Source organism: Streptomyces beigongshangae, assembly GCF_019710745.1.
Lineage (GTDB): Bacteria > Actinomycetota > Actinomycetes > Streptomycetales > Streptomycetaceae > Streptomyces > Streptomyces beigongshangae.
Genome location: NZ_JAHKJW010000013.1, coordinates 56,413 through 171,364, shown reverse-complemented (window position 1 = coordinate 171,364; position 114,952 = coordinate 56,413). Strand labels below are relative to the sequence as shown.

100 protein-coding genes and 1 pseudogene (2 of these 101 running past the window's edge) are annotated in these 114,952 nt (G+C 72.5%); 39 read left to right on the top strand and 62 right to left on the bottom strand.

From position 1 onward, the window contains the following. The 3 genes from fabG to KM933_RS13050 all read left to right on the top strand — a co-directional run. A protein-coding gene (gene fabG / locus KM933_RS13060) for a 3-oxoacyl-ACP reductase FabG (protein ID WP_221351512.1) crosses the window boundary here: on the top strand, positions 1-336 show its 3' portion. It extends 420 nt beyond the left edge of the window; only the last 336 of its 756 coding nucleotides appear in the window; its start codon lies beyond the left edge, outside the window; it ends in the stop codon at positions 334-336. 52 nt (positions 337-388) lie between these two features. Continuing rightward, the gene (locus KM933_RS13055; protein ID WP_221351510.1) at positions 389-2,545 is read left to right on the top strand and encodes an anthranilate synthase component I; all 2,157 of its coding nucleotides are present in this window, start codon (positions 389-391) and stop codon (positions 2,543-2,545) included. 87 nt (positions 2,546-2,632) lie between these two features. Beyond that, complete coding sequence (locus KM933_RS13050; RefSeq protein ID WP_221351508.1) at positions 2,633-3,085, top strand: acyl-CoA thioesterase; 453 nt, start codon at positions 2,633-2,635, stop codon at positions 3,083-3,085. Here KM933_RS13050 and KM933_RS13045 read toward each other — a convergent pair. Then, positions 3,072-5,582 carry an alpha-L-arabinofuranosidase C-terminal domain-containing protein gene (locus KM933_RS13045; RefSeq protein WP_221351505.1) on the bottom strand — a complete coding sequence of 837 codons (2,511 nt, stop codon included), beginning with the start codon at positions 5,580-5,582 and terminating at the stop codon, positions 3,072-3,074. The genes KM933_RS13050 and KM933_RS13045 overlap by 14 nt on opposite strands. Positions 5,583-5,725: 143 nt before the next feature. Between KM933_RS13045 and KM933_RS13040 the strand changes: the two genes are divergently transcribed. Next, positions 5,726-6,241, top strand: a complete 516-nt coding sequence (locus tag KM933_RS13040; RefSeq protein WP_221351576.1) for a DUF6314 family protein — start codon at positions 5,726-5,728, stop codon at positions 6,239-6,241. Here KM933_RS13040 and KM933_RS13035 read toward each other — a convergent pair. Both KM933_RS13035 and KM933_RS13030 read right to left on the bottom strand, forming a co-directional pair. Next, complete coding sequence (locus KM933_RS13035; RefSeq protein WP_221351503.1) at positions 6,238-6,822, bottom strand: histidine phosphatase family protein; 585 nt, start codon at positions 6,820-6,822, stop codon at positions 6,238-6,240. The genes KM933_RS13040 and KM933_RS13035 overlap by 4 nt on opposite strands. 118 nt (positions 6,823-6,940) lie before the next feature. Further along, positions 6,941-8,512: an aminotransferase-like domain-containing protein gene (locus KM933_RS13030; RefSeq protein ID WP_430727305.1), complete on the bottom strand. Its 1,572-nt coding sequence runs from the start codon at positions 8,510-8,512 to the stop codon at positions 6,941-6,943. Here KM933_RS13030 and KM933_RS13025 point away from each other — a divergent pair. Next, positions 8,412-9,398 carry a DMT family transporter gene (locus tag KM933_RS13025; RefSeq protein WP_430727307.1) on the top strand — a complete coding sequence of 329 codons (987 nt, stop codon included), beginning with the start codon at positions 8,412-8,414 and terminating at the stop codon, positions 9,396-9,398. The two genes, KM933_RS13030 and KM933_RS13025, sit on opposite strands and share 101 nt — an antisense overlap. Positions 9,399-9,510: 112 nt before the next feature. Then, a complete protein-coding gene (locus KM933_RS13020) occupies positions 9,511-9,708 on the top strand; it encodes a DUF1918 domain-containing protein (RefSeq protein WP_221351574.1) in 198 nt (65 codons plus the stop codon). Between the two features lie 56 nt (positions 9,709-9,764). On the opposite strand, the gene KM933_RS13015 is transcribed toward KM933_RS13020, so the two are convergent. After that, positions 9,765-11,060: a glycoside hydrolase family 10-like protein gene (locus KM933_RS13015; RefSeq protein ID WP_221351497.1), complete on the bottom strand. Its 1,296-nt coding sequence runs from the start codon at positions 11,058-11,060 to the stop codon at positions 9,765-9,767. Positions 11,061-11,232: 172 nt separating this feature from the next. Between KM933_RS13015 and KM933_RS13010 the strand changes: the two genes are divergently transcribed. Beyond that, on the top strand, positions 11,233-12,093 hold the full coding sequence (locus tag KM933_RS13010) for a 3-hydroxybutyryl-CoA dehydrogenase (RefSeq protein WP_221351496.1): 861 nt from the start codon (positions 11,233-11,235) through the stop codon (positions 12,091-12,093). Positions 12,094-12,287: 194 nt separating this feature from the next. Then, positions 12,288-12,545, top strand: a complete 258-nt coding sequence (locus KM933_RS13005; RefSeq protein ID WP_221351494.1) for a hypothetical protein — start codon at positions 12,288-12,290, stop codon at positions 12,543-12,545. A gap of 22 nt (positions 12,546-12,567) precedes the next feature. Here the strand turns inward: KM933_RS13005 and KM933_RS13000 are convergent, their stop codons facing one another. The 10 genes and pseudogenes from KM933_RS13000 to infC all read right to left on the bottom strand — a co-directional run bounded on the left by KM933_RS13000 (position 12,568) and on the right by infC (position 24,149). Next, on the bottom strand, positions 12,568-13,113 hold the full coding sequence (locus tag KM933_RS13000) for an NUDIX hydrolase (protein WP_221351492.1): 546 nt from the start codon (positions 13,111-13,113) through the stop codon (positions 12,568-12,570). A gap of 254 nt (positions 13,114-13,367) precedes the next feature. Beyond that, entirely contained in the window at positions 13,368-14,708 is a 1,341-nt protein-coding gene (locus KM933_RS12995; RefSeq protein ID WP_221351490.1) for an NsdA family TPR-like regulatory protein, read from the bottom strand. A 338-nt stretch (positions 14,709-15,046) separates the two neighbouring features. Continuing rightward, positions 15,047-16,099 (bottom strand): PP2C family protein-serine/threonine phosphatase, encoded by a 1,053-nt coding sequence (locus tag KM933_RS12990; protein WP_260333478.1) that lies wholly within the window; start codon positions 16,097-16,099, stop codon positions 15,047-15,049. A gap of 369 nt (positions 16,100-16,468) precedes the next feature. Continuing rightward, positions 16,469-18,970, bottom strand: a complete 2,502-nt coding sequence (pheT, locus tag KM933_RS12985; protein ID WP_221351486.1) for a phenylalanine--tRNA ligase subunit beta — start codon at positions 18,968-18,970, stop codon at positions 16,469-16,471. After that, positions 18,970-20,121, bottom strand: coding sequence for a phenylalanine--tRNA ligase subunit alpha (gene pheS, locus KM933_RS12980; protein ID WP_221351484.1), 1,152 nt, complete (start codon positions 20,119-20,121; stop codon positions 18,970-18,972). Before pheS ends, pheT begins: the two co-directional genes overlap by 1 nt. A gap of 168 nt (positions 20,122-20,289) precedes the next feature. After that, positions 20,290-21,444, bottom strand: a complete 1,155-nt coding sequence (locus KM933_RS12975) for a sensor histidine kinase (protein WP_221351482.1) — start codon at positions 21,442-21,444, stop codon at positions 20,290-20,292. A gap of 121 nt (positions 21,445-21,565) precedes the next feature. Further along, complete coding sequence (locus tag KM933_RS12970; protein WP_221351479.1) at positions 21,566-22,408, bottom strand: TrmH family RNA methyltransferase; 843 nt, start codon at positions 22,406-22,408, stop codon at positions 21,566-21,568. Between the two features lie 229 nt (positions 22,409-22,637). After that, positions 22,638-23,021 carry a 50S ribosomal protein L20 gene (rplT, locus tag KM933_RS12965; protein WP_003970214.1) on the bottom strand — a complete coding sequence of 128 codons (384 nt, stop codon included), beginning with the start codon at positions 23,019-23,021 and terminating at the stop codon, positions 22,638-22,640. 95 nt (positions 23,022-23,116) lie between these two features. Further along, positions 23,117-23,311 (bottom strand): 50S ribosomal protein L35, encoded by a 195-nt coding sequence (rpmI, locus tag KM933_RS12960; RefSeq protein WP_003947156.1) that lies wholly within the window; start codon positions 23,309-23,311, stop codon positions 23,117-23,119. 129 nt (positions 23,312-23,440) lie between these two features. Next, positions 23,441-24,149: pseudogene (infC, locus tag KM933_RS12955) on the bottom strand (translation initiation factor IF-3). 390 nt (positions 24,150-24,539) lie between these two features. On the opposite strand from infC, the gene KM933_RS12950 reads away from it, so the two are divergent. Beyond that, entirely contained in the window at positions 24,540-24,950 is a 411-nt protein-coding gene (locus tag KM933_RS12950; RefSeq protein ID WP_430727303.1) for a DUF1844 domain-containing protein, read from the top strand. Positions 24,951-24,987: 37 nt separating this feature from the next. Here the strand turns inward: KM933_RS12950 and KM933_RS12945 are convergent, their stop codons facing one another. Next, on the bottom strand, positions 24,988-25,719 hold the full coding sequence (locus tag KM933_RS12945) for an SseB family protein (RefSeq protein WP_221351475.1): 732 nt from the start codon (positions 25,717-25,719) through the stop codon (positions 24,988-24,990). Positions 25,720-25,815: 96 nt separating this feature from the next. Between KM933_RS12945 and KM933_RS12940 the strand changes: the two genes are divergently transcribed. Beyond that, the gene (locus tag KM933_RS12940; protein WP_308013364.1) at positions 25,816-26,595 is read left to right on the top strand and encodes a serine hydrolase; all 780 of its coding nucleotides are present in this window, start codon (positions 25,816-25,818) and stop codon (positions 26,593-26,595) included. 85 nt (positions 26,596-26,680) lie between these two features. On the opposite strand, the gene mycP is transcribed toward KM933_RS12940, so the two are convergent. Together mycP and KM933_RS39260 are read right to left on the bottom strand one after the other, a co-directional pair. Further along, positions 26,681-27,874, bottom strand: coding sequence for a type VII secretion-associated serine protease mycosin (gene mycP, locus KM933_RS12935; RefSeq protein ID WP_221351472.1), 1,194 nt, complete (start codon positions 27,872-27,874; stop codon positions 26,681-26,683). After that, positions 27,871-29,544, bottom strand: a complete 1,674-nt coding sequence (locus KM933_RS39260) for a hypothetical protein (protein WP_260333447.1) — start codon at positions 29,542-29,544, stop codon at positions 27,871-27,873. Before KM933_RS39260 ends, mycP begins: the two co-directional genes overlap by 4 nt. Positions 29,545-29,853: 309 nt before the next feature. Here KM933_RS39260 and KM933_RS12925 point away from each other — a divergent pair, with 309 nt between their 5' ends. Next, positions 29,854-31,056 (top strand): amino acid deaminase/aldolase, encoded by a 1,203-nt coding sequence (locus KM933_RS12925; RefSeq protein WP_221351470.1) that lies wholly within the window; start codon positions 29,854-29,856, stop codon positions 31,054-31,056. Between the two features lie 19 nt (positions 31,057-31,075). On the opposite strand, the gene KM933_RS12920 is transcribed toward KM933_RS12925, so the two are convergent. The 4 genes from KM933_RS12920 to KM933_RS12905 all read right to left on the bottom strand — a co-directional run bounded on the left by KM933_RS12920 (position 31,076) and on the right by KM933_RS12905 (position 35,684). Then, the gene (locus KM933_RS12920) at positions 31,076-32,023 is read right to left on the bottom strand and encodes a DUF2510 domain-containing protein (protein WP_221351566.1); all 948 of its coding nucleotides are present in this window, start codon (positions 32,021-32,023) and stop codon (positions 31,076-31,078) included. 72 nt (positions 32,024-32,095) lie between these two features. Further along, positions 32,096-32,905 (bottom strand): 3-oxoacyl-ACP reductase, encoded by an 810-nt coding sequence (locus KM933_RS12915; protein ID WP_221351468.1) that lies wholly within the window; start codon positions 32,903-32,905, stop codon positions 32,096-32,098. Beyond that, positions 32,902-34,308 carry an aldehyde dehydrogenase family protein gene (locus tag KM933_RS12910; RefSeq protein WP_260333446.1) on the bottom strand — a complete coding sequence of 469 codons (1,407 nt, stop codon included), beginning with the start codon at positions 34,306-34,308 and terminating at the stop codon, positions 32,902-32,904. The genes KM933_RS12915 and KM933_RS12910 overlap by 4 nt, the downstream gene beginning before the upstream one ends. 11 nt (positions 34,309-34,319) lie before the next feature. After that, positions 34,320-35,684: a glutamine synthetase family protein gene (locus KM933_RS12905; protein WP_221351466.1), complete on the bottom strand. Its 1,365-nt coding sequence runs from the start codon at positions 35,682-35,684 to the stop codon at positions 34,320-34,322. A gap of 77 nt (positions 35,685-35,761) precedes the next feature. Between KM933_RS12905 and KM933_RS12900 the strand changes: the two genes are divergently transcribed. Together KM933_RS12900 and KM933_RS12895 are read left to right on the top strand one after the other, a co-directional pair. Continuing rightward, positions 35,762-36,502: a FadR/GntR family transcriptional regulator gene (locus tag KM933_RS12900; protein WP_221351464.1), complete on the top strand. Its 741-nt coding sequence runs from the start codon at positions 35,762-35,764 to the stop codon at positions 36,500-36,502. Between the two features lie 41 nt (positions 36,503-36,543). Beyond that, positions 36,544-37,224: a gamma-glutamyl-gamma-aminobutyrate hydrolase family protein gene (locus tag KM933_RS12895; protein ID WP_221351462.1), complete on the top strand. Its 681-nt coding sequence runs from the start codon at positions 36,544-36,546 to the stop codon at positions 37,222-37,224. 130 nt (positions 37,225-37,354) lie between these two features. Here the strand turns inward: KM933_RS12895 and KM933_RS12890 are convergent, their stop codons facing one another. The 4 genes from KM933_RS12890 to KM933_RS12875 all read right to left on the bottom strand — a co-directional run bounded on the left by KM933_RS12890 (position 37,355) and on the right by KM933_RS12875 (position 42,979). Then, positions 37,355-38,320: a LysR family transcriptional regulator gene (locus KM933_RS12890; protein WP_430727302.1), complete on the bottom strand. Its 966-nt coding sequence runs from the start codon at positions 38,318-38,320 to the stop codon at positions 37,355-37,357. Positions 38,321-38,409: 89 nt separating this feature from the next. Then, entirely contained in the window at positions 38,410-38,973 is a 564-nt protein-coding gene (locus KM933_RS12885) for a helix-turn-helix domain-containing protein (RefSeq protein WP_221351458.1), read from the bottom strand. 315 nt (positions 38,974-39,288) lie between these two features. Further along, positions 39,289-41,898: an ABC transporter permease/substrate binding protein gene (locus KM933_RS12880; protein WP_221351456.1), complete on the bottom strand. Its 2,610-nt coding sequence runs from the start codon at positions 41,896-41,898 to the stop codon at positions 39,289-39,291. Further along, on the bottom strand, positions 41,891-42,979 hold the full coding sequence (locus KM933_RS12875) for a quaternary amine ABC transporter ATP-binding protein (RefSeq protein ID WP_221351454.1): 1,089 nt from the start codon (positions 42,977-42,979) through the stop codon (positions 41,891-41,893). Before KM933_RS12875 ends, KM933_RS12880 begins: the two co-directional genes overlap by 8 nt. Before the next feature lie 277 nt (positions 42,980-43,256). Between KM933_RS12875 and KM933_RS12870 the strand changes: the two genes are divergently transcribed. The 3 genes from KM933_RS12870 (at position 43,257) to KM933_RS12860 (ending at position 46,255) form a co-directional block, all read left to right on the top strand. After that, on the top strand, positions 43,257-44,204 hold the full coding sequence (locus tag KM933_RS12870) for a 5'-3' exonuclease (protein ID WP_260333472.1): 948 nt from the start codon (positions 43,257-43,259) through the stop codon (positions 44,202-44,204). 120 nt (positions 44,205-44,324) lie between these two features. Then, positions 44,325-45,170: a siderophore-interacting protein gene (locus tag KM933_RS12865; RefSeq protein ID WP_221351452.1), complete on the top strand. Its 846-nt coding sequence runs from the start codon at positions 44,325-44,327 to the stop codon at positions 45,168-45,170. Positions 45,171-45,298: 128 nt separating this feature from the next. Then, the gene (locus tag KM933_RS12860) at positions 45,299-46,255 is read left to right on the top strand and encodes an RluA family pseudouridine synthase (RefSeq protein WP_221351450.1); all 957 of its coding nucleotides are present in this window, start codon (positions 45,299-45,301) and stop codon (positions 46,253-46,255) included. On the opposite strand, the gene KM933_RS12855 is transcribed toward KM933_RS12860, so the two are convergent. From KM933_RS12855 to KM933_RS12775, 17 genes are all read right to left on the bottom strand, one after another. Further along, complete coding sequence (locus tag KM933_RS12855) at positions 46,249-47,730, bottom strand: cytochrome P450 (RefSeq protein ID WP_221351448.1); 1,482 nt, start codon at positions 47,728-47,730, stop codon at positions 46,249-46,251. The genes KM933_RS12860 and KM933_RS12855 overlap by 7 nt on opposite strands. Positions 47,731-47,890: 160 nt before the next feature. Further along, positions 47,891-48,505, bottom strand: coding sequence for a GTP-binding protein (locus KM933_RS12850; RefSeq protein ID WP_221351446.1), 615 nt, complete (start codon positions 48,503-48,505; stop codon positions 47,891-47,893). Then, the gene (locus KM933_RS12845; protein ID WP_221351444.1) at positions 48,486-48,911 is read right to left on the bottom strand and encodes a DUF742 domain-containing protein; all 426 of its coding nucleotides are present in this window, start codon (positions 48,909-48,911) and stop codon (positions 48,486-48,488) included. Before KM933_RS12845 ends, KM933_RS12850 begins: the two co-directional genes overlap by 20 nt. Next, the gene (locus KM933_RS12840) at positions 48,908-49,315 is read right to left on the bottom strand and encodes a roadblock/LC7 domain-containing protein (protein WP_107019841.1); all 408 of its coding nucleotides are present in this window, start codon (positions 49,313-49,315) and stop codon (positions 48,908-48,910) included. Before KM933_RS12840 ends, KM933_RS12845 begins: the two co-directional genes overlap by 4 nt. Beyond that, positions 49,312-50,928: a sensor histidine kinase gene (locus KM933_RS12835; RefSeq protein WP_221351442.1), complete on the bottom strand. Its 1,617-nt coding sequence runs from the start codon at positions 50,926-50,928 to the stop codon at positions 49,312-49,314. Before KM933_RS12835 ends, KM933_RS12840 begins: the two co-directional genes overlap by 4 nt. 423 nt (positions 50,929-51,351) lie before the next feature. Continuing rightward, positions 51,352-54,210 carry a DEAD/DEAH box helicase gene (locus tag KM933_RS12830; RefSeq protein ID WP_221351440.1) on the bottom strand — a complete coding sequence of 953 codons (2,859 nt, stop codon included), beginning with the start codon at positions 54,208-54,210 and terminating at the stop codon, positions 51,352-51,354. A 60-nt stretch (positions 54,211-54,270) separates the two neighbouring features. After that, positions 54,271-55,161, bottom strand: coding sequence for a diacylglycerol kinase (locus KM933_RS12825; RefSeq protein WP_221351438.1), 891 nt, complete (start codon positions 55,159-55,161; stop codon positions 54,271-54,273). 30 nt (positions 55,162-55,191) lie between these two features. Continuing rightward, positions 55,192-56,148 (bottom strand): twin-arginine translocase subunit TatC, encoded by a 957-nt coding sequence (gene tatC, locus KM933_RS12820; protein WP_221351436.1) that lies wholly within the window; start codon positions 56,146-56,148, stop codon positions 55,192-55,194. A gap of 47 nt (positions 56,149-56,195) precedes the next feature. Then, complete coding sequence (gene tatA / locus KM933_RS12815; protein ID WP_221351434.1) at positions 56,196-56,483, bottom strand: Sec-independent protein translocase subunit TatA; 288 nt, start codon at positions 56,481-56,483, stop codon at positions 56,196-56,198. Positions 56,484-56,743: 260 nt separating this feature from the next. Next, positions 56,744-56,938: a hypothetical protein gene (locus KM933_RS12810; RefSeq protein ID WP_221351433.1), complete on the bottom strand. Its 195-nt coding sequence runs from the start codon at positions 56,936-56,938 to the stop codon at positions 56,744-56,746. Between the two features lie 9 nt (positions 56,939-56,947). Beyond that, the gene (locus KM933_RS12805) at positions 56,948-57,250 is read right to left on the bottom strand and encodes a hypothetical protein (protein ID WP_308013363.1); all 303 of its coding nucleotides are present in this window, start codon (positions 57,248-57,250) and stop codon (positions 56,948-56,950) included. Continuing rightward, positions 57,247-58,398 carry a helix-turn-helix transcriptional regulator gene (locus tag KM933_RS12800; RefSeq protein WP_221351431.1) on the bottom strand — a complete coding sequence of 384 codons (1,152 nt, stop codon included), beginning with the start codon at positions 58,396-58,398 and terminating at the stop codon, positions 57,247-57,249. Before KM933_RS12800 ends, KM933_RS12805 begins: the two co-directional genes overlap by 4 nt. A 15-nt stretch (positions 58,399-58,413) precedes the next feature. Further along, entirely contained in the window at positions 58,414-59,367 is a 954-nt protein-coding gene (locus KM933_RS12795; RefSeq protein WP_221351429.1) for a helix-turn-helix transcriptional regulator, read from the bottom strand. Between the two features lie 365 nt (positions 59,368-59,732). Further along, on the bottom strand, positions 59,733-60,104 hold the full coding sequence (locus tag KM933_RS12790; RefSeq protein ID WP_221351427.1) for an FKBP-type peptidyl-prolyl cis-trans isomerase: 372 nt from the start codon (positions 60,102-60,104) through the stop codon (positions 59,733-59,735). A 111-nt stretch (positions 60,105-60,215) separates the two neighbouring features. Then, complete coding sequence (locus tag KM933_RS12785; protein ID WP_221351425.1) at positions 60,216-61,223, bottom strand: FKBP-type peptidyl-prolyl cis-trans isomerase; 1,008 nt, start codon at positions 61,221-61,223, stop codon at positions 60,216-60,218. A 202-nt stretch (positions 61,224-61,425) separates the two neighbouring features. After that, the gene (pafA, locus tag KM933_RS12780) at positions 61,426-62,787 is read right to left on the bottom strand and encodes a Pup--protein ligase (RefSeq protein ID WP_221351423.1); all 1,362 of its coding nucleotides are present in this window, start codon (positions 62,785-62,787) and stop codon (positions 61,426-61,428) included. 9 nt (positions 62,788-62,796) lie between these two features. Then, positions 62,797-64,056 (bottom strand): MFS transporter, encoded by a 1,260-nt coding sequence (locus KM933_RS12775; RefSeq protein ID WP_221351421.1) that lies wholly within the window; start codon positions 64,054-64,056, stop codon positions 62,797-62,799. A gap of 142 nt (positions 64,057-64,198) precedes the next feature. Between KM933_RS12775 and KM933_RS12770 the strand changes: the two genes are divergently transcribed. Next, positions 64,199-65,215, top strand: coding sequence for a LacI family DNA-binding transcriptional regulator (locus tag KM933_RS12770; protein ID WP_221351419.1), 1,017 nt, complete (start codon positions 64,199-64,201; stop codon positions 65,213-65,215). 155 nt (positions 65,216-65,370) lie between these two features. Here the strand turns inward: KM933_RS12770 and prcA are convergent, their stop codons facing one another. From prcA to arc, 6 genes are all read right to left on the bottom strand, one after another. Continuing rightward, the gene (gene prcA / locus KM933_RS12765; protein WP_221351417.1) at positions 65,371-66,135 is read right to left on the bottom strand and encodes a proteasome subunit alpha; all 765 of its coding nucleotides are present in this window, start codon (positions 66,133-66,135) and stop codon (positions 65,371-65,373) included. Positions 66,136-66,194: 59 nt separating this feature from the next. Continuing rightward, the gene (gene prcB, locus KM933_RS12760) at positions 66,195-67,040 is read right to left on the bottom strand and encodes a proteasome subunit beta (protein WP_221351415.1); all 846 of its coding nucleotides are present in this window, start codon (positions 67,038-67,040) and stop codon (positions 66,195-66,197) included. Beyond that, complete coding sequence (locus tag KM933_RS12755) at positions 66,992-67,318, bottom strand: endonuclease domain-containing protein (protein ID WP_308013365.1); 327 nt, start codon at positions 67,316-67,318, stop codon at positions 66,992-66,994. The genes prcB and KM933_RS12755 overlap by 49 nt, the downstream gene beginning before the upstream one ends. Positions 67,319-67,442: 124 nt before the next feature. Further along, positions 67,443-67,658 carry a ubiquitin-like protein Pup gene (locus KM933_RS12750; protein ID WP_123544333.1) on the bottom strand — a complete coding sequence of 72 codons (216 nt, stop codon included), beginning with the start codon at positions 67,656-67,658 and terminating at the stop codon, positions 67,443-67,445. 166 nt (positions 67,659-67,824) lie between these two features. Beyond that, positions 67,825-69,336 (bottom strand): depupylase/deamidase Dop, encoded by a 1,512-nt coding sequence (dop, locus tag KM933_RS12745; RefSeq protein ID WP_221351413.1) that lies wholly within the window; start codon positions 69,334-69,336, stop codon positions 67,825-67,827. Between the two features lie 234 nt (positions 69,337-69,570). Further along, complete coding sequence (gene arc / locus KM933_RS12740; RefSeq protein ID WP_221351411.1) at positions 69,571-71,337, bottom strand: proteasome ATPase; 1,767 nt, start codon at positions 71,335-71,337, stop codon at positions 69,571-69,573. Between the two features lie 252 nt (positions 71,338-71,589). On the opposite strand from arc, the gene KM933_RS12735 reads away from it, so the two are divergent. After that, positions 71,590-71,895, top strand: coding sequence for a ferredoxin (locus KM933_RS12735; RefSeq protein WP_221351410.1), 306 nt, complete (start codon positions 71,590-71,592; stop codon positions 71,893-71,895). A 43-nt stretch (positions 71,896-71,938) separates the two neighbouring features. Here the strand turns inward: KM933_RS12735 and KM933_RS12730 are convergent, their stop codons facing one another. The 3 genes from KM933_RS12730 to KM933_RS12720 all read right to left on the bottom strand — a co-directional run bounded on the left by KM933_RS12730 (position 71,939) and on the right by KM933_RS12720 (position 75,299). Continuing rightward, positions 71,939-72,526: a hypothetical protein gene (locus KM933_RS12730; RefSeq protein WP_221351408.1), complete on the bottom strand. Its 588-nt coding sequence runs from the start codon at positions 72,524-72,526 to the stop codon at positions 71,939-71,941. 222 nt (positions 72,527-72,748) lie between these two features. Continuing rightward, complete coding sequence (locus KM933_RS12725) at positions 72,749-73,654, bottom strand: tRNA (adenine-N1)-methyltransferase (RefSeq protein ID WP_221351406.1); 906 nt, start codon at positions 73,652-73,654, stop codon at positions 72,749-72,751. 61 nt (positions 73,655-73,715) lie between these two features. Next, positions 73,716-75,299 carry a site-2 protease family protein gene (locus KM933_RS12720; protein WP_221351404.1) on the bottom strand — a complete coding sequence of 528 codons (1,584 nt, stop codon included), beginning with the start codon at positions 75,297-75,299 and terminating at the stop codon, positions 73,716-73,718. Positions 75,300-75,482: 183 nt separating this feature from the next. On the opposite strand from KM933_RS12720, the gene KM933_RS12715 reads away from it, so the two are divergent. Continuing rightward, complete coding sequence (locus tag KM933_RS12715; protein WP_221351402.1) at positions 75,483-76,463, top strand: RecB family exonuclease; 981 nt, start codon at positions 75,483-75,485, stop codon at positions 76,461-76,463. An 84-nt stretch (positions 76,464-76,547) separates the two neighbouring features. Continuing rightward, complete coding sequence (locus KM933_RS12710; protein WP_016639462.1) at positions 76,548-77,219, top strand: response regulator; 672 nt, start codon at positions 76,548-76,550, stop codon at positions 77,217-77,219. A gap of 292 nt (positions 77,220-77,511) precedes the next feature. Here the strand turns inward: KM933_RS12710 and KM933_RS12705 are convergent, their stop codons facing one another. The 3 genes from KM933_RS12705 to metH all read right to left on the bottom strand — a co-directional run bounded on the left by KM933_RS12705 (position 77,512) and on the right by metH (position 84,074). Beyond that, positions 77,512-79,119: an ABC transporter substrate-binding protein gene (locus KM933_RS12705; RefSeq protein WP_221351400.1), complete on the bottom strand. Its 1,608-nt coding sequence runs from the start codon at positions 79,117-79,119 to the stop codon at positions 77,512-77,514. A gap of 433 nt (positions 79,120-79,552) precedes the next feature. Further along, entirely contained in the window at positions 79,553-80,254 is a 702-nt protein-coding gene (locus KM933_RS12700; protein ID WP_221351398.1) for an HAD family hydrolase, read from the bottom strand. Between the two features lie 292 nt (positions 80,255-80,546). Beyond that, positions 80,547-84,074 (bottom strand): methionine synthase, encoded by a 3,528-nt coding sequence (gene metH / locus KM933_RS12695; protein ID WP_221351396.1) that lies wholly within the window; start codon positions 84,072-84,074, stop codon positions 80,547-80,549. Positions 84,075-84,344: 270 nt separating this feature from the next. Between metH and KM933_RS12690 the strand changes: the two genes are divergently transcribed. The 7 genes from KM933_RS12690 (at position 84,345) to mtnB (ending at position 91,889) form a co-directional block, all read left to right on the top strand. Beyond that, a complete protein-coding gene (locus KM933_RS12690) occupies positions 84,345-85,109 on the top strand; it encodes an IclR family transcriptional regulator (protein ID WP_221351394.1) in 765 nt (254 codons plus the stop codon). A 452-nt stretch (positions 85,110-85,561) separates the two neighbouring features. Next, positions 85,562-86,350 carry an MIP/aquaporin family protein gene (locus tag KM933_RS12685; RefSeq protein ID WP_221351392.1) on the top strand — a complete coding sequence of 263 codons (789 nt, stop codon included), beginning with the start codon at positions 85,562-85,564 and terminating at the stop codon, positions 86,348-86,350. A gap of 142 nt (positions 86,351-86,492) precedes the next feature. Next, positions 86,493-88,040, top strand: coding sequence for a glycerol kinase GlpK (glpK, locus tag KM933_RS12680; RefSeq protein WP_221351389.1), 1,548 nt, complete (start codon positions 86,493-86,495; stop codon positions 88,038-88,040). A gap of 6 nt (positions 88,041-88,046) precedes the next feature. Continuing rightward, entirely contained in the window at positions 88,047-89,672 is a 1,626-nt protein-coding gene (locus tag KM933_RS12675; RefSeq protein ID WP_221351388.1) for a glycerol-3-phosphate dehydrogenase/oxidase, read from the top strand. 248 nt (positions 89,673-89,920) lie between these two features. After that, on the top strand, positions 89,921-90,520 hold the full coding sequence (locus KM933_RS12670; protein ID WP_221351386.1) for a 1,2-dihydroxy-3-keto-5-methylthiopentene dioxygenase: 600 nt from the start codon (positions 89,921-89,923) through the stop codon (positions 90,518-90,520). Further along, entirely contained in the window at positions 90,517-91,284 is a 768-nt protein-coding gene (mtnC, locus tag KM933_RS12665) for an acireductone synthase (protein WP_221351384.1), read from the top strand. The genes KM933_RS12670 and mtnC overlap by 4 nt, the downstream gene beginning before the upstream one ends. Further along, on the top strand, positions 91,281-91,889 hold the full coding sequence (mtnB, locus tag KM933_RS12660) for a methylthioribulose 1-phosphate dehydratase (RefSeq protein ID WP_221351382.1): 609 nt from the start codon (positions 91,281-91,283) through the stop codon (positions 91,887-91,889). The genes mtnC and mtnB overlap by 4 nt, the downstream gene beginning before the upstream one ends. A gap of 151 nt (positions 91,890-92,040) precedes the next feature. On the opposite strand, the gene mtnA is transcribed toward mtnB, so the two are convergent. Continuing rightward, positions 92,041-93,072, bottom strand: coding sequence for an S-methyl-5-thioribose-1-phosphate isomerase (gene mtnA / locus KM933_RS12655; RefSeq protein ID WP_221351380.1), 1,032 nt, complete (start codon positions 93,070-93,072; stop codon positions 92,041-92,043). Between the two features lie 348 nt (positions 93,073-93,420). Here mtnA and KM933_RS12650 point away from each other — a divergent pair, with 348 nt between their 5' ends. The 9 genes from KM933_RS12650 to KM933_RS12610 all read left to right on the top strand — a co-directional run bounded on the left by KM933_RS12650 (position 93,421) and on the right by KM933_RS12610 (position 104,400). Then, positions 93,421-94,488 carry a BMP family ABC transporter substrate-binding protein gene (locus KM933_RS12650; RefSeq protein ID WP_221351378.1) on the top strand — a complete coding sequence of 356 codons (1,068 nt, stop codon included), beginning with the start codon at positions 93,421-93,423 and terminating at the stop codon, positions 94,486-94,488. Next, positions 94,469-96,094: an ABC transporter ATP-binding protein gene (locus KM933_RS12645; protein WP_221351376.1), complete on the top strand. Its 1,626-nt coding sequence runs from the start codon at positions 94,469-94,471 to the stop codon at positions 96,092-96,094. The genes KM933_RS12650 and KM933_RS12645 overlap by 20 nt, the downstream gene beginning before the upstream one ends. A gap of 1 nt (position 96,095) precedes the next feature. Further along, entirely contained in the window at positions 96,096-97,229 is a 1,134-nt protein-coding gene (locus KM933_RS12640) for an ABC transporter permease (RefSeq protein ID WP_221351374.1), read from the top strand. Further along, positions 97,229-98,116: an ABC transporter permease gene (locus KM933_RS12635; protein ID WP_221351372.1), complete on the top strand. Its 888-nt coding sequence runs from the start codon at positions 97,229-97,231 to the stop codon at positions 98,114-98,116. Before KM933_RS12640 ends, KM933_RS12635 begins: the two co-directional genes overlap by 1 nt. Then, positions 98,113-98,871, top strand: a complete 759-nt coding sequence (locus tag KM933_RS12630) for a nucleoside phosphorylase (RefSeq protein ID WP_221351370.1) — start codon at positions 98,113-98,115, stop codon at positions 98,869-98,871. The genes KM933_RS12635 and KM933_RS12630 overlap by 4 nt, the downstream gene beginning before the upstream one ends. Beyond that, positions 98,868-100,199: an amidohydrolase gene (locus tag KM933_RS12625; protein WP_221351368.1), complete on the top strand. Its 1,332-nt coding sequence runs from the start codon at positions 98,868-98,870 to the stop codon at positions 100,197-100,199. The genes KM933_RS12630 and KM933_RS12625 overlap by 4 nt, the downstream gene beginning before the upstream one ends. 175 nt (positions 100,200-100,374) lie before the next feature. Beyond that, positions 100,375-101,442, top strand: a complete 1,068-nt coding sequence (locus tag KM933_RS12620) for a PAC2 family protein (protein ID WP_221351366.1) — start codon at positions 100,375-100,377, stop codon at positions 101,440-101,442. Positions 101,443-101,963: 521 nt separating this feature from the next. Further along, positions 101,964-103,712, top strand: a complete 1,749-nt coding sequence (locus KM933_RS12615; protein WP_221351364.1) for a S8 family peptidase — start codon at positions 101,964-101,966, stop codon at positions 103,710-103,712. A gap of 55 nt (positions 103,713-103,767) precedes the next feature. Further along, entirely contained in the window at positions 103,768-104,400 is a 633-nt protein-coding gene (locus KM933_RS12610; RefSeq protein WP_221351362.1) for a hypothetical protein, read from the top strand. A gap of 124 nt (positions 104,401-104,524) precedes the next feature. On the opposite strand, the gene mshC is transcribed toward KM933_RS12610, so the two are convergent. The 4 genes from mshC to KM933_RS12590 form a co-directional block, all read right to left on the bottom strand. After that, positions 104,525-105,754: a cysteine--1-D-myo-inosityl 2-amino-2-deoxy-alpha-D-glucopyranoside ligase gene (mshC, locus tag KM933_RS12605; protein WP_221351360.1), complete on the bottom strand. Its 1,230-nt coding sequence runs from the start codon at positions 105,752-105,754 to the stop codon at positions 104,525-104,527. Positions 105,755-105,898: 144 nt separating this feature from the next. Next, entirely contained in the window at positions 105,899-106,798 is a 900-nt protein-coding gene (locus KM933_RS12600; protein ID WP_221351358.1) for an SCO1664 family protein, read from the bottom strand. Then, positions 106,762-107,352, bottom strand: coding sequence for a DUF3090 domain-containing protein (locus KM933_RS12595; protein ID WP_221351356.1), 591 nt, complete (start codon positions 107,350-107,352; stop codon positions 106,762-106,764). Before KM933_RS12595 ends, KM933_RS12600 begins: the two co-directional genes overlap by 37 nt. Before the next feature lie 103 nt (positions 107,353-107,455). Then, positions 107,456-108,142: a histidine phosphatase family protein gene (locus KM933_RS12590; RefSeq protein ID WP_221351354.1), complete on the bottom strand. Its 687-nt coding sequence runs from the start codon at positions 108,140-108,142 to the stop codon at positions 107,456-107,458. 62 nt (positions 108,143-108,204) lie between these two features. Here KM933_RS12590 and corA point away from each other — a divergent pair, with 62 nt between their 5' ends. Then, complete coding sequence (gene corA, locus KM933_RS12585) at positions 108,205-109,194, top strand: magnesium/cobalt transporter CorA (RefSeq protein WP_221351352.1); 990 nt, start codon at positions 108,205-108,207, stop codon at positions 109,192-109,194. Between the two features lie 90 nt (positions 109,195-109,284). Here the strand turns inward: corA and KM933_RS12580 are convergent, their stop codons facing one another. Next, positions 109,285-110,073 carry a ferritin-like domain-containing protein gene (locus KM933_RS12580; RefSeq protein ID WP_221351350.1) on the bottom strand — a complete coding sequence of 263 codons (789 nt, stop codon included), beginning with the start codon at positions 110,071-110,073 and terminating at the stop codon, positions 109,285-109,287. 266 nt (positions 110,074-110,339) lie between these two features. After that, positions 110,340-111,395, bottom strand: a complete 1,056-nt coding sequence (locus KM933_RS12575) for an LLM class F420-dependent oxidoreductase (protein ID WP_221351348.1) — start codon at positions 111,393-111,395, stop codon at positions 110,340-110,342. 150 nt (positions 111,396-111,545) lie between these two features. Between KM933_RS12575 and KM933_RS12570 the strand changes: the two genes are divergently transcribed. Then, the gene (locus tag KM933_RS12570; protein ID WP_221351347.1) at positions 111,546-112,529 is read left to right on the top strand and encodes an aldo/keto reductase; all 984 of its coding nucleotides are present in this window, start codon (positions 111,546-111,548) and stop codon (positions 112,527-112,529) included. Next, positions 112,526-114,790 carry a helix-hairpin-helix domain-containing protein gene (locus tag KM933_RS12565; RefSeq protein ID WP_221351345.1) on the top strand — a complete coding sequence of 755 codons (2,265 nt, stop codon included), beginning with the start codon at positions 112,526-112,528 and terminating at the stop codon, positions 114,788-114,790. Before KM933_RS12570 ends, KM933_RS12565 begins: the two co-directional genes overlap by 4 nt. 133 nt (positions 114,791-114,923) lie before the next feature. Here KM933_RS12565 and KM933_RS12560 read toward each other — a convergent pair whose 3' ends face one another. Beyond that, positions 114,924-114,952, bottom strand: the 3' portion of a protein-coding gene (locus KM933_RS12560) for a hypothetical protein (protein WP_221351343.1). It continues 742 nt past the right edge of the window; only the last 29 of its 771 coding nucleotides appear in the window; its start codon lies off the right edge, out of view; it ends in the stop codon at positions 114,924-114,926.

Below are 114,952 nucleotides of genomic sequence, written 5' to 3'. Positions count from 1 at the left end.
ATCGTCACCGTCTCCTCGGTGACGGGCGTCCACGGCGGCGTCGGCCAGTCGAACTACGCGGCGTCGAAGGCCGGAATCATCGGATTCACCAGATCGATCGCGAAGGAACTCGGCCGGTTCGGCGTACGGGCCAATTGTGTCGCACCCGGCATGATCACGACGGACATGACCGACGCGCTCAGCGAGGAGAAGCGGAAAGAGCAGGTCAGAAGGATTCCGCTGCGCCGCCCCGGAACACCGGACGAGGTGGCCGATCTCATCTCCTTCCTCCTTTCCGGGCGTTCCGCCTACATAACAGGTCAGGTTCTGGGAATCGACGGCGGCTTTTCGCTCTGACTCGCCGAAGCAGGGGATCGGCGGCAGCGCCGTGTTCGGAGTTGGAAGGACGATGATGGACATCACCCGCACGGTGACGCCGTTCGACCCACTCGATCTGGAGCGCGTCGCCGGGCTGATCGACTCACGGCGTGGCGGCGTGCTCGGTTCCGGGACGGAGTACCCGGGGCGCTACAGCCGCTGGGCCGTCGCGTACGTCGACCCGCCCGTGGAGATCGTCGCGACCGGGCGGCGGCTCACCGCACGGGCGCTGAACGAGCGCGGCCGGCTGCTCCTGCCCGTGGTCCTGACGGCGATGCGGCGGGCGGGCCGGGCTGCGGACGAGCACACCGTCGTGATACCGGAACCGGACCGCATGGTCCCGGAGGAGGAACGCACCCGGCGGCCGACCGTGTTCAGTGCGCTGCGCGAGATCGTCGCGGCGTTCCGGTTCGACGATCCGCACCTCGGCCTCTACGGAGCGTTCGGCTACGACCTCGCGTTCCAGTTCGAGCCGCTGAGACGGCGCATGGACCGGCCGGAGACCCAGCGGGACCTGGTGCTCCACCTGCCGGACGAGCTCTGGGTGGTGGACCGCAGGAAGGAGACGGCGAACCGGCACTCCTACACGTTCGAGGTCGACGGGGTATCCACGGCCGGTCTGCGGCGGGAGACCGGACCGGAGTCGCGGGGCGACGCGCCACCGCGCGGACCACGGGAGAGGGCGCCCCGGCCCGGGGTGTACGCCGGGCTCGTCGAACGGGCACGGGAGCGGTTCGTCCGGGGGGAACTGTTCGAGGTGGTGCCCAGCCATGTGTTCCACGGCAGGTGCGACTCACCTGCCGCCTTCCACCGCCTGCTGCGCCGGCGCAACCCCGCCCCCTACGAGTTCCTGTTCAACCTGGGGGCCGGAGAGCACCTGGTCGGCGCGTCACCGGAGATGTACGTGCGGGTGACCGGCGACCGGGTGGAGACCTGTCCGATCGCGGGCACGGTCAAGCGCGGCGAGGGACCGCTGCAGGACGCCGCGAACATCGTCGAGCTGCTCGGATCGGCCAAGGACGAGGCGGAGCTGACCATGTGCACCGACGTGGACCGCAACGACAAGGCCCGGGTGTGCGTACCGGGATCGGTGCGGGTGATCGGGCGACGGCAGATCGAGATGTACAGCCGCCTCATCCACACCGTGGACCACGTCGAGGGCCGGCTGCGGCCGGAGTTCGACGCACTGGACGCGTTCCTCACCCATATGTGGGCGGTCACCGTGACCGGGGCGCCCAAGGCCTGGGCGATGCAGTTCATCGAGGACCACGAGGACACACCACGGCGGTGGTACGGCGGCGCGGTCGGAAAGATCGGGTTCGACGGGTCGTTGAACACCGGCCTGGTGCTGCGCACCGCGCACATCACCGGCGGCGTGGCCGCGGTGCGGGCCGGCGCGACCCTGTTGTACGACTCGGTGCCGGAGGCCGAGGAGGCGGAGACCCACGTCAAGGCCCGCGCCCTGCTGGAGACGCTGGCGGAAGCGGACGCGCGCAGCGGACCCGGCACCGGGCGCCCCGCGGGCCCCGCCGTCCGCGTGAACGGATCCGGCGCCCCGGGATCCGCGGCGGTGCGTGTGCTGCTGGTCGACCACCAGGACTCGTTCGTGCACACGCTGGGCGACTACTTCCGGCAGGCGGGCGCCGAGGTCACCACGCTCCGGTACGGGTTCCCGACCGCCCTGCTGGACGAGTACGGGCCGGATCTGGTGGTGCTGTCGCCCGGTCCGGGACTTCCGTCGGATTTCCGGTGTGCCGCGCTCCTCGACGACGTGTACCGGCGAGGACTGCCGGTGTTCGGGGTGTGTCTGGGGCTGCAGGCCATGGTGGAGCACGCCGGCGGGAAGCTGTCGGTCCTGCCCGAGCCCGAGCACGGCAAACCGGGCCTGGTGCGGGTGTCCGGGGGCGTGCTGCTGACGGGACTCGGTCCGGAGTTCGTCGCCGGGCGGTACCACTCGCTGTCCGTGCCGCCGGCCGAGGTGCGCGGCGGCTTCACGGTGACGGCGACGACCTCCGACGGGGTGGTGATGGCGATCGAGGACGCGGCGGCGGGCCGGTGGGCGCTGCAGTTCCATCCGGAGTCGATCCTCACCGCACCGGATCGGGCCGGGCACCGGATCATCGCCAGGGTGCTCGAACTCTGCCGGGAGCGGACGCGGACCGCCTCGCCGGATTCCGTGCTGCGGTGAGGCGGTCCGTCGGGGCCCGGACGGCGCGTCGGCCCCGCGCGTCCGCACGATGCGAGAGGACGGGACGATGCGGGAGGACGGAAACCGTTGAACGAGCCGGTGCATGTCGAGCACCTGCGGGTGCTGTGGGCCGATACGGACGCCGGAGGACGTATCCACTGGTCGGCGGTGTTCCGCTGGGCGGAAGCCGCCGAGCACGCGTTCCTCCGTACGCTCGGCTGGCGGCCCGCCGAGGCGGGTTCCTACCCCCGGCGCTCGACGGAGGCCGCATATCACCGGCCCCTGCGCTTCGGCCAGGACTTCGAGCTGCGCATCAGCGTCGAACGGGTGAGGACCGGCTCCGTCACCTTCGGCTGGACGGCCACCAGCGACGGACAGGTGTGCGTCAGCGGTAGTCACACGGTGGTGCACATCGACGCCGACGGCCGTCCGGCGCCGTGGCCGGACCGTCTTCGGGCCGGCCTGGCGGACGGCGGACGCGCGGCCGGGGACCGGCCCGGCCGCACCCGCCCGGCCGGCCGGCCCGTCAGTCCTTCCTGATGCGCAGGAACGTCACCGAGTTCGCCGGGAAGGTGTACGTGAACCTCTCCGCCGCCCCGGAGAAGGTGGACGTCACCGGCGCGACCGCCGTGGCCGTCTCCGTGTTCACGGCGTCCGGCGCGGCGGCGAGCGTCGTCACCGCCGCCTCCGGGCGGACCTCCGTGCCGCCCAGGTCGATCGCCGTGCGGGCCTCCACCGTCTGCGCGTTGACCACCTTGACGATCAGGTCGCCGGTCCGCGCGTCCTCGGTGACGACCTGCCGGAACGGCTCGGCCGGCTTGTCGTCGGTGAAGCCGCCCCACTCCTGGCCGTCGAGGTACAGGGTGACCTGCCGCCCGCGCACCTTTATGCCGATGTCGTAGGCACGGTCCGTCTCGATCGACCCGGCCTTGGAGAGCAGGGTCGACTTGCCGCCGTCCACGGCCTGCTCGACGGCCGACTGGGTGTTGTTCCAGCCACCCAGGTTCCACCAGTAGTAGTTGCCGGTGTCCTTGACGCCGAAGGCCACCAGGAAGCCCTCCTTGCCGGCCTTCTTGGTCGCCTTCACGTGCAGGTCGTAGTCGTGCCAGGCCGGGTCGCCCGCGGAGACCATGGTGTTCTCGGCGGCCTCGTCGCCCTGGACGTACTGCCCGTCCCGGACGCTCCAGCTGCCGCCGCCCGTGTGGGTCCACCGCGAGGCGTCACCGGAGAAGTCGTCGGCCAGCAGGGGCGTGCCGTCCGCGCCGGTCACCCGCACGTCGTCGTAGGCGGCGCTCGTCGCCCACGTCGACAGGCCGACCGCGCCCGCGATGGGGCCGCTCACGGACGGGGTGGCGGTCGCGTCCGACGGGACCACCCGGTCGCCGACGTTGCGCATGAACAGCTTCTGGACCTCGTAGTTGGCGGAGTTCCAGGAGGCGTGGTTGTTGAACCAGATCAGGTCCGGGCGCCACTGCACGTAGTCCTCGTTGGCGAGCAGCGGGGCGTACGAGGCGAGCTTGACGACGTCCGCGTTGCGCTCCAGGCCGGTCATGAACGCGGCTTCGGCGAGGGCGTTCCCGAAGGTGTTGCCCTGGGAGGCGTACTCGCCGAGGAAGACCTTCGGCCCGCTCCTGTCGTACGTGTCGTAGCGGTCGTTGTTCTGGAGGAACCACCGCGGGCTGTTGTAGTAGTGCTCGTCGACCATGTCGACGTCCGCTTCCCGGTTGAGCCGCCAGGCCGTGTCGAACGTCGCGCCGGTGTCGTCGGGGCCGGAGTTGGAGATGACGGTGATCTCCGGGTGCTTCGCCTCGATGGCCGTGCGGAACCGCTTGAAGCGCTCGAAGAACTCGTTCGGCAGGTTCTCCTCGTTGCCGACCGCGAGGTGGGTGAGGCGGAAGGGCTTCGGGTGGCCCATCCTCGCCCGCTTCGCTCCCCACTCGCCGGTCACCGGCCCGTTGGCGAACTCGATGAGGTCCAGGGTGTCCTGGACGTGGCGCCGGAGCAGGGTCTCGTCGTCGACGGCCCGGTTCTGGCCGCAGCCGGTGACGAGGGCGGGCACCACGGGCAGCGGCATGGCGCCGACGTCCTCGGAGAACTGGAAGTACTCGTAGTAGCCGAGCCCGTAACTCTGGTTGTAGCCCCAGAAGTTGGCGTTCGTCGCGCGCTGCTCGACCGGACCGACGGTGTCCTTCCACTGGTACGCGCGCCTGCGCTCCCAGCCGGACGCCTCGTCGTACCCCTCCATGCTGCCGGTGTTGACCAGGCAGCCGCCCGGGAAGCGGACGAAGGCGGGGTCCAGGGCGGCGATTTTCTGCGCCAGGTCCTTGCGCAGGCCGTGGCCCTTGTACGTGTCGCGCGGGAGGAGCGAGACCATGTCGAGGGCGGCCGGACCGTCCGCGGCCACCGTGAGGCGGCCGTCGGCGCTGGTGCGGGTGGCGGTGAAGCGTGCCGTGTACTTGGTCCAGCCCGCGGCACGGGCGGTGACGCGGCGGGCCCGTGCCAGTTCGCCGCCGGCGTCGTGCAGGGTCACCGAGAGGGCGGGCGCTCCCTCGGCGCGGGCCCAGACCGAGAAGTCGTAGACCTTGCCCCGCTCCACCGAAATGCCGGTGTTGTAGCCGGAGTTGGTGACGGAGGAACCGGCGTCCAGGGCGAGGTAGGTGCGGTTGCGGGCGTTCAGCCGGCCCTCGTCGTCCGCGGTTCGCGCGGTGCCGGTGACGGCCCACGAGGTGAGGGGCGTGTACGCGGCGTTGTCGGCCTCCGTGTACTCGAAGGACCGGTTCTGCACGAGTTCCGCGTACAGGCCGCCGTCCGCCGCCCGGTTGATGTCCTCGAAGAAGACGCCGTACATCGTGTCGTCGATCGTCGCGCCCGCGGTCCCCGGGTCGACGGTGATCGCGTAGTCGGTGGCCGCGCGGTCGGCGGTTTCCCCGGCGGCGGCGTCCACCGGGGCCGGGGCGAGGAAGGAGGCGGCCAGCAGGGCGGCGGCCGTGAGGGACAGTCTCCAGCGCGTGCGTGTGCCGGTGCGGGCATGTGACATGGATCCTCCGCGGCTCCGAGAGACGTGCAACACGATTACTTGTTCGCCATTTCGAACATTGGTCAGCACTTCGAACGGCAAGATAGGGAGGAGGCAGAAGCGCGTCAACAGTTCGGACGGGAGAGGCCGCGGTGGCGGACGGGATGGCCGGATTCCGGCCGGTGAGCGATGTGCTGGCGTACCTCGCCGGGAGCTGGCGGGTGGAGCGCTCGGTGCGGGACCTCGCGAGCGGGGCGACCGGCGCCTTCCGGGGGGCGACGGTGTTCGAGTGGTCCGAATGGCCCGAGGGGGCCGAGAGGGCCGAGAGGGCCGAGGGGGCCGAGAGGTCTGAAGGGTCTGGAGGGACAAAAGGGTCCGCAGGGCTGCTCCACCGCGAGTCCGGCACCTTCGAGTGGCAGGGCGTGGCCCGGCCCGCCGAGCGCACCCTGCGGTTCCTGCCGGGCGACGGGCCCGGCCGCGCCGACGTGCGGTTCGCCGACGGCCGCCCCTTCCACGACCTGGACCTGACCTCGGGGCGGTACACCGCCGACCATCCGTGCGCGGCGGACCTCTACCGGGGCGAGTTCAGCGTGTACGGCGCGGACCGCTGGCGGACGGTGTGGCGGGTGGGCGGCCCGGCCAAGCACCTGCTCCTGACGACGGACTACACACGGGACTAGACAGGTTCGTGCCGGGCCTCGAACCGGAGGTTCCAGCGGCCCGCCCAGCCGATGAGGGTGACCGTGGACAGCGGACGGACGTCGAGGTTCCAGTACGTCGACGAGTGCGCCCTGAGCGCGTAGACGAGCGCGGCGCGGACCACCGCGGGTTCGGCCACGGCGACGATCCGGCCGCCGTCCTCGGCGGGGCGGGTGTCGAGCCAGCCTCCCACCCGCCGGATGAACTCCACCATCGGTTCACCGCCGTGGGCCACCGAGAACGGGTCGGCGAGCCAGGCGTCCACGGCCTGGGGTTCACGGGCCATCGCCTCGCCGAGGGTCAGACCGCGCCAGCGGCCCATGTCGCAGTCCCGCAGGGCCGGCTGGACCAGCGGCGCGAGGCCCAGCGCGTCACCGGTGGCCCGGCTGCGCGGCGTCGGCGAGCAGTACCGCAGCTCGGCCGCCGCCAGCGGCACCAGCGCGTGGGCGGCACGCTGCACCTCGCCCCAGCCCGTCTGGTCCAGCGGCCGGTCGTCGTCGAAGCGCTCGGCGGGCGGCGAGGAACCACGGGCGGCGGCGATCAGCGTGACCCGAACATGCATGCGGCGATCGTGGGGGCCGGGACCGAGCAGGTCAAGAGCTGATCCACGGCGCTCACGGAATGCTCACGGAGACCGGGCCCGTCGTCGCACCAGCCCCTTCATCACCCCGGCCCCGCCGTCACACCGGCCCCGCCGTCACACCGGTCTCCGCGCAGGCCGTACGCAGTCTCCGGACGCCCTCGGTGATCTCCGCGGTGCCCGCGACCGCCGCGAAGCTGAGCCGCAGATGGGCCGCCGGCGGCTCCGCGCTGAAGTAGGGGCGGCCCGGAGTGAGCGCCACGCCCGCGCGCAGGGCGGCGGCGAGGAGGGCGGACTCGTCCGTGCCGTCGGGCAGGCGCACCCAGAGCTGGTAACCACCGGACGGGACGTGGGGCAGGGCGAGTTCGGGCAGGTGCAGGCGGAGCGCGGCGGCCATCGCGTCGCGCCGGCCGCGCAGGTCGGCCGAGAGGACACGCAGATGGCGGGGCCAGGCGGGCGAGCCGACGAGTTCCAGGGCCGCCTCCTGGAGGGGACGCGGCACGAAGAAGGTGTCGACGACCTGGATCGCCCGCAGCCGCTCCAGCACGGGCCCGCGGGCGGCCAGCGCACCCACCCGGAAGCTCGGCGAGGTCGCCTTGGTCAGCGAGCACACGTGCACGACGACTCCGTCGGGGTCGTCGGCGGCCAGCGGTCGCGGCAGCGGTCCCGCGTCCTCGTGCACGAGCCGGCGGACGAAGTCGTCCTCCACGACGAACGCGCCCGCGTCCCGCGCGATCCGCAGCACCTCGCCCCGCCGTGCCGGGGCGAGCACCGCGCCGGTCGGGTTCTGGAACAGCGGCTGGCAGACGAACACCCGCGCGCCGGTGGCCCGGAAGGCGTCGGCGAGCAGTGCCGGGCGCACACCGTCCCGGTCCACGGGCACGGGTACGGGCCGCAGTCCGGCCGCGCGGGCGATGGCGAGCATGCCGGGGTAGGTGGGCGACTCGACGAGGACCGGTGCGCCGGGCGGGGCGAGCGCGCGCAGCGCGGTGGTCAGCGCGGACTGGCCGCCGGACGTGACGAGCACCTCGGCGGCGGTGACGGCGCCCCCGACGCTCCGCGCGAACCACTCGCGGAGCTCCGGCAGGCCGTCGATCGGCGGGCGCGCCCAGGCGCCGGGACGCCGGCCCGCCCGGGACAGCGCCGCCGCCATCGCCCGCTCCGGTTGCAGGGAGGGGTGCAGATAGCCGCCGTTGAACTCGACGACCCCCGGCGGCGGGACGGCCAGCGAGACGAGGACGCCCGAGGCGTCCACCGTGCGGGGGACGAGTTCGGACGCGGCGTCGGCGCTGAGCGCGACCTCCTGCCAGGAGGTGTCGCCCACGGCGGGCCCGGCGTCGCGCGGCTCGGCCCGGAACGCCCCGGCCCCCGGCCTGGTGACCACCAGCCCCTCCGCGGAGAGCCGGGCCAGCGCCCGGGACACGGTCACGGGGCTCACCCCGAACCGCTCCACGAGCGCCCGGCTCGACGGCAGCTTTCCACCGGGAGAGTAGCGGTCCAGCTCACTTCTCAGCCTGTCGGCCAGATCACCGACACTGCTACGCTCATGCATGAGAGCAGAGAGTAGCGCTATTGCGCACACATCGATAGCGGTTCCCACCCGGACGGACACTGTCGGGGCGGAGGCCGCCGGGACGGACACCGCCGGGACAAACACTGTCGGGACGGACACCGTCGGCGGGCGGGGCTCCGCCCAGCCGGGGCCCCGGGCCGGGACCCTCCTCGCCGCGCTCGGTGTCGTCGCGTTCTCCCTCACCTTCCCCGCCACCGCGTGGGGCCTGGAGGGCTTCGGCCCCTGGTCGCTCGTGGCGGTGCGCAGCGTCCTCGCCGCGGTCATCGCCGGTGCCTGCCTCCTCGCCCTGCGCGTGCCGCTCCCCCGCCGACGCCACTGGGCGGGCCTGGCCGTCGTCGCGGCCGGGGTCGTGCTCGGCTTCCCGCTGCTCACCACCCTCGCCCTGGAGACGTCGACCACCGCGCACGCCGCGGTCGTGGTCGGACTGCTCCCCCTGACGACGGCCCTGCTCTCGGCGCTGCGGACGGGCACCCGCCCCTCCCGTATGTTCTGGGCCGCGGCCCTCGCCGGCGCCGCCGTGGTCATCGCCTTCACCGTGCGGCAGAGCGGCGGCGCCCTGAGCAGCGCGGACGCCTACCTCTTCGCGGCGCTGCTGGTCTGCGCTGCGGGCTACACGGAGGGCGGCCGGCTGGCCCGGGTGATGCCGGGCTGGCAGGTCATCGGCTGGGCCCTGGTCCTGTGCCTGCCGCTCACGCTGCCCGTGGCCGCGGTCGCGCTGTCGCAGGAGCCCGTGGAGCTGACCGCGCACAGTGTGACCGGGCTGCTGTGGGTCGCCGCCGGTTCGCAGTTCCTCGGCCTGGTCGTCTGGTACCGCGGCATGGCCGCCATCGGCGTCCCGAAGGCCAGCCAGCTGCAGCTCGCCCAGCCGCTGCTGACCCTGGTGTGGTCGGTGCTGCTCCTGGGCGAGCACCTGACCCCGGCCGCCCCGCTGACGGCCGGCGCCGTGCTCGTCTGCATCGCCGTCACCCAACGGGCCCGGGGCTGACCGTTACCCGCGGATCGGCCCCAAGTCGCGCCGCCCGCCGTAGACTTACGGGCACGAATCGCCACTCCCGTACATGAACAGACGGAACGAGGCGGACGAGGAGGTCCTGCAGATGCGGGCAACCGTAGGCGACCAGCTGCTGGTGCACGGCAGGGTGGTCGGGCAGCACGACCGGGTCGCGGAAGTCATCGAGGTGCTCGGCCAGCGGGGCGGCCCTCCTTACCGGGTCCGTTTCGAGGACGGTCACGAGACCCTGATGTCGCCCGGCCCCGACTGCGTGGTCCAGCACCGCGAGGACGGCCCCCGGTAGGCAGTCGGGGGACCACGCAGACCGGCGGACGGCCCCCGTGGGTCAGCGGGCGTGGGTCAGCGGGTGGATCCCGCCGGCTGCTGGTAGTGGTCGGCGACCACCCTGGCCATGGCCCCGTTCCGGTCGGCGACCACTTCCTTGGCCGAGAAGAACACGTGCCCGCCCACCTCCGGATGGTCCTTGGCGAGGGTGAGGTGCTTCGACAGCTCCGCCGGGTCCTGCCATGCCTCGGGCTGCGCCGGGTCACCGGCCTTGTAGAGCGCCTCCCCCACGTACAGACCGGTGCCGCTGCCGCTCGCGACCGCGGCCCACCAGGGGACCAGCTTGGCGTAGTCGGCCGCGGCGAAGCCGATGTTCCAGTACAGCTGCGGGCAGATGTAGTCGATCCAGTGCTCCCGGACCCAGGTGCGCGTGTCCGCGTACAGGTCGTCGTACGTCTGCACCCCCGCCCGGGTGTCCGAGCCCAGCGGGTCGGTCGCGGCGTTGCGCCACACCCCGAAGGGGCTGATCCCGAACATCGCGGCCGGTCTGACCTGCTTGATGCGGGCGGCCGTCTCCCGCACCAGCAGATTGATGTTGTCGCGCCGCCACGCCGCCCGGTCGGGGAACTGCCCGCCGTGCTCGGCGTACGCGGCGTCGTCGTCGAACTCCTCCCCCGCGACCGGGTACGGGTAGAAGTAGTCGTCCCAGTGGACGGCGTCGACGGCGTACTTCTGGACCGCGTCGAGCATCGCGTCCTGGACGAAGGAGCGGACCTCCGGCAGGCCGGGGTTGTAGTAGAGCTTGCTGCCGTAGGGCACGATCCAGTCGGGGTGGACGCGGGCCGGGTGCGTGGCGACGAGCCGCGACGGGTCCGTGTGGTTGGCGACGCGGTACGGATTGAACCAGGCGTGCAGTTCCAGTCCGCGCGCGTGCGCCTCCTCGACGGCGGTGCCCAGCGGGTCCCAGCCGGGGTCCTTGCCCTGCGTCCCCGTCAGGTACTGCGACCACGGCTCGTGGGGCGAGGGCCACAGCGCGTCGGCCGTGGGGCGCACCTGGAAGATCACGGCGTTCAGCCGGCGCTCCACCGCCGTGTCGAGGTACGCGAGCAGTTCGGTGCGCTGCTGGTCCGCGGTCAGGCCGGGCTTCGAGGGCCAGTCGCGGTTCGCCACGGTCGCCAGCCACATCCCGCGCAGCGCGCCGGTGGCGGCCCGGCGCGGGGGAACCCCGTCCCCCCGGGGAGCACCGCCTCCCCGGGGAGGGCCGCCCCCGGCGCCGGACGTCGGAGCCGCCATCGCCGGACCCGCCGTGATGAGTCCCGACAGTCCGGCCGCCGCGGCCGCCGCGAATCCCCGTCGTGACATACGCCCCATGTCACACACCCTTCACACAGTGGGTCCGCCTCGTCACGGACCGTTTACCCCGCACAGCATGCCCGACCCGCCCCGCAGATCGGGGACGGATCCGGAGTAACGTGCGTGGCGCGGCGGGGGCGGGACCCCGGACACCCGCCGGCCCCGGGACAGCGAGAGCGAAAGGGACGATGTGACCGACATCGAGCGCGTCGGAGTGGTGGGCTGCGGCCAGATGGGAGCGGGCATCGCCGAGGTGTGCGCCCGCGCCGGCCTGGACGTGAAGGTCGCCGAGACCACCGGTGAGGCGTTGGAGATCGGCCGGGCCCGGCTCCACAACTCGCTCTCCAGGGCGGCCGAACGCGGCAAGATCTCCGAGGAGGAGCGGGACGCCACGCAGGGGCGGCTGTCCTTCACCACCGATCTCGGCGAGTTCTCCGACCGCGACCTGGTGATCGAGGCGGTCGTGGAGAACGAGCAGGTGAAGACGGAGATCTTCCAGGTGCTCGACCAGGTGGTGCTCCGGCAGGACGCGATCCTCGCCTCGAACACCTCCTCCATCCCGCTGGTGAAACTCGCCGTCGCGACCTCGCGTCCCGACCAGGTCGTCGGCATCCACTTCTTCAACCCGGCCCCGGTGCAGAAGCTCGTCGAGCTGATCCCTGCGCTCACCACGTCCGAGGGCACCCTCAGCCGGGCACAGTCCCTGGTGGAGAAGATCCTCGGCAAACACGCGATCCGCGCCCAGGACCGGTCCGGCTTCGTGGTGAACGCGCTGCTGATCCCGTACCTCCTCTCCGCGATCCGGATGTTCGAGTCCGGCATGGCGAGCCGCGAGGACATCGACAACGGCATGGAGCTCGGCTGCGCCCACCCGATGGGCCCGCTCAAGCTGTCCGACCTGATCGGACTCGACACGGTCGCGTCGGTCGCGTACTCGATGTACGAGGAGTACAAGGAACCCCTGTACGCCGCTCCGCCGCTGCTCCAGCGGATGGTCGACGCGGGACGGCTGGGCCGGAAGTCGGGGTCCGGCTTCTACACCTACGCCTGAGCCCTCCACCGTCCGTACAACGGTAGGTCTACGCGGGCCCGGCTCTCGTCGGAGAGCCGGGCCCGCTGTATTCACACACCGTGTGCGCCACGGGCTCGCATATGCCCCTCGCACACGCTCCCCACGCGTCCACCTGGGGGGTTGACTTTCCGTGCACGTGAAAGGGATGTGACGACTACAGAAGGAGCGGAGACGTGAGCGCCGACCCGGCCCATCCCGTGGTCCACGGAGAAGTCGCAGAGTTACGCCGCCGTCTCGACGTGGCGCACGCCACCGTCGAGGGCGGTATGACTCTGCTCAGTCATCGCGCCGAACAGACCGCCAAGGAACTCGACGACCTGAGTACACGGGTCATCGCGCTCGAACACACCCGCTGGCCGCTCAGAGCGGTCGCGGTCGTCACGGCAGTGGGCGCGCTCGCCGTGGCGGTCTGGCAGGCTCTGGGCCGTTAGACCCATGGACGCGGTGGGGGGATCAGGGCAAGGCGTCCTGCCCGAGCCTCAGATGGTGCAGAAGGAGTAGCGCGGCTGCCATGTTGGCGGCCGGAACCTCACCACGGGCGACCATGTCGGGAACGAGTTTGAGAGGCACCCATTCCCGGCGGTCCGACTCGAAGTCGTCCACGGGATGTCCGATGTACGCGCCCTCGTCGGCCCAGTAGATGTGGTGCCGTGCGTCGGTGAGCCCGTTCGAGGGCTCGACGCACATCAGAGGACGCAGAGGTCCCGGCCGCCAGCCGGTCTCCTCCTCCAGTTCGCGGGCCGCCGCGACGGCGATGTCCTCACCGTCCTCGACGACACCCGCGGCGAGCTCCCATCCCCAGCTGTCGGTGATGAAGCGGTGCCTCCACAGGAGGAGCACCTCGTTCGCCTCGTTCACGACAGTGGCCACGGCGACAGGCCGCAGCCGGATCAGGAAGTGATCGAGATGCCGGCCGTTCGGGAGCTCGACATCTGCGAGATTGACGCTGAACCAGCGATTTGCGTACACAATTTGTTCGTTCTTTGTCGTCCACTGCACTTTTCTGCCACCTTCCGCCGGGTAGATGGCAATATCGCAGCAGGGACGGGTGTACAGCAGGCGCGGCAGGCTGCTCGCAGCGCACTTCCGGCGCGGCGGTGGGCGCGGAGTCGTCCGCTCCGCGGGACCTGGTCGGAGACCCCCGCGAGCGGTCGGGACGGCATCGTGCAGGGTTCCCTCCGGACCCCTGTCCGGAAGGCTGCACCGGTGGAGTTCCCCCGGTGCGGTCGTCGGTTCCCGGAGCCGGTGACGGTCTAGAGCGGTACGCGCAGCGCTCCGTCGATGAGTTCGGCGGCCTCGGACGTGCCCTCGCACCCGCTCGCCACCAGGTGTTCGCGTACCGTCCGCAGTCTGTCGCGCAGCCGCTGCGACTCCATCCCCCGCGCTCGCTCCGCCATCTCGACCGCGGAGACCACCGCCCGGTCGGCGTTCCCCTGGCGCAGCTCGATGTGGCTGAGCATGGCCAGCCGGTGCACTCTGCCCCGGTCGTGCGCCGGTTCGTCCACGGCGGCCGCGGCGTGCTCCCGGGCGGCGCTCAGGTCGCCGAGGCTCAGCAGCGCCTCCGCCACCTGCACATTGACCAGGCCGGGCTGGACATAGCCGGTCTCGTCCGGCTCGTGCCCGCGCCGGATGCGGTCGGCGGCCTGCTCGGCACGCCGGATGCAGGACAGCGCGCTGCTGCCGTCACCGAGGTGGGCGTACGCCTTGGCCTGCATCGCGGAGAGGTCTGCCGCGAGCGCCGGGGTGATGTGCCGTCCCGCGGCGCGCAGTGCGGCCTCGGCGAAGGCCACGGCCTGCCGGTGCTCCCGCATGAACAGCGCCTGGTTGACGAGGAGCGCGATCACGTAGGCGCCGAGTCCCCTGTCCCCGCTGGCCTTCGCGAGCCTGAGCGCCTGGTGGAAGTAGCGCTGGGCGAGCCCGTGCGCGTCGGAGTCGTACGCGCAGATGCCGGCGATCGCCACCAGACCGCCGGTGGCGCGGTGGAGCTGACGGCCGGTGGCGTCGGTGTAGCTGCCCCGCAGGAGCGGCGCCGTCTCGGAGTTGAGGAACCCGACGATGCGGGTACGGGTCGCGACGCCGCCGGCCTTGCGGTACAGCTGCTCGTAGTGGGCGCGGGCGGCGCGCAGCATCTCGATGTCGGACATGCGTACGCGCTGCCGGCCGCCGCGTGAGACGTCCACGTCCTCCGGCGGGTTCTCCCACTCCCACACCGGCATCACGGCGGGCGTGCCCGTGACCGCGGGGGCGCCGAGGATGTGCGGGCGCTGCTGTTCGTCGGAGCGCCACAGGGCGGTGGCCCGCTCGACGAAGCCGGAGAGCGTCGTGCCGTGCGGGGCGGCCGGCTCGCCGGGTACACCGAGGCCGATGTCGTCGAGCGTGACGGGCCGCTGGAGCCGGGCGGCGAGGACCTCGCAGATCAGGTCGGGCACCTGGCCACGGGGCCGCTGCCCCTTCAGCCACCGTGCGACCGCGGTGTGTTCGTAACGGAGCGCCAGACCGCGCGCCCGCCCTGCCTGGTTCACATGGGCGGCGAGTCCCGCGTGGGAGATCCCGGCCTCGTCGAGGACCGCGTCGAGCAGAGTGTTGGGCTGCATGGATGTCATCCCGTGCCTCGGTGCAGACGGTGCCTTTCAACTTAGTCCCTCCCCCTTCACACGGGGTGTGAACGGAGTGCCCGGATCCAGCAGGTGCGCGCGCTGTCGCTGTGAGTGGTGGGTCGATTGACTGAAATGCCTCGCAAGAGGCCGGCCGGGCCGCCGACTCCCCCTCGTACAGCGGCGGCCCGGAACAACGCCGTCCGCCCGGCCGCCTGCCCGACACTCCGTGGCCGGACGGACGGCGCCGGCCGGCTCCGCCGGGGCCGGCCGGGTAACTGCCGTTCCGTTGCCGGGTGCGGGTCCGTTTCGGCCGGTCGCGCAGTTCCCCGCGCCCCTCAGAGGGTGCTGTGGTGGGTCATGTGTTCGAGCTGCGGTGGTGCCGGGGGTTCGTCCCGGTCGTTCCGCAGGACCAGGAGGGCCACGTCGTCGGTGGGCGGGCCGCCCGTGTGGTCCAGGAGCCGGGTGAAGACCGTGCCGAGCACGGTCTGCGGGCAGGCCGGCCGGGTGCCGGTGGCCTCGGCCAGCGTGGCGGCCAGCGGAAAGAACCGGCCGGCACCGTCGCGGGCGTCCTCGACACCGTCCGTGTACAGGAACAGCGCGTCGCCGGGCAGCAGCAGCCCGCAGGGAACCGCGGCCAGTTCGCCCGGAAGGGGGAAGGGCCCCAGCGGCGGCATCGGGTCACCGGACCCCAGGGGCTCCACCCGCCCCCGTGCGCCGGGGCGTGCACCGGGTCGCGCACCGGCCCGGTGCTCGTCGGCGCGTAGCAGATACGGCCAGGGGTGACCGCAGTTCAGGGCGCGCATCCCGCCGTCGCGGCCGATCTCCAGGAGCAGCACGGTGACGAACTCCTCGGCGACCGTGCCGTCCGGGTCCGGCCCCGACGAGGGGTGCCCGGCCTTCGCGCGCTCCCCGAGGTGGCGGTCCAGGGCGCGCTCCATCTTCCGCAGCACGCCGGTGAGTTCGGCCTCGTCGTGGACGGCCTCGCGGAAGCTGCCCAGGACGGCGGCGACGGTCCCGATGGCGGCCAGCCCGTGCCCGCGGACGTCGCCCATCACGATCCGCACGCCGTGCTCGGTGCCGATCACCTCGTACAGGTCGCCCCCGACACTGGCCCCGCGGTCCGCGGACAACTGGGCGGCCGCCAGGCCCAGTCCGTCGATGCGCGGCGGCAGCGGACGCAGCAGGACGCCCTGCGCGGCTCCCGCGACCCGGCGGATCTGCTGCAGTTCCCGCAGCAGCCCCCGTCTGACGTGCAGCACCAGTCCCGTGCCGACGGCGAAGAAGACGGCGCAGGTGGTGATCCGCGCGCCCAGCCCGTTCTGCCGGGCGAGCGGGCAGGCCAGTTTGTACGTGACCGCCGCGGCGCCCCAGGCGGTGGGCAGCCCCATGACGCACAAGTGCCGCAGCCGCTGCCCGCACCGGTCGGGGCGACGGACCTCGGCGTGGCCGGACCTGCGGGCCGGAGCGTGGTGCAGCAACCAGGTGGCGGCTCTTCGCCAGGGTGCCCGGCGGTTCGCCCGGGGCCCGGTCCGGCGGGGTACCCCAGCTTTGGTACGGATCATGCCGACGGCCCCCCTAGGCCCTTCTCAGCGCAGGCACCGGCCTGTTCGGCCGGATCGATTCTGTCGACCGCCTGCCCCGATCGGGCCACATCCTCCCCACTTGTCACCCAAATGAGTGAGGTACCTCGGCGCGGCCCCGTCACCACCGACGGAGCCGCGCCTGAGAGGCCGTTCCCGCTGTCCCCGCTGCTCCCGCTACCCCCGCAGAGCGGCCCCGGTCCGCTCTCCCGCGAGGGCGACCGCGGCGTCCCGCGCGGCGGACGCCTCGTCCACGGTCAGCGTCCGGTCCCCGGCCCGGAACCGCAACGCGTAGGCGAGCGACTTGTGTCCCTCGCCGAGCTGCTCGCCCTCGTACGCGTCGAACAGCCGGATCGACTCCAGCAGTTCACCCGCCCCCTCGCGCAGCGCGGCCTCCACGTCGGCGGCCGGGACGTCCCGGGCGACGACGAGCGCCACGTCCTGCGTGGCGACCGGGAACGTGGAGATGCGCGGCGCGGTGAGCGCCCCGGTGCCCGCCCGCTCCAGCAGGTCGAGCTCGATCTCCATGGCGCAGCTGCGCTCCGGCAGGTGCAGTGCCTTGACGACCCGCGGGTGCAGCTCACCGGCGTGGCCGACGAGCGTCTCCGCGCCGTCCACCGTGACGTACAGCGCGGCGCAGCGGCCCGGGTGCCAGGGGGCGTGCCGGTCACCGCGCACGGTCAGTTCCACCCCGGCCTCGCGGGCGACGGTACGGGCGGCCTCGACGGCGTCCGCCCAGTCCGCCGGACGTCCCTTCCCCCACCAGCCGGTCTGCTCGCGGGCGCCCGCGAGGACGACGGCGGCGCGGCGCGGCTGGTGCGGCAGCGCGGCGTCGATCCCGGCGAGCTCCTCGTCGGTGGGCCGGCGGTCGACGGGCAGGCGGCCGGCCCTCCCCTCCTCGCCGGTCGGCCGGAAGACCAGGCCGGTCTCGAAGAGCGCCAGGTCGTGCGAGCCCCGGCCGTCGTTGCGCCGCAGTGCGCCGAGCAGCCCCGGCAGCAGCGTCGTACGCATCGCGGGCTCTTCGTCGGAGAGCGGGTTGACCAGCTTCACCAGGGTACGGCGCGGGTCGTCCGCCTCCAGGCCGAGCTGGTCGAGCACCTCGGTGCCGATGAACGGGTAGTTCAGCGCCTCCACGTACCCGGCGCCGGCCAGCGCGCGGCCGACCCGGCGGTGCAGCCGCTGCCGGTCGGTCAGACCCGGGCCCGCGGGGGGCCGGGGCAGCGTCGAGGGCAGGTTCTCGTAGCCCTCCAGCCGGATGACCTCTTCGGCCAGGTCGTTCGGGTCGGTGAGGTCGGGCCGCCAGGACGGCACGGTGACGATCAGCTCGTCCTGGCCGTAGACGTCACAGCCGACCTCCTGCAGACGGCGTACGACGGTCTCGCGGCCGTAGGCGACGCCCGCGACCCTGTCCGGGTGGTCCGCCGGGATGGTGACGGTGTGCGGCGCGGACGGCGCGGCGATCTGCGTGACCCCGGCGTCGGCGGTACCGCCCGCGAGGAGGACCAGCAGGTCGACCGTGCGCTGGGCGGCGGCCGCCGCGGCCTCCGGGTCGACGCCCCGCTCGAAGCGCCTGGACGCCTCGGAGGCCAGCTTGTGGCGGCGGGCCGTGCGCGCGACGGAGACCGGGTCGAAGTGCGCGGCCTCGACGACGACCTCGGTGGTGGTGCCCTCGGCGTCGTCGATCTCGGTGTCGGCACCGCCCATGACACCGGCCAGGCCGATGGGCCCGCGGTCGTCGGTGATCACCAGGTCCTCGGCGTCCAGCGTGCGCTTGGCGCCGTCGAGGGTGGTGAGCTTCTCGCCCGGCTCGGCCCGGCGCACACCGATCGTGCCCTGGATCCGGGAGCGGTCGTACGCGTGCAGGGGCTGCCCGAGCTCCAGCATCACGTAGTTGGTGACGTCGACGGCCAGCGAGATCGGGCGCATGCCGGCCTTCTGGAGGCGGCGCTGCAGCCAGATCGGGGAGCGGGCCTCGGGCGACAGACCGGTGACGGTGCGCGCGGTGAAGCGGTCGCAGCCCAGCGGGTCGGCGATCCGCACCGGGTGCCCGAACGCGTTCGGGCCCGGCACGTCGAGCAGCGCCGGGTCGCGCAGCGGCAGCCCGTAGGCGGTGGCGGTCTCGCGGGCGACGCCGCGCATCGACAGGGCGTAGCCGCGGTCGGGCGTGACGGCGATGTCGAGGACCTCGTCGACGAGTTCGAGCAGCTCGATCGCGTCCGTGCCCGCCTCGTGCTCGGGCGGCAGGACGATGATGCCCCCGGAGCCGTCGTCGCCCATGCCCAGCTCGTCGCCGGAGCAGATCATGCCGTGCGAGGTCCTGCCGTACGTCTTGCGCGCGGCGATCGCGAAGTCGCCGGGCAGCACGGCGCCGGGCAGCACCACGACGACCTTGTCGCCGACGGCGAAGTTGCGGGCGCCGCAGACGATCTCCTGCGGCTCGCCGGTGCCGTTGGCGGTGCCGACGTCGACGGTGCAGAAGCGGATGGGCTTCTTGAAGCCCTCCAGCTCCTCGATGGTCAGCACCTGACCGACGACGAGCGGCCCCTTGAGGTCGGCGCCGAGCTGCTCGACCCGCTCGACCTCCAGGCCGGCGGAGACGAGCCGGGCCTGCACGTCGCGGCCGGTCTCGGTGGCGGGGAGGTCGACGTACTCCCGCAGCCAGGAAAGCGGGACCCGCATCAGATCTCCATCCCGAACGGCCGGGTGAACCGGACGTCACCCTCGACCATGTCTCGCATGTCTTCGACGTTGTGGCGGAACATCAGCATCCGCTCGATGCCGAACCCGAAGGCGAATCCGCTGTACTTCTCCGGGTCCACCCCGCAGGCGGTGAGCACCCGCGGGTTGACCATGCCGCAGCCGCCCAGCTCGATCCAGCCCTCGCTGGAGCAGGTGCGGCAGGGGCGGTCGGGTCGGCCGACGGACTCGCCCCTGCACACGTAGCAGAGCATGTCCATCTCGGCGGACGGCTCGGTGAACGGGAAGAAGTTCGGGCGCAGCCGGGTCTTCATGCCGGCGCCGAAGAGCGAGCGGACCATGTGGTCCAGCGTGCCCTTCAGGTCGGCCATGGTGAGGCCCTCGTCGACGGCGAGCAGCTCGATCTGGTGGAAGACCGGGGTGTGCGTGGCGTCCAGCTCGTCCGTGCGGTACACGCGGCCGGGACACACGACGTAGACGGGCGGCCGCCGGTCGAGGAGCGCGCGGGCCTGCACGGGCGAGGTGTGGGTCCGCAGCACGACACCGGACTCGCCGTCCGCGCTTTCGGCGCCTCCGGCGCCCCTGCCGTCTTCGGCGGGCCGCACGAAGAAGGTGTCCTGCATCTGCCGGGCCGGGTGGTCCGGGCCGAAGTTCAGGGCGTCGAAGTTGAACCACTCCGCCTCGACCTCGGGGCCCTCGGCGATCTCGTACCCCATGGACACGAAGACGTCCGCGACCCGCTCCATCATGGTGGTCAGCGGGTGCCGGGCGCCGGCCGGCACGCGGTCGTACGGCAGGGTGACGTCCACGGCCTCCTCGACCAGCACGCGGGCGTCCCGCTCGGCCTCCAGCTCGGCCTGGCGGCCGGCGAGGGCCTTGCCGACCGCGGCGCGGGCCTGGCCGACGAGCTTGCCGGCGGCGGCCTTGGCGTGCGGGGGCAGGGCGCCGATCTCGCGGTTGGCGAGGGCCAGCGGCGAGGCGCCCCCGGTGTGGGCGACCTTGGCCTCCTGGAGCGCGTCGAGGTCACCGGCGGCGGCGAAGGCGGCGAGCGCCTCGTCCCGCAGGCGCTCGATCTCTTCCGGTTTCAGTGCCTCGACCTCAACAGGGTCGTACGACTTGTTCGGTGCCGACATCTCTTCCCGTGCTTCCGATTGGTTGGCCGACGGTCCCCGTCGCGACGTGCGGGACGTCCAGTCCGTGAGAAGGGGACGCCCGGTCCCCGAGAGGGGGACGCAAAGGTGCCAAAGACCGATTCTAACGAAGGTGGGGTGTGCGCATGCGCCCGTGGGGCCGCCACGGCGTCACAGCAGATACGCCGGGGTGCCCACGGGCAGCGTAAACCGGAACCGCGCGCCGCCCTCGGGGGCGCGGCCGACCGTGATGGTGCCGCCGTGGGCTTCGACGATGCCCTTGACGATGTAGAGCCCGAGACCGGTGCCGCCGCGCTTGCTGCCCCGCCAGAAGCGGGTGAAGACGCGGTTCATGGACTCCTCCGGGATGCCGGGGCCCTCGTCGCTCACCGTGACCGACGTGCAGGCGCCCTCCCCCTCGCGGGGGGACGGCGCGGGCCCTACGTCGATGGTGACGGTTCCCTCGCCGTGCCGCACCGCATTTTCCAGCAGGTTGCTGAGGACCTGGTCGACCTTGTCGGGGTCGGCCCACAGGTCGGGCAGCGGCTGCCCGATGCGCAGCAGGAACCGGTCGGCGGACTGGCCGGCGGCGACGTACGCCTGGATGTGGCGGCCGACGGCGGCGCCTATGTCGACGGGCTGCCGGCGCACCTCCAGGCGTCCGGAGTCGATGCGCGAGATGTCGAGGAGCTCGGCGATCAGACGGGTGACGCGGTCGGCGTCGGCGTCGACCGTCTCCAGCATCAGCTTCTTCTGGTCGTCGGTGAACCGCTCCCACTTGGCGAGCAGCGTGGCCGTGAAGCCCTTGACGGAGGTGAGCGGCGAGCGCAGTTCGTGGGCGACCGTGGCGATCAGCTCCGCGTGGCTGCGCTCGGTGCGGCGGCGGGCCTCGGTGTCGCGGAGCGAGACGACCACGCGGCGCACCGGTCCGGCGGGCCGCTGCCGCACGTACCGCGCCGACACCAGGACCTCGCGGCCCCCGGGCAGCAGCAGATTGCGCTCGGGCTGTCCGTTGCGGATCGCGAGGCCGCCGTACGGGTCGGTCAGCTGCCACCAGCGGCGGCCTTCGAGGTCCTCCAGCGGCAGGGCCCGGTCGAGGGGGCGGCCGAGGGCGTCGGCCGCGGGGGTGGCGGTGATCCGGACGGCGGCGGCGTTGAAGCAGACGACCCGGCCGCGCTCGTCGGCGATCACGAGGCCGTCGGGCAGGTCGTCGGGGGCGACGCCCGGTCCGCCGGGGTCCGCGGGGTCGGCGGGTCCGGGCACGGGAGCGCTCCCGACGCCGGGTGCCCGCAGCGCGCCCGTCGCACCGCTCGTGCCGACACTCATCCCCGTACCCCACCTCTCGTCCGGCATCCGGGGCGACCTCCCTGCTCCAGCGCAGCCGAGAGCGTGGGGCGGGTCCCCGGGCCCGTCACCCTACTAGCCGGGAGTGACGGAACGGACTCCCTCAGGAACGGGCACGGCGGGCACGCTGCGCGCGAGCCGACGCGTAGAGACATACGGCGGCGGCCGTCGCGAGGTTCAGACTCTCGGCCCTGCCGTGGATCGGCACCCGCACGACGGCGTCCGCCAGTGCGCGGGTCTCCGCCGGGAGCCCCCACGCCTCGTTGCCGAACACCCAGGCGGTCGGCCCGCCCATGGTGCCCTTGTCCAGCTCGTCGTCCAGGTCGTCCTCGCCCGCGCCGTCGGCGGCCAGGATGCGCACACCGGCGTCCCTGAGCCCCTGCACCGCCTGTTCCACGGGCACGCCGACCGCGACGGGCAGATGGAACAGCGAACCGACCGACGCCCGTACGGACTTGGGGTTGTACAGGTCGACGGAGGCGTCGGTGAGGACGACGGCGTCGGCACCGGCGGCGTCGGCGCACCGCAGGACGGTGCCCGCGTTGCCGGGGTCGCGCACATGTGCCAGTACGGCGACCAGCCGGGGGCGCGCCCCGACGATCTCCTCGAACGGGGTGTCCAGGAAACGGCAGATCCCGACGAGCCCCTGCGGGGTGACGGTGGTCGAGATGTCCGCGATCACGTCGTCGGCGGCGAGGTGCACACGGGCTCCGGCGCCGCGGGCCTCCCCCACGATGTCGGCGTACCGCTCCGCGGCGTCGACGGTGGCGAACAGCTCGACGAGGGCGGGCCCGGCGCCGATCCGGTGCGCGGCGGCCTCCCGTACGGCCTGCGGTCCCTCGGCGAGGAACAGCCGCTCCTTGCCCCGGAAGCTCCGCCGGGCCAGCCGCCGGGCGGCGGAGACGCGCGGCGAGCGCGGGGAGATCAGCTCGGGGCCGCTGGGCATGGGGTCACCTTCGGTTCACGGGCGGGCGGGCCGCTCGACGCGCGGCGGCAAAGCGGCGGGAAGACAAGCGGCGGCAAGGCGGCGGCAAGGCGAAGCGGAAAGACAAGCGGCGGCAAGGCGAAGCGGAAAGACAAGCGGCGGCAAGGCGAAGCGGAAAGACAAATGTGGGCCCGCAGCCGTAAGGCGAACGAGCCCACACACAGGAGCCGGCCAGGGGCCGGCGCCGACGTCACGCAGCCTTGGGCGCGTTGACGTCCGACGGCAGGGCCTTCTGCGCGACCTCGACGAGCGCGGCGAACGCGTTGGCGTCGTTGACGGCCAGCTCCGCGAGGATCTTGCGGTCCACCTCGATGTTGGCGGCCTTCAGACCCTGGATGAGGCGGTTGTACGTCATGCCGTTCTGGCGGGCCGCAGCGTTGATGCGCTGGATCCACAGCTGCCGGAAGTCGCCCTTGCGCTTCTTGCGGTCGTTGTAGTTGTAGACCAGCGAGTGGGTGACCTGCTCCTTGGCCTTGCGGTACAGGCGCGAACGCTGACCGCGGTAGCCGGAGGCCGCCTCGAGGATCGCCCGGCGCTTCTTGTGGGCGTTGACTGCCCGCTTGACGCGTGCCACTTTTTAACTCCTTGTAGCGGGACCGTGGAGGTCGTCACACGATCCGAAATCGATGGGGTCCCGGTCCTGACGCACGGCGCCGAGGCGCCGGGACGTCACTTGCCGAGAAGCTTCTTGATCTTCTTGGCGTCGCCCGGGGCCATCTCGGCGTTGCCGGTGAGGCGGCGCGTCAGGCGCGACGACTTGTGCTCGAGCAGGTGGCGCTTGCCGGCGCGCTCGCGGAGCACCTTGCCGGAGCCGGTGATCTTGAAGCGCTTGCTGGCACCGCTGTGCGACTTGTTCTTCGGCATAGCGCCGTTCTCTCCTCGTCGGTGGCGCTCCTGTGCCCGGTCGTCGGACCGGGCACGACGGAACGTCATGTGTGTCGGTTGACGTCCCCGGACTCGCGTCCGGAGACCCCCTGGACCCGTGCTCCGGGCTCAGGCCTCGGCAGAGGCCTTGTCCGGAGCCTCGGCGGTCTCCACCTCGGTGTCGGCGGCTTCCGCGTCGGGAATGTCGTCGTCCGCGTGGTTCTGCGACTTGCCCGGGTTGGCCTTGGCTTCGGCCTTGCGGGCGGCCTGGGCCTCACGGGCCTCGGCCATCGCCTCGGTCTTCTTCTTGTGCGGGCCGAGAACCATGATCATGTTTCGGCCGTCCTGCTTCGGGTTGGACTCGACGAAGCCGAGGTCCTCGACGTCCGAAGCAAGCCGCTGCAGCAGCCGGTAGCCGAGCTCCGGCCGGGACTGCTCGCGACCACGGAACATGATCGTGATCTTGACCTTGTCGCCCTGCTTGAGGAACCGGACGACGTGACCCTTCTTGGTGTCATAGTCGTGCGGGTCGATCTTCGGCCGGAGCTTCATCTCCTTGATGACCGTGTGCGCCTGGTTCTTGCGCGCCTCACGGGCCTTCATGGCCGACTCGTACTTGAACTTCCCGTAGTCCATGAGCTTGCAGACCGGCGGGCGCGCGGTTGCGGCCACCTCGACCAGGTCGAGGTCGTACTCCTGTGCAAGCTCCAGGGCTTTGGCAAGCGGGACAATCCCGACCTGCTCGCCGCTGGGACCGACAAGTCGCACCTCGGGAACGCGAATCCGGTCGTTGATGCGGGGCTCGGCGCTGATGGATCCTCCTCGGATAGCACCACACGGCTGTCTGGCAGACAGCTCGCGTACGTCTTTTCACCGGACCAACCACCGTGGCACATGAAAAATGCCCCGGACGGGACGCAGGCGGTGGCTCCAAGGGTGACCGGAGCACCGCCGCGGTCAACCGCGGGGCGCATATCCAGCGACTCCATCGTCCGTACGGAACGATGGTGGCCGCCTGACCGGGTGACCCGCCGTCCCGGAGGGCGGTCGGGTGGGAGATCGGAGCCTCCACTTGCGGGCCGGGCACAGGAGTGTCCGGCCGGTCGTTACACAAGGTTAGCACCTCCCCCGTGGTGGTGCTAACCGGTGTGCGCGCACCGCTCTCCCCCTGCGCCCCCTGCCTCTCCCGCGGGCGGGGGCCGCCGGGCCGGGGCCTATCGTGTGGGGCATGAGTGACACCCCTCCCGAATCCCCTGGTTCCCCCGGTTCTCCCGGTTCTCCCGGTTCTCCCGGTTCTCCCGGTTCTCCCGGTTTCGACGACATGACCCGCGACATCGCCGAGGTCCCCGCGGTCGAGGTCCTGGTCACGGTCGCCGTCAACCTGATGAGCGCCGCCGCCGTGAAGCTCGGTCTGACTGAGGAGGGCGACAAGTACAAGGACCTCGACGAGGCGCGCAAGCTGGTCCACGCGCTGGCCGGGCTGCTCGACGCGAGCGCGACCGAGATCAGCTCCTTCCACGCGGCGCCGCTGCGCGACGGCCTGAAGTCGCTCCAGCTGGCCTTCCGCGAGGCGTCCCTCGTCCCGGACGAGCCGGGCCAGGGCCCCGGCGAGAAGTACACGGGCCCGGTCTTCGGCTGAGCCCTGCCCCTCCTGCGCCCTACCGGGCCTACCGGGCCTACCGACGTACGTACAGGGGCTCGCCCGGTGGCGTCGCCCCGGCCGGCAGCAGTGCCAGGTCCAGGCCGCGCACCAGGCGGGCCCTCAGTGTCTCGTCGGCCGCCAGGTGCCGGGCGACGGCCCGGGCCGTCGCTGACGGGTCGGCGGACGGGTCCAGTACGAGGGCGAGGGTGCCGTCGGCCTGCCCGGGACCGAGGTGGGCGCGGAGCACCAGCGGCTCGGCGGCGACCGCGGCGCGCACCGCGGCCAGCACGGCGGGGTCGGCCAGCGGGTCCGTCGCCGTACGCCCCTCGGCGAGCGCCAGCAGGGCCGGGCCCGTCAGCTCGTACGCGACCGGTCCCGCCAGGTCGAGCACGACGGTGTCGGCCTTCTCGTGCGCGGCGGCCCGCAGGGCCTGGTGCAGGGGTACGGCGACGGGGCGGGCCTGCGGATCCCAGCGGGCCAGTGACCCGGTGGAGGTGAAAGCGGGCAGCGCGGTCCGGCCGCCGGCCTTGAGGGTGGGGACGGCCATGTCACTCGTCTTCTCACGGCGCAGCCCCTTCTCGTCCTCCTCCACCTCACCGAGCACGGCGACGACGGGCACGAGGAGCCGGGCGTCCTTGAGCGCCGCCAGGACGGGACCGTGCGCGGAGCGGTCCTCGGCCCAGGCCGCGAGCGCCGCGCTCAGCCGGGGGTCGGCGGAGCCGTCGTCGTCGGAGAAGCCGGGGTCGGGGATGTTCTTGTTCGCCACGGTCACCGACCCTATCGGTGCCGTACGGCGCGGGCGCACGGTGCCGGTGAACCCGTATCCTCCCGGGCGTCACCCGGAACGACGACGGAGGCGACGGTGGAGAGTGTGACAGCGGCCGGTGCCGCCCTTCCTTCCGCGGACCGGGACGCGCGGCTCGCCGAGGTGGTCGGGCGTCTCGACGTCGAGGCCGGGGCGCGGGTGTCGGTGGCGGTGCTGGACACGGGGTCCGGGGACGGCGCGGTGTTCGGGGACGGCGCGTTCGACACCGCGAGCGTCGTGAAGGTCGGCATCCTCGCCTCGCTGCTGCTGCGGGCGCAGGACGCCGGGCGTGAACTCACCGCGCAGGAGAGGGCGTACGCGGGCGCGATGATCCGCGAGAGCGACAACGCGTCCGCCACGGCGCTGTGGAGGGCGATCGGCGGGGCGCGGGGACTGGCCGAGGCCGGCGGACGTCTGGGGCTCACCGGCACCGAGGGCGGGGAGGGGCCGCTGTGGGGGCTGACCCGAACCACGGCAGCCGACCAGCTCGTCCTGCTGCGGCAGGTGTTCGGGGACGGCGACGACGCGGGGCCCCCGGAGCTCGACGCCGGCTCGCGGGAGTACCTGCGCGGGCTGATGGGGGACGTCGCCGAGGGGCAGGACTGGGGCGTGTCGGCGGCCGCGAGGCCCGTCGGCGCCGGGTTCGCCCTGAAGAACGGCTGGCTGCCGCGGAGCACGACCGGGCTGTGGGACATCAACAGCGTCGGGCGGGTCTTCGTGGACGGCCGCGCCTTCCTCGTGGCCGTGCTGTCCGACGGCAACTCCACCAAGGGGAAGGGGATTTCGCTGGTGGAGGCGGTCGCCCGGGCCGCCGTGTCCGTCCTGGCGGGGGACTGACGCGTGGGGCCGTGCCGATGCATGCCGTGCCGATGCCGTCCCGCCGCGGAGGTCCCGGTGGACTGTCGGGACGGCTGCTGGGCGGCTACGGGACGTCGGGGTGGCGGGGAGTCCTGCTGCCCCGCCAGAGGACGACCGCCACGACGATCAGGACTCCGCCGGCGCTGCCCGCCAGTGGGCCGGCCCAGGCGGTCGGGGACCGGTCGTCGCCGGCGGTGTCCGGGCCCTCGCCGAAGTACTTGCCGGAGTGGGCCGCCGCGGTCACGTCCTCGGGCTTCAGGCCGGCGGCCGCCCTGATGGCCGCCGCGGGGTCCACGAAACCGGCTCCCCGGGAGTCGTCACGGCCCCCGGCGGGGGCGTCGCGGGCCGTGTCCTCCAGGAGTTCCTTGATCTGCGCCGGGGACAGGCCCGGGCGGGCCGCCTTGACGAGGGCGACGGCACCGGAGACGAAGGCCGAGGCCGCGCTGGTGCCCCAGCCCTCGTAGTACTTCCGGTCGGGATCGGCGATGACGACGTCGACACCGGGGGCGCTGACCGTGGCGTACCAGCGGCGGGTGGAGAACGGGGCGCGCGTGCCGTAGCGGTCGACGGCGGTCACGGCGATCACGCCCGGGTAGGCCGCCGGGTACGAGATGTGGTCACCCCGCTCGCCGCCGTTCCCGGCCGAGGCGACGACGGCGGCGCCCTTCTCCAGGGCGTACTGGACGGCGGCGTCCTCCGATGCCTCCGGGTGGGCGGACTCGGAGTCGTCGCCGAGGGAGAGGTTGATGACGTCGGCACCCTGGTCGGCGGCCCAGCGGATGCCTTCGGCGAGGGCGTTGCCGCGGCTGTCACGGGCCTTGCCGCGGGCCGTGTCGCCGTCTTCGAGGATGACGCGGACGGGCAGGATCTTCGCCTCGGGGGCGATGCCCATGACGCCGTCGGCGTTGCCCGCGCCGTGTCCGTGGCCCGCGATGATGCCGGCCATCGCCGTGCCGTGCCGGGCCCAGGGGCGGTCGCCGCGTCCGGCGCCGAACCCGACCATGTCCCTGCCGGCGAGGACGTTGCCCGCGAGGTCGGGGTGCTCGTCGTCGACGCCCGTGTCCAGGACGGCGACGGTGATGCCCGCGCCCCTGGTCGTCCGCCATGCCTCCTGCGTGTGCATCGCGTCCAGGGCCCACTGCTTGGCACGGATGCCGTCGGCGTGCGCGGCGGTGGAGGGGAGGAGGGCGAGCCCGGCGGCCATGACGGCGACCAGGAGGCTTCTCCCCCGGGGTGCCCTGCGTGCCCTGCGGGTCATGACGGTTTCTCCGCGGCCGGGTCGACGGTCTTGCGGAGGCTCCGCTCGACGCGGTCGGCGAGGCCCTGCGCGTCGTGGCCGAGGCCGGCCTGGGCGGCGGGGGTGGTGGCGCCGGCCTTCATCGCGTCCTCGGCGGCCTGCGGTTCGGCGACGGCACGGCCGTCGGCGAAGCCGGAGACCGCGTACGCGACGACCGGGGCGTCGGTCAGCACCGACAGCGTCCACGAGGCGCGCTGGCCGTCCCCGAAGCGGGCCGCGACGGTGCCCTTCGCCGCGTACGGGCGGGGCATGAGGTCGCGCCGGCTGTCGAGGCCCTGCTCCTCGAACCGGCTGCGCAGTGCGGCCGTGGCGGCGGAGTCGGCCTTCGTGAACAGCAGCCCGACCGTGGTGACATGGCTGCGGGTCGCGTCCGTGTAGGTGGCGCGCAGGAGCCGCAGGCAGCCGGCGGGGGCGAGCGCCTCGCGCAGGAGCGGGTCGAAGGCGTCCCGGCAGCCGCTGTCGGGGGCGACGGCGACACGGGTCCACGCGCGGTCGGCGCCGCCGGGTCCGGCGCCCTCGCCCTCGACCGTGGGCGGGAAGAGCTCGTCGACGGGGACGGTGTGCCAAAGGTCGCCGGCCGCCCTGAACGCGTCCGGCGCCCCGGCTCCGCCCGCGCTGTCCCCGGTGAGCCGGCTGCCGGTCACGGCGCCGCCGATGAGCCCGAGTCCGAGCACCGTGCACGCCGCGGCGGCGACCACGGCGGAGCGTCGGCGGGGACCCGCGGAACGCGTGTGCGCGGTGTCGTGGTCGTGGGTGTCCGGCTCCGCGAGCGACACGAACGGCCGTCGCACCGGCTCCGGAGGTCCCTGGACGCGCCGGGCGGGAGCTGTGAAGGACTCGCCCGGGAAGGACTCGTCGGTGAACGACTCACCGGGACCGGCCGTGCTCCTGCCGAACCGTGCCGGTGCCTCGACGGGCGCACCGGTGCGCCGCGCGAAGGACTGGACGGTGCTGGGGCGGGGCGGTGCGGCGGGGCGTGCCGGGGCGGGCCGCACCTGCCCGTTCGCCGCCTGGCCGTTCGGCGTCCGGGGGGTCCTCGCGGCGGGGCGGGGCGGACCCGCGGGACGCGGCGGGGGGTCCTGCCGGGCCCCGCGTCCGGGGACGGCCCCCGTGCCCACTCCGGGGCCGTCCGTCCTGGGCGGCGGGACGGCGGCGTCCGGGGCGTCGGCCCACCCGGCGCCCCCCGCGGGAGCACGCGGCGCCGTCGCAGGGCGTGGCGGGACGGGCGTCCCGCCGGGCGGGGTGTCCGGGAAACGGGCCGAGGCCGCGGGCGGCGGAAACGTCTCGGCGCCCTGCCGGGGTCCCGGCGTACGCGGTCGGGGTGGCGTACCCGCCGGGCTCGTCCCGAACCAGGCATCCGCGGCACCGGACCGCGAGGCGGTGCCCCCGCGCTCGCGCCCGGACGGCACGGACGCCGTCCGCCCGTCACCGTCACCGTCCGCGCCCTCGCCTGTGCCCGCGGCTGCCGCGGATCCCCGGGAGGCGCCCCAGAACTTCGCGGATCCGGCCGGTCCGGCCGGTGCGGTCACTCCGGCCGGTGCGGTCGGTGCGGTCGGTCCGGCCGGTGCGGTCGGTCCGGCCGCCGACGGGACGGCGAGCCCGCCGGCCCCTTCGCCTTCGGCCGGATTCATGTCCTCACGGTCCACGTGCTCACGGTCCGCCCCCGGTCGCGGGCCGTCCCCCGCCCGCGGTCCCGGCGGCGTGGACGGGCGCGGAGGGAGGGAGGCGCGGCGCGCTTCCGTGCTCATGCACCCCCCGTTTCCTCGACCCCGGACGACCGACCCGCCGGGGGAACGCCTCCGGACAGGATCCGTTCCCCGCTTGCGTGCGCGTCACTCTACGGCTTGACGCCGTGCGCGGGGGAATCAGTCCGCGGGCCCGGGGCATCTGCCCGGAACGTCCCTCTACCCTGCGGTAATCCGGTCTGGCAGGCTTCGGGCATGACTGCCCACGCCGCGGACCGGGCCCGCTACGACCGGGCCACCGCACACCTGGAAGCACCCGTCGCGATCGTGGACCTGGATGCCTTCGACGCCAACGCGGACGATCTCGTGCGCAGGGCCGCGGGCAAGCCCGTGCGCGTCGCGAGCAAGTCGGTGCGCTGCCGTGCCCTGCTGGAGCGCGTGCTCACCCGTGAGGGTTTCGCCGGGCTCATGTCGTACACCCTCGCCGAGTCCCTGTGGCTGGCCCGCTCCGGCTTCGACGACGTACTGCTCGCCTATCCGTCGGCCGACCGGGCCGCGTACGCGGCGCTCGCCGCCGATCCCAAGCTCGCCGCCGCGGTGACCGTCATGGTCGACGACCCGGCGCAGCTGCGGCTGATCGACGACGCCAGGGACGGCGGACGCGAGGAGGTGCGCGTCTGCCTGGAGCTGGACACCTCGCTGAGGATGCTCGGCGGCCGGATCCGGATCGGCGCTCTCCGTTCGCCCCTGCACTCCGCCGCCCAGGCCGCCGAGATGGCCCGTACGATCGCCCGCCGGCCCGGTTTCCGGCTCGTCGGGATCATGGCGTACGAGGGGCACATCGCCGGGGTCGGCGACGCGGTGCGGGGGCGCCCGCTGCGGTCGCGCGCGATCCGGCTGATGCAGGCCACGGCCCGCAGGGAGCTGGCACAGCGCCGGGCGGACGTCGTACGGGCCGTCCGGGCCGTCGCGCCGGACCTGGAGTTCGTCAACGGCGGCGGCACGGGCAGTGTCCAGCACACCGCGGCCGAGGACTCGGTGACCGAGATCGCGGCCGGTTCGGGGCTGTACGTGCCGCGGCTCTTCGACGACTACACGTCGTTCAGCGGGCGTCCGGCCGCGCTCTTCGCGCAGCCCGTCGTACGCCGGCCGGGGGTGGGCGTGGTGACCGTCCTCGGCGGCGGCTACCCGGCCTCGGGCGCCCCGGGCGCCGACCGGCTGCCCGTGCCGTACCTGCCCGAGGGGCTGCGGTACGACGGCCGGGAGGGCGCCGGGGAGGTGCAGACACCGCTGCTCGGCCCGCCCGCGGACGATCTGCTGATCGGCGACAAGGTGTGGTTCCGGCACGCGAAGGCCGGGGAGCTGTGCGAGCGGTTCGACGCGCTGCACCTGGTGGCGGGCGACGCGGTGACGGAGACGGTGCCGACGTACCGCGGCGAGGGCCACACGTTCCTCTGACCCCCGGCCCCGGCCCCGGCTACCGGGTGGGACCGATGCCGCTGCCCACGCCCCCGCCGGTGTCCCGGTCGCCGACCGGCCGGATCCCCTCGGTGATCCGGTCCATGTCGGCGAGCGGCGGCCCCTCCTCGCCCGCGTCGAACACGTACCGCACCATGACCAGCGCCTCCGAGCCGGTGCTGGACGGGAACGCCGTCGACTGGACGTAGCCGCCGGGTCCCGCCCCGGTCCTGACGCGCCAGCGCACGAAGTACCCGGCGCGCCCGGCGACCGCGACCGGCCCCTGCTCCACCAGCCGGCGGGACGTGATCCCGTGGAAGGGGCGCCGGTCGAGCCTGTCGCGGTCGTACGCCAGGTCGGCCGCCTCGGAGATGTCGTCCCTGGCGAGCGCCTCGGGGGACTTCTCGTCGTTCGCGGTCACCGTGCGCGAGGCGACCGTGCCGTGACGGCAGAGGCCGTCGTCGCCGGGGCAGTCGTACGTCCCGGGGGTGGTCATCACGACGTCGGTGTCGGAGACGTTCCCGGGTCTCACCCAGCCGTCGGGGAGCGGCAGGGTGATGCCGTTGAGCTCGTCCACGACGACGGCGGGATCGTCGGCGGACGGTTCCGGCGCGGGCCCGGAGTGCGAGGACGGCGCGCCCGCCGGCGCGGAGACCGAAGGCGCCGGCGCGGTCCCCACCTCGGGCCCGCCGTCGCCGCCGCCGCTCAGGACGACGGCGCCGGTGACGATGGCGGCGACGAGGACGGCCGCCGCGGTGCTGAGGGCGACCGCCTTGGCGCGTCCGGTCGGACCGTCGCCCACGGGCCCGGACACCGTCTGCGGCGGCATCTGCGGCAGCGTCTGCGGCACTCCGGGTGTACCTGGCGTACCGGGCGTACGGCGGTGCTCGGTCCAGGCGGTCCCGTCCCACCGGCGCTCCGTGTACGGGGCGGAGGGGTCCCGGTACCAACCGGGCGGGGGCGTCATGCTCATCCCGGCACTCTAGGCGCCGCCCGGCGGGGCCACACGGGTCATCCGGGGACGGGGCCTGAACCCGTCCTAGAGCGGCGTGACGTAGGCCCCCGAGATCCCGCCGTCCACCAGGAAGTCCGTGGCGTTCACGAACGAGGAGTCGTCGCTGGCGAGGAAGGCGACGGCGGCGGCGATCTCGTCGGCCCGCGCGAACCGTCCGAGCGGGATGTGCACGAGGCGGCGCGCGGCGCGCTCGGGGTCCTTCGCGAACAGTTCCCGCAGGAGGGGGGTGTCGACCGGCCCGGGGCACAGGGCGTTGACCCGGATGCCCTCGCGGGCGAACTGCACGCCCAGCTCCCGGGACATGGCCAGCACGCCGCCCTTGGACGCGGTGTACGAGATCTGCGAGGTCGCGGCGCCCATCCGGGCCACGAAGGAGGCGGTGTTGATGATCGACCCCTTGCCCTGGCGCCGCATGTAGGGGATCGCGGCCTTGCAGCACAGGTAGACGGAGGTGAGGTTGACCTCCTGGACGCGCTTCCACGCCTCCAGGCCGGTGTCCAGGATCGAGTCGTCGTCGGGCGGCGATATGCCCGCGTTGTTGAAGGCGACGTCGACCGATCCGTAGGTGTCGTACGCGGCCCCGAAGAGCGCCTCGACCTGGTCGGCATCGGTGACGTCGACCTTGACGAAGATGCCTCCCGCCTCGGCGGCGGCGGCCTCGCCGCGGGCCTCGTCGACGTCGCCGCAGACGACGTGGGCGCCCTCGGAGGCGAGCCGGCGGGCGGTGGCGAGGCCGATACCGCTGCCGGCGCCGGTGACGACGGCGGTGCGGCCGACCAGGCGGCGGCAGGCGGGGGCGTCGGCGGTGTCGGCGGTGTCGGTCGGTGGTGTCACTGTGCGGGGCCCTCCGTGCTGATGAAGACGTTCTTGGTCTCGGTGAAGGCGGCCAGGGCGTCCGGGCCGAGTTCGCGGCCGATGCCGGACTGCTTGAAGCCGCCGAAGGGGGTCCAGTAGCGGACGCTGGAGTGGGAGTTGACGGACAGGTTCCCGGCCCGGACGGCGCCGGACACCCGCAGGGCGCGGCCCACGTCCCGGGTCCAGATCGAGCCGGACAGGCCGTACTCGGTGGCGTTGGCTAGGCGGACCGCGTCGGCCTCGTCGTCGAAGGGGAGGACCACGGCGACCGGCCCGAAGACCTCCTCGACGGCCACCCGTGCGTCGGGGTCGACCCCGGTCAGGACGGTGGGCGGGAACCAGAAGCCGGGACCTTCGGGAGCGGTGCCCCTGATGCCCGCGAGGCCGCCGGGAACGTACGACCGCACGCGGTCCAGCTGGGCCTGCGAGATGAGCGGGCCCATGGCGGTGCTCTCGTCGGACGGGTCGCCGACGACGACGGACTCGACCGCGGGGGCGAGGAGTTCGAGGAAGCGGTCGTACACCGGCCGCTGGACGAGGATGCGGGTGCGGGCGCAGCAGTCCTGGCCGGCGTTGTCGAGGAAGGACATGGGGGCGGCGGCCGCGGCGGCCCCGACGTCGGCGTCGGCGAAGACGATGTTGGGGCTCTTGCCGCCGAGTTCCAGGGTGACGCGCTTGACCAGGGCCGCGCCCTTGGCCAGTACCTGTCTGCCCACGGCCGCCGACCCCGTGAAGACGATCTTCGCGACGCCGGGGTGCTCGACCAGCGCGTTGCCCGTGACGGGGCCCGCGCCCGGCAGCACCTGGAAGAGGTGTTCGGGAAGGCCCGCCAGCAGGGCCAGCTCGGCCAGCCGCAGCGCCGTCAGCGGGGTCGTCTCGGCCGGCTTCAGGAGGACGGCGTTGCCCGCCGCGAGCGCGGGGGCCGTGCCCCAGGCCGCGATCGGCATCGGGAAGTTCCAGGGCGCGATGACGCCGACCACGCCCAGCGGTTCGAGGATCGTGACGTCGAGGCCGCCCGGCACCGGGATCTGGCGTCCGGTGAGCCGCTCCACTCCCCCGGCCGCGTAGTCGAGCAGATCACGGACGTTGCCCGCCTCCCAGCGGGCGTTGCCGACGGTGTGCCCGGCCTCGCGGACCTCCAGCCGGGCCAGCTCCTCGCGGTGCTCGTCGACGACGACGGCGAACCGGCGCAGCAGTCGTGCCCGCTCCCCCGGGGCGAGCGCGGCCCAGCGGACCTGGGCCTTCGCGGCCCGCGCCACGGCCGCGTCCACATCCGCCGTGCCGGTCCCCGCCACGGTGGCGACGACTCCCCCGGTGGCCGGATCGAGCACCCGGAGCTCGTGCTCGTCGGTCCCGTGCCCCCTGTGTGACGTGTGCGACAACGAAGAACCCCTCACATGCGTTCGAAGGAGCGGCGCAGCTCCCAGTCGGTCACCGCGGCGTCGAAGGCGTCCAGCTCCACGCGCGCCATGTTGCGGTAGTGCGCGACCACCTCGTCACCGAAGGCGGACCGGGCGATGGCGCTGTTCTCCCAGAGCTCGGCCGCCTCGCGCAGGGTGGTGGGCACGTGCTCGTACCCGGCGCTGTAGGCGTTTCCGGTGCACGCCTCGGGCAGCTCCAGCTTCTGCTCGATGCCGTACAGCCCCGCCGCGACCAGACCGGCGACCGCCAGGTGCGGATTCACGTCCCCGCCCGGCAGCCGGTTCTCGAAGCGCATCGAGCGGCCGTGGCCGACGACACGCAGCGCGCAGGTGCGGTTGTCGCGCCCCCAGGCGACGGCCGTCGGCGCGAACGAGCCCGGCTGGAACCTCTTGTAGGAGTTGATGTTGGGCGCGTACAGGAGGGAGAAGTCCCGCAGGGCGGCGAGCTGCCCCGCGAGGAAGTACCGCATCACCGGCGACATGCCGTCCTCGGCGTCACCGGCCATCGCGTTCGTGCCGTCGGCGTCGGCGAGCGAGAGGTGGATGTGACAGGAGTTGCCCTCGCGCTCGTTGTACTTGGCCATGAAGGTGAGCGAGACACCCTCCTGGGAGGCGATCTCCTTGGCCCCGGTCTTGTAGACGGCGTGCTGGTCGCAGGTGACCAGGGCGTCGTCGTACTTGAACACGATCTCGTGCTGCCCGGGGTTGCACTCGCCCTTGGCGGACTCCACGGTCAGCCCGGCCGCCGTCATCTCGTTGCGGATCCTGCGCAGCAGGGGCTCGATGCGTCCGGTCCCGAGCACGGAGTAGTCGATGTTGTACTGGTTGGCGGGCGTCAGCCCCCGGTAGCCGGCGTCCCACGCCCGCTCGTACGTGTCCCTGAAGACGATGAACTCCAGCTCGGTCCCGACCCGGGCGGTGAAGCCGTGGTCGGCGAGCCGCTCCAGCTGCCGGCGCAGGATCTGGCGGGGCGCGGCCACGACGGGCGAGCCGTCCTCCCAGGCGAGGTCGGCGACGAGCATCGCCGTGCCGGCGTTCCACGGCACCCGGCGCAGCGTGGCGGTGTCCGGCAGCATCGCGAAGTCGCCGTACCCCCGCTCCCAGGACGACATCTCGTACCCCTCGACCGTGTTCATGTCGGTGTCGACCGCGAGGAGGTAGTTGCAGCCCTCCGAGCCGTGCTCCAGGACCTCGTCGAGGAAGAAGCGCGCGGCGAACCGCTTGCCCTGCAGCCGTCCCTGCATGTCCGGGAAGGCCAGGACGACCGTGTCGATCTCACCGCCCGCCACCAGGGCGTGCAGTTCCTCGACGGAGAGCGGGGGTGTGCGGTCTGCCACGGGAAAGGTCTCCTTCGGTCCGCCGGGAGCCATAAGGTATTGCGGAGGACCATTGCTTGGGAAGGGGGCGCGGTCGGATGGCGCAGCACGGTCCGCACGGTCCGGACGGCCGGCTGGCAGCGGTCCTGCGGCCGGTGCGCGCGGGCAACGGCTTCGAGGAGGCCCTGGAGCAGATCCTCCAGGTCGTGCGGCTCGGCCTGGTCCCCGGCGGCGAACGGCTGCCCCCCGAAAGGGAGTTGGCGCGGCGGCTCGGGATCAGCCGGGTGACGCTGCGCGAGGTCCTGAAGGTCCTCCAGGACCAAGGGCTCGTCGAGTCCCGGCGCGGCCGGTACGGCGGCACGTTCGTACGGGCCCGTTCCGGGGCGGCCGGCGAGGCCGAACTTCGCCGGCGCGTCGAGATCGAGCGGGTCGACATCGAGGACGTCCTGCGCTTCCGGGAGGTGCTGGAGGTCGGCGCCGCCGAACTGTGCGCGACCCACGGCCTCTCCGCCCGGCAGGCCGGACTGCTGCGCACGGCGCTGGCCCGCACGCAGGACGCCCCGCTGACGGAGTACCGCCGCCTCGACACCCTCCTCCACCTGACCCTCGCCGACCTGTGCGGCTCGCCGACCCTCGCCGGCCGGTACGCGGCCGTCCGCTCGACGGTGAACGACCTCCTCGACTGCATCCCCCTGCTGGTGCGGAACCTGGAGCACTCCCAGCGCCAGCACGCGGCACTGGTCGGTGCGGTGCTGGCCGGGGACGCGGACGGGGCGCGCCGGGCGATGCGGGAGCACTGCGCGGGCACGGCGTCGCTGCTGCGCGGCTTCCTGACCTGAAGACATGTACCCGGCCCATCGACGAACACGGAAAGCACGGAATGGCGACCAAACCACTGATAGGCGTCAGCACGTACCTGGAGACCGCGCGGTGGGGGGTGTGGGAGCTGGAGGCCGCGCTGCTGCCGGCCGGTTATCCGCGGCTGGTCCAGGCGGCGGGGGGCCTGGCCGTGATGCTCCCGCCGGACGACCCGGCGTACGCGGCGGGGGCCGTGGCCCGGCTCGACGGTCTGGTGATCGCGGGCGGCCCCGACGTGGACCCGTCCCGGTACGGGGCCGAGCGCGACCCGCGCTGCGGACCGGAGGCCCGTGCCCGGGACGGCTGGGAGCTCGCGCTGATCGGGGCCGCGCTGGCCTCCGGGACGCCGCTGCTCGGCATCTGCCGGGGGATGCAGCTGCTGAACGTCGCGCTCGGCGGGACGCTCGTGCAGCACGTCGAAGGACACGTCGGGGCGGTGGGGGTGTTCGGACGGCACACGGTGAAACCGGTGCCGGGGTCGCTGTACGCGGAGCTGGTCGACGAGGAGGTGCTCGTGCCGACGTACCACCACCAGGCGGTGGACCGGCTGGGGTCGGGGCTCACGGCGAGCGCGTTCGCGGCGGACGGGACGGTGGAGGCGGTCGAACTCCCCGGGCCCCGGTGGGCCCTGGGGGTCCAGTGGCATCCGGAGATGGGGGCGGACGTGTGTGTGATGGAGGGTCTGGTGAGGGCGTCGTCCTGACGCGTCTCCTGGTGAGCTGCGGGTCCCTCCCGGCTGGTCGCGCAGTTCCCCGCGCCCCTGGGTGAGTCCCGGCCGGGCGGGGTTCTCGGGCGACCGGCAACCCCCGCCCCCGCCCACCCGCAGACAAAAGCTAGGCCCTCGTCAACGCCAGAAGATCCCGCGCCGGCCCCGCCGGCCGGTGCCCCGTCGGCCACACCGCCCGCAGGTCCCTGCCCAGCCGTACCCCCTCCACCGGAATCGCCACCAGCCGCCGGGCCGACAGCTCCTCCCCGAGCGCCAGCTCGCTCAGCACCGCGGGCCCGGCCCCCGACGCCGCGGACGCCTTGACCGCGGTCGTGGAGGACAGCTCGATCAGCGGCCGCGCCGGCCCCCCGAGCGCCGCGTCCAGCACCTGCCGCGTCCCCGACCCCTTCTCCCGCAGGATCAGCGGCGTCGCCGCCAGCTCCCCCGCGTCCAGCGCCCGGCTCCGCCGCGCCCACGCGTGCCCGGGCGCGGTCACCACGATCAGCCGGTCGTGCGCGATCACCACGGAGTCGAGGCCGCCCGCCACGGACACCCCCTCCACGAACCCGAGGTCCGCCTCGCCCGACAGCACCCGCTCGGCCACCACCGTCGAGTTCCCCGCGAGCAGCGACACCGCCGTGTCCGGCCGCTGCCCGCGCAGCGCGATCAGCCAGCCCGGCAGCAGGTACTCGGCGATCGTCATGCTCGCGGCGACCCGCAGCCGCGAGTCGCGCCGGTCCCGCAACGCCTGCGCCCCCGCGTCGAACGCCTCCGCCGCCTCCACCACCCGCCGGGCCCAGTCCGTGACCAGCGCGCCCGCGTCGGTGAGCCGCGACCCCCTGGGCGACCGGTCCACCAGCGCGACCCCCAGCTGCCGTTCCATGGACCGGATCCGGCTGCTGGCGGCGGGCTGGGTGATCCCCAGCTCCCGGGCGGCCCGCCCCAGGCTCCCGAGCCGCGCCACGGCCAGCAGCAGTTCCAGCGCACCCAGCTCGGGCACCCGGTGCGCCAGCCCTCCGCCCGGCACCGGCACCGGCCCCGCTCCGCGAACCCCCCGGTCACGCGGGGCACGCGCTCCGTCGTCCCAACCCATAAATCCACCTTATGCCCCAACGGACCGGCACTCCCCGGTGCCGCGCACACGGCCCGCCCGCGAGGGCACAGGCGCAGGCGCGGGGCACCTCAGCGGCCGGGGTCGTCCACCGCCTCGACATGGTCCGCGACCGCGACGAGCAGGACGCGGGTGTCCTCCTCGGTGGCCCGCCACCGGTGGCGCACCCCGCCGGTCAGGTACAGGGTGTCGCCGCGGCCCAGGCGGTACGCGCGGCCCTCCGCCTCGACCTCGACGACGCCGTCGGCCACGTACATCAGCTCGTCGTTGCGGTGCTGGAACTCGCGGCCGGCGTCCTGGTCGCCGGAGAACTCCATGGCGTGCAACTGGTGGTGTCCGCGCACCAGGGGGCGCACCCGGGGCTCGTGGGTGAACTCGGAGTCGTCGGCGCGCACCACGTCGACACTGCGCGCCGGGTCGGCGGCGGCCAGCAGCTCCACCCGGGTCGTACCGAGGGCGTCGGCCATGCGTTCGAGGGAGCGGGTGCTGGGCCGGGCCCGCTCGTTCTCGACCTGGCTGAGGAACGGCACCGACAGACCGCTGCGCTCGGCGACGACGGCGAGGGTGAGCTCCAGTGACCGGCGTCGCCGCCTGACGGCCGCGCCCACTCGAAGGGTCTCTTTGTTGTCGTCCATCGCTTCGGCTCCCCCCTGGTGCGTCGTCGGTGCATGCGATGCGGCGGCGCGGTCCCTCCGCGCCCCGTGCACCTGTACATACATACGCACAGGTGCACGCCCGTGTCCCGCGGGTTCCTGATGTGTTGTCTGCACCCTACGGGTGTTCGGCAAACCGTTTCATGCGCCCGCCGCATCCCCTTCGAGATCACATCCCGGTGAACTCCGCCGCACCGGCCCGGGTACGCCGTGAGGGGTGGCCGGCGCCGTACGGCGCCGGCCACCCCTCACGGCCGTTCGGGGGACACCGGAGTCACCGAGGTGTCATCGGGGTCGCTACGGAGTCATGCGCCCCACGATGTCCGGGTGCTCCTCCAGCCACGCGGCGACGGCCTCCTCCTCGTGTCCCTGGCCGCGCTCCTTGATCCCGGCCTCCAGGGTGCCGAGCTCGTCCTCGGTCATCGTGAAGTTCTCGATCCACTTCGTGAGCTGCGGGTACTGCTCGGGGAACTTCTCGCTGGAGATGGTGTGGAGCGCGTTGTTCTCGCCGAACAGCTTCTTCTCGTCCGACAGCTTGGTGAGCTCGTACTCGCTGTAGGCCCAGTGCGGCGACCAGAGGGTGACGGCGATCGGCTCCTTCCTGGCGTACGCGCGCTTCAGCTCGGCCAGCATCGCGGGCGAGGAGCCGTCGACGACCTCGTACTCGTCGTCCAGGCCGTACCCCGGCAGCACGTCGTTCTTCAGGAGGTCCATCTCGCCGGTGCCCGGCTCGATCCCGACGATCTTCCCGTCGAAGGTGTCGGCCTTGCCCTTGAGGTCCGCGAGGGACTTGACGCCCTCGACGTAGGAGGGCACCGCGATCTCCAGGGAGGTCGGCCCGTACCAGCTGCCGAGGTCCTTCAGGTCGTCCTTGTGCTTCTTCCAGTAGTTCGCCTGGCCGTACGGCAGCCACGCGTCGAAGTTGAGGTCGAGGTCGCCGGAGGCCAGGCCGGTGTAGACCGGGCCGACGTCCATCTGCTTGAGGTTGAGCGTGTAGCCGCGCCGGTCCAGGACGTTCTTCCACAGGTAGGTGATGGCGACGCACTCCTCCCACGGGAACCAGGCGACGTCGATCGCGCGCTTCGCCTCGGCGGGCGTGCCGGACGAGCCGCCGACCGGGGCCAGCGCGTCGACGACCTTCGGGTTGCTCTTCAGCCAGGTGCGCACGGCCTTCTGCTGCGCGCCCTTGCCTGCCTTGTTGATCTCGGCTTCGAGACCCGTGAGCTGCTTCTCGGTCATCTCGAAGTCCTTGAGCCACTTCGCGACGACCGGGTTCTCCTCGGCGAACCCCTTGCGGGAGAGCGTGTGCACGCCGTCGCCCTCGCCCCAGGAGCCCTCGGGGTCCTTGAGCTTCTTCAGCTCGTACTCGCTGTACGCCCAGTGCGGCGACCAGAGCGTGCCGACGAACGGCTCCTTCTTGGCGTACGCGCGCTTCAGCTCGGCCAGCATGGCGGGCGTGGAGCTGTCGACGACCTCGTACTCCTTGTCGAGCCCGTACTCCTTGAGGACCTTGTTCTTGAGCAGGCCCATCATCCCGGCGCTGGACTCGATGCCGGTGATCTTCCCGCCGAACCGGTCGCCCTTGCCCTTGAGGTCCGCCAGGGAGTCGATGTCCTCCATGTAGGCGGGCACGCTCAGCTCCAGGGACGTGGGGCCGTACCAGGCGCCCAGGTCGTCGAGCTGCTTGCCGTACTTCTTCCAGTACTGCTCGTGCGTGACGGGCAGCCAGGAGTCGGTCTGGAAGTCGATGTCGCCCTGCGCGAGGGAGGTGTACAGCGGACCGGCGTCGAACTGCTTGGTGTCGACCTCGTAGCCGCGCCGTTCCAGGATCTCCTTCCAGAGGAAGGTGGACGCCACGCCCTCGTCCCAGGGGATGTAGCCGATGCTGATCTTCTTGCCCCGGCCGACGTTCCCGCTGTCGGACGCGGTGGTCTCGGCGTCGTCGGAGCCGAAGACGCCCATGCCGCCCGCGACGAGCGCGAGGACGACGACACCGACCACGGCCACGGTCGAGCTGGGGCGGTAGGACCAGATCCGCAGGCCCTTCGCGGCGCTCAGCCTGGCGGCGGTACGGCGGCCCAGCGGCGAGACCCGGGTGCCGAGCGCGCTGGTCATGCGGTCCAGGTAGATGGCGAGGATGACGATGGCGACGCCCGCCTCGGAGCCGAGGCCGACGTTCAGCTGGCCGATGGCCTCGTTCACGTCGCCGCCGAGACCGCCGGTGCCGACCATGCCCGCGATGGCGGCCATGGACAGGCCCAGCATGATGACCTGGTTGACGCCCGCCATGACGGTGGGCAGGGCGAGCGGCAGCTGGACGCGCAGCAGGATGTTGCCGGGGGTGGTGCCGAACGCGTCGGCCGCCTCGACCAGTTCCTTGTCGACCTGGCGGATGCCCAGCTCGGTCATCCGGACGCCGGGTGCCAGGGCGAAGATCAGGGTGGCCACGATGCCCGCGGGGGCGCCGGTGCCGAAGAACAGGATCGCCGGGATCAGGTAGATCATCGCCGGCAGCGTCTGCATGAAGTCGAGCACGGGCCGCACGATGCCGCTGACCCGGTCGGAGCGCGCCGCCCAGATGCCGACGGGCACGGCCATGACGAGCGCGATGATCGTCGCCACGAGGACGAGCGACAGGGTGATCATCGCGTTCTCCCACAGTTCGAGGGAGTCGATGAACGCGAATCCGGCGAAGGTGAGGAGACCGGCCGAGGTGCCGCGCAGCCAGAACGCGACGACCGCGAAGATGCCCGCGAGGAGCAGGGGCTCGGGGGCCTGGAGGACGGCGTTGATGCCGTCGTAGGTGCCGAGGAAGACGGTCTTGAGGAAGTCGAAGAGCCACGCCATGTGGTTCAGCAGCCAGTCGACCGTGTTGTTGACCCAGTCGCCGAAGGGGATCCTAGGCACCGGCCCGCACCGCCTCGGGGGTCCTGCCGCGCGGGCTGTCGCAGGGCGCGGGCTCGCCCTGCTCGTCGCCGAGGAAGCCGACGAGCCGCTGTCTGGGCACGACCCCCACCAGCGTGCCCTTCTTGTCGACGACGGCGACGGGGTGCGTCACCCGCGCGCTGACGGCGCACAGTTCGCCGAACGAGGAGTCGGGCCGCGCGGTGTCGCAGCCGCAGTCCGCCTCGTCGCCGCGCAGGTCCGTGTCCATGACGGAGGCAGCGGTGAGGACCCGGGAGCGGTCGACGTCCTGGGTGAAGGAGGCCACGTAGTCGTTCGCGGGACGCACGAGGATGTCCTCGGCGGTGCCGGTCTGGACGATCCGGCCGTCCCGCATGACGGCGATGCGGTCGCCCAGGCGCATGGCCTCGTTGAGGTCGTGGGTGATGAAGACGATGGTCTTCTTCAGCTTCTTCTGGAGCTCGATCAGCTGGTCCTGCATGTCCCGGCGGATCAGCGGGTCGAGCGCGCTGAAGGACTCGTCCATCAGCAGCAGGTCGGCGTCGGTGGCGAGCGCCCGGGCCAGGCCCACGCGCTGCTGCATACCGCCGGAGAGTTCGTCGGGCCAGGACTTCTCCCAGCCGGCGAGCCCGGCCAGCACCAGGGCCTCGGTCGCGCGCTCGTGGCGCTCCGCGCGCGGCACGCCCTGCACCTCCAGGCCGTACGCGGCGTTCTCCAGGACGCTGCGGTGCGGGAAGAGCGCGAAGTGCTGGAAGACCATGCTGACCTTCCGGGAACGGACCTCGCGCATCTGACGGTCGTTCAGCGCGGTGAGGTCCTGCCCGTCGAAGACGACGCGTCCCGCGGTCGGTTCCAGGAGTCCGTTGAGCATGCGCAGCAACGTGGACTTGCCGGATCCGGACAGTCCCATGACGACGAAGATCTCACCCGGTTCCACCGTGAAGGAGGCGTCGATCACCGCGGCGGTGATGCCGTCGGCGCGCAACTCCTCACGGCCGGCTCCCCCGCGCAGCCGCTCCACCGCCTCGCCTGGTCGTCTGCCGAACACCTTGTAGAGCTGTTCCGCCTGCAGCCTGGATGACACGAGTACCTCTCCGGTCGGACGAAGACGGCCCGCCTCCCCCGCCGGCGGGCCGTGGAGCGATGCGGGGTCCGCCCGCTCGTCCGGCCCGCACATGTCGTATGTGGTGTGTAAAGAGACCGGGTTCGCTCCGGGCCCGCACCTGCCCAGACCCGTATGGCTCAAACGGCACTGTGCTCCCGTTCACACCATGTTTACATCCGGGCGGGCGTGGAACTCTCTTCGGCCGCTGTTCGCACCCGGCGGTGACCGCCGGTGGCTGTCGGTGGTGTACGGCATGATGCGGGGCGTGACGCAGCAGACTCAGCAGCCTCGGCGAACCATGCTCCTCGACTCCGCCTCCTTGTACTTCCGGGCCTACTTCGGGGTGCCGGAATCCGTGAAGGCCCCGGACGGCACCCCGGTGAACGCCGTGCGGGGCCTGCTGGAGTTCATCGACCGGCTGGTGCGCGACCACCGGCCGGACGACCTGGTGGCGTGCATGGACGCGGACTGGCGTCCGCAGTGGCGGGTCGACCTGATCCCCTCGTACAAGGCGCACCGCGTGGCCGCGGAGACCGCGACCGGGCCGGACGAGGAGGAGGTGCCCGACACCCTGTCGCCGCAGGTGCCGGTCATCGAGGAGGTCCTGGACGCGCTGGGCATCGCGCGCGTGGGCGTCGAGGGGTACGAGGCGGACGACGTGATCGGCACGTTCACCGCCCGTGCCACCGGCCCGGTCGACATCGTCACCGGCGACCGCGACCTGTACCAACTGGTCGACGACGCGCGGGAGGTCCGCGTGCTGTACCCGCTCAAGGGCGTCGGCACGCTGCAGATCACCGACGAGGCGTGGCTGCGTGAGAAGTACGGCGTCGACGGGCCGGGGTACGCGGACCTGGCGCTGCTGCGCGGCGACCCGAGCGACGGGCTGCCGGGCGTGCCGGGCATCGGCGAGAAGACGGCCGCCAAGCTGCTGGCCGAGTTCGGGGACCTGGCCGGGATCATGGCGGCGGTGGACGACCCGGGGGCCCGGCTCACACCGTCGCAGCGCAGGCGGCTGGACGAGGCGCGGCCGTACGTGTCCGTCGCGCCGAAGGTCGTCAGGGTGGCCGGCGACGCACCCCTGCCGGACGTCGACACCGCGCTGCCCCGGGCGCCGCGCGATCCGGCGGCCCTGGACGCGCTGGCGGCCCGCTGGGGTCTCGGCGGCTCGCTGACGCGACTGCTGTCGACGCTGGAGGCGTGAGGGGACACGGGAGTCCCGAGGTTTCCACAAGGTGCTCCTGAGTCCGGGTGTCCGGGGGGTCCCACACGAAGGATGGTGCTAACTTAGGTAAGCCTTAGCGTACTTACCCAGGAGGCCGTCATGGCAGAGCGTCCGGCACGCAAGGCACCCAGGCCGCACTCCGCGCGGGTCGTCCGCACCGAGCGACTGACCCCTCATATGCAGCGAGTGGTCTTCGGAGGCGACGGTCTCGCCGGATTCACCACGGGCACCAGCACCGACCACTACGTGAAACTGCTGTTCGGAGCCGAGGGTGTGACGTACCCGGAGCCCTTCGACATGACGCGGATCCGTGAGGAGTTCCCGCGCGAGCAGTGGCCCGTGACGCGCACGTACACGGTGCGCGCCTGGGACCCCGAGCAGCGCGAGCTGACCCTCGACTTCGTCGTCCACGGCGACGAGGGCCTCGCCGGGCCGTGGGCCACCCGCGTCCGGGCGGGCGAGCTCGTGCGGTTCCTCGGACCGGGCGGGGCGTACGCCCCCGACGCCGGGGCCGACTGGCATCTGCTGGCCGGTGACGAGAGCGCGCTGCCCGCCATCGCCGCCACGCTCGAAGCCATGCCGGACGGTGCGCGGGTGCGCGCCTTCGTGGAGGTGGCGGGGCCCGAGGAGGAGCAGAAGATCGACTCCGATGTCGAGGTCGTCTGGCTGCACCGCGGTGACCGGCCGGTCGGCGAGGCGCTGGTGGCCGCCGTACGGGAGCTGGAGTTCCCGCCGGGCCGGGTGCACGCGTTCGTGCACGGGGAGGCGGGGTTCGTGAAGGAGCTGCGGCGGCTGCTGCGGGTCGAGCACGGGGTGCCGCGGGAGGACATCTCGATCTCCGGGTACTGGCGGCTGGGGCACAACGAGGACGGGTGGCAGGCGGCCAAGCGGGAGTGGAACGCGCAGGTCGAGGCGGAGCAGGAGGCCGTGTCGCCGACTGCGTGAGCCCTCGAGGTGCGTGTTTCCTGGTTCCTCGGGCCGGTTTCCCGTCCGCGGGCCGGCTGTGGCCGGGCGCGCAGTTCCCCGCGCCCCCGAGAGACACGGCGCATCGGTCCTTGCATAGGGTGGAGCCGGTGAGACGCCGCGCCCCGGTTCCGGTTTCCCCTCTTCCCCAGCGGGACGGGGTCGATCCCGTGCGGGTGCGGCTGCCCGGTGGCGGGGAGTGGCGCACCGTGCGCGAGTACCTGGTGGAGCGGCTGGCGCCGCCGGCCGCCGTGATCGACGAGATGCTCGGCGCGGGACGGATCGTGCGGGCGGACGGCCGGCCCGTGACCCCGGACACCGTCTATGTGCCGGGGATGTTCGTCTGGTTCCACCGGGAGGCACCCGACGAGGAACGCGTGCCGTTCCCCGTGGAGGTCGTCCACCGCGACGAGCACCTCGTGGTGGCCGACAAACCGCACTTCCTCGCCACGACACCCCGGGGCAGCCATGTCACCGAGACGGTGCTCGCGCGGCTGCGGCGGGAGCTGGGGCTGCCGGCGCTCGGGGCCGCGCACCGGCTCGACCGGCTGACCGCCGGGCTGGTGATGTTCACGGTGCGCCCCGAGGAGCGGGGCGCCTACCAGACGCTGTTCCGCGACCGGCTCGTGCACAAGGAGTACGAGGCCGTCGCCCCGTACGCGCCGGGGCTGGAGCTGCCGCGTACCGTCCGCAGCCGGATCCTCAAGGAGCGGGGGGTGCTCGCCGCCCGGGAGGTGCCGGGCGAGCCGAACGCCGAGACCAGGATCGAGCTGGCGGAGCACCGGGACGGTCTGGCCCGCTACCGGCTGCTCCCCCGGACCGGTCAGACCCATCAGCTGCGGGTGCACATGAACGCGCTGGGCGTGCCGATCCTCGGCGACCCCCTGTACCCGGTGGTCACCGGCCCCGTGCCGGCCGGTGACTTCCGGCGTCCGCTCCAGCTGCTGGCGCGGGTGCTGGAGTTCACCGATCCGGTCACGGGGCACCACCACGCGTTCGGCAGCGGGCGGACCCTCCTGGCCTGGTCCGCGCACGACGACTGGGCCGGCGGCGGACCGGCTCAGTAACCGCGCCACCAGCGGACGAGGCGCTGCCAGGCGCCGGGCCGGTGTCCCGGTCCGGGGTCCGGGGCGGGGTGGAGGGCGTCCGGCGGGTCGATCGTGGGACGCGGCGCCGGTGCGGCGTCCGGGGCGGGACCGGAGGTGTCCCGGTCGGGCCGCGGGCGGGGCACCTCGCTGACGCCGGGCCGGTCCATGACGTCCTGCGGCGACGCGGGGGCGAACACGACCGGCAGTTCCACCAGGTGGCGCGAGGAGATCGAGGCGGTCCGCCGCAGGTCGTCCTCGTGGACGGCGAGCTGGACGTCCGGAAGCCGCTTGAGGAGCGCGTCGACGCCGACGTCGGCGATGGCGCGGCCGATGTCCTGGCCGGGGCATTCGTGCGGTCCGCCGCCGAAGGCGAGGTGCGAGCGGTTGCCCTTCATGTTCGCCGTCAGGTCCGGGCGGACGTGCGGGTCGACGTTGCCCGCCGCCATCCCCAGCAGCAGCCCGTCGCCCTTGCGGATGCGCTGCCCGCCCAGCTCGGTGTCCTGCTTGGCGAAGTAGCCGAGGACGTTGCTGAACGGCGGCTCGTTCCACAGGGACTGCTCCACCGCCTGCGGGACGGTCATCTGACCGCCGTTGAGCTGGGCGCGGAAGCCCGGGTCGGTGAGCACCACGCGCAGCACGTTGGCGAGGAGGTTCGCCGTGGCCTCGTACGCGGCGAGGAGGACGAGGCGCAGGTGCTGGCCCACCTCCTCGTCGGTGAGGCCGGCCGGGTGGTCGATGAGGTGGCTGGTGAAGTCCTCGGCGGGTTCGGCCCGGCGGCGGACGGTGAGCCGCATCAGCACGCTCATGACGTACTCGTTGCTGGCGATGGCGGTCTCGGTGCCCTTGAGCAGGTCGCGGGTGGTCTGCACGATCCGGTCGTCGTACTCCTCGGGCATGCCGAGGATCTCGCACAGCACGGCCATCGGCAGGTGCTCGGCGAACTGGGAGACCAGGTCGGCGGTGCCCCGGCGGCAGAACTGGTTGACCAGCTCCTGCGTCCAGTGGTTGATGTGGCGGCGCAGGTCGCGGGTGTTGATGGTCGACATGGCGCCCATGACCGCGCCGCGCAGCCGCTGGTGCTCGTCGCCCTCGGCGTGGGAGCAGATGGGCTGCCAGGTGATGAGGGGCATCAGCGGGTGGTCGGGGCCCGCCGTGCCGTCCAGGAGGGCGGTCCAGATGCGGCTGTCGCGGGTGTAGACCGAAGGGCTGCTGACCATGTGGAGGTTCTCGCCGTGGCCGAGCACCAGCCAGATGGGCACGTCGTCGTGGAGCAGCACCGGTGCGACGGAGCCGTGCTCGGCGCGGAGCTTCTCGTACAGGGCCGCCAGATCCTGTGCCTCGGGACCGTACAGGCGGCGCAGTCCGCCGGGGCCCGTGCCGTGGGCGGGACAGCTCGGCGGCGGCCCGGACACGGGGTCGTCCGTGCCGGTCGGGAAGGGGGATTCAGGCGTCACGGTGATCGCTTTCGAAGCTGAGTCGATGTGTCGGATGTACCGGGTGTGACAGGTGGGGCAGATGCGACAGGTGGGGCAGATGCGCGAACAGTGCTTGCGTGGCCGGCGCCGGGTCCCGGAGGGGCGCGGGGCTGTTTCGATGTGCGGCTGCGCGGGGCGGCTACGCGGAGGCCATGGCGATCGAGTGCAGGAAGCGCATCAGCGTCATCAGGACGTCCCGGCTGGAGGCCCGGCGGCGTGCGTCGCACTTCACCATGGGGATCTCCTCGGACAGGTCGAGCGCCTCCCGCAGGTCGTCCATGGGGTAGCGGGGTCCGTCCGGGAAGTCGTTGACGGCGACGACGAACGGCACTCCGCGCTCCTCCAGGCGCCCGATGACGTCGAAGCTGACCTCCAGGCGCCGGGTGTCGACCAGGACGACGGCGCCCAGGGCGCCCTCGAACAGGCCGTTCCACAGGAACCAGAAGCGCTCCTGGCCGGGCGTGCCGAACAGGTACAGCACCAGCTGGTCGGTGATGCTGATGCGGCCGAAGTCCATCGCGACGGTGGTGGCCGTCTTGGTCTCGGAGCCGTAGTCGTCGTCGACCCCGATACCGGCCTGCGTCATGGTCTCCTCGGTGGTCAGCGGCCTGATCTCGCTGACGGACCCCACCATCGTCGTCTTGCCGACCCCGAACCCGCCCACGATCACGATCTTCACCGCCGCGGTGGTGGTGTGCGGGAGGTGGTCCTCGGTGCGGGGTCCGGGGACGGTCTCAGAGCTTTTGAAGTCCATGCATCACCGCTTCGAGGAGGGAACGGTCGGGCAGCTCCGCGCGGACGACCGGCGCGCGCGCCTGGACCAGTTCAGCCGTCAGCAGCTCGGTCAGCAGTACCGTCACCACGCTGAACGGCAGATGGAGATAGGCCGAGACCTCGGCCACGGACATGGGGGCCCGGCAGAGCCTGAGCAGCGCAGACTGCTCCGGCTGGGCGGAGGGCGGGGCGTCGGCGCACGTCACGATCAGGGTCACCAGGTCGAGTTCGGCGCGGTCGCCGTCCCCGGTCTGGCCGGTGACGACGTACAGCCGTTCCGGATCGCGGGTCGGGACCTGGCCGTTCCCCCCGTCGGGCGGGGGCGCGGGTTTCTCCTGCCGCGGCGCCGCCCTGGGTGTGCGCCGGCGTCGTTGGGGTGGACTCATACGGTCTGCCCGTTCCGCCGGGGGGGACTCGTGAGGTGCGCGCCGATCCGGACGACGAGGTCGCGCATGCGGGCGCTCATGAGTCCGGCGTCGACATGGGCCTCCGCCAGGACCGCGAGATAGGCGTTCGGGCCGGCGGCCATCATGTAGAAGTAGCCGCCCTCCATCTCGATGATCACCATACGCATCTTGCCGTCGGTGTCGGGGATCTCCGTGGCGACGGCCCCCGCGAGGCTCTGGAGGCCGGCGCAGGCCGCGGCGATGCGGTCGGCGGCGTCGGGGTCACCGCCGTACCGGGCGATGCGCAGACCGTCGGCGGAGAGCACGACGACCTGCCGGGTGCCGTACACCCCGTCGGACAGTTCCTTGAGCATCCAGTCGAAGTTGGCGCGCTGCTGGATCACCTGGGGTCCCCCTCGTCGTCGGCGTCGGCCTCGGTACGGGCCGGGCTGTTCGTCTCTCCGGGCGTCTGCCGGTCGTCGCCCCCGCCCTTGAGTCCGGCCATGAACGCCTCGACCCAGAGCCCGGGTTCCTTCTCTTCCTTCTTCTCGGGCACCTGGGTGGACGACCGGGTCCAGTCGATGACGGGGCGCCCCTCCTTGCGCGCTGCCTCCGCCTCCGCGGCGGCGGCCCGGGCCTCCCTCACCCGCTGGCTGTAGGGGACCTTGACCTTGCTGCGGCGCTGCGGCAGACCGCCCGCGGTCCACTCGGTGACCTCGGGCACGTCGTCGTCCTCCGTGCCCTCGGGCACGTTGATCCGGGGTCCGGTGGTGGGGCGGCGCTTCTTCTCCGAGCGCTTGGGGCCCTCGACCCCGTCGAAGTCGACCTTCGGCACCGCCGCGGCGCCGATGCCGTGGGCGAGACCGGGCGCGTTCTCGTCCGTCGTGAGGAGCTTGCGCGGTACGACGAGGACGGCGCGCACCCCCCCGTAGGCGGACTGCCGCAGCGAGACCTGCATGCCGTACATGTCCATGAGGCGGCCCACCACGGCGAGGCCGAGACGCGGGTCCTCGCCGAGCTGGTTGAGGTCGGGACCGGCGGCGGCCCGCTCCAGCATCCGTTCGGCGCGGGTACGGGCCTCCTCGCTGAGGCTGACGCCGGCGTCCTCGATCTCGATGGCGACGCCGGTCTGCACCTCGACGGCGGTGACGTGGACCTTGGTGTGCGGCGGCGAGTAGCGCGTGGCGTTGTCGAGGAGTTCGGCGGCCGCGTGGATGACCGGCTCGACGTGGATGCCGTTGACGTTGACCTTGGCGATGGAGTGCAGCTCGATGCGCCGGTACTCCAGGATGCGGGACATGGCACCGCGCAGCACGCTGTACAGCGGTACGGGCGCGGGCCACTGGCGACCGGGTCGTCCGCCGCCGAGCACGGCGATGGAGTCGGCGAGGCGGCCGATCAGCGCGGTGCCGTGGTCGATGCGCAGCAGGTCGTCGAAGACCTCGGGGTTGCGCCCGTGGTCCTCCTCCATCTCGCGCAGTTCCACGTTCTGCTGGTGGACGATCGCCTGGACGCGGCGGGCGATGTTGACGAACGAGCGCTGCGCGGCCTCGCGCTGCAGTTCCTCGTGGTCCACGATCTTCATCAGCTCGATCAGGAGCGCGCGCTGGGAGCGGGGGATGTCCCGCTGGGCGGGGTCGCTGTCGACGACCAGCCGGACCACCTCCTCGGGCGACCGGCCGCCGCGCATCCCCTTGAGGACGGTGGGCAGCAGCTGTTCGCGGAGGTGGTCGATCTCGGCGTCGTGCAGGGAGACACGCCGCTCCATGGCTTCCGCGCGGCGGGTCAGCTCGGCCCGCACCCTGCGCAGGACCCGGCCGCGGCGGACCGCCTCGGCCGCCGTCGCGATCACGAGCAGGGTCGCCACGGCGCCGCACCAGCCGACGGCCGCCCGGGCCGGTTGCGCCACCAGGGCGACGGCGGCACCGGTCACCGCGGCCATCACTATGGCCGGCAGCAGCAACACGCGCGCGTAGGGAACTTCACGGCCACCGGGAGGCGATTGAACACTCACCATGTATGCCCTCTGAGACAGGTCGACCGGGAGGTCGGGGAGATTGTTGGATCTTCAGAACTTCGGGACTTCGGGACTTCGGGACTTCGGGACTTCGGGACTTCGGGACTTCGGGACTTCGGAACTTCTGGGAACAAACGCACGATTGCACCTCAAGACGGTGCGCTGCGGGCGAGCCTAGTCCGACCGGGTCATCGCCATGTCACATTCAGCAACCGCCTGAAATCACCCCTGTTGCAGGAGTACGCTCTGCCCCATTCGCACGCTGCGCCTCCATGCGAACACGATGGGTAATGGCGTACGGGCATACGAAAACCCCTCACGGAGAGGGGGCGAAGTGTCCTTCCGGGCCCCAGCGGGGCGCCGGGGCGGGGAAGGACGGGACCCGGGCGCCCCCGCGCGCCGGGTCCCGTCCTTCCCGAGGGCTCAGCCCACCGACGAGTAGGCCACCACTCCTCGCAGCAACTGGTCGACCGCCTTGCGCGCGTTCTTCGCCACCGTCGAACCCCCGGTGGACGCCGGCGCCGCCGCCGAGATCTGCCCGAGCACGTCGATGACCTGCTTGCACCAGCGCACGAAGTCGCCCGCGGGCATCTCCGCCTCGCGCAGCACCTCGTCGAGGCCCTTGCCCGACGCCCACTGGTGCGCCGCCCAGGCGAAGCCCAGGTCGGGCTCGCGCTGGCCCACGCCCTCGGTCTGGGTGATGCGGAAGTCCTCCTCCAGGGCGTCGAGCCGGCCCCAGATGCGGACCATCTCGCCCAGCGCGGCCTTCGCCCTGCCGGAGGGCAGCTTGGGCGCCATGGCGTCGTCGCCCGCCCTGGACTCGTACACCAGCGCCGAGACGCACGCGGCCAGCTCGGCCGGTTCCAGGCCCTCCCACACCCCTTCGCGCAGGCATTCGCTGGCGAGCAGGTCCATCTCGCCGTACAGCCGGGCGAGCCGCTTGCCGTGCTCGGTGACCTCGCTGCCGCGCAGGTAGTCCAGCTCGGTCAGCAGCGCGACGATGCGGTCGAAGGTGCGGGCGATGGTGTTCGTCCGGCCCTCTATGCGCTGCTCCAGCTGCGCGGTGTCGCGGCGCAGCCGGTGGTAGCGCTCGGCCCAGCGGGCGTGGTCCTCGCGGTCGCTGCACCCGTGGCAGGGGTGGGCCCGGATGGCGGTCCGCAGCCGGGCGATCTCGCGGTCGTCGGCGGCCTCCGCCCGCTTCTTGCGGTGCCGGTCGGGCACGATGTGCCCGGCCTTGGTGCGCAGCGCGGAGGCCAGGTCGCGGCGCGACTGCGGCGAGCGCTGGTTGAACGACTTGGGGATGCGCATCCGCTCCAGCGCCTCCACGGGCACCGGGAAGTCCATCGAGGCGAGCCGCTTGACCTGCCGCTCGGCGGTGAGCACCAGCGGCCGGGGCCCGTCGTGGTGCTCGAAGCCCCGGTGGCCGTTGGACCGCCCGGCGGGCAGTCCGGGGTCCAGGACCAGCGCGAGCCCGGCGAACTTGCCGGTCGGGACGTGGATGATGTCGCCCGGCTTGAGCTTCTCCAGTGCGACGGCCGCCTCCGCCCGCCGCTGCGAGGCGCCCTGCTTGGCCAGCTCCGTCTCCCGGTCCTTGAGCTCGCGGCGCAGTCGCGCGTACTCGTCGAAGTCGCCGAGGTGGCAGGTCATGGACTCCTTGTAGCCCTGGAGACCCTCCTCGTTGCGCTGCACCTGGCGGGAGATCCCGACGACCGACTTGTCGGCCTGGAACTGCGCGAAGGACGTCTCCAGGAGTTCGCGCGAGCGGTGGCGCCCGAACTGCTCGACGAGGTTGACCGCCATGTTGTACGACGGCTTGAAGCTGGAGCGCAGCGGGTACGTGCGCGTGCCGGCGAGTCCCGCGAGGTGGTCGGGGTCGAAACCGCGCTGCCACAGCACCACGGCGTGACCCTCGACATCGATGCCACGGCGGCCCGCCCGGCCGGTGAGCTGGGTGTACTCGCCGGGGGTGATGTCCGCGTGCTGCTCGCCGTTCCACTTGACGAGCTTCTCCAGCACCACCGAGCGGGCCGGCATGTTGATACCGAGCGCGAGGGTCTCGGTGGCGAACACGGCCTTCACCAGGCCGCGTACGAACAGCTCCTCGACGACCTCCTTGAACGTCGGCAGCATGCCCGCGTGATGGGCCGCGATACCGCGCTCCAGACCTTCCAGCCACTCGTAGTAGCCGAGGACGTGCAGGTCCTCGTCCGGGATGGACGCCGTGCGCTCCTCGACCAGGGAGCGCACGCGTTCCCTGGCGTTCTCGTCGTTCAGCCGCAGGCCCGCGTACAGGCACTGCTGGACGGCTGCCTCGCAGGCGGCGCGGCTGAAGATGAACGTGATGGCGGGCAGCAGGCCCTCGGAGTCGAGGCGCTCGATGACCTCGGGCCGGCCCGGCGTCCAGGTCCGGGACCGCTGGCGCCGCTCGCGCTCACGGTCGGCCTCGCGCATGGCGCGGCCCCGTCTGCGGTCCTGGTACGAGGGGCGGCTGGCCTCCATGCGCGCGAGGCGTGTGAGGTCGGGGTTGACGGCCTTCTTGTGGCCCTCGCCCTCCTCGAAGAGGTCGTACATCCGGCGCCCGGCGAGCACGTGCTGGAACAGCGGGACGGGCCGGTGCTCGGAGACGATCACCTGGGTGTCGCCGCGCACGGTGTCCAGCCAGTCCCCGAACTCCTCGGCGTTCGACACGGTCGCCGACAGGGACACCAGGGTGACCGACTCGGGGAGGTGGATGATCACTTCCTCCCACACGGCGCCGCGGAAGCGGTCCGAGAGGTAGTGCACCTCGTCCATGACGACGTACCCGAGGCCGAGGAGCGTGCGCGAGCCCGCGTACAGCATGTTGCGCAGCACCTCGGTGGTCATCACGACCACCGGGGCGTCGGGGTTGACGCTGTTGTCGCCGGTGAGGAGGCCGACCTTGTCCGCGCCGTAGCGGCGGGAGAGGTCGGCGTACTTCTGGTTCGACAGGGCCTTGATGGGTGTCGTGTAGAAGCATTTCTTGCCCTGCTGGAGGGCCAGGTGGACGGCGAACTCGCCGACGATCGTCTTGCCCGAGCCGGTGGGCGCCGCCACCAGGACTCCCTTGCCCGCCTCAAGGGCTCTGCACGCCTCGATCTGGAAGGGGTCGAGGCCGAAGTCGTACATCTCGCGGAAGCCGGCGAGCGCGGTGGCCTGCTCGACAGCGCGCTTCCGTGCTGCCGCGTACCGCTCGGCCGGTGAGAGGTCCTCTGTCATCGTGCTTTCGAGACTACCGGCCACCGCTGACAACAGGACGATCATTATCCGATCGGACCCGGTGGATCCCGGTCCGCCCGGTGCCGGGACGTGTCGCGGGGCGGCTCAGGGTGCCGCGACGCGCACCGCCGCGGGTACGCACCGCGCGGTCAGCGGGAGCGGCCCGAGCGGTTCGCCGTCGGCGTAGCCCGTGACGCCCTCCGCGGCCAGCTCGACCCGCGCGGCCCGGTGCACGGTGACCACGGGATGGTTCAGGTGGGTGCCCCGGTAGACCCGCGGGAAGACGCGCAGCAGGGTGGTGCGGCTGCAGGCGCCGACCACGGTGACGTCGAAGAGCCCGTCGGTGGGGTCCGCGTCCGCGCAGATCCTCATGCCGCCGCCGTACGAGGATCCGTTGCCGACGGCCACCAGTGTCGCCTCCACCTCCCGGGCCGGGCCGTCGTCCAGGGTGATCCGGTACCGCAGGGGCCTGAGGGCGGCGAGTTCGGCGAGCATCGCGAGGTCGTACCTGAACCGGCCGCCGGGCCACCGCATCCGGTTGCCGCGGTCGTTGACCCGCGAGTCGAAACCGGAGGCGAGGACCGTGCCGAACCAGGTGCCGCCCACCCGTCCGAGGTCGATGTCCCGCGGCCCGGCCCCCTTGAGCACCCCGGCGACCACGCGCCCCGCGGCGGCCGGGTCCCGCACGGGCAGTCCCAGGGTCCGCGCGAAGTCGTTCCCGGTGCCCACGGCGACCAGCCCCAGGGGCGTACGCGTCCCGGCGACGGCCTGGAGGGCGAGGTGGGCCATGCCGTCGCCGCCGACGGCCACCAGGGCCCCGGTGCCTGCCTCGACGGCGCGGCGCGCACGCGTGAGGGCCTCTTGGGCGTTCCCGCCCAGGACCGTGCGGACGCGGAAGCCGGCCGCCCGCAGCGCCGAGGCGGCCGGCCGCGCCGCGCGGGCGCCCCGGCCGCGTCCCGCGGCGGGGTTGACGAAGAGGGTGATCTCGCTGGTCACGGCCGGACCCTACAAGGCCGCCCGGCGACGTCAGGTCACGTCGTCGTAACCGTTGATCCGCTCCCGCTCGGGGTTCGCCTGTGCGGGCAGTGCGCGGTTCGCCGTCACGGGCTCGATCTCGCCGATGTCCTCGGGCGTGAGGTCCAGCTCGGAAGCCTCGTCGTCGGCCGGTCCGGCGGCCTCGCGACGGGCCCTGCGCCGGTCGTTCAGCAGCGAGAAGGCGGTGGCCGCGAAGTACAGGATCCAGATGGGCCCGGCGAGCGCCAGCATCGTCAGCGGGTCCGTGCTGGGCGTGGCGATCGCGGCGAACAGGGTGATGCCCATGATCATGCCGCGCCACCAGCCGGCCATGCGCTTCCCGGTGATCACTCCGGTCATGTTGAGCATCACGAGGAGCAGCGGCAGCTCGAAGGAGAGCCCGAAGACGACGACCATGCGGGTCACGAGGTCGAGCAGGTCGTCCAGGGGCAGCAGGTTGTCGACGCCGAAGGGCGTGAACTCGATCAGGACCTTCGCGCTGGTGGGGAGCACCTTGTAGGCGAAGAAGGCACCGCCGAGGAAGAGCGGGAAGCCCGACGCGACGAACGCGTAGGCGTACTTCTTCTCGCTGCGGTGCAGACCGGGCGCGACGAACGCCCAGAGCTGGTAGAGCCAGACCGGTGCGGCCAGCACGACACCGGCCATCAGGGACACCTTCAGGGCCAGCGTGAAGGGCGTCAGCAGGCCGTTGATCGTGATCCGCGCGCACGGGTCGGTGGACTTCGACGTCGCCAGCTCTTCGAAGGTCTGGTCGCAGCCGACCTCCTTGAGGATCGGCTCGGTGAAGAAGTTGATGATGTCGTTGTAGAAGAAGGCGGCGACGACCGTGACCAGGACGATGGCCAGCATCGCCTTCGCGAGCCGGTTGCGGAGCTCACGGAGGTGCTCCGCGAGGGGCATCCGCCCCTCCGGATCCTTCTCTTCCTTCTTGCGGGCGGACTTGAGCAACCCACGTTCCCATCTCGTGCGGCGGGCCGGAGGGCACCGGCCCTGCGTCAGCGCTTGGTGGTGTCCGTCGGCTCGGTGACCGGGCGGGAGCTGGTCACGTCACCGGGCGCGGCCTGGATGGTGCGGTGCGGCTGCTGGTCGTCGTGCGGCGGCGCGGCCGGGGCGGCGCTGTCGTCCTTGCCCTCGGACTTCATCGCCTTGGCCTCGCTCTTGAGGATGCGGGCGGACTTGCCCAGGGAGCGGGCCATGTCGGGAAGCTTCTTCGCGCCGAACAGCAGGATGATGACGACGAGAATGAGAATGATCTCGGGAGCGCCGAGCCTTCCTCCGAACATAAGCTTTTACCTTCTCACCGAGGCGGCTTGGTGGGGTTGCTGCCCGACCGGTCGGACATCCGTCCGCCGATCGCACTGGCAGCGATCGTAACGCCCAGGGGTGAACGTGGGGCAATCCCTGTGCGTACTCCCGGTTCGCGGTCCGCGCCTCGCTCTCCGGGCCGCGATCAGCAGCGTACCCGCCGATCCCGCCGGATCGACAGGTCGCAGCGGTCCGGATCGACAGGTCGCGGTGGCTCGAAGGGTGCGGGCGGTACGTCTCAGAGGGCGTCCGCGGAACGGCCCACCGCGACGGAGGCGTGCTCCAGGTCCTCGGCCGCGCGGTTGATACGGCGCGCGGACGCGTCGACCTGCCTGCCCAGACGCTCCGCCTCCACGAAGACCCGGACGGCGAGCACGCCGAGCACGGCGATTCCCAGGAAACCCACAGCGATCGCGAACATCGGCCAGAACATGACCCGACCCTATGCCCCCCGGCCCGTCGCGTGCAGCCGCAGGGCCCGTACGCCTCCCCCGGTGAGGAGCTCGACGATGCGCTCCCCGGCGGGTCTGCGCACCGCCGTGCGGCACTGCGGGCAGGTGAAGGAGTAGAAGGTGGTCCGGTGCGTGGCGCCGACGACCAGGCGCAGAGCGCTCGCGGAGAGCTCGAGGCCGGTCCGGCAGTCGGGGCAGGCGGCCTTGAAGACCACGGGTTCCACCCCCGTCATCCCGGAGAACGCGGACGCCACGGACATCCCGTCCGCACCGGACGGTGCCGATCCGCTCACAGCCCCTGCTCCTGCCTGTCGTACAGCCCGTCATGGACTCCGTGCGGCCCGTCCTCCGGGTGCCGCGCTCCCCCGCCGCCGGGAGGAGCCCCCGGGTCGCCGGCCCGGGGCACCGCGGGGAGGCCGGGGAAGCCGGGAAGGGCCCCCGGCCGGTCGTCCTCGTCGTCGTACCCGTCCTGCGGTCCGTCGTAGGCCGCGAGCGCCTCGCGGGCCGCCCGGCGGGCGCTGTCGGCGACCTCCGGCGGCGAGACGATCCGGCCGTCGCGCCCGAGGCGCAGCGCGAGGCGGCGCAGCGACGCCGGGTCCGGGGTGCGCAGGGTGATGCGCAGACCGCCGTCCGGCAGCTCCTCGGCGCTGTCGTGGGGGTAGTACTCGGCGACCCAGCGCCCGGCGGGGCCGACCTCCACCACCACCTCGGGGTCCTCGGCGGCCGGCTGCACCAGCCCCTCCGACAGGTCCCGCAGCTCGATCTCGGGTGGCACGGACGGCTCGTCGAGGATCCTGATCTCGGCGACCCGGTCCAGCCGGAAGGTGCGCCGCGCCTCGGAGCGCCGGCACCACGCCTCCACGTAGGTGTGCCCGACGCTGACCAGGCGGATCGGGTCGATCTCGCGCTCGCTGAGCTCGTCGCGCGAGGGCGAGTAGTAGCGGATCCACAGTCTGCGCCGCTCGGAGATGGCGCGGTCGACGTCCGCGAAGACCCCGCCCTCCGCCTCGAAGGTGACCGACAGGCGGGAGCTGGCGCCCGCCGCCTCGCCCGAGGCGGCCTCCACCTTCGCGGTGGCCCGCAGCAGCGCCTGCCGGTCGCCCTCGCGCAGGCCCGGCAGGGTCGACACGGCCCGCGCGGCCACCAGCAGCGCCGTCGCCTCGTCGGCGGCGATCCGCAGCGGCTCCGCGACGTCGTCCGGGTTGTGCCACCAGATCCGGTCGCCGTCGGTGTCGATGTCGAGCAGGTCGCCGCCCCGGAAACTGGTTCCGCACAGCGGCAGCACGTCGAGGTCGGAGATCAGCTCGTCCTCGGTGATCCCGAAGGCCCGCGCCACGTCCTCGATCCGCGCGCCGGGGCGCTCGCGCAGATACGTCACCAGGGAGAGCATCCGCCTCGTCTGGTCGATCGCGTTCGTGGGCCTGGCCGGTTTGCCTGCCACTTTCCTGTGTCCCCCTCAGCCCTTGGCCACGGCGCGCAGCCGGTCCACGACGTCGGCCCGCAGCTCGGCCGGTTCCAGGACCACCACGTCGGGCCCGAACTCCACCAGCCAGGCGTCCAGACCGTGCCCGTACGGAATCTCCAGTTCGTCCCACCCGTCGCCCAGTTCCCGCACCGACGCCGCCCTGGCGCGCAGCGGGTAGCCGGAGCCGGCCCGCAGCCGGATCCGCGCCGAGCGGTCGGTGATGTCCCCCGCCCAGCTCGCGACGGTCTCCCGCACGGTCACGACGTCGGGCACCTCGGCCGTGTAGCGGCCGCTGCGGGCGCGGACCTTGCCGGTGATCCGGGACAGCCTGAAGACGCGCTCGGCCCCCCGGTCGCGGTCCCAGCCGGCCAGGTACCAGTGGCCGCGCCAGCACTCCAGGGCCCACGGCTCCACGTGCCGGGGCCCGGGGCGGGCCGCGGACGCCTTGCGGTAGTCGAAGGTGACGGGCCGCCGGTCGCGGCAGGCGAGCATCAGCGGCTCGAAGGCGGCCTCGTGCACGGGGATGCGCGGTTCCAGGGCGCCGTGGGGCTCGTACGGGTCGACGGCCTCGGGCAGGCCCGCGGCGCGCAGCTTCTGCAGGGCGCCGCTCGCCGCGCCCGCCAGCCGGGCCTGCTGCCAGACCTTGGCGGCCAGGCCGAGGGCGGCGGCCTCCTCGGCGTCGAGCGTGATGGGCGGCAGCCGGTTGCTGTCGCGGCGCGCCAGGTAGCCGACCTCGCCGTCGAGGTTCTCCACCGTCTCGATGACCAGGCCGAGCTCGCGCAGGTCGTCCTTGTCGCGCTCGAACATCCGGTTGAAGGAGTCGTCCGAGCCCGCTTCCAGGTACGCCTCGATGGACTCGCGGAGCTCGCGTTTGCTGAGCGGTCGCCGCGTCCCGAGCAGACACAGCGCCAGGTTCATCAGCCGCTCCGCCTTGGCAATGGCCATCGACGCCCTTCCTGTGGTGCTTCCGACCGACGACCGTACCGCCCCGGGGTGTCGTGGCAAAAGCCGAGGGCCCACGCCCGGGCGGGCATGGGCCCCGAGTGATCGGATCCGGTCGGACCGCGATCACACGGCGAACGGGGAGCGACCGTCGACGGTCCTCACCCGGACCGGACCGCGGAGTGCCCGCGGTCCGGCCCGGACCGGCCCTCCGCGAGGCTCGGACCCCGGTCCCGCGAGGGCTCAGAGGCCGACTCCGGGCGGGGGCCCGGACGCCGATCCCCTGCGAGGGTTCGGAGGCCGGCTCCCCGCAAGGGCTCGGACCCCGGTCCCCCGCGGGGAACCGGACCCCGGTTCCCCGTGAGCGCTCAGACCCCGACGAGGTCGCAGACGAAGATCAGCGTCTCGCCGGGGCCGATACGGCCGCCGGCGCCGCGGTCGCCGTACGCGAGGTGCGCCGGGATGGTCAGCTGGCGGCGGCCGCCGACCTTCATGCCCTGCACGCCCTGGTCCCAGCCGGCGATGACCTGGCCGACACCCAGCTTGAAGCTGAGCGGCGTACCGCGGTTCCAGGACGCGTCGAACTCCTCACCCGTGGAGAAGGCCACGCCGACGTAGTGGACGGAGACGGTGTCGCCCGCCTTGGCCACCGGGCCGTCGCCCTCCCAGATGTCCTTGATCTCGAGATCCTTGGGGGGCTCGCCGCCCGGGAAGTCGATCTCGGGCTTCTCGATGCTCACGTTTCAGGCTCCTGCTCGTGTGCGGCACATGTCTGGCGACGCCTTCGTACAACAAGGCAACACGGACAGTCTCGCATTCCCGGAGAGGTCACATCCTCGCGAGGACGCCGGTCACATCTTCGCGAGGATGTCGACGGTGAAGACGAGCACCGAGTCCTTCTTGATGCCGCTGCCCTGCGGCGGGTTGTCCCCGTACCCCAGGCTCGGCGGGATCACGATCACGACGCGGCTGCCGACCTTCTTGCCGGCCAGGCCCTGCCCCCAGCCCTTGACGACCTGCTGCAGGGAGAACGACGTGAGCTGCCCGCGGCTGTACGTGGAGTCGAACTCCTTGCCGTCCGCCCACAGCACGCCCTTGTACTGCACCAGGACGGTCTCGTTCTCGCCGACCTCGTCCCCGTCGCCCTCGATGACGTAGTTCGCCACGAGCTTCTTCGGCGCGGCCTTCTTCGGCACGTCGATGGAGGGGGCCTTGCCGTCGGTGTTGGTGCCGACCTTCGGCAGGTCGATGTCGTCCTGCGCGACGACCGCGCCCTTGGCGGAGCTCTTGCCGTTGAACACCTCCTGGACGTCGACGACGAAGACCAGCGTGTCGGTGCCCTTGATGCCCGCCTGCTCATTGCCCGACGTGCCGTAGCCCCAGGTCGGGGGCACCGCCATCTGGACCCTGCTGCCGGCCTTCCTACCGGTGAGGGCGTAGCGCCAGCCGTCGATGATCTGCCCCTGCGCCAGCTGGATGAGCAGCGGCGTCCTGCGGTCGTAGGAGTTGTCGAAGACCTTCGCCGAGGACCAGACCTGCCCGAGGTAGTGGGCCTGGACGTAGTCGTTCTCCGCGACCGTCCGGCCCGTGCCCGCGACCAGCGTCTTGACCGCGAGGTCCTTCGACGGGTCGCCGCTGCCCTTGGCCACGGTCGGCTTGGCGCCGAACTTCTGCCCGGCGGTCACGGCCGGCAGCGGCCCGTCGACGATCTTCGGCGGCGGGGCGGCCGAGGACGACGGCGAACCCGAGGGGGACGGGCTGTCGCCGGCCTCCGCCTTGTCCGACTTGCCGTCGTCACCGCATCCGGCGAGGGCGAGGAGTCCGGCGGGGGCGGCGATGAGAAGTGAGCGTCGGCGCACGGTGGGGGCCTCGTATCAGTCGATCTTGGTTGATGGCGTGCGCGCAACTCTACGACGTGAGAAGGGCGCCGTACGGGAAACGTACGGCGCCCTGTGTTGCGTTCCACCGTCCCCGCGCCGTCCGCTCCGGCGGCCGGGGGACGGGCGGGAGGTGCCCCGCGTCCTGTCCCGCGTCATGCCTCACGAGCACACACGCGGGGGCTCACATTCCGGCGATCAGCTTCTCCACCCGGTCGTCGACGGAACGGAACGGGTCCTTGCACAACACGGTGCGCTGCGCCTGGTCGTTGAGCTTCAGGTGCACCCAGTCGACCGTGAAGTCGCGGCGCTGTTCCTGCGCGCGCCGGATGAAGTCGCCGCGCAGCCGGGCCCGAGTGGTCTGCGGCGGCACGGACTTGCCCTCGAAGATCTTCAGGTCGTTGCAGATCCTCGCGGCCTGGCCGCGCTTCTCCAGCAGGTAGTACAGACCCCGGCGACGGTGGATGTCGTGGTAGGCGAGGTCTATCTGGGCGACGCGCGGGTGCGACATCGTCATGTTGTGCTTGGCGCGGTACCGCTCGATGAGCTTGTACTTCATGACCCAGTCGATCTCGGTGCCGATCCGGTCCAGGTCCTCGGACTCGATCGAGTCCAGTGTGCGGCCCCACAGCTCCAGGACCTGCTCCACGACCCCGGTGCGGATGCCGCGGCGCTCCACGAAGTCCACGGCCTTCTCGTAGTACTCGCGCTGCACCTCCAGGGCGGACGCCTCCCGGCCGCTGGCCAGGCGCACCTTGCGGCGCCCCGTGATGTCGTGGCTGACCTCGCGGATCGCCCGGATCGGGTTCTCCAGGGTCAGGTCGCGCATCACCGTGCCCGCCTCGATCATGCGCAGCACCAGGTCGGTGGCGCCGACCTTGAGGAGCATGGTCGTCTCGGACATGTTCGAGTCGCCGACGATGACGTGCAGCCTGCGGTAGCGCTCCGCGTCCGCGTGCGGTTCGTCGCGGGTGTTGATGATCGGCCGGGAGCGGGTCGTCGCCGAGGAGACGCCCTCCCAGATGTGCTCGGCCCGCTGGCTGACGCAGTACACCGCGCCGCGCGGGGTCTGCAGCACCTTGCCGGCACCGCAGAGGAGCTGCCTCGTGACGAGGAAGGGGATGAGGATGTCCGCGAGCCGGGAGAACTCCCCGTGACGGGCCACCAGATAGTTCTCGTGGCAGCCGTAGGAGTTGCCCGCCGAGTCGGTGTTGTTCTTGAAGAGGTAGACGTCGCCCGCGATTCCTTCCTCGTGCAGGCGTCGCTCCGCGTCTACCAGGAGTCCTTCCAGAATGCGTTCGCCGGCCTTGTCGTGGGTGACGAGTTCCGTCAGGTTGTCACATTCGGGGGTGGCGTATTCCGGATGCGATCCCACGTCGAGATAGAGGCGGGCGCCGTTTCGCAGAAAGACATTGCTGCTGCGGCCCCATGACACGACACGGCGGAAGAGGTACCGCGCCACCTCGTCGGGAGACAAACGCCGCTGTCCCCTGAACGTACACGTGACGCCGTACTCGTTCTCCAGCCCGAAAATGCGGCGGTCCATGACTGAACATTACGCCTGAGAGCCTGCGCTGAAACGGGGTTCGGCGGCACCGTTTCGATCATTTTCCGAACTTGTCCCCACCACCGCACCGCCGTCCGCGGCCGCGAGGACCCGTCCCGTGGCCAGCAGGACCAGCAGCGCGGCGACCCCCGCGACCCCGGGCACGGCGAAGCCCCGTACGGCTCCGCCCCACTCCACGACGGGTCCCGCCAGGCCCGTCCCGACCGACGCCCCCACGGTGAACGTGGTCACCAGCCACGAGAACGCCTCGGTGACCGTGCCCCCCGGCGCGTGCCGGTCGACGATGACGAACGCGCAGGCGATGCAGGGCGCCAGGAACACCCCCGCCAGGGCCACCAGCGCCGTCATGGCCACCGTCCCGGGCACGAGCACCAGCGGCAGGTAGCACACCGCCAGGAGGGCCACCAGCACCCGCAGCCGCCGCTCCGGCGCACCGTTCCAGCGCCGCGCCCCGTACACCGTGCCGCCCACCAGGGCGCCCAGGCCGAGCGCCGCCATCAGCCAGCCGTACGTCGCGTCGCCCCCGTGGCCGTCCGCGTACGACACGGCGGCGACCGTGATCGAGCCCAGCGCCACACCGACGAAGAGGAACGCGCCGAGCAGGGCGAGCAGTCCGGGCGAACGCAGCGCGCCGAGCCAGTGCGCCTCGCGGGGCGCCGAACGCCACGCGCGCGAGGGCTCGGAGACCACCACGGAGAGCGCGCCCAGGACACCGATCACGTTGAGGACGACCAGTGCGGCCTGGGCGGACCACAGCGACACGCAGAGCGTCACCAGCAACGGCCCGGCGGTGAACATCACCTCCTGCGCCACCGCGTCCATCGCGTACGCCGTGTGGACCTGCCCCTCCCTGTGCAGGACCGAGGGCCACAGCGCCCGCAGCCCGCCCTCCAGCGGCGGCGTGAAGAACCCGGCGACCGCCATGAGGGCGTACGCGAGCGGGAGCGACCCCGTGCCGGTCAGCGCGAACACGGTCATGCCCAGGGCGGACACGAGCGCGGCGGGCAACTGCACCCGCGGCTGCCCGTACAGGTCCACGAGACGGCCGAGCAGCGGCTGTCCCACGGCGTTGGACACCCCGTAGACCGCGGCGAGCGCCCCGGCCAGGCTGTAGGTGCCGCCCTCCGCGCGGACGAAGAGCACCACCGCGATGGCGCCCGCGGCGTTCGGCAGCCGGCCCACCAGGGTGCCCGCGAGCAGCCGCGCGGCATGTCTCGTCCGGAGGATCTCCAGGTACCCCGCGGCCATGGCCCGCCCTCCTCCCGGCTCCGTGCCACCCGGTGATTCCTCGTCCGCGGTGCCACGAAGCGCTGCAAGTTGTACGTATAACGTCGTCCGTCATACGTACCATGTGCGCAGTCCGCGAGTCCAGCAGAAAGACAGGTCACCCGTGGCAGCAGGCAGCACCCGCCCCACGAGCCGGGACGTCGCCCGTGCCGCCGGGGTGTCCCAGGCGGCCGTCTCCCTGGTGCTCGGCGACAAATGGCGCGGACGCGTCGCCGAGGCCACCGCGCAGCGCGTACGGGAGGCCGCGCGGGAACTCGGCTACCGCCCCAACCTCGCGGCCCGCAACCTCCGCCTGGGCAGCACCCGTACCGTCCTCCTGGTCGTCCCCGCCCTGACCACCGAGTTCTTCGCCGGGGTGTACACCGGCGCCGCCCGCGTCGCCGCCGACCACGGGTTCGGCGTCGTCCTCTACCCCTCCCCCGAGGGCATCGGGCCGGCCCGGGACCCCTTCGCCTCCGCACAGGCCGCCCTCGACGGCGTCATCGCCTCCTCCATGGCCGCCGAGGCCCTCACCGCGATCCGCGGCGACCAGCTGCCCCTGGTCATGCTCGACAGCGACCCGGCGGGCGGCACCGGCGCCACCACCGTCAACCTCGACATCCGCGACGGCGTCCGGCAGACCGCCCGGCACCTGCTGGCCCTCGGCCACCGCCGTTTCCTGCACCTCGCCGCCGACATCCCCTCCTGGACCTTCGAGGTGCGCGCCCGCGAACTGGCCCGGTGCCTGGCCGCGGTGCCGGGCACGGAACTGCGCACGGCCTCCGCCCCGCTCTCCATCGACGGCGCCCGCACCGCCGCGGAGACCGCCCTCTCCGCCCCCGGCCCCCGGCCCACCGCCCTGGTCTGCGACGACGACAAACTGGCCGCCGGCGCCTACAAGGCCGCCCGCCGGCTCGGTCTGCGCATCCCCGGCGACCTCTCCGTCACCGGCCTGGACGACCTGGCCCTCGCCACGGCCCTGGACCCGGAACTCACCACGGTCCGCCTCGACGCCGAACTCTTCGGGGAGCGGGGCATGCAGGCGCTCCTGGCGGTCCTGGAGTCCCGCGAACCGGCCCGCGAGGACATCCCGGTGACCCTCGTGGTCCGGGGCTCCACAGCCCCACCCAACGCCTTCTGAAGGGCACGGGGGCGTGCGGGACCCCTCAGGGGCGCGGGGAACCGTGCGACCGGCCCGCGCGGACCGGAACCCGACCCCGCGGCCGGAACCCGAACGCCGTGTGCCCCCGGCCGTCGACCGGCCGGGGGCACACAAGGGGCAAGACCTTCGAGGGGTCACTCCCCGTCTTCGGGGTCCTCGGGGTCCTCGGGGCTCTCGGCCTCCGCGGCGGTGGACGCCCCGCCCTCCGCCAGCAGCCGGTCGAGCTGCCGCCCCACGATCCGCTTGAACTTCCGCTGCTGCGGCCGCGTCCGGTCCAGCACCGCGACCTCCAGCCGCTCCGCGGGAATCTCCCGCTCGCTGCCGTTCGTGTCGCGGGACAGCGCCTGCACGGCCAGCTTCAGGGCGGCGGCCAGCGACATCCCGTCCTCGTGCCGCTGGTCGAGGTACGTACTGATCGTCTCGGCATTGCCGCCCACCGCGACCGACCCGTGCTCGTCCACGATCGAGCCGTCGTGCGGCAGCCGGTAGATCTGGTCGCCCTCGGGGGTCTCCCCCACCTCGGCGACCACCAGCTCCACCTCGTACGGCTTCTCCGCCGCGGACGAGAAGATCGTGCCCAGCGTCTGCGCGTAGACGTTGGCCAGACCACGGGCCGTCACATCGTCACGGTCGTAGGTGTAACCCCGCAGATCGGCATAGCGCACACCGCCGATCCGCAGATTCTCGTACTCGTTGTACTTACCGGCCGCGGCGAAACCGATCCGGTCGTAGATCTCACTGAACTTGTGCAGCGCACGGGACGGGTTCTCGCCGACGAACACGATGCCGTCGGCGAACTGCAGCACAACGAGGCTGCGACCACGGGCGATGCCCTTGCGGGCGTACTCCGCCCGGTCGGCCATGGCCTGCTGGGGTGATACGTAGAACGGCGTCGACACCGGCTATCCGTCCCTTTCTGTGGAAGTCACTGGATCACCTGGAAAAACACGGTCCGCCGTCAGAGCAGTTCGGCGCGCGGCCCGTCGGGCTGCTCCAGCCGCCGCTCCAGGATCGCGCGGGCGATGTCGGAGGACTCCTGGTCCGTGAGCCGGCGGAAGCCGTCCTCGGTGATCACGGTGACGATCGGGTAGATCCGGCGGGCGACATCGGGACCACCGGTCGCCGAGTCGTCGTCTGCCGCGTCGTACAGCGCCTGCACGACGAGCGTCGTGGCCTGCTCCTCCGTCAGGTCCTTGCGGTAGAGCTTCTTCATGGCGCCGCGGGCGAAGAGCGAACCGGAGCCCGTGGCCGCGTAACCGTGCTCCTCCGAGCGGCCGCCGGTCACGTCGTAGGAGAAGATGCGGCCCCGGTCGCGGTCGACGTCGAACCCGGCGAAGAGCGGGACCACCGCGAGACCCTGCATGGCCATGCCGAGGTTCGAACGGATCATCGTGGACAGGCGGTTGGCCTTGCCCTCCAGGGAGAGCGTGGTGCCCTCCACCTTCTCGAAGTGCTCCAGCTCCAGCTGGAACAGCTTCACCATCTCGACGGCCAGGCCCGCGGTGCCGGCGATACCGACGGCCGAGTACTCGTCCGCCGGGAACACCTTCTCGATGTCCCGCTGCGCGATGACGTTCCCCATGGTGGCCCTGCGGTCACCGGCGAGCACGACACCGCCGGCGAAGGTGACGGCGACGATGGTCGTGCCGTGCGGGGCCTCGATCACTCCCTGCGTGGGCGGCAGCTGCCGCTTGCCCGGGAGCATCTCCGGCTGGTGCTCGGACAGGAAGTCCATGAAGGACGACGACCCGGGCGTCAGGAAGGCAGCCGGTAGACGCCCGGTGCTACGAGTGTTGGCTTCCACGCGTTTCCTTCCAGGTAGTCGGCAGCTCGGTTCATCACGTCGGGGTCATCCCTCAACAGGCCGAGGCCGGAATTGCAGTTGAAGCACAGTACGCCACGGACCCTACCCGTCCCGTGGCGGTGATCCACCTGCGCGGCCGGAGCTTTCCGGCGGACCGGACGGAGCCCCGTCCGGGCGGCGGCCGCCCCGTCGCACTCGGCTCCGGCCGTGCCGCGGTGGCGTCCGGGACGACGTGCGCGCCCTTCGGCGGTCCGGTCCGCCGTGCGACGCGTCGGCAGCCCGCCGGATCCGGTCCTCCGCTAGCGGAGGCCGCGTGCGGCTCGTCCTCACCTCACCGCACGCCGCGCTTCATCACTTCCCCGCTCGCCAGGCTCAGCACCTTCGTAACCTTCGAATCGAAGGTTACTCGCCGCCCTTCTGGACGAATGAGCGCACGAAGTCCTCTGCGTTCTCTTCGAGTACGTCGTCGATCTCGTCCAGCACCGAGTCCACGTCGTCGCTCAGCTTCTCCTGGCGTTCCTTGAGGTCCTCGGATGCCTGCGCCTCGGGCGCCTCCTCGACCTCCTCGGTGCTGCGCGTCGCCTTCTGCTGTCCGCCGCCGGTGTCCTTGGTCGCCATAACCCTCACCCCGCTCGGTTCGACGTTCTTGATCAGACCCTAATCAGACCCTACAAGCAGGGTCCGACTTCGGCCCCGCAGTTCCTCCAACGTCCGGGAACCACTCCGATGATTCCCGGACGGCGGCTTTTCCACCCTGCCGGGACGGATCGGCTTCCCGGCCGCTTCAGTGCCCCGACAGGACCTTGACCAGGTCCTCCGCGGTGCGGCAGCGATCGAGGAGTGCTTTGACGTGATTACGCGTTCCGCGAAGCGGCTCCAGGGTTGGGACGCGCTGGAGCGAGTCCCGGCCCGGCAGGTCGAAGATCACGGAGTCCCAGGAGGCGGCCGCGACGTCGTCCGCGTACTGCTCCAGGCAGCGTCCGCGGAAGTAGGCGCGGGTGTCCTCGGGCGGCTTGGTCTCGGCCCGCTCCACGTCCGCCTCGTCGAGCAGCCGCTTGATCCTGCCGCGGGCGGCCAGGCGGTTGTAGAGGCCCTTGTCGGGGCGCACGTCGGCGTACTGGAGGTCGACCAGGTGCAGCCGGGCGGCGTCCCAGTCGAGGTCGTCGCGGCGCCGGTAGCCCTCCATGAGTTCCCGCTTGGCGACCCAGTCCAGTTCGCCGGCGAGGCTCATGGGGTTGGTCTCCAGGCGGCCGAGGACGTCCTCCCAGCGGGCCAGTACGTCCTTGGTCTGGTCGTCGGCGTCGGACCCGAACCGCTCCTCGACGTATTTGCGTGCCAGTTCGTAGTACTCCATCTGGAGCTGGACGGCGGTGAGCGTGCGGCCGCTGCGGAGGGTGACCAGGTGGGTGAGGGACGGGTCGTGCGAGACCTGGTGCAGGGTGCGGACGGGCTGGTCCACGGCGAGGTCGACCGCGATGAAGCCGTCCTCGATCATGGACAGGACGAGGGCGGTGGTGCCGAGCTTGAGGTAGGTCGAGATCTCGGAGAGGTTCGCGTCGCCGATGATGACGTGCAGGCGGCGGTACTTCTCGGCGTCGGCGTGCGGTTCGTCGCGGGTGTTGATGATGGGGCGCTTCAGGGTGGTCTCCAGGCCGACCTCGACCTCGAAGTAGTCCGCGCGCTGGCTGAGCTGGAAGCCGTGCTCGTGCCCGTCCTGCCCGATGCCGACGCGGCCCGCCCCGGTGACCACCTGGCGGGAGACGAAGAACGGGGTGAGGTGGCGCACGATGTCCGAGAAGGCGGTCTCCCGCTTCATCAGGTAGTTCTCGTGCGTGCCGTAGGAGGCGCCCTTGTTGTCGGTGTTGTTCTTGTAGAGGTGGATCGGCTGGGCGCCGGGGAGCTGGGCGGCCCGTTCGGCGGCTTCCGCCATGATGCGTTCGCCGGCCTTGTCCCACAGGACGGCGTCGAGCGGGTTGGTCACCTCGGGGGCGCTGTACTCGGGGTGCGCGTGGTCGACGTAGAGCCGTGCCCCGTTGGTGAGGATGACGTTGGCGAGACCGATGTCCTCGTCGGTGAGCTGACTGGAGTCGGCGGCCTCGCGGGCGAGGTCGAAGCCCCGCGCGTCCCGCAGCGGGTTCTCCTCCTCGAAGTCCCAGCGGGCCCGGCGGGCCCGGTGCATCGCCGCCGCGTAGGCGTTGACGATCTGGGACGAGGTGAGCATGGCATTGGCGTTGGGGTGGCCGGGGACGGAGATCCCGTATTCCGTCTCGATGCCCATTACTCGCCGTACGGTCATGCGGCCCTCCTTGCCCGGCGGCGTCCTCGGTCGGGGACGCCGCTCACGTACCGCTGGCGCTCCGGTGCGTGTGCGGTGCCCGTCCCCGCACTGCGCGACTCGGCGGTACCGAAGAGCCTAGAACGCCACCGCGCCGGTGGGGAGATCATTTGCGTCATTGCTCGGCTCCGGCCGTGTCCCGGAAAGCAGTCGGCTGCGGGTACCCGGTGAGGGCACCCGCAGCCGCCCTGTCTTTTACAGGTACTGACCGGTGTTCGCCACCGTGTCGATGGAGCGTCCGGTGTCCGCGCCCTGCTTTCCGGTGATGAGCGTACGGATGTAAACGATCCGCTCGCCCTTCTTTCCGGAGATGCGGGCCCAGTCGTCCGGGTTGGTGGTGTTGGGCAGGTCCTCGTTCTCCTTGAACTCGTCCACGCATGCCTGGAGCAGGTGGGAGACGCGCAGGCCCTTCTGGCTGTGTTCGAGGAAGTCCTTGATCGCCATCTTCTTGGCGCGGCCGACGATGTTCTCGATCATGGCGCCGGAGTTGAAGTCCTTGAAGTAGAGGACTTCCTTGTCGCCGTTGGCGTAGGTGACTTCGAGGAAGCGGTTCTCCTCGGACTCGGTGTACATGTGCTCGACGGCCGTCTGGATCATGCTCTGGACGGTGGTGCTCTTGCTGCCGCCGTGCTCGCCGACGTCGTCGGCGTGCAGCGGGAGGCGCTCGGTGAGGTACTTGGCGAAGATGTCCTTGGCCGCCTCGGCGTCCGGGCGCTCGATCTTGATCTTGACGTCGAGCCGGCCGGGCCGCAGGATCGCGGGGTCGATCATGTCCTCGCGGTTGGAGGCGCCGATCACCACCACGTTCTGCAGGCCCTCCACACCGTCGATCTCGGCGAGCAGCTGCGGGACGATGGTGTTCTCCACGTCCGAGCTGACGCCGGACCCGCGGGTGCGGAAGAGGGACTCCATCTCGTCGAAGAAGACGATGACGGGGGTGCCCTCGCTGGCCTTCTCCCGGGCCCGCTGGAAGACGAGGCGGATCTGGCGCTCCGTCTCGCCGACGTACTTGTTGAGGAGCTCGGGACCCTTGATGTTGAGGAAGAAGCTCTTGCCGGTGGCCTGCCCGGTCACCTCGGCGACCTTCTTGGCCAGCGAGTTGGCGACGGCCTTGGCGATGAGCGTCTTGCCGCATCCGGGGGGCCCGTACAGCAGCACACCCTTGGGCGGCCGCAGTTCGTGCTCCTTGAACAGGTCGGGGTAGAGGTACGGGAGCTCGACCGCGTCGCGGATCATCTCGATCTGGCCGCCCAGACCGCCGATCTGCTCGTAGCCGATGTCGGGGACCTCTTCGAGGACGAGCTCCTCGACCTCGCTCTTGGGGACCACCTCGTAGACGTAGCCCGAGCGGGGTTCCAGGAGCAGGGCGTCGCCGGGGCGGATGGTGATGTCCAGCAGCGGCTCGGCGAGCCGTACCACCCGCTCCTCGTCGGTGTGCCCGACCACGAGGGCGCGTTCGCCGTCCTCCAGGACCTCCTTCAGGGTGACGATGTCGCCGACGCTCTCGTACTCCATGGCCTCGACCACGTTGAGGGCCTCGTTGAGCATCATCTCCTGGCCGCGCCGGAGCTCTTCGAGCTCGACGCCGGGGCTGACGTTCACGCGGAGTTTGCGGCCTCCGGTGAAGATGTCGGCCGTGCCGTCCTCGTTGGCCGCGAGGAACACCCCGAAGCCGGCCGGCGGCTGCGCGAGCCGGTCGACCTCCTCCTTGAGGGCCACGATCTGGTCGCGGGCCTCTCTGAGGGTGTTCGCCAGCCGCTCGTTCTGCGCGGAGACGCCGGCCAGATTGGTCTGCAGCTCGACGATCCGCTCTTCGAGAATCCTCGTGTGCCGCGGAGAGTCGGCGAGCTTGCGTCGCAGGACGGCGATCTCCTGCTCAAGGTAGGCAATCTGCCCGGACGGGTCGTCGGACCCTCGTCCCGGGCGGATGCCGCGGTTCATGTCGTCGTCGTGGGCTGCCACGGTCCTCACCTCCTCCAAGGGGAGCTGGACGCTTCCAGACCCTACCTGGGTGGGTGTCGATTGAAACCCCTAGATCATAAAGACGGTCGGGGTGTGTCCGATCTTCACCCTTGCGCTCTCCCTCACGCCAGGGGAATACCCACCCAACATGATTGGGAAGCCGACAGAGGTAGGGTCGAAGTGTTCAACACCCGTCGGAGCTGGCCCGATTCCCCGCCTTCGGGCCGCTCGACGAAGGAAACGGCAGGAGATATGACCGTGCAGCAGGAGGCCGGAGCCGACACCGAGGCGCTGGAGGTCTGGATCGACCAGGACCTGTGTACCGGCGACGGAATCTGCGCGCAGTACGCGCCCGAGGTCTTCGAACTGGACATCGACGGCCTGGCCTACGTGAAGAGTCCCGCCGACGAGCTCCTGCAGACCCCGGGGGCGACAACGCCCGTGCCCCTGACACTTCTGCGGGATGTCGCCGACTCCGCGAAGGAGTGCCCGGGCGACTGCATCCACGTACGCCGTGTGTCGGACGGTGTCGAGGTCCACGGTCCCGACGCGGAGTGAGGGAGCGGACGCAGCTCCCCGGGACCCGCGGGCTTCCGGTCCCTCACATGCTCCGGGCGGCCGGTGGCGCCGAGCGCAGGAAGGCGCCGTCCTTCCACTGCCACTTGACGTCCTCGTCCACGTCGGGGCAGCAACTGGGCACGTCGGGCGAGGAGTAGCCGAGCAGGGTCGCGGTGACCGTCGCGTCGCGGAGCGTGAGGTCCTGGACGGAGAGCCGGTCCTCCGGGTCCACGAGGGTGGCGACGACGCGTGCCCCCGGGGCATTCCCATTCCCGGTCCCGGTCCCGGTGAGGACGTAGACGCCGCTCGGCGGGGTGCCCGAGCCCGCTTCGCAGCGGACCGCGGCGACCGTCTCGGGGAGGCCGTCGCCGTCGAGGTCGCCCGAGACCTTCCGCTGGACGAGGACCTTCGCGGGGCCGCAGTCGAGGGGGAACTCGGCGCGGGCCGGGTCGGGGGGCGCGGCGGTGACCGGGTCCTTCGCGGCCCGCGTGCCGTGCTGGGCGGCCGTGGCCGCGTCGGGTTGCAGGAAGGCGGAGGCCGCGACGACCGCGGCGAGCGCCGCCGCCGTGGCGACCCAGTGGATCGGGCGAGTGCGCGTGTGGGCCAGTTCCGGGACGGCGGAGTGCTGCACTAGGAAGTGTCTCCCGTGAGGGCTGTACCGGTGGGATGGCCAGCATGGTGCCACATGTCACAGCGCGGGGGAACGGCGGGGTGGGCGGTACCGGAGCGGCGTCGGAGGAGGAGTCGGGGAAGGTCGGGGCGGAGGTCAAGGGAGAAGCGGTGTGGCCGAGTTCCGGGGGGTGTCCGGGAACTCGGCCACGGTGGTGGCGCGTTGCGCGGGGGCGGGGCCGGGTCAGCGGCCGGCGGCGCCGCCCTCGGCGTTCGGGCCGGTGTAGTCCTCGCCGTAGGCGCCCTTGGAGGGACGGCGGCGGCGCATGGGCGGTTCGACGCCGTCCGCGAGGCGGCGGGCGGTGAGCAGGAAGCCGGTGTGGCCGATCATCCGGTGGTCGGGGCGGACGGCCAGGCCCTCGATGTGCCAGTTGCGGACCATCGACTCCCAGGCGGTCGGCTCGTTGAAGCAGCCGATCTCGCGGATGGACTCGACGGTCCGGGCGAGCTGGGTGGTGGTCGCCACGTAGCAGCAGACGATGCCGCCGGGGACGAGCGCCTTGGAGACGGCTTCGAGGCACTCCCAGGGGGCGAGCATGTCGAGGACGACACGGTCGACGTCGGTGTCCGACAGGTTGTCCTGGAGGTCGCCGACGGTGAGCTGCCAGGCGGGGTGGGGGCCGCCGAAGTAGCGTTCCACGTTGGCCCGGGCGATCTCGGCGAAGTCCTCGCGGCGCTCGTAGGAGTGCAGCATGCCCTGGTCGCCGATGGCGCGCAGCAGGAAGCTGCTGAGCGATCCGGAGCCCACACCCGCCTCCACGACGCGCGCGCCGGGGAAGATGTCCGCGAAGGACAGGATCTGCCCCGCGTCCTTGGGGTAGACCACGGCGGCGCCGCGGGGCATGGACAGGACGTAGTCGGGGAGCAGGGGGCGCAGCGCCAGATAGGCGACGTTCCCCGTGGTGCGGACAACGCTGCCCTCGGGCGCGCCGATCAGCTCGTCGTGCGGGAAGGAACCCTTGTGGGTGTGGAAGTTCTTCCCTGCTTCGAGCGTGAACGTGTAGTGGCGGCCCTTGGGGTCGGTCAGCTGTACCTGGTCCCCGACCTTGAAGGGCCCGCGTCGGCGGGCGGCACCGGTCGGTTCGGACATGCGGACCAGCCTACCGGCGATCGCGGAGGGCGCCGACCACGGCCCCGGTGTGCCCGGGGGCTCAGCTGGGGCGGGCCATCGCCTTGACGAACGCCTTCTCCACGTCCGCCGCCGAGAGGACGCCGTAGATCTCGCCGGAGTCCTCCACCACGAGGTACTCGGTCGCGGGGGTCGCGCGCAGGATCTCCAGGAGGTCCTCGCCGGCCAGTTCGGCGGAGACGCGCATGCCGTCCGTCAGGTCCTGGGCGAGGCCGCCGACGGCGACCCAGGGGCGGCGGTGTTCGGGGACGCCCACGATGGCGGCCTCGCGGACCAGGGACAGGGGTTCGCCCTCGGCGTCGACCACGACCAGGGCGCGCGCGCCGGCGGCGTTGGCACGGCGCAGCGCCTCGGAGAGCGGGGTGTCGCTCTCGACGGGGACGGCGCGCCGGGTGAGGGCGCGGGCCCGGAGCTCGGGCAGGTGCTCGCGCAGCCGGGCCATGCGCAGGCTGTTCCCGGCGCCGGTCCAGATGATCGCGGCGAGGATCGCGGCGAGCAGGGCGTCCATGACGGTGTCCATGCCGCCGATGTCGTCGGCGTCCGCGCCGAGCGCGCCGGAGTGCGTGAACAGGGGCAGTCCGACGAGGACCGAGATCGCGAGGGCGCGGCCGACCCAGGCGGCGGCGACGGTGCCGGTCATGGGTCTGCCGGTGATCTTCCAGACGACGGCCCGGAGCATGCGGCCACCGTCGAGGGGGAGGCCGGGGAGCAGGTTGAACGCGGCGACGATCAGGTTCGAGATCATCAGGCCGGCCAGCAGGACGCCGGGGACGGTGCCCGGTTCGACGGCCTGGAGGGCGACGTAGAAGAGGCCGCCGAGGACGAGGGAGAGCAGCGGGCCGACGAAGGCCAGGACGAACTCGCGCCCGGGCGTCTCGGACTCCTTCTCGATCTCGGAGACGCCTCCGAAGAACTGCAGCTGGATACGGCGCACGGGCAGCCCGAAGCGCAGGGCCGCGACCGTGTGCGCCAGTTCGTGGACGAGGACGGAGGCGTAGAAGGCGACCGCGAAGAAGAGCGAGACGAGGTAGCGGGCCATGCCCAGTTCGGGCAGGACCCGGTCGAGCTGGCCGCCGAAGACCCAGGTGATGAGGGCGGCGACGAGGAACCAGCTGGGGGCCACGTACACGGGTACGCCGAAGGGGCGTCCCATGAGGAGGCCGCCGCCGGGCTCCTTGGCTCGCCGGGGGGCCGGGCCCTTCCCGCTCTTTCCGCCCTTGTCGGGGTCGGGGATGGTGTGCGCATCGGAGCGGTGGGCGTCGTGCGCGTGCCGGGGGGCGTGGGGACCGCCGGTCCGCGGGTCCGCCGGGGCGTCGGTGGCGGACGGGTCCGTGTCGGGCGGCGGCGTCTGCCGGGCCCGGGCGGCCGGCGGGGGGTCCGCGGCGACCGGGCCCTTGCGGAAGCGGTCCGCCACCGGGTCCTGGGACGGTCCGGGCAGGGCCGGGTCCGGCTGCTGCGCCGGGGCGTCGGTGGCGGACGGGTCCTGGGCGGAGGGCGGCCGGGCCGTCGTGGCCGCCGGGTCGCCGGGCCGCGGCCGGCCCGTGCGGCGCTCGTCCGCCTCGTCCGTGCCGGAACGCGGCTGCCCGCTTCCGCCGCTCTCGTCCACGATGTCCCCTCGTCCGCCGCGTGTCCCGCTCGCGATCATGCCCCGCGAGCGGTCTTGTGGTCGATGGTATGCGTCCGTCGTGGTGTGTTCGGCCCCGGCACCCCATCCGTTTTCCGTACGGGCGTACGAGGCGTGGATCACCGTGTGCCGCTGTGTCAGTGGGGAGCCGTAAGGTCTGTCGTCATGGAAACCAGCACCGACGGCGCCGTACCGGCGGACGCCCCGGCCTCCTCGCCCGACACCGCCGACGCGGGGGCGCGGCACGCCACCGGCGGGCGCGGCACCGGGGCCGTGGCTCCTGCCTCCCTGTCGCCCTCCCGGGCCGGGGACTTCATGCAGTGTCCGCTGCTGTACCGGTTCCGGGTGATCGACAAGCTGCCCGAGAAGCCGAGCGAGGCGGCCACCCGCGGGACGCTGGTGCACGCGGTCCTGGAGCGGCTCTTCGACTCCCCGGCCGGCGAGCGGACGGCGCCGCGCGCCAAGTCGCTGATCCCGGGCCAGTGGGAGCGACTGCTGGCGGCGAAGCCGGAGCTGGCCGGGCTGTTCGCGGACTCCGACGAGCAGGACGCGGGCGAGAAGCTGGCACGCTGGCTCGGCGAGGCCGAGCGGCTGGTCGAGCGCTGGTTCACGCTGGAGGACCCGACCCGCCTCGAACCCGCCGAGCGCGAGCTCTTCGTGGAGGCGCAGCTCGACTCGGGCCTGAAACTGCGCGGCATCATCGACCGCGTCGACGTGGCGCCCACCGGTGAGGTGCGGATCGTCGACTACAAGACGGGAAAGGCCCCGCGTCCGGAGTACGCCGAGGGCGCCCTGTTCCAGATGAAGTTCTACGCCCTCGTGGTGTGGCGGCTCAAGCAGGTCGTCCCGCGCCGCCTCCAGCTCGTCTATCTGGGCAGCGGCGACGTGCTCACGTACGACCCGGTGCCGGCCGACCTGGAGCGGGTGGAGCGCAAGCTGCACTCGCTGTGGGAGGCGATCCGGCTCGCCACGGAGACCGGTGACTGGCGTCCGCGGCGCACCAAGCTCTGCGGCTGGTGCGACCACCGCTCCGTCTGCCCGGAGTTCGGCGGCACTCCCCCGCCGTATCCGCTGCCGGTCCTGCCGGCGCGGGCGTCCGGGACCGGCAGGGAGTCCGGGACCGGCGGGGAGTCCGGCGGCGCGTAGGCCCGGCGGGCCGCGGGTGCCCCGCGGGCGGGCCGGGCGACCGGCGCAGGGCAGAATGGGGGCGGACTAGCGAAGGAGAATCACGTGGCCATCCGCGTCCTACTGGTCGACGACCAGCCGCTGCTGCGCACCGGCTTCCGGATGATCCTGGAGGCCGAGCAGGACATCGCGGTCGTCGGCGAGGCCGGTGACGGTCTCCAGGCGCTCGACCAGGTGCGTGCCCTGCAGCCCGATGTGGTGCTGATGGACATCCGCATGCCGAGGATGGACGGGGTCGAGGCGACCCGGCAGATCACCGGTCCGGGCCGGGACGGTCCGGCGAAGGTGCTGGTCCTGACGACCTTCGACCTCGACGAGTACGTGGTGGAGGCCCTGCGCGCCGGTGCCAGCGGCTTCCTCCTGAAGGACGCGCCGGCCAACGAGCTGGTGCAGGCGATCCGGGTGGTCGCCGCGGGCGAGGCCATGCTGGCCCCCAGCATCACGCGCCGGCTGCTCGACAAGTACGCGGGCCATCTGCCGTCGGGCGACGAGCCGGTGCCCGACACCCTCCACACCCTCACCGAGCGCGAGGTGGAGGTGCTGAAGCTGGTGGCCCGTGGTCTGTCGAACGCGGAGATCGCCGCCGACCTGTTCGTCAGCGAGACCACGGTCAAGACCCATGTGGGGCACGTGCTCACCAAGCTGGGACTGCGGGACCGGGTGCAGGCCGCGGTGTACGCGTACGAGAGCGGGTTGGTGCGTCCCGGCGCGCAGTGACCGGGCCGGGGCCGCACGGCCCCGCATGCGTCCGTGCACGTCCGTGCGTCCGTACGCGTCCGCACGCGTCCGTGCGGAGGAGGGCCGCCCCGGCCGGAGGGGGCNTGCGTCCGTGCACGTCCGTGCGTCCGTACGCGTCCGCACGCGTCCGTGCGGAGGAGGGCCGCCCCGGCCGGAGGGGGCGGCCCTCCTCCGTGTGCGGGGCGGGCCGCGGCCGGTGAACGGCCAAAGGGCCGGTCCCGCCCTCTCGGGGCGGGACCGGCCCTCCGGTCCGTCGGCGGTGTGCCGGGCGTCAGTTGCTGCCCACTCCGCGGGCCAGCTCCCACAGCTGCAGCGTGGCCGAGGAGTTGACCGCGTACTCGGCGCCGGTGACGTCGTCCCGCACGGCGACGTACTGCTTGCCCTGCCACAGGGGCAGGAGCGGGACGTCGGAGGCGACGATGCTCTGGATCTTCTCCAGACTCTCCGCGGCGCTGAGCCGGTCGGCCTCACGACGCGACTTCGGGATCAGTTCCTCACGGATCTGCTTGTTCGCGTACGGCAGCGCGATGGTGTTGTTCTTGTCGAGGAACGGCGTGAGGAAGGTCTCCGCGTCCGGGAAGTCGGGGAACCAGCCCATGCCGTAGACCGCGAACTTGCCCTCGCGCTGCTTGGGGCGGTAGGTCTCCCACTTCTCGCCCTTGATGTCCACGTCGAAGAGGCCGGTGTCGTTGAGCTGCTTCTGCAGCGTCTCGAACTCGGTCTTGGTGGCGGAGCCGTAGTGGTCCGTCGTGTAGTTCATCGTGAACTTCACGGGCGTCGTGATGTTGGCCTCGGCGAGCAGCGTCTTGGCCGCGGCGACGTCCGGCTCGCCGTACTCGTTGAAGAACGAGTTGGCGTGACCGGTGACCGTGGCCGGGACCATCGAGTACAGGGGCTCGGCGCCGGAGCCGTACACCCTGGAGGTCAGCTCGCCGCGGTTGACGATGCGGGCGATCGCCTGCCGGACCGCCTTGTCCTTCAGCGACGGGTCCTCGGTGTCGAAACCGATGTAGCGGATCTCCAGACCCGGCTGCTCGATCACGTCGATGTCGCTGTCCTTGGCGTTCTGCAGCTTCTTGATCTGCTCGGGCGACATGGTGCGGGTCATCATGTCGATGTCGCCCTTGTCGAGCGCGGCGCCCATGGCGTCGGCGTCCTCGAAGGACCGCAGTTCGGCCTTCTCGTTCTTCACCTCGGAGATCCCCTGGTAGTGGGGGTTCTTGGTGAAGACGATGCTCGTGACGTCCTCGCCGTCGGCCTCGGCCTTGAGGGTGTACGGGCCGGAGCTGCTCACCTCCAGGCCGTTGCGCAGCTTGCCCTTGTCGTAGTCGGCGGGGTTGACGATGCCCGCGACCGGCGTGGAGAGCTTGAACGGGAAGGTGGCGTCGGCGGTGTTGAGGTGGAAGATCACCTCGCGGTCGCCCTTGGTCTCGACGGCGTCGACCGTCGACAGCAGCGCGTAGACCTCGGTGTCGGCCTTGATCCGCAGCGCGCGGTCGATGGAGAACTTCACGTCCTCGGCGGTGACCGGCGTGCCGTCCGAGAACTTGAGGTCCTTGCGCAGGGTGCAGGCGTAGCGCTCGTTGCCGGAGTCGGTGAAACCGCACTCCTCGGCGGCCTCCGGAACCGGGTCGCCGCCGCCGTTGGGCATGGCCATCAGGGTCTGGACCGTCTGGCGCAGGACGTTCCAGGCGCCGAGGTCGTACGCGTAGGCCGGATCGAACGGGGCCGGGGTCTCCTTCGAGGCGGCGAACACGTCGGTGGTACCGACGACGATCGCTTCGCCACTGTCGCCCCCGCTGTCGGAGCCGCCGCACGCGGCGAGGACAGAGGCGAGCAGACCGATCGCGGCCGGCAGCACCAAAGGCTTACGGTTCATGCTCGAGGTTCTCCAGGGCTGTAGATCCCGCTTCCCGGCAGGCCGGGGTGGTGCGTACGGGAAACGGGGGTCGCGTCGATGTTCTCGCGACGAGATTAGTCCGCGTCGGCGAGGCGCCCCGCAGGGACCGGTCATAAGGTCCCATCACGCTGCGGAACCGGGTGTGGACGCACTGAAAAACCGACAGCGGAAGGATTCGTACACGATCCCACGAAACGGGACACAAGGGCGCACCACCCATCATCGAAAACACCCATCCACCACCCCCGGAAACCCCCGCCGACCCCCTCTGGAGTGGTGAACGTCACACGCTCAACTATGTTAGCGCGCACCGGAATTCGATCGACCGAACAGGGCGCCGGTGGTGATCGAATTACTCCGGTGCGCCCCTCACGCGGTTTTCCGCATTCCTCCGCGCACCGTGCGTACCCGATTAGCGCTTTTCCGTCATCAGACCCTGGAGAAAAGACAGGTCGACCTGTTCCAGGGTGGTCACGACGGTCCGTCCGGCGGCCGGCTCGATCGGGGCCACCGAGGGCACGGCCACGACGTGGCAGCCCGCGGCCTCGGCGGACGCCACGCCCGTCGCGGTGTCCTCGATCACCGCGCATCCGGCCGGATCCGCGCCGAGCCGGGCGGCCGCGAGCAGGTACGGGTCGGGGAAGGGCTTGGTGCGTTCGACCTCGTCGCCCGCGACGGTCAGGTCGAAGTGGTGGGCGCCGATCGACTCCAGGACGCGGTCGATGATGCGGCGGTGGGAGGCGGAGACCAGTGCCGTGGGGACGCCGTGGGCGGCGAGTTCGGCCAGGAGTTCCGCGGCACCCGGCATCAGCGGGAGGTCACGGCCGAGCCGCTCCTCGAACCCGTCGTTCAGCAGCACCGTGAGCTCGGGGAGGCCGATGTCGGCGCCGGTGGCCTGGATGAGGAAACCGGCGCTGCGGGACATGGGGCCGCCGACCACGATGTGCCGCCAGGACTCGTCCAGTGTGTGGCCCAGCCGCGAGAACACCTCGACCTCGGCGTCCCACCAGAACCCCTCGGTGTCCACCAGGGTGCCGTCCATGTCGAGGAGCACGGCCTGCAGGGCGGAGCCCCGGGTCGTGCGGACACCTGGAGCGGGGACCGTACTGGTCATCGGCACACCTCCGTTGAGGGACGAGAAGGCCGGCCCCCGGGCGGGGACCGGCCTGCGCTGGACCGACCAGTGTACGTCGGCGTCCGCGGAAGTGTCCTTCGGAGGGCGGGTGCCGGGGGCCGGGGCCGGGGGGCCTCTGCCGAGGGCCGGAGGCAGGGGGCCGGGGGCAGGGGGCAGGGGGCAGGGGGCAGGGGGCAGGGGGCCTCTGCCGGGTGCCGGTCCGTCGTGGTTGCTCGCGCAGTTCCCGCGCCCCTGGAGGGCGCTCCCTCGGGACGCCCTCGGCGGGGAGTGTTCAGCGGGCGTTGAAGTACTTGGCCTCCGGGTGGTGGATGACGATCGCGTCCGTGGACTGCTCCGGGTGGAGCTGGAACTCCTCGGAGAGGTGGACGCCGATCCGCTCGGGCTCCAGGAGGCGGGCGATCTTGGCGCGGTCCTCCAGGTCCGGGCAGGCGCCGTAGCCCAGGGAGAAGCGGGCGCCGCGGTACTTGAGCGCGAACATGTCCTCCATCCCGGCGGGGTCCTCCCCCGCGAAGCCGAGTTCGGAGCGCACACGCGCGTGCCAGTACTCGGCGAGGGCCTCGGCGAGCTGGACGGACAGGCCGTGCAGTTCGAGGTAGTCGCGGTAGGAGTTCGCCTCGAACAGCTTCGCCGTCTCCTCGCCGATGCGGGAGCCCACGGTGACGACCTGGAGGCCGACGACGTCCGTCTCGCCGGACTCCTCCGGGCGGAAGAAGTCGGCCAGGCACAGCCGGCGGCCGCGGCGCTGGCGCGGGAAGGTGAAGCGGGTGCGTTCGTTGCCCTGCTCGTCCAGCAGGATCAGGTCGTCGTCCTTGGACACACAGGGGAAGTAGCCGTAGACGACGGCCGCCTCCAGCAGGTTGCCGGTCTGCAGCTGGTCCAGCAGACCGCGCAGCCGCGGCCTGCCCTCGGTCTCCACCAGCTCCTCGTAGGTGGGCCCGTCGCCCGTGCGTGCCTGCTTGAGGCCCCACTGGCCCTTGAACAGCGCGCCCTCGTCGAGCCAGGACGCGTACTCCTTGAGCTGGATGCCCTTGATGACGCGGGTGCCCCAGAAGGGCGGCCGCGGGACCGGGTTGTCGGTGGCCACGTCCGAGCGGGCCGCGCCCTCCTCGGGGCGCTCCTCAACGACGGTCCGCTCGGTGGCCCGGACGCGGCGCTGCTTCAGTTCCGGCAGGACCGCGCCGGGCACGCCGCGCTTGACCCCGATCAGGGCGTCCATCAGGCGCAGGCCCTCGAAGGCGTCGCGGGCGTAGCGGACCTCGCCCTCGTAGATCTCGTGCAGGTCCTGCTCGACGTACGCCCGGGTCAGGGCGGCGCCGCCGAGGATCACCGGGTAGTCGGCGGCCAGCTTGCGCTGGTTCAGCTCCTGCAGGTTCTCCTTCATGATCACCGTGGACTTGACCAGCAGTCCCGACATGCCGATGACGTCGGCGCGGTGCTCCTGGGCGGCCTCCAGGATCGCGGAGACGGGCTGCTTGATGCCGAGGTTGACCACGGTGTAGCCGTTGTTGGACAGGATGATGTCGACGAGGTTCTTGCCGATGTCGTGCACGTCGCCGCGCACGGTGGCCAGCACGATGGTGCCCTTGCCCTGGTCGTCGGTCTTCTCCATGTGGGGCTCCAGGTGGGCCACCGCGGTCTTCATGACCTCGGCGGACTGGAGCACGAACGGCAGCTGCATCTGGCCCGAGCCGAACAGCTCGCCGACGACCTTCATACCGTCCAGGAGCGTCTCGTTGACGATGTCGAGGGCGGGCCGCTCCTTCAGGGCGTCGTCGAGGTCCTGTTCGAGGCCGTTCTTCTCGCCGTCAATGATGCGGCGCTTGAGCCGCTCCTCCAGGGGCAGGGCCGCCAGCTCCTCGGCCCGGCCGGCCTTGAGGGACTTGGTGGTGGCGCCCTCGAAGAGTGCCATCAGCTTCTGCAGCGGGTCGTAGCCCTCGCGGCGGCGGTCGTAAATGAGGTCGAGGGCGGTGGTGACCTCCTCCTCGCTGAAGCGGGCGATGGGGAGGATCTTGGAGGCGTGCACGATCGCCGAGTCGAGGCCGGCCTTGACGCACTCGTCGAGGAAGACGGAGTTCAGCAGGACGCGGGCGGCCGGGTTGAGGCCGAAGGAGATGTTCGACAGGCCCAGGGTCGTCTGGACCTCGGGGTGGCGCTCCTTGAGGCGGCGGATGGCCTCGACGGTGGCGACGCCGTCGCGGCGGGACTCCTCCTGGCCGGTGCAGATGGTGAAGGTCAGGGTGTCGATGAGGATGTCCGACTCGTGGATGCCCCAGTTGCCGGTGAGGTCCTCGATGAGGCGCTCGGCGATCGCGACCTTCGTCTCGGGGGTGCGGGCCTGGCCCTCCTCGTCGATGGTCAGGGCGATCAGCGCGGCGCCGTGCTCCCGCGCGAGGGCGGTGACCTTCGCGAACCGTGACTCGGGGCCGTCGCCGTCCTCGTAGTTGACGGAGTTGATGACCGCGCGCCCGCCGAGCTTCTCCAGACCGGCCCGGATCACCTCGACCTCGGTGGAGTCCAGCACGATCGGCAGGGTGGAGGCGGTGGCGAAGCGGCCGGCCAGCTCCTCCATGTCGGCGACGCCGTCGCGGCCCACGTAGTCGACGCACAGGTCGAGCATGTGCGCGCCCTCGCGGATCTGGTCGCGGGCCATCTCGACGCAGTCGTCCCAGCGGCCCTCCAGCATGGCCTCGCGGAACTTCTTCGAGCCGTTGGCGTTGGTGCGCTCGCCGATCGCCATGTACGCGGTGTCCTGGCGGAACGGCACGGTCTGGTAGAGCGAGGCGGCGCCGGGCTCGGGCCGCGGGTCGCGGGGGGCCGGCGTGAGGTCCCGTACCCGCTCGACGACCTGCCGCAGGTGCTCGGGGGTCGTGCCGCAGCAGCCGCCGATCAGGGAGAGGCCGTACTCGGTGACGAAGGTCTCCTGCGCGTCGGCCAGGCCCTCGGGGTCGAGGGGGAAGTGCGCGCCGTCCTTGGTGAGGACGGGCAGGCCCGCGTTGGGCATGCACAGCAGCGGGATGCGGGAGTGACGGGCGAGGTAGCGCAGGTGCTCGCTCATCTCGGCGGGCCCGGTGGAGCAGTTCAGGCCGATCATGTCGATGCCGAGCGGTTCCAGCGCGGTGAGCGCGGCGCCGATCTCCGAGCCGAGCAGCATGGTGCCGGTGGTCTCGAACGCCATCGAGACGACCAGCGGCACGTCGCTGCCGGTCGCCTCCAGCGCGCGCCGGGCACCCAGCACGGATGCCTTGGTCTGCAGCAGGTCCTGGGTCGTCTCGACGATCAGGGCGTCGGCGCCGCCGGCGAGCAGTCCCTCGACGTTGGCCTGGTAGCCGTCGCGGATCACGGCGTAGTCGACGTGGCCGAGCGTGGGCAGCTTGGTGCCGGGACCGACCGAGCCCAGGACCCAGCGCTGCCGCCCGGTGGAGGCGGTGAACTCGTCGGCGACCTCGCGGGCGATGCGGGCACCGGCCTCGGACAGCTCGTGGACGCGGTCGGCGATGTCGTACTCGGACGCGGCCGTGTGGTTGGCGCCGAAGGTGTTGGTCTCCACGCAGTCGACGCCGACCGCGAAGTACTCCTGGTGGACGGAGCGCACGATGTCGGGGCGCGTGACATTCAGGATCTCGTTGCAGCCTTCGAGGTTCTCGAAGTCGTCGAGGGTCGGATCCTGTGCCTGGAGCATCGTGCCCATCGCGCCGTCGGCCACCACCACCCGGGTGGCGAGCGCCTCGCGGAGGGCGTCGGCTCGGGCGCGGCCGGCGCCGGATTCGGACGGAAGGGACGGGTTCGGCAACGAGGCCATGGAAGATGCTCCCTGGGGTGCGACGGCTGTCGGCTTTGCGCTTCTCCTGGAAGGCGCACGCCGTCAGGGTAGCCCGCGGCGGCCCGGATGGGGCGGGGGCGTCCACGGGACGGACCGGCGATCCGCGGCCGGCACCCGCGGGGCGTGTTCGCGACCCCTCGCGACCACCCGTTAGCGGGAGGTCGACGGTGAGCGGTAATGTTCGACATTGCCGAACGGTGGCGGCGAAGCAGCGACCGTCGGCCCAAGGGGACGGAGGGCAGGACGGCGATGGCACGGAACATCCAGTCGCTCGAACGGGCGGCCGCGATGCTGCGGCTGCTCGCGGGCGGGGAGCGGCGGCTCGGCCTGTCGGACATCGCCTCGTCGCTGGGCCTGGCCAAGGGCACGGCCCACGGGATACTGCGCACCCTGCAGCAGGAGGGCTTCGTCGAGCAGGACGGGCCCTCCGGGCGCTACCAGCTGGGCGCCGAGCTGCTGCGTCTGGGGACGACGTACCTCGATGTGCACGAGCTGCGGGCGCGCGCCCTGGTGTGGACCGACGACCTGGCCCGCTCCAGCGGTGAGAGCGTCTACGTGGGGGTGCTGCACCAGCAGGGCGTACTGATCGTGCACCACGTCTTCCGGCCCGACGACAGCCGGCAGGTGCTGGAGGTCGGGGCCATGCAGCCGCTGCACTCCACCGCGCTGGGCAAGGTCCTGTCGGCCTACGACCCCGTGGCGCACAGCGAGGCCCTGGAGGCCGAGCGCGAGGTGTTCACGACGCGCACGGTCAGCGCCCCCGACGAGTTCGAGGGCGTCCTGGACCTCACGCGCGCCCGGGGGTACGCGGCCGACGTGGAGGAGACCTGGACGGGGGTGGCCTCGGTGGCCGCGCCCATCCACAACCAGCGGCGGATGCCCGTCGGCGCGGTGGGGGTCACCGGGGCGGTGGAGCGGGTCTGCAAGGACGGCGAGCTGCGTCCCGAGCTGATCGCCGCCGTCCGGGACTGCGCCCGCGCGGTCTCCAGGGACCTGGGCGCCGGACGGTTCTGAGGCCCGCGGGAGAGCCGGCGGGAGAGTCCACGGAGAACCCGCGGGAGAACGCGCGGGAGAGCCCGTCCGACCGTCCGCGGGGAGTCTGTTCGATCGATCCGGAGTCCGCGGGCTCCGGCGGGGGAAGGAAGGCCGGTACGTCGTCGACGTACCGGCCTTTCCGGTGTGCGGCGACCGCGGAACGTGGCTGCTCGTACGCGGTGTGCGGTCGTTTCGGGGAGCGACGGGGCACAACGGTCGATAACGATCGGGTTTTCGACAACAGAAGCCTTGACGAGCTGGTATTGGCAGAGCAAGACTCCCGTCCATCGGTCGGCATTGTCGAACACCTACCGGCAATACGCGTTAGAGTGTGACAAGGGCAGGGCCGAGAACGACCTCACCTGAGGTCGCGGACCACCGGAGGGACCCGGGGTTCGCCTTCCCCTGGACGAAGGACAAAGGAGTCGCGGGTGTCCAGCTCCGACATCTTCATCGGCGAGACCATCGGTACCGCCGTACTCATCCTGCTGGGCGGTGGCGTGTGCGCCGCCGTCACGCTGAAGGCCTCCAAGGCGCGCAACGCCGGGTGGCTCGCCATCACCTTCGGGTGGGGCTTCGCGGTGATGACCGCCGCCTACATCTCGGCGCCCCTCTCCGGTGCCCATCTGAACCCGGCACTGACCCTCGGGATCGCGATCAAGGACGACGCCTGGGGCGACGTCCTGACCTACTGGTCGGGCCAGCTCCTCGGCGCCATGATCGGCGCGGTGCTCGTGTGGGTCGCGTACTACGGGCAGTTCCTGGCGCACCTCACCGACCGCGAGATCGTGGGCGGCCCCGGCGCGCAGGACGTCAAGTCCGTGGAGGCGCGGGAGGCCAAGGCGGGCCCAGTGCTCGGCGTCTTCTCCACCGGCCCGGAGATCCGGGTCGCGTGGCAGAACGTCGCCACGGAGGTCATCGGCACGGCCGTGCTGGTGCTGGCGATCCTCACCCAGGGCCTCAACGACAGCGGCAAGGGTCTCGGCACCCTGGGCGTGCTGATCACCGCCTTCGTGGTGGTCAGCCTGGGTCTCTCGCTCGGTGGCCCCACGGGGTACGCGATCAACCCGGTGCGCGACCTCGGCCCGCGCATCGTGCACGCCCTGCTGCCGCTGCCCAACAAGGGCGGTTCGGACTGGAGCTACGCCTGGGTCCCGGTCGTGGGACCGCTGGTCGGCGGAGCGATCGCCGCGGGCATCTACAACGTCGCCTTCGCCTAGTCGCCTTCGCTCGGAGCCGCACGGCCCCGGCGCCGACGTCCCTCCGGTACGGGACGGACGCCGGTCCGGAGCCGGGAGCACAGCACGCCGCCAGCCGGCACCATCCACGGACTTTCAGCACCACGGACCTCAGGAGCACACCGTGACCGACGCGCACACCGCCGGGCCGTTCATCGCCGCCATCGACCAGGGCACCACCTCCAGCCGCTGCATCGTCTTCGACCGGGACGGCCGGATCGTCTCCGTCGACCAGAAGGAGCACGAGCAGATCTTCCCCAAGCCGGGCTGGGTCGAGCACGACGCCGCCGAGATCTGGACCAACGTCCAGGAGGTCGTCGCCGGTGCCGTCGAGAAGGCCGGCATCACCCGCGACGACATCAAGGCCATCGGCATCACCAACCAGCGCGAGACGACGCTGCTGTGGGACAAGAACACCGGCGAGCCCGTCCACAACGCCCTCGTCTGGCAGGACACCCGCACCGACGCGCTCTGCAGAGAGCTGGGCCGCAACGTCGGCCAGGACCGCTTCCGCCGCGAGACCGGCCTGCCGCTCGCGTCGTACTTCGCCGGTCCCAAGGCCCGCTGGCTGCTCGACAACGTCGAGGGCCTGCGGGAGCGCGCCGAGGCCGGCGACATCCTCTTCGGCACCATGGACAGCTGGGTCATCTGGAACCTGACGGGCGGTGTGAACGGCGGCCGGCACGTCACGGACGTCACCAACGCCTCCCGCACGCTGCTGATGAACCTGCACACCATGCAGTGGGACCGGCGGATCGCCGATTCGATCGGTGTCCCGATGGCGATGCTGCCCGAGATCCGCTCCTCCGCCGAGGTGTACGGGGAGATCAGCGGCGGCAGGCTGGGCGACCTGCTCGGCGGCATCCCCGTCGCCTCCGCGCTCGGCGACCAGCAGGCGGCCCTCTTCGGCCAGACCTGCTTCTCGGTGGGCGAGGCCAAGTCCACGTACGGCACCGGCACCTTCATGCTGATGAACACCGGCGACAAGCTGATCAACTCCTACAGCGGCCTGCTGACCACCGTCGGGTACCAGATCGGCGACCAGAAACCGGTCTACGCCCTTGAGGGTTCCATCGCCGTCACGGGGTCACTCGTGCAGTGGATGCGTGACCAGATGGGCCTGATCAAGTCAGCAGCCGAGATCGAGACGCTCGCCCTGTCGGTCGAGGACAACGGCGGCGCGTACTTCGTGCCGGCCTTCTCCGGTCTGTTCGCCCCGTACTGGCGCCCCGACGCCCGCGGGGTGATCACCGGCCTGACCCGGTACGTCACCAAGGCGCACATCGCGCGCGCCGTCCTGGAGGCCACGGCCTGGCAGACCCGTGAGATCAGCGACGCCATGACGAAGGACTCCGGCGTCGAGCTCACGGCTCTCAAGGTCGACGGCGGCATGACCTCCAACAACCTGCTGATGCAGACCCTGGCCGACGTCCTGGACGCTCCCGTGGTGCGTCCGATGGTCGCCGAGACCACCTGCCTCGGCGCCGCCTACGCCGCCGGTCTGGCCGTCGGCTTCTGGACCGACACCGAGGACCTGCGCGCCAACTGGCGCCGGGCCGCGGAATGGACCCCGAACATGGCCGCGGAGACCCGTGACCGTGAGTACAAGAGCTGGCTGAAGGCCGTGGAGCGATCCATGGGCTGGCTCGAAGACGATGCTGACGAGGAGTAATTCGCGATGACCACCCTGCAGAGTGTCCCGGCCCCCGGGACGCACCCGGCCGACGGCTCCGCCGCGTTCGACGTGAAGGCGGTGGGCCGCGCCGAGACCCGGGAGCAGTTGTCCAAGGCGACATACGACCTCCTGGTGATCGGCGGCGGGATCCTGGGCATCTCCACCGCCTGGCATGCCGCGCAGTCGGGCCTGCGGGTGGCCCTGGTCGACGCCGGCGACTTCGCCGGCGCGACCTCCTCCGCCTCCTCGAAGCTGCTCCACGGCGGTCTGCGCTACCTGCAGACCGGCGCGGTGAAGCTGGTGGCGGAGAACCACTTCGAGCGCCGTGCGGTCTCCCGCCAGGTGGCCCCCCACCTGGCGAACCCGCTCACGTTCTACCTCCCCGTGTACAAGGGCGGGCCGCACGGCGCGGCGAAGCTGGGCGCGGGCGTGTTCGCGTACTCGGCCCTGTCGGCCTTCGGTGACGGCGTCGGCCACCTGCTGTCGCCGGCGAAGGCCGCGCAGGACGTTCCCGAGCTGCGCACGGACAACCTCAAGGCCGTGGCCGTGTACGGCGACGACCAGATGAACGACTCCCGGATGGCGCTCATGACGGTCCGCGCGGCCGTCGACTCGGGTGCCACCGTGCTCAACCACGCCGAGGTCACGGGGCTGCGCTTCACTCGGGGCCGGGTCACCGGCGCCGAGCTGAGGGACCGGCTCTCCGGCGACGAGTTCGGCGTGTCGGCGCGGCTGGTGCTGAACGCGACCGGGCCGTGGGTGGACCACCTGCGGAAGATGGAGGACGAGAACGCGGCGCCGTCCATCCGCCTGTCGAAGGGCGCGCACCTGGTTCTCAGGCGGACCTCCCCGTGGAAGGCCGCCCTGGCCACGCCGATCGACAAGTACCGCATCACCTTCGCCCTCCCGTGGGAGGACATGCTGCTGCTCGGCACCACCGACGAGGAGTACGAGGGCGACCCGGCGGACGTCTCGGTCACCGAGAAGGATATAGCCCAGATCCTGGACGAGGCCGCGTTCTCCATCCGGGACAAGCAGCTGACCCGTGATCTGATCACGTACTCCTTCGCGGGGCTGCGCGTCCTGCCCGGCGGCCCCGGCGACACGTCGAAGGCCAAGCGCGAGACGGTCGTCACCGAGGGCCCGGGCGGCATGCTGTCCGTCGCGGGCGGCAAGTGGACGACGTTCCGGCACATCGGCCGCACCGTCATGAAGCAGCTGGAGTCGCTGCCGGGCCGCCCGCTCGGCGACGACTTCGAGCCCGTCTCGGCGCTGCCGAAGAAGCTGCCGCTGCCTGGTGTCGCCAACCCGCGCGCGGTCGCGCACCGGCTCCTGGTCGACAACCCGGCGTCCGGTCCGGGCATGGCCGCCGACACCGCGCGGCACCTGGCGACCCACTACGGCTCGCTGGCCTTCGACATCGCGCGGCTGGCGGGTGAGCACCCTGGGCTGGCTCAGCGCGTGCACGAGGACGCCCCCGAGATCTGGGCGCAGGTCGTGTACGCCCGGGACCACGAGTGGGCCGAGACGGTGGACGACGTGCTGCGCCGCCGTACGACCCTGACGATCCGCGGCCTCGCGGACGACGAGGTGCGGGCCAAGGTGCAGGACCTGCTCGACAAGAAGTAGCGGGGCGGCCGTACGAGACGGCGCCGGGCCGAAGGGCGGCTGCCACCGGGCAGCCGCCCTTCGCCGTCCGGTGTCCTCTGCACGGGTGCCGGGCGACACGGCTTCTCATTGGCTGAGACGACAACTGCGTCTTCCCTGGTGGGCCACCGGCCGGAGTTACGATTCCGGGACCGGCCCCCGTCCCGGGACAGTGCGGTCCCCGGCGGGACCACGGGTCCGGCACCCCGCCCATCCTTGGAGTCGCTCCCATGACCCTGCTGACCACGTGGCCCGAGTCCGGGCCCGAGTCCACCGTGCGCCGCACCTCCGACCCCGCCGAGATAGCCGCCGCGCTCGCCCCGCTCGGGGTGCGCTACGAGCAGTGGCCCGTCCGCGAGGACGTCGCCGCGGACGCCGACGGCGGGACCGTCCTCGCCGCGTACGCCCGGGAGATCGAGAAGCTGAACGCCGAGGAGGGCTTCACCACGGTCGACGTCCTCGGACTGCATCCGGGCGACGACCCGGAGTACCCGGCGAAGGCGAAGGCCGCCCGGGAGAAGTTCCTCCAGGAGCACACGCACGACGACGACGACGAGGTCCGGTTCTTCGTCGCGGGCTCCGGCATCTTCTACCTGCACGTCGGCGGCGAGGTGCACGCCGTGCTCTGCGAGAGGGGCGACCTGCTGGGCGTGCCCCGCGGAACGACGCACTGGTTCGACATGGGGACGTCGCCGGCCTTCACCGCGATCCGGTTCTTCCACGAGGAGGACGGCTGGATCGGCAGCTTCACCGGCTCCACCATCGCAGGCCGCTTCCCCGACTACGACACCCTCGCGGCGGGGTACGAGCGGGACCGGGCCGCGGCGTGAGCCCCCGGGCGGTGTTCGACGTGGACGCCGTGGTGCTCGACATCGAGGGCACCACGAGCGCCACGGGCTTCGTCGTCGACGTGCTCTACCCGTACTCGCGCTCGCGCTTCGCGGCGCTGCTCGCCGGGCGGGGCGACGACCCGGACGTGCGGCGGGCCCTCGCCCAGGTGCGCGACCTGCTCGGGGAGCCGGACGCCGACGCCGCACGCGTGGAGAAGGCGCTGAACGAGTGGCTGGACGGGGACGTGAAGGCCACCCCCCTCAAGACCCTCCAGGGCCTCATCTGGGCGGAGGGCTTCGCGCGGGGCGACCTGGTCTCCCACTTCTACGACGACGTGGTGCCGGTGCTGCGCGGCTGGCACGGCCGGGGGGTACGGCTGCACGTGTACTCGTCCGGGTCCGTGGCGGCGCAGCGCGCGTGGTTCGCGAGCAGCCCGGACGGCGATCTGCGGCCGCTCGTCGACGGCTGGTACGACACCGAGAACGCGGGGCCCAAGCAGGAGCCCGCCTCCTACCGCCGTATCGCCGGGGCGGCCGGCACGGCGGGCGGGCGGCTCCTGTTCCTGTCCGACCGGCCGGGCGAGCTGGACGCGGCCCGCGCCGCGGGCTGGCACACCGCCGGGGTCCGGCGGCCCGGTGAGCCGTACTACGAGCAGGGCGTCGGCGACCACCCGCAGGCGGGCACGTTCGACGAAATCAACATCAGCATCAGCACGGGTACCGGCACCGGTACCGGTACCCGCACTTCGGGGAGCGCCACGTGAGCACCGGCATCAGCACACTCGACCTGGAGGAGGCCGGGGCCGTCCTCGCCGCCGAGTCCGCCCGCTTCGCCTCCTTCGGCTGGATGCGGGGCACCTCCGGGAACCTGTCCGTGGTGCTCTCCCGCGATCCGCTGCGGCTCGCGGTCACCGCCAGCGGGCACGACAAGGGCGAGCTGACGCCCGCGGACGTGGTGCTGGTCGACGGGCGGGGCGCCGCGGTGGACGGCGGGAAGCCGTCCGCCGAGGCCGCGCTGCACGCGCGCGTGGCCGCGCTGACCGGCGCCGGCGCGGTGGTGCACGTGCACACGGTGGCGTCGGTGGCGCTGGGGCGGCGTTCGCCGGACGGGATCGTCCTGAAGGACCTGGAGATGCTCAAGGGGATCGGCCAGCCCGCCCACGGCGTGGAGGTGCCCCTTCCCGTCATCGCCAACAGCCAGGACATGACGGTGCTCGGCGACCGGCTGGAGGCGGCGCGCGACCCCCGGATGCCGGCGGTGGTCGTGGCGGGCCACGGTCTGTACGTGTGGGGCGACACGCCTCGGCAGGCGCGTCATCACACGGAGGTCGTGGAGTGGCTGCTGGAGCTGGAGCTGACGGGTCGCTGACGGTTCCGTCCGTCGGCTGCGGGTGGGCGGGGGCCGTTCGCGCAGTTCCCCGCGCCCCTGGAAGACGGGGCTGCGCCCCGGTCCTCCCCCTTTGGGGGCGCGGGGAACTGCGCGGCCCGCCCCCAACCGGCCGCAGGCGGCGAACGGCCCCCTACCCCAGCCGGTCCCCGGGGAGCTCGCCCGCGGAGACCTCCAGCACGCCCCGCTCGGTCACCAGCCCCGTCACCAGGCGTCCCGGTGTGACGTCGAACGCGGGGTTGTGCCCGCGCGACTCCGCCGGCGCGGTCCGGACCCCGCCCCACTCCAGCACCTCGGAGCCGTCCCGCAGTTCGATGTGGATGTCGCGGCCCGTGGCCGTGGCGACGTCGACCGTCGTCGTGGGCGCGGCCACCAGGAACGGCACCCCCGCGTCGGCGCACGCCAGGGCGACCCCCACCGTGCCCACCTTGTTCGCCGTGTCCCCGTTGGCCGCGATCCGGTCGGCGCCGACGACCGCCGCGTCGACCTCGCCCCGCAGGATCGTTCCCGCGGCGGCCCCGTCCGCCTGGACGAAGTGCGGTATGCCCTCCTGGGCCAGCTCCCAGGCGGTCAGCCGCGACCCCTGGAGCAGCGGCCGCGTCTCGTCGGCGTACACGACCTCCAGCCGCCCCCTGGCGTGCAGTTCGCGGATGACGCCGAGGGCCGTGCCCCAGCCGGCCGTGGCGAGGGCCCCGGTGTTGCAGTGGGTCAGCACCCGCAGCGGCCGGTCCCCGCCGACGCGCTCCAGCAGCCAGTCCGCGCCGAACTCCCCCATCGCCCGGTTCGCCGCCACGTCCTCGCGCTGCACCTCGGCGGCCTCCGCGAGCACCGCGTCCAGCCCGTCGTCGAAGCGGGTCAGCACGCGGTCGACGCACACCATGAGGTTCACCGCGGTGGGCCGCGCCGCGCGGACACGGGCGACGGCGGCGAGCACCTCCTCGCGCGACCAGCCCTCGCGCCCGCCCTGGAGCATCGCGAGCGCCACGCCGTACGCCCCGGCCGCCCCGATGGCGGGCGCCCCGCGCACGACGAGCCGCCGGATCGCGTCCACCAGGTCGTCGACCCCGGTGATCCGGCGGGTCTCGGTGCGGTGCGGGAGGAGGGTCTGGTCGATGAGCGCCAGGCTGTTTCCGGTCCAGTCGACAGCGCGCAGTTCTCGGGGCACGGCGGGACACTCCTGACGTTCCGGGGATGCGCGACACCGTACATGACCTCGGAGAACTGTCGGAGAACCCTTGAGAACCACAGTTCGAGACAAGAATGCGGATGTCCGGAAACCGGTGTTACAGTCCAGCACCCGCAGCCCTGCAAGGCCGATACGCAGGAGGACGTGTGCTGACGACGCGCCGCTTCCTCGACCACGGCCGCTGTGCGAGCGACGGCTGTCGACGCTGACCGCCGAGGCACCGGCTCACGCTCCGGTGTCCCCCGTGCCGCCCCCCGCTCACCGCCGTCCCAGCGTTTCCGTTCGAGCGCGCACCGCCGCACGCACCTCCACGAAAAGGCCGGTCCCATGCCCCGTACCCCCACCCGCAGATCCCGTTCGCTCCGCCTCGCCGCCGTCGCCTCCGGCGCCGTGCTCGTGGCCGGGGCCGCCACCGGATGCAACGCCGCGGCGAAGAAGGACGACGGTCCGTCCGCCGAGGGCGGCGGCAGGTCCTTCACCCTGGTGACGCCGGACCCGGTCGGGCAGAACCAGTTCCTGAAGCTGGCGGTCGACGGCGTGAAGGCCGCGGCGAAGGCGCACGACGGGACGCAGAAGGTCTACCAGTCCTCCGACAGCGCCTCGCAGCAGCAGAACGTGCAGGCCGCGGTCGACGCCGCGCCCGACGTCGTCGTGCTGGTCGGCTTCGAGTTCGCCGACCTGGTCGCGCAGCAGGCCGAGGCGCACCCGAAGCAGCAGTTCCTGGTGGTCGACGCCTGCACGGCGAAGACGTACGCCAACGTGAGCTGCGCGGTCTTCCGGGAGCACGAGGGCGTGTACCTGGCGGGCGCCGAGGCCGGGCTGCTCAGCGAGAGCGGCAGGGTCGGCGCGGTCGACGTGCTCGACACCCCGCAGTTCCGGCGCTACAGCGACCCGTTCGCGGCCGGTGCGAAGAAGGTCGCCCCGAAGACGTCCGCCGACACCCGCTTCGTCGGCGGGCAGTCGCCGTTCGACGACTCGGCGCGCGCCAAGGAGCAGGCGAACTCGCTGCTCGCCAAGGGCACCGACCACATCATGGCGGCGGCCGCGGCCGGGAACTACGGCGTGTTCGAGGCGGCCGGGGCGAAGAAGGCGTACGCGTACGGCGTGGACGTCAACCAGTGCACGGCCGCGCCCGGCACCGTCGTCGACAACGTGATCAAGAAGACCGACGTCGCCGTGCGGGAGGGCGTCGAGCAGGTCCTGGACGGCAAGGGCGGCAGGACCGTCTCGTACGGGCTCAAGGAGGGCGGCATCAGCCTCACGGGCCTGGAGGACGGTGTGGAGTCGTCGAAGTGCGTGATCGCCGAGCACCGGGACGTGCTGGCGAAGGTCGAGGCGCTGCGCGACCGGATCGTGTCCGGAGAGCTGAAGGTCGATGACCCGGCGGCCGAGTGACCCACCGGCGGCGGACGCCCGCGCCGCGGAGGCCGGTGCCGCGGACGGGGCGCCGGCGGCCGTCGCCGGGCTGCCCCCGGCCGTGGAGCTGCGCGGCATCACCAAGCGCTTCCCCGGCACCCTCGCCAACGACGCGGTCCACCTGACGGTGCGGCGCGGCGAGATCCACGCGCTGATGGGCGAGAACGGCGCGGGCAAGTCGACGCTGATGTCCGTCCTGTACGGGATGGAGCGGCCGGACGCCGGTTCGATACTGATAGACGGGCGCGAGGTGTCCTTCGGGAGCCCGGGCGCCGCGATGGCCGCCGGACTCGGCATGGTCCACCAGAGTTTCAAGCTGTTCGACTCGCTGACGGTCGCCGAGAACGTCGTCTACCGGGCGGAGCCGCGCCGCTTCGGCCTGGTGGACCGGGCCGCGGCGCGCCGCCGGGTGCGCGGACTCGCCGCCGAGCACGGCCTCGCCGTGGACCCGGACGCCCGGGTCGGCGACCTGCCGGTCGGGCTGCGCCAGCGCGTGGAGATCCTGAAGCTGCTGCACCGCGGCGCCCGTACGCTCATCCTCGACGAGCCGACCGCGGTGCTGACGCCCGCCGAGGCGGACGCCCTGTTCACGGTGCTCCGCTCGCTGACCGCGCGGGGCCGCACGGTGATCCTCGTCACGCACAAGCTGCGCGAGGTGCTGGAGGCGAGCGACAACGTCACGGTGCTGCGGGACGGGCGGGTCGTCGCCCGGCTGCGGACGGCGGACACCAGCGGCGCGGGGATCGCGGCGGCGATGACCGGCCGGGACGTCGAGCTGGACCGCGTCCACCCGGCGGGCACGCCCGGCGAGGTCGTGCTGGACGTCGAGGGGCTGAGCACGGCGGGCGTGCACGACGTGCGGCTGTCCGTGCGCGCCGGGGAGATCGTCGGCGTCGCGGGGGTCGCGGGCAACGGGCAGAGCGAGCTGGTGGAGGCGCTCGCCGGGCTGCGGCCGGTGACCGCCGGACGGGTCGCCCTGCGGGGCGGGGACATCACGCGCGCCTCGGCCACCGAGCGGCGCGCCAAGGGCCTCGCCTACGTTCCGGAGGACCGGCACGCGGTGGGCACCGCGCCCGCGGCGTCCGTCGCGGACAACCTCGCCATGGGGCACCACCGCACCGCGCTGTCCTCGCGGCGCGGTCTGCTGCCGCCGTCGGCCGTGCGCGCCCACGCGCGCGAACTCGTCGGCCGCTTCGGCGTCAAGGCGGCCACGCCCGACGTGCCGGCCTCCTCCCTGTCGGGCGGCAACCTGCAGAAACTCCTGCTCGGCCGCGAACTGGCCCACGGCGCGCCCCTGCTGCTGGTCGAGCAGCCCACGCGCGGGGTGGACATCGGCGCGGTCCAGGCCATCCACGACGAACTGATCGCCTACCGCGACGCCGGCCACGCCGTCCTGCTCGTCTCCGCCGAGCTGAGCGAGATCCGCGGTCTCGCCGACCGGATCCTGGTGATGTACGAGGGCCGGGTGACGGCCGCGTACGACCGTCCGGACGCGGACGAGACGGCCCTGGGCCTGGCCATGGCGGGCGGGGCGCCGGCCCCGGCGCCCGGCACCCCCGACACCCCCGCGCCGGACGGAGACTGACATGGCCGTGGACAGCACCGGGGTCCTCGCGGCCCGTGCCAAGGGGGCGCTGCGTTCCCCCGTCACCTTCTCCGTCGTGGCCGGGCTCGTCATCGGCGCCCTGTTCCTGGTCGGCACCGGCGCCGATCCGCTCGCCGCGTACGGGGCGGTCGTCACCGGCTCCCTCGGGGGCGACGGGATCGGGGCGACGCTCACCACCGGCACCAGCGTGCTGGGCCTGGCCCTGGCGCTGGCGATCCCGCTGCGCGCCGGGCTCATCAACCTCGGCGGGGACGGCCAGCTGGTGCTCGGCGGCATCGCGGCCGCCGTCACCGGGCTGTACTCGCCGCTGCCCGCGCCGCTCACCGTCGTGCTGGCACTGCTGGCCGGGACCGCGGCGGGCGCCGCGTACGCCGCGCTGGCCGCGCTGTGCGAGAACCGGTTCGGGGTGCCGCTGCTGGTGAGCAGCCTCCTGCTGAGCTATCCGGCGACCTCGTTCGCCTCGTACCTGGTGCGCCACCCGCTCAAGGAGCCCGGCTCCAGCCTGCCCCAGACGCGGCGGCTGCCCGAGGGCGTGGCGCTGCCCGCCTTCGGCACGTCGACCGTGACGGCCGGCCTGGTGCTGGTCCTCCTCGCGGCGGCCGCGTACTGGTTCGCCGACCGGCGCACGGCCGTCGGGTACGAGATCCGGATGACCGGCCTCAACCCGCGCTTCGCGGCGTACGCGGGGGTGGAGCGCAAGGGGCTCACGCTCCGGCTGATGGCGGTCTCGGGCGGGCTCGCCGGGCTGGTCGGCTCGATCGGCGTGCTGAGCTTCCCGTACCGCTTCCTCGACGGGTCGCTGACCGCTCCCGGCTACACCTGGACCGGTCTGACGGCGGCACTGCTCGCCGCGGCGGCCCCGCTGGGCACGGTGCTGGCGGCGTTCTTCTTCGCCGTCCTCCAGGTCGGCGGGCTGTCCATGGAGCGCACGACCGAGGTGCCGCGTGAGCTGACGCAGGTGCTGCAGGCCATCGTCATCGTGTTCCTCGCGGCCCGCCTGCGCTTCCCGCGCCCGCGGCGCACGCGGGGGGAGGACAGGGATCCCGGCGCCCCGGAACCCCCCACCCCGGGTTCCGCCGTCCCGGGTTCCGCCGCGCAGAGGGAGGCCGTCTGATGTTCCTCGACTCCGATCTCCTGATGTCGGCGCTGCGCGCGCTGACCCCGATCCTGCTGGCCGCGCTCGGCGGCGCCCTGTGCGAGCGGGCGGGCGTCTTCAACATCGGCCTTGAGGGCATGATGCTGATGGGCTGCTTCACGGCCGTCGCCACCAGCTGGTTCACCGGCAGTCCCTGGCTCGGCGTGCTGGCGGCGGCGCTGGCCGCCGCCGCGTACTCACTGATCCTCGCGGTCGGCGCGGTCACCCTGCGCGGTGACGCGGTCGTGCTCGGCGTCGCCATGAACCTCCTGGCCGTGGGACTGACCAGCTTCCTGCTGCGCACGGTCTTCGGTGTGCAGGGCACCTTCGACGACCCGTCGCTGGCCGGGCTGCCGCTGGTCGGCGGCTTCTCGCCGCTCGCCTATCTGGCGTGGGCGGCGGTCGGCGTGTCCGCGCTGCTGCTGTCGCGCCATGTGTGGGGGCTGCGGCTGCGCGGGGTCGGCGAGGCACCGGACGCCGCCGCCACGCTCGGGGTGAGCCCGGCCCGCTACAAGTACGCGGCCGTACTCGTGTCCGGCGTGCTGTGCGGACTGGCCGGGGCGCAGCTCGCGCTGGGCAACGTCACGCTGTTCTCCGAGAACATGACGGCTGGCCGGGGCTGGATCGCGGTCGTCGCGGTCATGCTCGGGCGCGCCCTGCCGCTCGGGGTGCTGCTGGCCGCGCTGCTCTTCGGTCTCGCCGAGGCCGCGGGTTTCCGGCTGCAGGGCCTGGGCATGCCGCAGCAGGCGACCGACGCCGCGCCGTACGTCGTCACGCTCGTCGCCCTCTTCCTCAGCACGGCGCAGCGCCGCCGCCGCACCGCCCGTACGACCGGGAACGCCCGTACGACTGGAGTCGCCCCATGACGCAGGACCTGGCCCCGATCACCCGCATCCCCCGCGCCGGGCTGCCGCCGCGTGCCGTCGTCGTGGGGGACCCCGCGCGCGCCGCGGCCGTCGCCGCGCTCCTCGACGGCGCCGAGGAGGTGTCCCACCACCGCGAGTACCGCGCGTTCAGCGGGAGCTGGAAGGGCGTGCCGGTCGTCGTCGCCTCCCACGGGGTCGGCGCGCCGGGCGCGATCCTGCTCTTCCAGGAGCTGGCGGACGCGGGAGTGAGCACCTTCCTGCGGCTGGGCACGGCGGGTGCGATGCGGCCCGGCATCCAGGACGGCGACCTGGTCGTCGCGGAGGCGGCCGTACGCGACGACGGGGTGACCCAGCAGCTGCTGCCGCCCGAGTACCCGGCGGTGGCCACCCCCGAGGCGGTGCTCGCGCTCCAGCTCGCGGCGCGTGAGCAGGGCGCCCCGCACCACCGCGGTCTGGTGTGGACGCGGGCCGCCTTCCAGCCGGGACCGCTGCCGCTGTTCCCGTACGACGGGGCGGGGCTCGCGGCCATCGAGATGGAGCTGTCCGCGCTGTACGTGACGGCCTCGCTGCGCGGGCTGACCGCGGGCGGCGTGCTGGTGATCGACGGCGCGAACGCGGACGAGCTGGTGGACGAGGCCGCCACCGGCGGCTACGACCCGCACCGTGACGTCGTCGCGGCGGGCGTGGAGCGCGGCGGTGTGGTCGCGCTGGAGGCGCTGCGCCTGCTGGCCGAGGCCGAGGAGCGCGCGCTGTGACCGTTCCCTCCCGGCGGCCCGCGGTCGACCTGCTGGTGCACGGCGGTGACGTGCTCACCGTCGACGGGGCGGGCACGGTCGTGCGCGACGGGGCCGTGGCCGTCCGCGACGGCGGAATCGTCGAGGTCGGGCCGGCCGGGGAGTTGCGCGGGCGGTACGCCGCCGCCGACACCCTCGACGCGACCGGCTGCCTCGTGCTGCCCGGCCTGGTCAACGCGCACACCCACCTCGCGATGACGCTGCTGCGCGGCCGCGCCGACGACGTGACGCTGCAGGGCTTCCTGGAGCGCGTGTTGCGGTGGGAGAGCGAGCTGCTGTCGGCGGAGAACGTCGCGACGGCGGTCCGGGCCGCGATCGCGGAGAGCATACGGGCCGGGGTGACCTCGGCGCTCGACATGTACTGGTTCCACGAGGCCGCCGAGCGGGTCGCCGGGGAGGCGGGCTGGCGGCTGCACACCGGGCCGACCTTCATGGACGTACCGGACCCGCCCGACTCCCTCGCGTACGGGGAACGGCTGGAGTGGGCCCGGCGCGACCTGGCCGGGCGGAAGCGGGAGCCCGGCCGGCGGCCCGTGCTCTTCGCGCACTCCGCCTACACCCTCTCCCCCGACCAGCTGACCGGGATCGCGGCTCTGGCCCGGGAGTTCGGCGCGCTGCTGCACATCCACGCGGCGGAGAACGCCACCGAGGTCGCCACCGTCGAGGTGCGGTACGGCAAGCGGCCGGTGGAACTGCTCGACTCGCTCGGACTGCTCGGCCCCGACCTGCTGCTGGCCCACGCCGTGGACCTCACGGGTGCCGAGATCGCGGCGCTGGCCCGTACCGGCACCTCGGTCGCGCACTGCCCGGTGTCGAACCTCAAACTCGGCTGCGGCGTCGCCCCCGTGCCGCGGCTGCTGGGCGCGGGCGTGACGGTCGGCCTCGGCACGGACGGCGCGGTCAGCTCCAACACGCTGGACGTGCTGCGCTCGCTGAACCTCGCCGCCCTGGTGCACAAGGCCGGCGGGGACCCCACCGCCGTCGGCGCCGAGCAGGCCGTGCGCATGGCCACGCTCGAGGGCGCCCGGGCTCTGGGGCTCGACGACGCGCTCGGGTCGCTGGAGGCGGGCAAGCGCGCCGACCTGGTGGTGCTGGACCTGGGCGGCCCGCATCTGGCGCCCGCGCACGACCTGTGGTCGACGCTCGCGTACGCCGCCCGCGCCGGGGACGTACGGGACACGCTCGTCGACGGCCGCGTCCTGATGCGCGACCGTGTGCTCACCACGCTCGACGAGGGCGCCGCCCTCGCGGAGCTGGCCGCACTGGTGTCACGGTCCGGCCCCGTGTGAGTGTCACGGTCCCGCCCCGTGTGATCGTCATAGGCACGGTCCGCGGGGTGTCCGGGCGCGGTGAACGGGGCAGTGATCCGGTCACTCCCCGTACGAGGGGGCTGCGGACGCCCACCGCGAAAGCCGTAAGGTTGGGGCGTACGTGAGGGTACGTCGGAAGTGAAGGAGGCGCCGGGTGATCGAGCTCGAGGGGGTTCCCGAGCTGGTCGACCCCGTCATGGTGGCCGCGTTCGAGGGCTGGAACGACGCCGGCGACGCCGCTTCCACCGCGGTCGCGCATCTGGACGGTGAGTGGAAGGGCGAGGTGTTCGCGGCGCTCGACGCCGAGGACTACTACGACTTCCAGGTCAACCGCCCCACCGTGTGGCTGGACGGCGGTGTGCGCAAGATCACCTGGCCCACGACAAGGTTGTCGGTGGTCCGGGTGGGCGGCGAGAAACCGCGGGACCTGGTACTGGTGCGGGGCATCGAGCCGTCGATGCGCTGGCGTTCCTTCTGCAACGAACTGCTCGGTTTCGCCCATGAGCTGGGCGTGGAGCTGGTGGTGATCCTCGGCGCGCTGCTCGGTGACACCCCGCACACCCGTCCGGTGCCGGTCAGCGGGGTCACCTCCGACCCCGACCTGGCGCGCACGATGGATCTGGAGGAGACCAAGTACGAGGGCCCCACGGGCATCGTCGGCATCCTCCAGGAGGCGTGCACGCACGCGGGCGTACCCGCGGTGTCGCTGTGGGCGGCCGTGCCGCACTACGTCTCGCAGCCGCCGAACCCCAAGGCGACGCTGGCCCTCCTGAACCGCCTGGAGGACCTGATCGACCTGCGGATCCCACTGGGCGAGCTCCCCGAGGACGCCCGGGCCTGGCAGGTCGGCGTGGACCAGCTGGCGGCCGAGGACAGCGAGGTCGCCGAGTACGTGCAGACGCTGGAGGAGGCCCGGGACACCGCCGAGCTGCCGGAGGCGTCGGGCGAGGCGATCGCCCGCGAGTTCGAGCGCTATCTGCGCAGGCGGGACGGGAGCGGTCCGGCGGCGGCGCCCGGCGGCCACGCCACGGAGAGCGGCGACCTCCCCGGTACGTACCTGCGTGACACGCCGGGCGGCCGTACGAGACCGCCGAAGCCGCAGCGTCCGGGGCCCGCGGACGCCGCCGACACCGGCACCGGTGCCGGCACCGCGGACTCGCCGGACCCCGATGCCCCGGGCTCCTCGGGCTCACCGGGCTCCGAGGATTCCCCGGAGGACTGACCGTGTGAAGGGGCGGTGCGCCACGGGCGCACCGCCCCTCGCTCGTCGTGCTCGGCGCCGGGCGCAGGCGTGTACCCGGGAGCGGCCGGGGGCCTCCCCGTGTTTCGGTTTCGGCCGCGCGTGCCGTGCCGTCGGGGAGCGCCGCCGCACCCGCGGCGGCATCCGGGTGAGGAGTCCCCGTCGGGCGAAGGAACAGGTCCGCGGGTGCCCCGGTGCGTCTCCGCGTGGGACCGGAGCGCCGTCGTCCCGACGGCCGGCGGACGCTGTCACCCCGGCACACGACAACCGTCTCCGCAGCATTCGGCCGGATTGTGCCGTGACATCGTTTTCAGGACGAAATCGTCACGCTACCCAATTCAACTTGCCCGCAAACGCAGTTGGCGCACTCGGGGGTGGACGGGTCGGCTCCGGAGGAGCAAGGTGTGCCCCGGAGGTCGGCTCCGGAGGAGCGAGGTCTGCTCCGGAGAGCGCACCGCCCATCCAGCACCTGCACCCGCACGGACCGAAGGGAGCAGCACGCGATGACCGACCAGGTACAGCCGGAGCAGGGCCCGGGAACGTCCGGGCCGGGGCCCGACGGAGCGGGATTCGACTACCGGGGAGCCGAGCAGGAACTGATCGTCGTCGCCCGGCCCGAGGCCCGGCTGCGTGCCGGGGCCGAGGGTGTCCGCTCGGCGGCCGGTGCCGACGTGTCGTCGCTGGCGATGTTCCTCAGCGACGAACAGCTGGCCCTGGAACCACTGTTCGGCAGCGAGGAGCGGCTGCGGGCGACGGCCCGGCCCTCCGCCGCGGGCGCCGAGACGCTGCCCGACCTCGGGCTGTTCTACCGGGTGCGCGGCGGTGAGGAGCGGGCCCAGGAACTGCGCTCCCGGATCGCCGCGCTGCCGGAGATCGCCACGGCCTACGTGAAACCGGCCGCCGTACCGGCATCCGTGGAGTCCGTCGGGCAGAGCGCCGACGAGGACCGGCGCCGCAAGGAGGGCGCACCCGTCACCCCCGACTTCACCAGCCGTCAGGGCTATCTGCGGCCCGCGCCCGAGGGCGTGGACGCGTACTGGGCCTGGCAGCGGCCCGGCGGCTCCGGCCGGGGCGTCACCGTGATCGACGTGGAGGGGGCCTGGCAGCTGGGCCACGAGGACCTGGCCGCGAAGCTCTCGGGCGTGGTCGTGGGCACCCCGATCCAGGACCTGGCCTGGCGCAACCACGGCACCGCCGTGATCGGCGTGATCGGCGGCGACCGCAACGAGTACGGCATCACCGGCATCGTGCCGGACAGCGTCACGGCCGCCGCGTCCTTCCACGGCATCGGCACGGCGGCGGCGATCAACGCGGCGGCGGACCGGCTCGGCGCCGGCGACATCATCCTGGTCGAGCTGCACCGCCCGGGACCGCGGTTCGACCACCGGCAGCGCGACGACCAGCGAGGCTACATCCCGCTCGAATGGTGGCCGGACGACTTCGCGGCCATCCGGTGCGCGACCGCCCGGGGCATCCTCGTGGTGGAGGCCGCGGGCAACGGCGGCGAGTCCCTGGACGACGCGGTCTACGAGCGCCGCCCCGACGAGTTCGTCGAGTGGTGGCGCAACCCCTTCAACCCGTCCAACCAGTCCTCCGGCGCGATCTTGGTCGGCGCGGGCGCCCCGCCGCCCGGCACCCACGGCCGCGACCACGGCCCGGACCGCTCGCGCCTGGCGTTCTCCAACTACGGGGCCCGGGTGGACGCGCAGGGCTGGGGCCGCGAGGTCACCACGACCGGCGGCTTCTGGGACCGGCCCGGCGACCTGCAGGGCGGCGCCGAGGAGATCGCCTGGTTCACCGACACGTTCTCCGGGACCTCCTCCGCCTCCCCGGTGGTGGTCGGCGCCCTGGCCGCGCTGCAGGGCATGCTCAAGGCGGCCGGCCAGGAGCCGATGACCCCGGAGAGGGCACGCGGGGTGCTGCGGGCCACGGGCTCCCCGCAGCAGGACGCGCCGGGCCGGCCCGCGTCGCAGCGGATCGGCAACAGGCCGGACATCAAGGCGGCGGTGGCCCATCTGCTGCCGGGGGCGGTCGGCTCGGGCCAGGCCGAACGGTACTGGGACGAGCTGGTGCCCTATCCGCGTGAACTCCCGCCCAGGCTCCGGCTCTACGTGGCCGGCGGCTGGCGGAGCCTGAACAACCCGTCCGCCGAGATCAGGCAGTCGGTGCAGTCCGCCTTCGCGAGCGGACGGCCCGACGTACGGGTCTGGTTCTCGGACGACGAGATCGTCGGTCTGGTCGTCACGGGCTGACACGACCGGCCGTCGACCAACCATCGAGCGACCCTTGAGGGAAGGTGGCACCCGCATGAGCACCACCCCGCAGATGAGTCAGCAAGGCCAGCAGGGGATCGGCCAGCAGGGCCAGCAGGGCCAGCAGCAGGGTCCGAGCACGTCTCCCCCGCAGCAGGACCCGCAGCAGGGCTTCTTCGGCCAGCAGCAGGGCTTCGGGCAGCAGCAGGGCTTCGGGCAGCAGCAGCCGTACGGCCAGCAGCAACAGCAGCCGTTCGGCCAGCAGGGCATGGGGCAGCAGGGCATGGGCCAACAGCAGGGGTTCGGCCCGCAGCAGCTCCCCCAGCACCTGCAGCAGCAGCTCCAGCAGCTGGGCCAGCAGCAGCCGTACCAGCAGTTGCTCCAGCAGCTCGGCGGGCAGCAGCAACAACAGCAGCAGCAGGCGCAGCCGCAGATCGTACGCAGCGCTCTTGAGGCCGTCGCGCTGACGCGGGGCGTCGCGGAGCGCTTCTGGGACGTCGTCACCCCGCTGCCGGGCCAGCCCCCGACGCTCTTCCTGTACGTCGACCAGGCATGGCGTTCACTGGTCGACCCGAACCAGGTGACGCACGACGCGGTCCAGGAGGCTTTCGCCTTCGGTCAGCAGGTCCTGGCGATCTACGACCCCGCGACCAGCACCATCCAGGCCGTGATCGTCAACAAGCAGTGACGTGCAGCGACGTGACGCACGGCGCTCCGCCCGCGGATGACGCGCGGTCCGGCCGGCGGAGGGCGCCGGACGGGTCATGCCCGTCCGGCGCCCGACGTCGTACGGCCCGTCCCCGCCGGGACCGTCAGAGCGCCACGCCCATCAGGGCGTCCACGGCGCGCGAGACGACGCCGGGGGCGCCCTCGTCCGTGCCGCCCGTCCCCGCCTGGAGCGCGGCCCAGCGGTCGACCGCCGCGAGGGCCGCCGGCGCGTCCAGGTCGTTCGAGAGGGCCTCGCGGATCTCCTCGACGAGTGCTTCGGCCGGTGGGCCGTCGGGCCGCGACACGGCGGCCCGCCAGCGCTCCAGCCGCGCGACGGCGTCCTGGAGGACCTGGTCGGTCCACTCCCAGTCGGCCCGGTAGTGGTGCGCGAGCAGGGCGAGCCGGATGGCCGCCGGATCGACGCCGGCGCGGCGGAGCGCGGACACGAAGACCAGGTTGCCCCTGGACTTGGACATCTTCTCGCCGTCGAGCGCCACCATGCCGGCGTGCACGTACGCCTTGGCCATGGGGAACTCGCCGGTCAGCACCTGCGCGTGCGAGGCGCCCATCTCGTGGTGCGGGAAGACGAGGTCGGAGCCGCCGCCCTGGACGTCGAAGCCCATGCCCAGGTGGTCGAGCGCGATCGCGACGCACTCGATGTGCCAGCCGGGCCGGCCCCGGCCGAGGGAACCGCCGTCCCAGCTCGGCTCGCCCTCGCGGGCGGCCATCCACAGCATGGGGTCGAGCGGGTTCTTCTTGCCCGGGCGGTCCGGGTCGCCGCCGCGCTCGGCGGACAGCAGCCGCATGGCCGCCGCGTCGAGGTGGGACACGCCGCCGAAGTGCGGATCCGCCTCGACGGAGAAGTAGACGTCGCCCTCCAGGTCGTACGCGGCCCCGGAGTCCCGCAGCCGCTCCACCAGCGGGACGATCCCCGGTATGGCCTCGACGGCGCCGACGTAGTGCCGCGGGGGCAGCATCCGCAGGGCGGTCATGTCCTCGCGGAAGAGGGCGGTCTCCCGCTCGGCGAGCGAGACCCAGTCGACGTCGTCCCGCGCGGCGCGCTCCAGTAGCGGGTCGTCGACGTCCGTCACGTTCTGGACGTAGTGGACCTGCCGCTTGGTGTCGAGCCACACGCGCTGCACGAGGTCGAACGCGTTGTAGGTCGCCGCGTGCCCGATGTGGGTCGCGTCGTACGGGGTGATGCCGCAGACGTAGATACGGGCGACGGGACCGGGGTCGAGGGTCACGGGACCCCCGGTCGCGGTGTCGTGGATCCGGAGGTCGCGGCCCTCGCCGGGCAGGGCGGGGACGTCGGAGGCGGGCCAGGCATGCATACCCTGAGCCTAACCGGACGGATGTTCCGTATACGAACCGGACCAGGCAGGATGGCCGGACAGGCCCTCTTGCCCGGCGCCCCGTCGTGTGCGGCACGACTGTCCCGTCGTGTGCGGCACGCTGTCCCGCGGCGTGCGCCACGGCTACACGGGCGGCCACGGGATCGCGGGCCACTCGCCCGAGGGTTCCGGATGCCGTCCGGACGCGAGCAGACCGGTCACTCGCGCGCGCGTGGCCGCCACCTCCGCCGGGGTGATCAGCTCGCCCAGACGGGTGCCCAGCGACCCTGCCAGGGCGTCCCCGAGCCGCTCCAGGACCTCGACGGCCTCGGGGGTCAGCTTCTCCCCCGCCCAGCCCCAGAGCAGGGTGCGCAGCTTGTTCTCGGTGCTGAAGGTGACCCCGTGGTCGATCCCGTAGAGCCGCCCCCCGGACGCGGGCAGCAGGTGCCCGCCCTTGCGGTCCGCGTTGTTGATCACTGCGTCGAGGACGGCGAGTCTGCGCAGCCGGTCGTCGTCGGCGTGCACGAGCAGGGCCGTACGCCCTTCGCCGACCTCGGCGAGGCCGACGGCCTTCCAGCCCTCGCCCGGCTCCTCGCCGTCGACCAGCGCGAGCAGCCCGGCCCCGCCCACGGCGTCACCGTCGTCGTTCCCGGCGTCACCTTCCCCGTCACCATCACCGGCGGCATCGGCGTCGGCATCGGCGTCGGCATCGGCCGGGGGCTCGATCCACAGCTGGCACATGCCCGGGCCGTACGGTCCGTCGCGCAGCACGGTGGTCGGGACGAGCCCCCAGCCGGTCGCCTCCGACACCTCGTACGCCGCGACCTCCCGCTGGGCGAGGGTCCCGTCGGGGAAGTCCCACAGCGGCCGCTCGCCGGCGACCGGCTTGTAGACGCAGGACGCCCCGCGGCCCTCGTACGAGACGTCGCAGAGCAGCACCGCGTTCGATGCCTCACGGATGCGGCCGCGGACCGTCAGCTCACCCTCGGTGAGCAGCTCGGCCGTGGTCACGCCTCGCGGCGGTATCCGTTCTGGCGCGGACATACGTGTCCTTCCGGGTCGAGCGGGAGACTGCACAGCGGGCAGGGCGGCCGGCCGGCGTTGACGACTTCGAGGGCGCGTCTGGCGAAGGCGCGGGCCTGGGCGCCGGTGAGGCGGACCCGCAGCATGGGCGGGCCGTTCTCCTCGTCCTGCAGCAGCTCCTCCTCGGCGGCGGCCAGGTCCTCCTCGGAGTCGGCGTCCAGCTCCACGAGCGCCTGTGCCTCGACGATCATGCGCTGCTCTTCGCCGTCCCAGGCGAGGGCCATGGTGCCGACGCGGAACTCCTCCTCCACCGGTGTGTCGAGGGGCGCGGAGTCGGAGATCTCGACCGGGGGCACCGCGGGGACGGGCGCGCTGCCCCCGGTCCGCCGCACGACCTCGTCGAGGAGCTCGTCCATGCGTTCGGCGAGGGCCGCCACCTGCGTCTTCTCCAGGGCCACGCTGGTCACCCGGGGACCGGAGGTGGCCTGCAGGAAGAAGGTACGTCGCCCTGGCAGCCCGACCGTGCCGGCTACGAAACGGTCCGGCGGGTCGTAGAGGAACACCTGACGGGACACGTCCTGTCTCCATTGGGTCGATCGACTGCTTCTGCCGTCATTTGTGCCGGCCGCCGGCAACTGCTGCGCCGCTCCGACCGCTTCACCCTACTGCGGCCGACGATCACGGTGCGCCCGCACCGCCCCCGACCGCCGCTTCGCTGCCGGACGTTTCCTCCCGCGGGGCGAGCGAGGAGAGGTCGCCGGTGTCCCCGAGACGTACGAGAAACGGCCGCAGCCGTGTGTAACGGATCGCTGTGATGGAACAAGGTTCTACGGAGATCCGCTGGAAGAGGTCCAGATGAAGCCCGAGTGCGTCCGCCACGAGCGACTTGATGATGTCGCCGTGCGAGCACATGAGGTACACGGCGTCGCCGCCGTGGTCGCGCTCCACGCGCGCGTTCCACTCGCGTACCGCCTCGGCGGCCCGGGTCTGCATGGCGCGCATCGACTCGCCGCCCGGGAACGCGGCGGCGGAGGGGTGCGACTGGACGACCTCCATCAGCGGTTCGCCCGCCAGCTCGGCGAGCTTGCGCCCCGACCAGTCCCCGTAGTGGCACTCCCCGATACGTTCGTCGGAGTGGGACCGCAGTCCGGGACGGGCGTCGAGGAGCGGCCGGATCGTCTCCTGGCAGCGCTGGAGGGGGCTGCTGACGACTTCGGCCAGCGGCAGTTCCGCGAGGCGGCCGGGCAGCGCGGCGGCCTGGGCGGTACCGCGTTCGTCGAGGGCGACGCCGGGGGTCCACCCGGCGAGCAGCCCGGCGGTGTTGGCGGTCGAGCGTCCGTGCCGGACGAGGATCAGGGTGGGCATGCGGCCCAGGGTAGGCGCCCGGGCGAGTACGCCGGAGAACGAGTGACAGGAGAGAACGCTCCGTGATCGTGGACTGTGCCATCTACCGGGACGGGCACCGGACGGAAGGGCTGGACGACCTTTCCGACACACTGGACGCGGCACGTGCGGCCGGGGACGCGTTCGTGTGGATCGGGCTGCACGAGCCGACGGAACGCGAGTTCGATCTCGTCACCGAGGAGTTCGGGCTGCACGAGCTGGCCGTCGAGGACGCCCTCAAGGCCCATCAGCGTCCCAAGCTGGAGGTGTACGACGACTCGCTGTTCGCGGTCCTCAAGCCGGTGGTGTACGAGCCGGACAGCGACACCGTGTCGTCCGGCGAGCTGATGATCTTCCTGGGCGATTCCTTCGTGGTGACCGTGCGTCACGGTGAGGGCTCGCCCCTCAAGGCGGTGCGCGCCCGGCTGGAGAAGGACCCGGAGATGATGCGCCTGGGCCCGACCTCGGTGCTCTACGCGATCGCCGACGCCACCGTCGACCACTACCTGGAGGTGGCGACCGAGCTCCAGACGGACCTGGAGGAGCTGGAGGCGGAGGTGTTCTCGCCGAACGACGGCGGGTCCCGGCACATCGCGTCCCGGATCTACACCTTCAAGCGGCAGATCCTGGAGTTCCGCCGGGCCACCGGGCCGCTGTCCCCGCCGGTGAACCGCCTCGCGGGCGCCGGTACCGCGGTGCCGTTCGTCGACGAGGGGGCGCAGCCGTTCTTCCGGGACGTCAACGACCACCTGATCCGGGTCAACGAGTCCGTGGAGGCGCTGGACCGGCTGGTCTCGGACGTCCTGTCGGCGCACCTGGCGCAGATGAGCGTGCGGCAGAACGACGACATGCGCAAGATCTCCTCGTGGGCGGCCATGGCCGCGGTCCCCACGATGATCGCGGGCATCTACGGCATGAACTTCGAACACATGCCGGAGCTGCGCTGGGTCTGGACCTACCCGGCGGTCGTCCTGCTCATGGCGGTCCTGGAGGTGCTGCTGTTCCGGCTCTTCAAGAGGCGCGGCTGGCTGTGACCCGTCCGCGGGCCACGCGCGCCTGCGTGCACGGAGCCGCACGCGCGCGTGCCGTGCACGGGGCCGCCGCACGCGCGCGTGGGCAGGCGCTCAGGCCGGTCCCGGTGCCGCCGTCGCCGGGCCGCCCAGGGCGTCGCGCCGCCGCGGCATCGTCAGCGAGACCATCCGCCGCCAGCCGATCGTACGCTCGTACGCGTACATGGCGCGGATGCCCGTCGCGAGCAGCGCCGCCTTGGGCGCGGACCAGCCGAGGATGCGGCCCAGGTGGGCCATCGCGGTGAGGCTGACGTCCCGGTAGATCCGGGTCTCGGCGATCGCGCAGTCGCGCAGGGTCCGCTGGATGGCCCGTCCGTGGCCCTGCCGGGCGTAGCGCAGCAGCTCCTCGTGGCAGTACGCGAGGTGGTTGTCCTCGTCGTCGCAGATCATCCGCACGGCCTTGCCGATCTCCGGGTGGTTCCCGAAGTCCTTGCGGAGCATCGCCATCTGGTTCGCGGCCCGCTGCTCCGTGATCCTGCTGTGGGACAGGTAGGTGAGGATGTCCTGGAGGGTGAGCGGCTCGTCGCGCCTGAGCCTGTCGTGCGCCAGGCCGATGCCGTGCTGCTCCAGGATCAGCGGGTAGTCGGTCCCGGGCGGGATCTCGACGGGTGTGAGACCCCGTTTCCTCAGGAGGGCGTTGAAGATCCGCCCGTGCTTGTCCTCGTCCGCGCCGTGCCGGGCGATCTTGGGTGCCAGGGCGCGCTCGCCCTCCGGGACGAGGGCCGCGATCCGCGCGTTCTCCCAGCCGCCCTGCGTCTCCCCGCCGGCGGCGATGGAGCAGAAGAGCCGGAACGACTCGTCGTTGTCGATGATCTCCTGGAAAAGACTCTTGGCCGAAAGCATGTCTGCCACCTCCACGCGCGGCTCCCACCTCCGTGCGGGACTCCGCGGAGAACGAGTCAAGTGGGCAGTCAGGGGTGCGGCAACAGCCGTGTCGGACAAATCCGCCGAACGATGGACGCGAAGGGAATGAGAGGCGCGTAACCGGACGGGTCCCGGCGCGTTGTGCTCCGTGACGGCCGTGGCGGGGAAGGCCCCCGAGCCCCCACCACGGCCGGAGAATTCCTCTCCCGCGGTGCGCGGCCCTCCCGGACCGGCCCGTTTCCCCGCTACGCCAGTCCGGCGCGCTCCAGTGCCTCGGCCCCGGCCCGCAGCGAGGCGAGGCGGTCGTCCAGGGTGAAGCCCGCCGGGGCCAGCGTGAGGGTGGTGACACCGGCGGCCGCGTAGGCGCTCATCCGGTCCGCGATGCGCTCCACGGAACCGAGCAGCGTGGTCTGGTCGATGAGCCGGTGCGGGAGGGCGGCCGCCGCGCCCTGCTTGTCGCCGTCCAGGTACTTGTCCTGGACCTCGGCCGCCTCCTTCTCGTAGCCCATGCGCCGGGCGAGCTGGTTGTAGAAGTTCTGCTTGCGGCTGCCCATGCCGCCCACGTACAGGGCGGTGTACGGGCGGAACGTGTCGGCCAGCGCCGGTACGTCCTTGTCCTCGCCCAGCGCGAGCGGCACCGTCGGGCAGACGTCGAAGCCGTCCATGGTCAGGCCGGCCTTCTCACGGCCCGCGCGCAGGTACCCGACCGCGGTGTCCTCCAGGTGCTCCGCGGACGGGAAGATCAGCAGGGCGCCGTCGGCGATCTCACCGGTCTGCTCCAGGTTCTTCGGGCCGATCGCCGCGATGTAGAGCGGGATGTGCTCGCGCTCCGGGTGCACGGTCAGCTTGAGCGGCTTGCCGGGGCCGTCCGGCAGCGGGAGGGTCCAGTGCGCGCCCTCGTACGACAGGCGCTCGCGGGTCATCGCCTTGCGCACGATCTCGACGTACTCGCGGGTGCGGGCCAGCGGCTTGTCGAACTTGACGCCGTACCAGCCCTCGGAGACCTGCGGTCCGGAGACCCCGAGGCCGAGCCGGAAACGGCCGCCGGAGAGCGAGTCCAGGGTGGCCGCGGTCATCGCGGTCATCGCGGGCTGGCGGGCCGGGATCTGGAAGATGGCCGACCCGACGTCGATGCGTTCGGTCCGGGAGGCGACCCAGCTCAGCACGGTGGCCGCGTCCGAGCCGTACGCCTCGGCGGCCCAGCAGACCGCGTAGCCGAGGCGGTCGGCCTCCTGGGCCACGGCGAGGTTGTCCGCGTCCATTCCGGCACCCCAGTAGCCGAGGTTGATCCCGAGCTGCATGGCCGATTCCCCTTACTGATCAGTAACGTCTTTGCCCGGCACCCTAGCGCGCCGTCGCGCCGAGCGGCAGGGACTGCCTCGCCGATCATGCGGATCCGGGTTGTCCACAGGCCCCCGCGTGCCGACTTCCGGCCAGTAACCTCAGCCCTCATGGAGCAGAGGCATCTCGGCCGTACCGGCCTGCGCGTGTCCCGCATCGGGCTCGGCACCCTCACCTGGGGCAGGGTCACCGACGAGCACGACGCCGCGGACCTGTTGAAGTCGTTCTGGGAGGCGGGCGGCACCCTCGTCGACACGGCCGACGTGTACGGGGACGGGGCGGCCGAGTACCTGCTCGGACAGCTCATGGCGGGTCTGATCCCGCGCCGGGACCTGGTCGTCGCCACGAAGGCGGGCAGCGTGCCCGACCCGGACCGGCGCTTCGACGGCTCGCGGGGGCATCTGCTCTCCGCCCTGGACGCCTCGCTGGCACGGCTCGGCACGGACCACGTGGACCTGTGGCAGATCCACGCCTTCGACCCCCGCACACCGCTGGAGGAGACGCTCCAGGCCCTCGACATCGCCGTCGCCAGCGGCCGGGCGCGCTATGCCGGGGTGTCCGGCTTCTGCGGCTGGCAGCTCGCGAAGGCGGCGACCTGGCAGCTCGCCGCCCCCGGGATACGCACGCGCCTGGCCGGTACGCAGATGGAGTACTCGCTGCTGCAGCGCGGTGTCGAGCGCGAGGTGCTGCCCGCGGCCCTGGACCTGGGCATCGGTCTGCTGCCGTCCTCCCCGCTGGGCCGGGGCGTACTGACGGGCAAGTACCGGCACGGGACGCCCGCGGACTCGCGGGGCGCGTCGGAGCAGCTGGCGCCGTTCGTCGCGCCGTACCTGGACGACGCCGCGGGCCGCATCGTGGACGCGGTGACGACGGCGGCGGACGGCCTCGCGGTGACGCCGCTCCAGGTGGCCCTCGCCTGGGTCCGCGACCGCCCGGGAGTGGCCGCCCCGATCATCGGCGCGCGCAACGCGCTGCAGCTCACGGCCGCGTTGTCAGTGGAGAGCCTTAGTCTTCCTGACGAGATCTGCCGGGCTCTCGACGACGTGTCGGCGCCCGTGCACCACTATCCCGATCACGACTGGAGCACGCTGTGACCACGGAGCCGTCCGCCGCGGAGGAAGCCGAGCCGGGGACGCCGGACACCGGAGACGGCACAGCCGGAGACGGCACAGCCGAGGACGGCACCGCCGGGGGCGGCACCACCGAAGACAGCACCGCTGAGGACGGCACCGCCGGGAGCGGCACCACCGAAGACAGCACCGCTGAGGACGGCACCGAGGGTGCGGCCCAGTTGTCGGAGGCCGAGGCCGAGCTGGCCGCGCAGCGGGAGTTCCGGGAGCGGATCGAGCGACGCAAGGCGGAGAAGGAGGGGCCGGTCCGGGCCGGGACGGGACTGAGCGGGAAGGCCGCCGACCTGCTCGCGGCCGTCCGGGCCGTGGAGAGCGGGGAGAAGCCCCCGGCGGGCGTCTTCAGCGACCCCGGGCCCGCGCCGCGAAGTGCCGCCCCTGAGCCGGTGCGGCGCCCGCAGCCCGTGCCGTCCGGCGCCGGCACCGGCGCCCCGGTGCCGATGGCCGCCGAGTCCGTCGACGCGGTGCGCGCGGTGCTCGTCCGGGGCGGCGCCCCGGAGGCACTGGCACCGCAGGCCGCAGCGACCCTCGGCGAGGGGGCGGACGGGCAGCTGCGCGAGGACCCCTGGCAGCTGCTCCGCGTGGCGGGGGTGCGGCCCGAGCAGGCCGACGGGTTCGCCCGGGCCCTGCTGGGCGCGGAGGCCGGGCCGGACGACGAGCGGCGGGGCCGCGCGGTCACGGTGTGGCTCCTCGAACAGGCGGCGCTGGCGGGCCACACCGCCCTGGAGGCCCAGGCCCTCCACGCCGCGCTCGCACAGCGCTCGGTGCCCGACCCCGACGCCGCCGTGCAGAGCGCCCTGGCGGAGGGCGACGCCCTGCTCTTCCAGGACGCGGCCGAAGCCGGGCACGACCCGGCGGCGGCAGGCAGGACGGACGGGGAGGCCGGGGAAGACGGGGAGGCCGGGGAGGGCGAAGGGGCACGCCCGGTGCGCGTCCTCATCGGCCTGGAGCGGTACGCGCTCGCCGAGGAGAGCCTCGCCGACGGGCTCGCCCGGGTGGTGAACTCCCTGCCCAAGGAGGACGGCTCGGTCGCGGCCTGGGAGCCGGCGGCGACGGGGTCGGCCACCGGACTGGTCCGGGCGGTCGCGGGCCACGGCCTCGTCCTGCACACCGGGGGCGAGGCGTCCCGCGCCGAGTGCGCGTCGCTGGTGGCGGCGGCCCGCTCGCTCGGCCTGCGGGTGTGCGCCGCCGCCCACCACCCGGACGGCCGCCGTCGCTTCGCCGGACTGCTCGGTACGGCGGAGGAGGCACGGGACACGGCTTCGGCCGGCGGGACGGTGGTCACCGTCGCCGGGCTGCTCTCCGGGGAGGAGGGCCCGGGGCGGGACGCGGACGGCATGCTCCGCACCGACCTCCTGGTCGTGCTCGACGCGCCGCAGCTCGACGTCGAGAGCGCCGCGATGCTCGCCGAGTCGCTGCCCGACGGCGCCCGGCTGGTGCTGAGCGGGGATCCCGGTGTGCTGTGGTCGGCGGGGCCCGGCCGGGTCTTCGCGGACCTGCTCGCCGCGAAGGTGTGCCCGCAGGTCGCCTCCCGGACCCCGGACCCGGGTCCCGTGGGCGAACTGGTCTCGGGCATCGGCATCGGCGAGCTGAACCAGGTCGAGGCGCCCGGCAGGGAAGTGGTGATCATCCCGGTGCGGGACGCCGGGGAGGCGGTCCACCGCACCGTGCAGCTGGTCGCCGACTCGGTACCGCGTGCGATCGGCGTCCCGGCCGAGCAGACCCAGGTGATCACGCCGGGCCACGGCGGGGCGGCGGGCACCCGTGTGCTCAACGCCGCGCTGAAGGAGAGGCTGAACCCGGGCCCCGGCCGGTTCGGCGGTTTCGACCCCGGCGACCGGATCGCGTACACCCCCGTGCCGGGCCGTTCCGTCCCGGGCCGGGTGGTGAAGGCCGACGCCGACGGACTGCACCTGGAGTGCGCGGGCGCGCCCGTCGTGGTGCCGAAGGAGCGGGTGGAGCAGACCGTGCGGCACGGCTGGGCCCTCACCGCCCACCAGGCCGTCGGGATCCGCTGGCCCGCCGCGGTCGTGGTGCTGCCCGGTGACGCCGCGCAGGCGCTCTCCCGGCCCTGGGTCTACACGGCCTTCGGCCGCGCCGACCGGCACCTCTCGGTGGTGCACGGTGTGGAGCAGGCACTTCCCCGAGCGGTGGCGGAGATCCCCGCCAGGCCCCGCACCACCCGGCTCCCGGCCCTGCTCACCGCGCAGATCCCGCCGTCCGGCTGAGCCCGGTGACCGGCCCGGATGCCGGTGCCGGACCCGGGTGCCGGTGCCGGGCCGGGCCCGCGCCCCGGACGCACCGGTGGCGGGCACCGGAGGCGATCGCCCGGTGCCCGCCACCCCGTCGGCCGACGGGCCGTCAGCGGCCCCGACGGTTTCCCAGGTCCT

Bases quoted from the DNA above. Each gene is read 5' to 3' on its own strand.
- KM933_RS13055 (WP_221351510.1), top strand. From the start codon at position 389: ATGATGGACATCACCCGCACGGTGACGCCGTTCGACCCACTCGATCTG.
- KM933_RS13045 (WP_221351505.1), bottom strand. From the start codon at position 5,582: ATGTCACATGCCCGCACCGGCACACGCACGCGCTGGAGACTGTCCCTC.
- KM933_RS13040 (WP_221351576.1), top strand. From the start codon at position 5,726: ATGGCCGGATTCCGGCCGGTGAGCGATGTGCTGGCGTACCTCGCCGGG.
- KM933_RS13035 (WP_221351503.1), bottom strand. From the start codon at position 6,822: ATGCATGTTCGGGTCACGCTGATCGCCGCCGCCCGTGGTTCCTCGCCG.
- KM933_RS13020 (WP_221351574.1), top strand. From the start codon at position 9,511: ATGCGGGCAACCGTAGGCGACCAGCTGCTGGTGCACGGCAGGGTGGTC.
- KM933_RS13015 (WP_221351497.1), bottom strand. From the start codon at position 11,060: ATGGGGCGTATGTCACGACGGGGATTCGCGGCGGCCGCGGCGGCCGGA.
- KM933_RS12995 (WP_221351490.1), bottom strand. From the start codon at position 14,708: ATGCAGCCCAACACTCTGCTCGACGCGGTCCTCGACGAGGCCGGGATC.
- KM933_RS12990 (WP_260333478.1), bottom strand. From the start codon at position 16,099: ATGGGGCTGCCCACCGCCTGGGGCGCCGCGGCGGTCACGTACAAACTG.
- pheT (WP_221351486.1), bottom strand. From the start codon at position 18,970: ATGCGGGTCCCGCTTTCCTGGCTGCGGGAGTACGTCGACCTCCCCGCC.
- pheS (WP_221351484.1), bottom strand. From the start codon at position 20,121: ATGTCGGCACCGAACAAGTCGTACGACCCTGTTGAGGTCGAGGCACTG.
- KM933_RS12975 (WP_221351482.1), bottom strand. From the start codon at position 21,444: ATGAGTGTCGGCACGAGCGGTGCGACGGGCGCGCTGCGGGCACCCGGC.
- KM933_RS12970 (WP_221351479.1), bottom strand. From the start codon at position 22,408: ATGCCCAGCGGCCCCGAGCTGATCTCCCCGCGCTCGCCGCGCGTCTCC.
- rpmI (WP_003947156.1), bottom strand. From the start codon at position 23,311: ATGCCGAAGAACAAGTCGCACAGCGGTGCCAGCAAGCGCTTCAAGATC.
- KM933_RS12950 (WP_430727303.1), top strand. From the start codon at position 24,540: ATGAGTGACACCCCTCCCGAATCCCCTGGTTCCCCCGGTTCTCCCGGT.
- mycP (WP_221351472.1), bottom strand. From the start codon at position 27,874: ATGACCCGCAGGGCACGCAGGGCACCCCGGGGGAGAAGCCTCCTGGTC.
- KM933_RS39260 (WP_260333447.1), bottom strand. From the start codon at position 29,544: ATGAATCCGGCCGAAGGCGAAGGGGCCGGCGGGCTCGCCGTCCCGTCG.
- KM933_RS12925 (WP_221351470.1), top strand. From the start codon at position 29,854: ATGACTGCCCACGCCGCGGACCGGGCCCGCTACGACCGGGCCACCGCA.
- KM933_RS12920 (WP_221351566.1), bottom strand. From the start codon at position 32,023: ATGACGCCCCCGCCCGGTTGGTACCGGGACCCCTCCGCCCCGTACACG.
- KM933_RS12900 (WP_221351464.1), top strand. From the start codon at position 35,762: ATGGCGCAGCACGGTCCGCACGGTCCGGACGGCCGGCTGGCAGCGGTC.
- KM933_RS12895 (WP_221351462.1), top strand. From the start codon at position 36,544: ATGGCGACCAAACCACTGATAGGCGTCAGCACGTACCTGGAGACCGCG.
- KM933_RS12890 (WP_430727302.1), bottom strand. From the start codon at position 38,320: ATGGGTTGGGACGACGGAGCGCGTGCCCCGCGTGACCGGGGGGTTCGC.
- KM933_RS12885 (WP_221351458.1), bottom strand. From the start codon at position 38,973: ATGGACGACAACAAAGAGACCCTTCGAGTGGGCGCGGCCGTCAGGCGG.
- KM933_RS12870 (WP_260333472.1), top strand. From the start codon at position 43,257: ATGCGGGGCGTGACGCAGCAGACTCAGCAGCCTCGGCGAACCATGCTC.
- KM933_RS12865 (WP_221351452.1), top strand. From the start codon at position 44,325: ATGGCAGAGCGTCCGGCACGCAAGGCACCCAGGCCGCACTCCGCGCGG.
- KM933_RS12850 (WP_221351446.1), bottom strand. From the start codon at position 48,505: ATGGACTTCAAAAGCTCTGAGACCGTCCCCGGACCCCGCACCGAGGAC.
- KM933_RS12845 (WP_221351444.1), bottom strand. From the start codon at position 48,911: ATGAGTCCACCCCAACGACGCCGGCGCACACCCAGGGCGGCGCCGCGG.
- KM933_RS12835 (WP_221351442.1), bottom strand. From the start codon at position 50,928: ATGGTGAGTGTTCAATCGCCTCCCGGTGGCCGTGAAGTTCCCTACGCG.
- KM933_RS12830 (WP_221351440.1), bottom strand. From the start codon at position 54,210: ATGATCGTCCTGTTGTCAGCGGTGGCCGGTAGTCTCGAAAGCACGATG.
- tatA (WP_221351434.1), bottom strand. From the start codon at position 56,483: ATGTTCGGAGGAAGGCTCGGCGCTCCCGAGATCATTCTCATTCTCGTC.
- KM933_RS12810 (WP_221351433.1), bottom strand. From the start codon at position 56,938: ATGTTCTGGCCGATGTTCGCGATCGCTGTGGGTTTCCTGGGAATCGCC.
- KM933_RS12795 (WP_221351429.1), bottom strand. From the start codon at position 59,367: ATGGCCATTGCCAAGGCGGAGCGGCTGATGAACCTGGCGCTGTGTCTG.
- pafA (WP_221351423.1), bottom strand. From the start codon at position 62,787: ATGGACCGCCGCATTTTCGGGCTGGAGAACGAGTACGGCGTCACGTGT.
- KM933_RS12775 (WP_221351421.1), bottom strand. From the start codon at position 64,056: ATGGCCGCGGGGTACCTGGAGATCCTCCGGACGAGACATGCCGCGCGG.
- KM933_RS12750 (WP_123544333.1), bottom strand. From the start codon at position 67,658: ATGGCGACCAAGGACACCGGCGGCGGACAGCAGAAGGCGACGCGCAGC.
- dop (WP_221351413.1), bottom strand. From the start codon at position 69,336: ATGACCGTACGGCGAGTAATGGGCATCGAGACGGAATACGGGATCTCC.
- KM933_RS12735 (WP_221351410.1), top strand. From the start codon at position 71,590: ATGACCGTGCAGCAGGAGGCCGGAGCCGACACCGAGGCGCTGGAGGTC.
- KM933_RS12725 (WP_221351406.1), bottom strand. From the start codon at position 73,654: ATGTCCGAACCGACCGGTGCCGCCCGCCGACGCGGGCCCTTCAAGGTC.
- KM933_RS12715 (WP_221351402.1), top strand. From the start codon at position 75,483: ATGGAAACCAGCACCGACGGCGCCGTACCGGCGGACGCCCCGGCCTCC.
- KM933_RS12705 (WP_221351400.1), bottom strand. From the start codon at position 79,119: ATGAACCGTAAGCCTTTGGTGCTGCCGGCCGCGATCGGTCTGCTCGCC.
- KM933_RS12700 (WP_221351398.1), bottom strand. From the start codon at position 80,254: ATGACCAGTACGGTCCCCGCTCCAGGTGTCCGCACGACCCGGGGCTCC.
- metH (WP_221351396.1), bottom strand. From the start codon at position 84,074: ATGGCCTCGTTGCCGAACCCGTCCCTTCCGTCCGAATCCGGCGCCGGC.
- KM933_RS12690 (WP_221351394.1), top strand. From the start codon at position 84,345: ATGGCACGGAACATCCAGTCGCTCGAACGGGCGGCCGCGATGCTGCGG.
- KM933_RS12675 (WP_221351388.1), top strand. From the start codon at position 88,047: ATGACCACCCTGCAGAGTGTCCCGGCCCCCGGGACGCACCCGGCCGAC.
- KM933_RS12670 (WP_221351386.1), top strand. From the start codon at position 89,921: ATGACCCTGCTGACCACGTGGCCCGAGTCCGGGCCCGAGTCCACCGTG.
- KM933_RS12650 (WP_221351378.1), top strand. From the start codon at position 93,421: ATGCCCCGTACCCCCACCCGCAGATCCCGTTCGCTCCGCCTCGCCGCC.
- KM933_RS12645 (WP_221351376.1), top strand. From the start codon at position 94,469: ATGACCCGGCGGCCGAGTGACCCACCGGCGGCGGACGCCCGCGCCGCG.
- KM933_RS12640 (WP_221351374.1), top strand. From the start codon at position 96,096: ATGGCCGTGGACAGCACCGGGGTCCTCGCGGCCCGTGCCAAGGGGGCG.
- KM933_RS12635 (WP_221351372.1), top strand. From the start codon at position 97,229: ATGTTCCTCGACTCCGATCTCCTGATGTCGGCGCTGCGCGCGCTGACC.
- KM933_RS12630 (WP_221351370.1), top strand. From the start codon at position 98,113: ATGACGCAGGACCTGGCCCCGATCACCCGCATCCCCCGCGCCGGGCTG.
- KM933_RS12615 (WP_221351364.1), top strand. From the start codon at position 101,964: ATGACCGACCAGGTACAGCCGGAGCAGGGCCCGGGAACGTCCGGGCCG.
- KM933_RS12610 (WP_221351362.1), top strand. From the start codon at position 103,768: ATGAGCACCACCCCGCAGATGAGTCAGCAAGGCCAGCAGGGGATCGGC.
- mshC (WP_221351360.1), bottom strand. From the start codon at position 105,754: ATGCATGCCTGGCCCGCCTCCGACGTCCCCGCCCTGCCCGGCGAGGGC.
- KM933_RS12600 (WP_221351358.1), bottom strand. From the start codon at position 106,798: ATGTCCGCGCCAGAACGGATACCGCCGCGAGGCGTGACCACGGCCGAG.
- KM933_RS12590 (WP_221351354.1), bottom strand. From the start codon at position 108,142: ATGCCCACCCTGATCCTCGTCCGGCACGGACGCTCGACCGCCAACACC.
- KM933_RS12580 (WP_221351350.1), bottom strand. From the start codon at position 110,073: ATGCTTTCGGCCAAGAGTCTTTTCCAGGAGATCATCGACAACGACGAG.
- KM933_RS12575 (WP_221351348.1), bottom strand. From the start codon at position 111,395: ATGCAGCTCGGGATCAACCTCGGCTACTGGGGTGCCGGAATGGACGCG.
- KM933_RS12570 (WP_221351347.1), top strand. From the start codon at position 111,546: ATGGAGCAGAGGCATCTCGGCCGTACCGGCCTGCGCGTGTCCCGCATC.